Source organism: Pseudooceanicola profundus, assembly GCF_054919315.1.
Genome location: NZ_CM142898.1, coordinates 4092899 through 4205409 on the forward strand (window position 1 = coordinate 4092899; position 112511 = coordinate 4205409).

The window sequence follows — 112511 nt, forward strand, 5'->3', positions numbered from 1 at the left end:
ACCAATCATCCCTTGTTGGGGGATCATGGGGCCGAAATAGGATCGACGGACGTCTAAAGGGGTTTTGCTTTGTCTCGGCTGTCTGCCACCGTTACCGGCGAAAACAGTACAATTGCCAACAACAATCGTGCTCCGGTTGCTCTGGCTGCGTAAGCAGTCCGAAAAACCGATCTTTAAGCCCTTGGGCCTAGCAGCTTAAGGCGGGGTTCGCAGGTACCTGGCAACAGAAACCTGCACTTTCTCCCCCTCCAGTCTTTCCAACTGCTATTGCCGCAGCCGCATGGCTGAGCAGTCGCGACCGTATGGTCAGCGGCGTGTCTCGCGTGGAACGCCGCCAAGACTGCATTCAGACACACTCCGGCCCAGAGACCAGTCGCATGCGTATGGTCGCTGGGCCCTTGCCGCGCAGCCCCGCCACCCTGCCCGTTTTCTTCGAAGAAAACGGACCGGAATTTTCGAAAATTCCGGCCAGCCCCTCGACCGAGTGCAGGACCGCTTACTCGGCGTCTTCCTCTTCCAGATGCGCCACCCGGCCCCCGGCCTTGTTCGTCGTCACCACGTTCAGCGACTTCAGCTTGCGGTGCAGCGCCGACCGCTCCATTCCGACGAATTGCGCCGTGCGGCTGATATTGCCACCGAAGCGGTTGATCTGCGTCAGCAGGTACTCCCGCTCGAAGGCCTCGCGCGCCTCGCGCAGCGGCAGCGTCGCCAGAGAGCCCGCCAGCACCACGCGGCCCTCGCCGCCCCCGGCCTTCTCTTCCTCGCCCGGAACCTCACGGGCCTCGATCTCGTCCGCACCGTCGCCGAGGATCAGGATCCGCTCCACCACGTTGCGCAGCTGGCGCACGTTGCCGGGCCAGGTCATGGTCTGCATCAGCGCCGCCGCCTCGTCCGAGAGCGCGCGCTGCGGCAGGCCCTGCGACCGGTGCAGATGGCCGATGAAATGCTCCGCCAGCAGCGGGATGTCCTCGCGGCGTTCCTCCAGCGCGGGCACCGCGATCGGCACCACATTCAGCCGGTGATAGAGCTCCTGCCGGAAGCGTCCGGCCTCGATCTCCTGCTCCAGCACCCGGTTGGTGGAGGAGATCACCCGCAGGTCCACCCGGACCTTGTCCGAGCCGCCCACGCGCAGGAATTGCTGGTCCACCAGCACCCGCAGCATCTTGGACTGGGTCCCCAGCGGCATGTCGGCCACCTCGTCGAGGTAGATCACCCCGCCATGGGCCTCTTCCAGCAGGCCCGGCTCGATCCCGCGCTCCGGCGTCTCGCGGCCAAAGAGCACCTCTTCCATCCGCTCCGGCTCGATCGTGGCGCAGGGCACCGTGACGAAGGGTCCCTCGGCCCGGCCCGACCGGCTGTGAATATAGCGCGCCGCCACTTCCTTGCCCGCGCCCGCGGGCCCGGTCAGCATGATGCGCCCGTTCGACTTGGTCACCTTGTCGAGCTGGCCGATCAGCGTCCGGAAGGACGCGGACTTGCCCACCATCTCGGCCGACTGGTTGTCCTTGCGGCGCAGCTGGTTGTTCTCGCGGCGCAGGCGCGAGGTCTCCATGGCGCGGCGGATCACCACCATCAGCTGGTCGATGTTGAACGGCTTCTCGATGAAGTCGTAGGCGCCCTGCTTGATCGCGGCCACGGCGATCTCGATGTTGCCATGGCCCGAGATGATCACCACCGGCACATCCGGGTTGTCGCGCTTCACGTGCTTGAGAATGTCGATCCCGTCCATCCGGCTGTCCTTCAGCCAGATGTCGAGGATCATCAGCCCCGGCGGTTCGGCATTCAGTTCGGCCATGCAGTCGTCGGAGTTCCCCGCGAGCCGGGTGGTGAACCCCTCGTCCTCCAGGATGTCCGAGATCAATTCCCGGATGTCCCGCTCGTCGTCCACGATCAGAATATCGGTCATCAGCTGTCTTCCTCAATCAAAGCGTGGGCACCTCGTCCGGCCGGTCCGGCCTGCAACGGCAGGCGGATCACGGCCATGGCGCCGGTATGGCTGCACCCGTCAAATCGGGGCGCATCTTCAAGGGCGAGGCTGCCGCCATGCTCCTCGATGATCTTCTTCACGATGGGCAGCCCAAGGCCGGTGCCCTTGTCGCGGGTCGTCACATAGGGCTCGAAGAGCCGCGAGCGGTCCTCGGGCAGGCCGATCCCGTTGTCGGCGATGGTGATCCGGGCGACCGGCGCGCCGAGGTCATCCTCGCTCACACCTGCCGTCACGCGGATCGCCGGGGCATAGCCCTCGGGCGCGCCTTTTTCCCTAAGGGTTTCCGTGGCTTCGCCTGCATTCTTCATCAGGTTGGTGAGCGCCTGTCCGATCATGGTCGCATCCGCTTCGGCCGCCATGGGGGTGTCGGGCAGATCGGCCCGGATCTCCACCCCCGGCTGGCCGGATTGCTGCAACAGCACCGTACCGCGCAGGATCTCGCCGAGGTCGACCTGCTTGCGCTCGGGTTCCGGCATCCGGGCGAACTTGGAGAATTCATCGACGATCCGGCGCAGGTCATTGGTCTGGCGCACGATCACCTCGGTCAGGCTCTCGAGGTCGCTGCCCAGCTGGTCGTCCAGATGGCGGCGGAACTTGCGCTTGATCCGTTCGGCCGAAAGCTGGATCGGCGTCAGCGGGTTCTTAATCTCATGGGCGATGCGCCGGGCCACGTCACCCCAGGCGGCACTGCGTTGCGCGGCGACCAGATCGGTCACGTCGTCGAAGGCCACCACGTAGCCCTCGCGCCGGTCATCGGCATTTCGACGGGTCGCCATACGCACCAGAAGGTTCTCGGCCCGGCCCTGTCGCGTCACCTTGATCTCTTCCTGCGCGATCTGCTGCGGCCCCTCGCGGAGTTTTTCGAAGAGCGCACCGAATTCCGGCACCGCGACGGAGAGCGGCATGTCGTGCTTTGCCTCGGTCCAGTCCAGAAGCCGCTCGGCCGAGCGGTTGACGAACATCACCCGCCCTTCCGCGTCCAGCCCGACCACCCCGGAGGTGACGGAGGAGAGCACGGAATCGAAGAGCCGCCGCCGCCCCTCGATCTGTCGGGTGTTCTGGAGCAGCGTTTCCCGCTGGCCCTTCAGCTGCTTGGTCATCTGGTTGAAGTAGCGGCTGAGCATGGCGATCTCGTCGTCGCCCTCCTCCTCGATCACCTGCACGTCGAGATCGCCGGAGCCGACCTGTTGCGCCGCCGCCGTCAGACGCCCCACCGGGCGCGACAGGCGTTCGGCGAACCACAGGCCCAGCCAGATCGCGGCAAGGATCAGGATCGCGGCAAAGCCGAGGTAGAGCAGTCCGAACTCGAAAAGCACCCGGCCGCGTTCGCTCTCCAGCTGCTGGTAGAGCCGCACCGTCTCCTGCGTGTCGTCCAGCAGCGAGAGGATCTGCCCGTCCACCTGCCGCGAGACATAGACCAGCCGGTCTGCGTAATCGGCCAGCGGCAGCAGGGCGCGGAACTCGTTGTTGTCCCAGTCCTCGATCACCACGATGCCCTTGTCGCGGGCCTCCTGGATCTGTGCGGCGGTGGGACGTTCGAAATCGAACAGGTAGGAGCGTTCGCCCCGGGCCCGGATCTCCCCGGTGCCGTCGATGATATAGGCCTCGCGCAACCCGCGCTGGATCTGGCTCTGCCCCTGCGAGAGGTATTCCCGCAGCATCGCGTCAGAGACATAGAGCGAGGTCGAGCGCGCCGCGTCGAGCAGCTGCGCAAGCGCCTGCCCGTCCTGCATCAGGTCCTGCCGGTGCTCGTCCTCGTAGGCCTGCGCCGCCGCAAGCGAGGTGGAGACCACGCTGCGCACCCGCTCCGAGAACCAGCCTTCGAGTCCGACGTTCACCGTGAGCACGGCAAAGACCGCGACCGAGACCGTGGGCAGCAGCGCCATCAGCGCAAAGACGCCGGTCAGCCGCAGGTGCAGCCGAGACCCGGCCGATCGCGCACGGCGCGCGGCCACCATCTGCGCCACCCGCTGCAACACGAGCGCCGCCACGAAGAGCACGTAGACGAAATCGGCCAGCAGCACGAGCCGCAGGCCAAGTGACGAGGCCCCCTGATCGAAGGGCCCCAGCACGAGGAATGTCAGAAGCGTCAGCGTGGGGCCGAGGACAACCAGCCCCAGCGTTGCCGCGTTCTGTATGCGCCGCTGTCGGCGGAGCCGGCTGAGCCGGTTCCACGTAGAGCGCTGTGCTCGGGTTGCCACAGGCTTCCCCCGCCTTGATGTGTCGCTTTACGCGACGACCGCCATATCCTGTGGCTCATTGCGGGGATGATCCCCGATGGCCACGGTTCTGTTGCGGTTTTACATCAACTTCCGGCGGCGTGTCACGCGAATATCCAGATCAGTGATCTTCTTGCGCAAAGTATTGCGGTTGATTCCCAGAAGATCGGCACATTTCGCCTGATTTCCGCCCGTCGCGTCCAGGGCGATCTCAATCAGGGGCATCTCGACCTCCTTCAGGATACGGCCATAGAGCCCCGGCGGCGGCAGCATGTTGCCGTGCAGGTCGAAGTAGCGCCGCAGGTGACGCGCGACCGAGGCCGAGAGCTTCTCGGCGTCGCCGCCGCCCATGGCGGGCTCCATCTCGGGCTGGTTGCCCAGCACCATCTCCACCTCGGCGCGGGTGATCTCATCCGTGCGCGCGGTCAGCACGAGACGGCGGATCGCGTTCTCCAGCTGGCGCACGTTGCCGGGCCAGGAGTAGGTGCGCATCATCTCCAGCGCATCCTCGGCCAGCCAGCGTTTCGGCGCGCCTTCACGCTCGGCCCGTTGCAGGAAGTGATCCACCAGCAGCGGGATGTCGTCGACGCGCTCGCGCAGCGCTGGCACCTGGATCGTGGCGCCGGAGAGGCGGTAATAGAGGTCCTGGCGCACCTCGCCCCGCTCCATCGCCTGGTTCGGATCGGTCTGGCAGGTCGCCATGAAGCGCGGCAGGTTGTCGGTGGGGCCGTCCATCATGCGCACGATGCGGGCCTGCACCTCGAGGTCGATGTCGCTGATCTCGTCGAAGAGCACGGTGCCGCCCTTGGCACGGGCCAGCACCTTGGCCGGGCCTTCGAGGTCCTGAAGGTCGGCCGCGGTGGCGACCACGAAGGGCAGGTTCCGACGGTCCGAGAAGTCATGGATCGCCTTGGCGATCAGCGACTTGCCGGTGCCGCTTTCGCCCGCGATCAACACGGCGAGGTCGGTGTTCATCACCCGCGCCACGAGACGGTAGAGCGCCTGCATCGCGGCGGTGCGGCCGATCAGCGGCAGCTCGTCGGGGCGCTCGACCTCCTCCACCTTGGCGCTGGAGGGCGCACGGCGCCGGGCTTCGAGGGCCCGCGCGGTGCGTTTCATCAGGTCCGGCAGGTCGAAGGGCTTGGGCAGGTAATCATAGGCCTCGGCCTCGGCGGCCTGGATCGCGGTCATGATCGTGTTCTGCGCCGAGATCACGATCACCGGCAGGCCGGGACGGTCCTGGCTGATCTTGGGCAGCATCTCGAGCCCGTTCCCGTCAGGCATCATGACATCCGAGATCACCACGTCGCCCTTGCCCTCGCCGATCCAGCGCATCAGCGTGGTCAGCGACGAGGTGGCGTGGACCTTGCAGCCGGCGCGGGTCAGCGCCTGGGTCAGCACGGTGCGGATGGTGCGGTCGTCATCGGCGACAAGTACAGTGCCGTCCATCAGATCTTCTCCTTATTCTTCTTCCGAGGCACCATCGGCAGCGAGATGCGGAATACCGTCTTGCCGGGCACCGAATTGACGGAAATCCACCCGTCATGGTCCGAAATGATCTTACTCACCAATGCCAGCCCCAGCCCCGTGCCGTTTTCGCGGCCCGAGACGAAGGGATCGAAAATATCCTCGGCGATATCCTGCGGCAGGCCGGGGCCATCGTCGATGACCTCGATCTGCAGCGGGAGGGACTTGCCCCCGCCGTCGGAGCGGCGCAGGCGGAAAGAATGTTCGAAGAAGCTGCGCAGGCGGATCGTGCCACCCTCGGGGCCCGCGGCCTGTGCGGCGTTCTTCAGGAGGTTGAGGATGACCTGAAGCAGCTGGTCGGGATCGCCAAGCGCCAGCGGCAGCGAAGGGTCGTATTCCTCGATGATCTTCATGTTCGCGCCGAAGCCCAGCAGGGCCGAGCGCCGCGCGCGGTCCAGCACGTCGTGCAGGTTGACCGGTCGCATGTCGGGCATCGTCAGGTTGCCGAACTGCTCGACCTGCTCCAGCAGCTTCACGATGCGCCGGCTCTCGCCCACGATCAGGTCTGTCAGTTCGCGGTCCTCGGCCGAAAGCCCCATGGAGAGAAGCTGCGCCGCCCCGGTGATCCCCGCCAGCGGGTTCTTGATCTCGTGGGCCAGCATCTCGGCCATGCCGATGGCGGATTTGGCGGCGGATTTCACCGTGTGGTCCTGTGTCAGCCGCCCGGCCAGTTCCCGCGGCGAGATCAGGAACAGCATGTAGCCCGGCATCTCGGCGTAGGGGGCGATCTGCAGGTTGCAGTGCAGCGGCGAGCGCTCGCCGGTGCCCACGTCGATATCGTTCACGAAGAGCGGCGAGGCGTTCTGCTTGGCCTTCAGGAACGCCTTTTCTAGCGTTCCGTCGATCATCACCCGCTCCCAGACCTTGTGGCCCCTGATCGACTTGGACGAGGCATTGAGGAAGCCTTCGGCCGCCGGGTTGATCGCCTCGATGCGATCCTCCGGATCAAGCAGCAGCGCCGGAACCGGCAGGGACGCCCAGAGGGCGGAATCGTCGTCGGAGATCATGCGGCCTTGCGCCCTTCCATTGGCCCCGGCCCCGCCTCCAGCGCGGGCCGCAGCAGGCGGATCACCTCGGCGCTGTCGAAGCTGCGCAGGATACGTCCCCGCAACACGTCAGCTGTGCCCGCCTCATCCATGTACCACCCCAGGTGCTTGCGCGCGACGCGCAGCCCGAGGGCCTTACCGTAAAAGCTCAGGATCGCTTCGTAATGCCCTGAAACCATGTCGTAATACGCGTCCCCCTGCGGTATCACCGGCGCCGCGGCGCCGTATATCTCATGCCCGATCGCGGCCGGCAGCCAGGGCTTGCCCTGCGCCCCGCGCCCCACCATGACCCCGTCCGCACCGGAGAGCCGCAGCGCCTCGCGGGCGGTGTCGGCATTGGTGATGTCGCCGTTCACGATGACCGGGACCGAGACGGCCTCCTTCACCCGGCGCACCGCGGCCCAGTCGGCCCGGCCCTTGTAGAACTGGCACCGGGTCCGGCCGTGGATGGTGAACATCGCCACCCCCGCCGCCTCGGCCCGCCGTGCCAGCTCCGGCGCGTTCAGGTTGCTGTCGTCCCAGCCCAGCCGGGTCTTCAGCGTCACCGGCACCTCGACCGCCTCTGCGACCGCCTCGACCAGCCGCAGCGCGAGGTCGAGATCGCGCAGAAGCGCCGAACCGGAGAGGCCGCCCACCACCTTCTTGGCGGGACAGCCCATGTTGATGTCGATGATCCGGGCGCCCTCGCCCGCGATCTGGCGTGCCGCCTCGGCCATCCACTCAGGATCGCGCCCCGCGAGCTGAACGGACGTCCGGTCCCGGCCCACGCCGAGTTCGGCCTTTTCCCGTGTCCCGGGACGGGCACAGAGCATTTCCGCACTCGCCACCATCTCGCTCACCACGAGACCTGCGCCGAATCCGAGAACGAGGCCCCGTGTCGGAAGGTCCGTGATCCCGGCCATGGGGGCCAGCATCACCGGCGGGGTCAGCTGTATATCCGAGATGTCCAGCGGCATCTGCTTAATCCTTGTGCACGTGATCGGTCCTAACGCATCGCGGGGAGCCAAACAACAAATCGCGCCGCATTCCGCACCGTTCAACAGGCGACTTGCCTGTTTTTTGTGCGCAGCACTGCGGCATTTCTTGGCGACACCCGGACAAACGGGCCCCGTGGCCGCCTGTCTCCGGGCAGTGTGGGCGGCATTGCCCCCGGCGGCGCAAGCGCCTAAGAGGGGCCGATCGCCCTGCTCTGCGCGCCTCTGACGCGCTTCTGCGGATCAGGGTTTGCCACAGGAAGAGGGCCCGGGAAAGACCCGTGAGCACAGCCGCGATCATCGTTGCCGCAGGCCGCGGCCTGCGTGCCGGGGGCGGACAGCCCAAGCAGTGGCGCCCGCTGGCCGGACGCCGCGTCGCGGACTGGACGCTGGCGGCCTTCGCCGCGGCGGGAATCGCGCCCGTGGTCCTCGTGCTGCATCCCGACGACATGGAGGTGCCCCTGCCCGGCGACCCGATCCGGGTGACCGGCGGCGCGACCCGCGATGCCTCGGTCCGGGCCGGTCTGGAGGCGCTGGAAGGCACCGGCACCACCCGCGTGCTGATCCATGACATCGCCCGGCCCTGCATATCTTCCGCGCTCATCGCCTCTGTCGCCGCTGCGCTGGAAACGCACGAGGCCGCCGCCCCCGGCGTGCCGGTGACGGATGCGCTCTGGATCGGGCAGGACGGCGCCGTGGCGGGCACACAGCCGCGCGACGGGCTGTTCCGGGCGCAGACCCCGCAGGGCTTCCACCTCGCCCCGCTGCTGGCCGCGCACCGGGCCCACCCGGGCGGTGGGGCCGATGACGTCGAGGTCGCCCGCTGGGCCGGGATGCGCGTGGCGATCCTGCCGGGCGACGAGGACAACCTGAAAATCACCCACCCCGGCGATTTCGCCCGGGCCGAACGCATACTGGAGGGCTGAGGATGGATATCCGGCTGGGCAATGGCTACGACGTGCACCGCTTCTGCGAGGGCGATCACGTGATGCTCTGCGGCGTGGCCGTGCCCCATGACAAGGGACTCGACGGGCATTCGGATGCGGATGTGGGGATGCATGCCATCACCGACGCGATCTACGGCGCGCTTGCCGAGGGCGACATCGGTCGCCATTTCCCGCCCTCCGATCCCCAGTGGAAGGGCGCCGCAAGCCGCGTCTTTCTGGCGCATGCGGTGCAACTGGCCACCCGGATGGGCTACGCTATTTCCAACATCGACTGTACGCTCGTCTGCGAGCGCCCCAAGGTCGGCCCCCACGCCAACGCCATGGCGCAGGCGCTGTCAGAGATCATGGAGCTGGATGTGACACGCATTTCCGTCAAGGCCACCACGAGCGAGAGGCTGGGCTTCACCGGTCGCGAGGAAGGCATTGCCGCCATCGCCACCGCCGCCCTGGTGCGGCCATGAGCGGCACGCGCCTGATCGCAACCGTCCTGGGCGTGGGCAACCTGCGCCCGGCGCCGGGCACATGGGGCAGCCTCGCCGCCCTGCCGCTGGCCTGGGCCCTGCACCAGCTGGGCGGCTTCTGGCTGCTGGCGGCCGCGACCCTGCTAGCGCTCTTCGGCGGCTGGTGGGCCATCGCGCAGGAAACCGCGGACACCCCCGGCGCCGACCCCTCCGAGATTGTCATAGACGAGCTGGTCGGCCAGTGGATCGCCCTCTGGCCGGTCTCCTATGGCGCGATGATGATGGGCGTCGACATCACCCGGCTCTGGCCCGGCTGGGTCGTGGCCTTCGTCTGCTTCCGCCTCTTCGACATCTGGAAACCCGGCCCCGTGGGCTGGGCCGACCGGCGGCATGATCCCTTGGGGGTGATGCTGGACGATGTCTTTGCGGGGGTGATGTCCGGGATCGTGGTGATCGTGCTGGCCGCGCTCGCCCATGGGGTCCTGATGCGATGAGCACGAGTGAGACCCTTGCCGCCAAGGTGCTGGAGGCCGCCCGCGCGGCCGGCCTGACCATCGCCACGGCGGAAAGCTGCACCGGCGGCATGGTCGGCGCGGCGCTGACCGATATCGTCGGCTCGTCCGACGTCATGATGGGCGGGGTGATCTCCTACGCCAACGGCGCCAAGCAGGCCCTGCTGGGGGTCAACGGCGAGACGCTCGCCGCACAGGGCGCCGTGTCGGAGCCCGTGGCCCGCGAGATGGCAGAGGGCGCTCTGCGCGCGCTCGACGCCTCGCTGGCGGTCTCGATCACAGGGATCGCAGGCCCCGGCGGATCCGGGCACAAGCCCGAGGGGCGCGTCTGCTTCGGCATCGCCACCACCGGCCATCAGCAGACCCGGACCGAGACCCGCGACTTCGGGGCGCTTGGTCGGGCCAATGTCCGCCAGGCGGCGTGTGACCACGCCCTCGCCCTGCTGCTCGACATGGCACTGGAGCTGTCCGGCGACTGACCGCGCCTTGGCACGCGAACGTACGAACCCTGAGCGGCCCCAGGGGCCGCCGCGTCTTCCGCCCCGCAACGCAAAACGCAAAAGGCCCGCCGGATCATCGGCGGGCCTTTTGCATTGGTATCTCGGTCCCGGATCAGAAGGACATGTCCATGCCCTGACCGCCTGAGGAGGAGCTGGCGCCCGAGGCGGCCGCCGCAGCATAGGAGCTGCTGCCGGTCTTGGCGTCGGTCTTCAGGTTCAGCGTGTAGCTGCCCGGGTCCTTGGCCATCGATTCCGCCATCATGTCTTCCAGCATGCGCTTCTGGGTCGCGATCGCCTGATCCCGGGCCCGGTCCACACTGGAAGCGGCCTCTTCCGGCTCTTCTGCGGCGCTCTGGGGTCCGGCGGTCTCATCCGCCTCGGCCGCGACGGGCTTTGCGAAACCGGCGCTCTCTTCGGCGGTCTCGACCAGTTCCACGACGGCATGGCCGGTGCCGGTTGCGGTTTCCGTGGCGGTCTCGACAGTGCCGCCACCGATGGACTTGTTGTCTTCGCTCGTCTCGGCGCCCTGACCGGAATTGGTCGAGGTTGCACCCGAGCCGAACGACGGAACCAGAACGGCCCCGATGCTCGAAATCGGATTAATCATATCTACCCATTGTCTATTTTTGCTTCACTGTTCGCCACATCGCCTTGAAACAAGGTCGAAATATGGCGCCGCAAAGGTCTTAACGGGTCATTGAGGATCGAGAGGGAACAACGCGCGATCGGCAACCGGGATTAACCGGTTAACCAAAAACAATATGCGCACATTCAACCATAGAGTGTATCGGCGCGTGTTTCGAAAGCGCGAACAATCCGCTGCATGGCCTCGTTGAAGACCAGCCCGATGATTCCCTGAAGGACGGCGTTCTTGAATTCAAAGTCGGTAAAGAAGCTCACCTCGCACCCGCCCTCGATATCCTTGAAGTCCCAGCGGGACTTCATGTAGCGGAACGGCCCGTCGAGATATTCGGTATCGATACGCGCATGGTTCGGGTGCAGCACCACGCGGGAGCCGAATTTCTCCCGGAAGACCTTGAAGGAGATCACGAGGTCGGCCTCCATCACCTCAAGCGCGCCGTCCGGCTTGCGCGAGCGGACGCGCGCGGCGGCGCACCACGGCAGGAACTTCGGATAGGACCCCACGTCGGCCACCAGATCGTACATCTGTTGCGCGCTGTAAGGCAGGGTCCGTGTTTCCGAATGGGTCGGCATGACGCCTCGTTCCGTGTTTCTCTTGCGGCCCCCATGTCCTAAACTGTGCCCGGAAGTTCAAGAGGCAACCATGACACAACGTCCCTATGTCATCGACAGGCTGATCTCGGCCAAGTCCATCGCGGCGCGGATCGAGGCACTTTGCGGAGAAATCAGGCGCGAATTCCCTGCCGGCGAGCGGCTGGTGGTGGTGGGGCTGCTGCGCGGCTCCTTCATCTTCATCGCCGATCTCGTGCGCGAGCTCGACCGCGACCTGGAGGTCGATTTCATCGAGGCCTCGTCCTATGGCAACAGCACCGAAAGCTCGCGCGAGGTGCGCATCCTCAAGGACCTGCGGGGTGAAATCGAGGGCCGCAACGTGCTGGTGGTCGAGGATATCGTCGACACCGGCTACACGCTGTCGCACGTGATCCACATCCTGAAGGCCCGCAATCCGGCCAAGCTGCGCACCATCGCCCTGCTCGACAAGCCCGCGCGGCGCGAGGTGGACTTCAAGGCCGACTGGATCGGCTTCGAGATTCCCGATGAATTCGTCGTGGGATACGGCATCGACTACGCGCAATCGAACCGGAACCTGCCCTATATCGGCAAGGTCCGCTTCACCGAGGACTGACGGCCCCGGATGGAACGCTGGCTGCTGCGCATGGCGAAATGGGCCCGGCACCCGCCCTCCGCGGGGCGGGTGAAGCTCGTCTTCATCGTGGTGGCGATCTGCCTCGCCATCGTCCTGCTGGAGCAGATCTTCGGCTTCCCTGAAGAGCTGGTCCCGAACAAGACCCGCTGGCGCTGACACCTCCCCGGACAGCGGTCCCGATACGGGGCTGCATACGGGACAGGATACAGGCCCCATTCCGCCCCTGACATCGCCACGCCCCCGATCCCGGCCCGGGGGCGGCTTCTCATCAAGTCCGATCGCGTGGGTCGGCCCCCCGAGTTGGAGCCTGCCACGCCCTGCCCCCAAGGCCTGGCTCCACAGGCGTCTGCGGCCCATCCTACCGCGCCCGGCTCCCCACGCGCGCTCGCCGCCTGCGTCCCCCATAGGCCCGCGCATCCCCGCCTTCGCCCAAATGTCACGATTTCGTCAGATGGCAGCGCGAAACTTCCTGCTACCCTTCCCCCAGGACATCCAGCCAGGAGACTGCCAGATGAAGACAGCCGCCCTCACCCTCGCCCTGCTCGCCGGTCTCGGGACCGCGGGCACCGCCTTCGGCCAGGACGCCGCCAAGGGCGCCATGGAGGCCCGCAAGAGCGTGATGCATATCTACGCCTACAACCTCGGCATCCTCAGCGGGATCGCCAAGGGCGAGGCCGAATACGACAGCGAGATCGCCATGGCCGCGGCGTCGAACCTCGCCACCGCCTCCTCGATCGACCTGACCTACATGTTCCCCGAAGGCAGCGAAGTGGGTGCCCTGGAGGGCTCCGAGGCCGCGCCCGCCGCGCTCACCGACGCCTCCGGGGTGATGGAGAAGCAGATGGCCCTGCACGAGGCCGCGGCCGAGCTGGAAGCCGCCGCCGGTGAAGGGGCCGAGGCGATCGGCGCGGCACTGCGCACCGTGGGCGGGGCCTGCGGCGCCTGCCACAAGGCCTACCGCCAGAAGCCGTAAATCGGGCCGGGGCGCGGTATCACAGCGCCCCCACCGGACCGGCCCCACCCGCCGGTCCCTGACATCCAGTGCCGGGGCAGCCCCTGTCCCGGCATTGCCGTGCCGCCACCCTCTCCACCGACGCCCTCCCGCCCCTCCAGGAGCCCGCCGATGTACACTCTTCTCCGCCTCGTCTTCATCGCCCTGCTCCTCGCCCTGCTGGGCGGCGGCGTCTTCTGGGTCCTGACCCGCCCCGGCCACGTGGACAGCGCCGCCTACGACGGGCTGACCGGGGATGCCGAGCGCGGCAAATGGGTCTTCGACGCCGGTGGCTGCGCCTCCTGCCATTCCGCCCCCGGCGCCAGCGGCGAGGAGAAGCTGACCCTGGCCGGCGGCAAGAGCTTCGCTTCGGACTTCGGCACCTTCCTTGCGCCCAATATCTCGCCCGACCCGCAGGCCGGCATCGGGGCGTGGTCCCTCCTCGACCTCGCCAACGCGATGCAGCGCGGCGTCTCCCCCGAAGGTCGGCACTACTACCCCGCCTTCCCCTACACGGCCTATATTCACGCCGCCCCGCAGGACATCGCCGACCTCTGGGCCTACCTGCAGACGCTGCCGCCCTCCGACAGCCCCAGCCAGCCGCACCAGGTCGGCTTCCCCTTCAGCATCAGCCGCGGCGTGGGGCTGTGGAAGATGCTCTACCTGACCGACGACTTCACCCTCGCTTCTGACAACGAGGAGGTCCTGCGCGGCCGCATCCTTGTAGAGGCGCTCGGCCATTGCGCCGAATGCCACACGCCCCGCAACGCCCTCGGCGGCCTCGAAAAGGACCTCTGGCTCACCGGCGCCCAGCTGGCCGGCGGCGCGGGCCGCGCCCCCGGGCTGACGCCGGATCACCTCGACTGGTCCGAGGAGGAAATCGCGGAATACCTCTCCTCCGGCTTCACCCCGGATTTCGACAGCGCCGGAGGCGAGATGACCGACGTGGTCGAGAACACCGCCAAGCTCAGCCCGGCCGACCGCCTCGCCATCGCCGCCTACCTCAAGGCCCTGCCCACGCCCTGACCCACCCCCAGAGCCCATCCACCGTTTCGAAATATCCTCGGGAAAAATTGGTCCTCCCCGGCGGACCAAGGCGGGCCGACGGCCCCCATCCCCCGATCCCAGACCACCCCTGTCATTTCCGTTTCGCAAATATCCTCGGGGGGAATTGGCCCGCGAGGGCCAAGGGGGGCAGACAGCCCCCCGACCCCGCCCGCCGCAGGCGCCCTTCCCGCGCGCCGCCTGCAAATCCCGCCTCCGCGCCTTTCACGCCCCATTGGCGGCCCGGAATTTTCCCTGTATAGCGCCACGACACCGCAGCGCAGGAGAGCAGTATGGGCACCGAAGACAAGCCGCAGATCTACCTCATCTCCCCGCCGGAGTTCGATCTTTCGACCTATCCCGACCAGCTGGCCTCGGCGCTGGACGCCCATGAGGTCGCCTGCGTGCGCCTTGCGCTCGCCACCCGCGACGAGGACCGCATCCTGCGCGCCGCCGATGCGCTGCGCGAGGTGACCCACGCCCGTGACGTGGCGCTGGTGCTGAATTCGCATTTCCTGCTGGCCGAGCGGATCGGCCTCGACGGCGTGCACCTGACCGACGGCGCCCGCTCCGTCCGGCAGGCCCGCAAGGCGCTCGGACAGGATGCGATCGTGGGCGCCTATGCCCATACCTCGCGCCACGAGGGCATGAGCGCGGGCGAGAACGGCGCCGATTACATCTCCTTCGGCCCCCTGCGCGACCTCGGCCTCGAGGACGGCGCGGTGGCGGAGGCCGAGCTCTTCGCCTGGTGGACCGAGATGATCGAACTGCCCGTGGTGGCCGAAGGCGGCCTCACGGAAGAGATCGTCCGCCAGCTGACCCCGATCACCGATTTCTTCGGCATCGGGGACGAAATCTGGACCGAGGAAGACCCCACCGCCGCGCTCGGCCGCTTCATCGCCGCCATGGGCTGACGCCCCGCTCTGGCGGGGTCACGCCCCCGCCAACTGACCCGCCAGCTGACGCCTCACATCCCGCGCCGATCCTCGGGCATCCCCGACCGCACCGCCTCTTCCGCGGCCCGGGCAAGCGCCTTGCGGTCCGGCAGGTCCGCGACCTTCAGCGGCGGATGGAACACCACCTCGACCGATCCGTTGCGCCATGTGGCCAGCACCTTCAGAAGGTGGCCGCCGAAGTCCATGTCGCCCCACCAGCCATGGAACCGCGCCGGCGCGCCCTCGGGCGCGCGGTAGATCACCGACATGGGCTGGACCCAGAGGTGATCGCGCAGGCTGTCGCCGGTAAAGGCCGCGAAGAGCGTGGTCTTGAACGGCAGCACCCGCAGCCCGTCGGTCGAGGTGCCCTCGGGGAAGAAGAGCAGCAGGTGCCGGGCCTCCAGCCGCTGGTGGAAGACATCCTGCTGCGCCTTCGCCTCGCGCCGGTCACGGTTGATGAAAACGGTGCCCGTGGCCCGGGCCAGCCAGCCGATCCCGGGCCATTTTGCCACCTCGGCCTTCGACACGAAGTAGAGCGGCGCGGTGGCGTTCAGCGTGTAGATGTCGAGCCACGAGGAATGGTTCGCCACAAGCGCCCCGCGATGGCGCATCGGCGTGCCGGTGATCTTGAGCCGCAGCCGCATGACCTTCAGAGAGGTGCGGCAGACGAAGACCGTGATCCAGGGCGTCACCGGGCGGTTCACCCCGCAGAGCGGACGCTCCACAAGCCGGCAGAGCAGCAGCAGCGCGAGGCAGCCGAAATTCACCACCACCAGCACCGGCGCGCGCAGCGCGATCAGCAGCCAGCCAAACGGCCCCGGGCTCTGCGGCGCATCGGGCGGCACGCCCTCTCCCCATGTGCTGCTCACGGCCGGTCTCTCCTGACGGGGCACCGGCCGCTCATGCGCCGGGCCGGTCCCTTGTGTAGATCGCCCGCTGGGTCGCGCTCATCCGCGCGGTGTCCAGCACGAGGCAGACATCGGTGGTGTTGAAGGCGTGATCGACGAAGGCGCCCTCGCCCACGAAACCGCCGAGGCGCAGGTAGGCCTTGATCAGCGCGGGCACCTCGCGCATGGCGGCGGGCCGATCGATCTGCTCCGGCGGGATCAGGTCCATCGGCTGGAAATGCGCCTCCTGCGCCCGGACGCGCAACTCGGGCGGCGCGAGGTGGCGGTCATGGAGCAGCGAGAGCGAGGGCGCAAGCGTCTCGATATCCGTGCCGTGGAAGGAGGCGGTGCCGAAGAGCACCTCGATCCCGTGATCGGCCACGTAGCCCGCGAGCGCCTGCCACATGTGATACATGGCCGTGCCGCCGCGATACTCCGCGTCGAGACAGGACCGCCCCAGTTCCAGCAGCCTGCGGCCGGACTGTTTCAGCAGCGTCAGATCGTATTCGTCCTCGGAGTAATACTGGCCGATCCGGGCCGCCTGATCGTCGCGCAGCAGGCGGTAGACCCCCACAACCTCGCCGGGCCGTGTCTCGTCCAGCAGCAGCAGGTGATCGAAGAACGGGTCGAAGCGGTCCTTCTCGAGCCCGGCGGCATGGTCCACCATCGCGCCACCACCGCCCAGTTCCTCGACGAAGACCCGGTAGCGCAGCCGCTGCGCCGCTTCCAGATCGGCGGCATCGCGCGCGAGGCGCACGGTGAACACCGGCGCGGCGGGCTTGGGCTGCGAAACAGGCATTGGCGCGGCATCTCCCTGACGACCTGCGGGGGGTTTTAGGCAAGCCCACCGGCAGAGGCAATCCCGCCCTTACGGCGATGGGCCGAGCGTGCCGGCCGTGTTACCCTGCCTCACAGCCAGACCCGGCAGAGGGAGGCGCCAAGAGCGATGCCGGGACGCATTAAGGGTTCAGAAACCAGTTTCATGGTTCAAACACGGGGAGGAGTGCAATGCGGGAGCTATCGATGACCACCTTACCGGCCTCCGGGAAATTCACCGTCACCTTGCCGCCGATATTGGACTGCACCTGCCCGGTGCCCCAGTCCGGCTGTGCCGGATGGCGCACCTGCATGCCCGGTTCGAGGATGGCGTTCAGATCGTCCATGGTCGGTTCCCCTACGGCGCGCTCCCACAGCGGAGGGCCCTTTGATGTGGCAGTCTAACCATAACCTCGCCTCGCTGATAGGGTCCCGCATCTGCCACGACCTGATCTCGCCCATCGGGGCGATCCAGAACGGCGTCGAACTGCTGACGCTCGACAGCAGCGCCACGGTGACCGGGCCGGAGATGTCGCTGATCTCCGACAGCGTGAACCACGCCACGTCCCGCATCCGCTTCCTGCGGGTGGCCTTCGGGCTGGCCGGAACGGACCAGCAGATGAGCGCGACGGAGATCACCTCGATTCTCGACGCGATATCAGGGACATCCCGGGTGACCTTCGATTGGACCCTCACCGGCACCAGCCCCCGTAGCGAGGTGCAGCTCGTGTTCCTCGCGCTGCAATGTTTCGAAAGCGCCATGCCCCACGGCGGCACCGTCACGGTGACCCGGCAGGCGGACGACCGTGGTTGGGAGGTCTCGGGCCCCGCCGATCCTGACCGCCCCGATCCCCGGCTCTGGCGCGCGCTCGACGATCCCACGGCACAGGCCGCGATCCAGCCGGCGCAGGTGCAGTTCGCCCTGCTGCCCGCGCTGCTGACGGATCACGGCCGCCGCATCCTGTTGCAGACCGGGCCCGACAGCGTCACCATGCGGTTCTGACCGGCGCCCCGGCCAGCAGCGGACCAGCTGGCTGGCCCGCGCGCCGCTGGCGCAGGCTCACAGATGCGCCAGCACGTCCTCGATCCGGATCGGGAACCGCGTCGGCGTGAAACCGGTGGCGTGGCGGATGGCATTGGCGATCGCCCCGGCAGAGCCGGTGATGCCCACCTCGCCCACGCCCTTCACGCCAAGCGCGTTCACGTAGGGGTCCTCCTCCGCCACGGTCAGCGTGGTGATCTGCGGGATATCCGCATGGGCCGGCACGTGGTACCCCGCGAGATCGGCGTTCAGGATGCGCCCGGTGGCCGGGTCATACTGCGCCTCTTCGTGCAGGGCGAAGGACAGGCCCCAGATCAGCCCGCCTTCCAGCTGGCTCTGCACCATGCGGGGGTTGAGGATGCGCCCGCAGGCGAAGGCCCCGACCATCCGCGTCACCCGCATCTGCGCCAGCTCCGGGTCGATCGCCACCTCGGCAAAGACCGCGCCATGGCTGAACATGGCATAGCCCTCCCGGTGCGCCTGCACCCGTTCGCCGACGCCCTGGCCCTCGACCTCGGCCAGTCCGGCGCGGGCGAGGACCTCGGCGTAGCTTTCGCCGCGCGACGGGTCGTCGGCGCGGCTCAGCCGCCCGTCCCGCGCCACCACGCCGGAGTTGCCCGCACCGAAAAGCGGCGAGGCGGGATCGGCGGTGGCAAGCGCGATCAGCTGCTCGACCGCATTGCGCCCCGCTTCCGAGGCCGCCATGCCCGCGGTGGCCGTATGGCCCGATCCGCCCGCGACCGCCCCGTCCGGCAGGACCGAGCTGCCGGAGGTCAGGCGCAGGCGCTCCGGGTCCATGGCCAACCCCTCGGCCGCGCATTGGGCGAGGATGGTCCAGGCACCCTGCCCCATGTCCACGCCCGCGATCGCCGCACTCGCGGTGCCATCGGCATGGACCTTCACCCGCGCCTCGCCCCGGTACATGGTGCACATGTACTGCGACGTGCCCATGCCCCAGCCGATCAGCCGCCCCTCGGCATCGCGGCCCATGCGCGCTGCCGGGCGCCCTGCCCAGCCGAAGGCCTCGGCCCCGGCGGCATAGCACTCCCGCAGCGCCTTGGAGGAGAACGGTCGCCCGGTGGCGGGGTCGGTCTCGGCGTAGTTCGCAAGGCGGAAGGCCAGCGGGTCCATGCCGGCAGCCTCGGCAGCGACATCCATCGCGACCTCCAGCGCGGCAGACCCCGAGGCCTCCCCCGGTGCGCGCATGGCAACCGGCGTGCCGCGATCGACCCGCCGCGCAGAGTGGCGCATGGCGAGGTTGGGCATCGCGTAGAGATGCTGCGAGGCATGACCCGACGGCTCCACGAAATCCTCGAAGCTGGAGGCGAGCGCCGTCACCTCGTGATCCAGCGCGGTGAGCCTTCCACCGCTCCCGATCCCCAGCCGCAGCCGCTGGCGCGTTCCGGCCCGGTGGCCGACGGGCCCGTACATCTGCGCCCGGCTCAGCACCGTCTTGACCGGGCGCCCCAGGTCCCGCGCCGCCAGGGCGGTGAGGATCATCGCGCCGTAGACCATGAGCTTGGAGCCGAAACCGCCGCCGATGAAGGGGGTGCGGATCTCCACTGCGCCCTCCGGCAGGCCGAGGTAGCCCGCCACCAGCCCGGCGATCATCACCGGCCCCTGGTTCGGCGTGTCGAGGAGCAGCTTTTCGGGCCCCTCCCAGCGGGCGAGAATGGCGTGCGGCTCCATGGCATTGTGGAACTGGTCGGCGGTCTCGACCTCGACCTCGACAACCTGTTCGGCCTCGGCGAGGCCGCGGGCCACGTCCCCCACCTCGGCCTGCGCGGGGGCGAAGAAGCCGACCATCTCGGGCTGCCAGGGCGTGCCGGCGTCATGGTCCACGCGGGGCGGCTCTGCCGCGATCTCGGGGGCCAGCAGGCGCGCGCCCTCGGCGGCGGCCTCGGGGGTCTCGGCCAGCACCATGGCGATCGGCTGCCCGGCGTAGCGGATGCTGTCGTCCTGCAGCGCCTCGTGGCGGAAGTTGAAGGGATGCCGTTTCTCGTCCGGATGCTGGGCCAGCGGCGGACGGTTGGCGGGGGTATAGACCTGCACCACGCCCGGATGGGCAAGCGCCGCCTGCGTGTCGAGGGCCACGACCCGGCCACGAGCCACAGGCGCAGTGGCATAGGCCGCGTGCAGCAGCGCCTCCGCCTGCCGGTCGGCGGCGTAGAGCGCGGCCCCCGTCACCTTGGCGAGGCCATCGCGCCGCGCGGGCGCCTTCCCGCCCGAGCCATAGCGCAGGGGTGCTGCGGGCAGCGTGAGCCCGTGTTCGGCGGCATCCATCGCGCGCATCGGGTAGCTGTCATGCGACATCGGGGGTGTCCTCCTTCGGGGCGTCGAAAACCGATCCGGGCCATGCGGCCTGCCCCGCGCGCGGCGTGACCGCCTCGCCCAGGGCGCGGATCGCGACCCGCTCGGCCAGGGCAATCTTGAAGCCATTCTCCCCGGAGGGGCTGGCGCCCTGCAGGAGCAGCGCGGCCGCACGGGCGAAGGTCTCGGGCCCGGGCGCGGCGCCGATCAGCGCGGCCTCGGCCTCGGCCCGGCGCCACGGTGTCGCGGCCACCCCGCCAAGGGCGAGACCGGCGCGGGTGATCCGGCCGTCCGCGATCTCGAGCCCGGCAGCGGCGGAGACGAGCGCGAAGGCAAAGGAAGTCCGCTCGCGGACCTTCACGTACCGGGCCCGCAGGCCGAGGGAGGCGGCCGGGATCAGGACGGCGGTGATCAGCGCGCCCGGCTCCAGCGCGCGCCCGGCGGAGGGCAGCGGATGCAGCGCCGCCAGCGGCCGTTCCCTGCGCCCGGCCAGCGTCGCGATCTCCACCGTGGCGCCAAGGGCGGCGAGCCCCACGCAGAGGTCGGAGGGATGCACCGCGCGGCAGCTGTCGTCCCAGCCGAGGACCGCATGGTCCCGTCCCGCATGGTCGCGGGCGGCGCAGCCGGTGCCGCCGTCGCGGCGGGCACAGGGGGACTCGGGCAGCGCGTAATGGGGACAGCGCGGCGCCTGAAGGAGGTTTCCGGCAGTGGTGGCCATGTTGCGGATCTGGCCCGAGGCCCCGGAGAGGACTGCCTCGGCCAAGAGCGGCGCCTCGGCCCGGATCAGCGGATCGCGGGCGAGGTCACTGTTGCGCAGCGCGGCGCCGAGGCGCAGCCGCCCGTCCGCCGCGCGCGAGACGCCCTGAAGCCCCGGCAGCGCGGTCACGTCCACCAAGGTACCCGGCAGGGCCGCGCCGCATTTCATCATGTCGAGCAGGTTGGTGCCCCCGCCATAGGCCGTGGCGCCGGGGTCCGTCAGCAGCTCCAGCGCCGCCTGCAGCGTCTCGGGGCGGTGATAGTCGAAGGGCTTCATCCCTGCTCTCCTAGCACCGAACAGACCGCGGCGACGATCCCCGGATGGGCCCCGCAGCGGCAGAGGTTGCCCGACAGCGCCTCGCGCACCCGGTCCGGATCGGCGCCGGTTTCGCCCTCGGCCATCAGGGCGACGGCGCTCATGATCTGGCCCGGCGTGCAGAAGCCGCATTGCAGCGCATCGTGGTCGAGGAAAGCCTGCTGCATCGGGTGCAGGTCTGCGCCCGAGGACAGCCCCTCGATGGTCAGAACCTCCGCGCCCTCCAGCGTGGCGGCCAGCGTCAGGCAGCCGGTCACCCTGCGGCCGTTCACCAGCACGGTGCAGGCCCCGCACTGGCCCCGGTCGCAGCCCTTCTTGGCGCCGGTCAGCTGCAGGTGATCGCGCAGCAGGTCCAGCAACGTGAGGCGCGGGTCCGGCAGCGCGATCTCCTGCGCCTGCCCGTTGATCGTCAGCCGCAGGGTCATGAGAACATCGCCACGGTGCGGGTGATCCCGTCGCCCGTGTCGAGGGCGACGAGCGCCTCGTCCACCTCCGGCAGGGCGATGCGGCCCGTGATCATCTCGTCCACCTTCAGCACGCCCTTCTCGTACATGTCCATGTAGCGCGGGATGTCGATGCGGAAGCGGTTCGAGCCCATGGAGGAGCCCTGTATCTTGCGATCGAAGGTCATCATCTGGCTGTCGACCGAGATCAGCGATCCCTCCGGCAGCAGGCCCACGATGGTCGCGGCCCCGCCCGCCTTGGTGACGTCGAAGGCCGCCCGTGCCGTCGCCGGCAGGCCCACCGCCTCGAAGCCGTGATCGACGCCGCCCTTGGTCATCTCGAGGATCGTCGCCACCTCCATCCCGTCGGCGACGACGGCATCGGTCGCGCCGTAGGCGAGCGCGGCCTCGGCCTTCGCCGGGGAACGGTCCACGGCGATGATCCGGCCCGCGCCGGTGATCCGCGCCGCCTGGATGACGCTGAGCCCCACGCCGCCACAGCCGAAGACGGCCACCGTCTCGCCGGGGCGGACCTGCGCGGTGTTGAAGACAGCGCCCATGCCGGTGGTCACGGCACATCCCATGATCGCGGCAACGTCCATGGGGAAGTCCCGGTCGATCTTCACCAGCGCCCGCTCATGCACCTGCATCATCTCGGAAAAGCCAGAGAGATTAACGAATTGCGAGACGGGCTTGCCCCGCCGCATGAGCCTCGGACGGCTGTCGCTGCCCCGTTGCAGCCCCGAGCCGGTGCAGATGTTCGGACGCCCCTTCATGCAGTTCTCGCATTCGCCGCAGAACGGCGTCAGGCAGCCGACCACGTGATCGCCGGGCTTCAGGTAGCTGACCTGCGATCCCACCTTCTCCACCACGCCCGAGCATTCGTGCCCCAGCACCATGGGCAACGGGAAGGTCGTCCACTTGCCCTGCCGGAAATGCAGGTCGGAGTGGCAGAGCCCGCAGGCGCAGGTGCGCACGAGCACCTCGTGCTCCTGCGGCAGATCCACGTCGAGATCGTCGATGATCTCCTGGGGTTTGCCGATTTCGGTGAGAAGGAGGGCTTTCATGGCGGCGGTCCTCATGGGAGAGATCAGTGCGGCCCCCGGCGGATGCCGGAGGCCTACGTCTTGCGTCAGGCGGGATTACTGGAGACCCGGATACGCGATGCGCTCTTCGTAGGGTTTCCAGTCGCCGATGGTGTCCTTGTCCCACTGCGGCACGTCGGTCGGCTCGAAGATCACGGTCTCGGTCGGGGTCTCGACCTCGCCCTGCAGCACGTCGGCGACCCAGACGCCGAGGTCGTAGCCGATCTTGACCGGCTCCATGTCCCAGGAGACGTCGATCAGCCCCTGCTTGATGCCCTCACCGGCAAAGACCTCGCCGTTGATGCCGGAGATGATCACCTCGCGGCCCACGGATTTCGCGGCCAGACCGGCGCCAAGCGCGATGCCGTCGTTCATCGACCAGATCGCCTTCAGGTCCGGGAAACGGGTCAGCAGGTTCTCGGCAATCGGGCGGCCCGTGGCGCTGTCATCGGGGATCGCGCGCTCTTCGGCGACGATTTCCAGATCGGGGCATTTCGCCTGCACGGTCTCGCGGAACTTGTCCCAGCGGGGGCTGAGCGTGGGGATCTCGATGGCCTTGATCATGGCGATCTGGCCGGTGCCGCCGGTGGCCTCGCACATCCATTCGCCCGAGCGGACGCCATGTTCCGGCGCGGCATTGTCGGCCTGCACCAGCATGTGTTCGAACCCCGGCGCCGGGCCGAGGCCGAAGACCATGATGCCCGCCTCATCGGCGCGGTTCAGCGGCGCCAGCACCGCGTTCGGATCGCCCGCGACGTTGATCACGATGGCATCCACGCCGGCGGTGATCGCCTGGTCGATCTGGGCCACCTGCGTGTTGATGTCGAGGATCGCATCGTAGAAGCGATAGTCGATCCCGCGTTCCTTGAGCGCGGCGGCAAGGCCCTCGTACTGGGCGCGGGCGGCGGGAATGGCGTAGTTCGCGCCAAGGATGCCGACGGTGAAATCCTGCGCCTGCGCGGCGGAGAGGCTGCCCGCGAGGGCGGCCGCGGCGAGCCCCGTCGAAGTCAGCAGGCGGTTGAGGAGAGAGGTCATTTCGGAAAACTCCATGTTGGGGATACGGGGGCTTGGGCCCCTCTGGGTCGGGCTCCCGGGGCCAGGCGCCCGCGGGAGATGGGAAATGGCGGGGAGGCTGCGGGCCTATTTCGCCCGGATACGATCCAGTGCGATGGCGGCAATCAGGACGAGACCGGTGGCGATACCCTGCCAGTAGGACGGCACCCCCGCCAGCGTGATGCCGTTGGCCAGCACGCCGAGGAACAGCACGCCGATCGCCGCGCCCCCGATGTTGCCCGAGCCGCCGGCAAAGCTCGCCCCGCCCAGCAGGACGGCGGCGGCGGCGGAAAGCTCCAGCCCCACGGCGGCCGAGACCGGCTGAGAGGAGGTCAGCCGCCCGGTGAGCATCACGGCAGAGACACCGGCGCAGGCGGCAGAGATCGCGTAGACCGTCAGCCGCACCCGGCGCACGTCGATGCCCGCAAGCCGGGCGGCGGTCTCGTTGCCGCCGACCGCGTAGACGGCGCGGCCGAAGCGCGTCCACCGCATCACCGCATAGCCGATCACCCCGATCAGCGCGGCGATCAGCACCGGCACCGGCAGCGCACCGATCCGGCCGTCGCCCACCCATTGCACCGGGGCCCACATGAAGGTGGAGGTCGGCGAGCCGTTGGAGAGCACCAGCGCGGCGCCGCGCAGCAGTTGCAGCATCGCCAGCGTCACCACGAAGAAGTTGAACCCGCCATAGGCGATCAGCCCCCCGTTAACGAGCGCCCCGAGCGCGGTGCAGGCAAGGATCGTCAGCACGATCGCGGGCCAGGCCCCCACGCCGGAGGTCAGCAGCTCTGCCAGGATCACGCCCCCGAGCGCCGTCATCGAGCCGACCGACAGGTCGAGCCCCTGGCTGACGATGACGAAGGTCAGACCGACGGCGGCCACGAACATCACCGCGTTGGTCCGCAGGATGTTCATGATGTTGTTGTACTTCAGGAAGTTCTCCTGCGTCAGCGACAGGAAGACGATGAGCACGACAAGCGCCGCGCCGACGCCCGCATAGCGCCGCAGGAAGGCCCCCGGACCGCCCGTGGTGTCGGGCGGGGAAGCGGTGGTGGAAGTGTCAGTGGCGCTCATCTGCGGCGGTCCCCGATCTCTGGATGGTTCATGGTCAGGCCGCGCCGATCTCATGCGCGCCCGAGGCCCAGTAGGCCAGCGTCTCCTCGTCCGCCTCGGCGGCGGTGAGGTCGGCCACGATCTGGCCCTGGTAGAGCACGAGGATCCGGTCACAGACCCCCAGCAGTTCCTGCAATTCCGACGAGGCGATGATCAGCCCCATGCCGCCCTTCACCAGTTCGGCAATCTGGGCGTAGATGTCCTCCTTGGCGCCCACGTCGACGCCCCGGGTCGGCTCGTCGAGCAGCAGGAGCCGCGGGGTGATCGCCAGTTCGCGGGCGATCAGCACCTTCTGCTGGTTCCCGCCCGAGAGCTCAGACACCGCCTGGCGCGGATCGGATGTCCGCACCTTCAGGCCCTGCGTCCCCGCGTCATAGGCCGCGCGGTCGATCCGCCCGGTCACCGGCGCAAGCGCCTTGAGCGCCGCGACCCGGCTGAGACCGGCGTTGCGGTAGAGCGACCAGTGCATCACCAGCCCCTCGCCCTTGCGGTCCTCGGGCACGTAGCCGATGCCGAGGCGCCGGGCCTGTCGCGGGCTCTCGATCCGGACCGAATGGCCGCCGAAGAACATCTCGCCCGCCTCGGCCTTCTTCACCCCCGCGATGGTCCGCAGCAGCGCACTGCGCCCGCTGCCCACGAGGCCCGCAAGCCCCACGATTTCGCCAGCGTTCACCGTCAGGTCGATGCTTTTCAGCGCCCCGCGGGACACGCGCACCATGCGCAGCAGCCGGTCGCCCGGGCTCACCTCGGCCTTGTGCCAGTAGGATTTCAGGTCGCGGCCCACCATCATCGAGACCAGCTCGCGCTCGTCGGTCTCGCGCAGGGTGCGGGTGCCGATGTACTGTCCGTCGCGCAGCACCGTGGCACGGTCGGCGTGGTCCATCACCTCGGTCATGCGGTGCGAGACGAAGGCAATCGCGCAGCCCGCCGCCTTCATCCGCTCCAGCAGGCCGAAGAGCGTGCGTGTCTCGGCCTCGTCCAGCGAGGAGGTCGCCTCGTCCAGCAGCAGCACCCGGGGCCGGTCCACGAGGGCCTTGGCGATCTCCACCAGCTGCCGCCGTCCCAGCGGCAGCGCCGACACCGGGGTGCGCGGGTCGATGTCGAGGTGCAGTTCCGCCAGCACCTCCGCCGCGCGCAGATGGGTAGCGCGCCAGTCGACCTTGCCGGCGCGCACCGGCAGCCGGCCCAGCATGATGTTCTCTCCCACGGTCAGCGCCGGGGCCATCTGCGGCTCCTGGCTGACGACGGCGATGCCGTAGCTGCGGGCCGTGGCGGGCGTCAGGTCGTCCAGCACGCGCCCGTCGAGGGTGATCGTGCCCTGATCGGGTTGCTGCACCCCCGCGAGGATCGTCAGCAGCGTCGACTTGCCCGAGCCGTTCTCGCCCATCAGGGCGTGGATTTCGCCCGGATGCAGCACGGCCTGCGCCGCGTCGAGCGCGACCGTCGGCCCGAAGGTCTTGCGGATCCCCGTGGCGGAGAGGGTCGGCGCGCTCATGCCTTCTTGATCCCGCCATCGAGGCTGATGATCTCGCCTGTCATGAAGTCCGATCCGGGGCCCGCCATGAAGACCGCAAGCGGGCCGATCTCCTCGGCCCGTCCGACGCGGGCCAGCGGTGTTTCGGCCTCAATGGCGGCCATGATCTCGGGCTGGCCCAGCAGGTGGCTGTTGATGTCGGTGGCAAAGGCCCCCGGCGCAATGGCATTCACCGTCAGCGCCGGCGCCCATTCCCAGGCCAGCGTCTTGACCATGGCGTTCACCGCGCCCTTGCTGGCGGCATAGGCGACCCAGCCCGCCGAGCCCCGGATGCCGATGTCCGAGGAGGTCGCGATCAGCTTGCCCTGCCCTTTCTGACCATGGCCCTGCTGACCTTGGCCCCGTGCGAGCATCCGGCTGCCGAAGGCGCGCAGCGTGGCGTAGGTCCCCAGCACGTTGGCATCGAGGATGCGGGCCATGTCGGCGGGTGTCGTCTCCACCGCCGGGCGCGTCAGGCTGATACCGGCATTGGCGAAGACCACGTCGATCGGCGCATTGGTCCATACCTTTTCGGCAAAGGCTTCTACGGCCTCCGCGTCGGTGATCTCCAGCGCTTGGGCCTCCGAAGTGCCGCCCGCTGCGGCAATCGCCGCGCCCGTCTCCTCCAGTGCCGCGACGTCGCGGCCCGTCAGAACGACATGTGCGCCCTCTGCTGCAAGGGCTTGCGCGATGGCACGACCAAGACCCCGGCTCGCGCCGGTCACGACGGCGCGACGTCCGGAAAGGACGCCGGCCACTTCAGGCAATGACATGATTAGTCTCCCGGATGGGGTGGCCAACCTCTCAGGTTGACCGGAACTCTTGACCTAAGGAAACCCTTAGTTGTCCATACTTGTCAATGTATAGCTGACATTTTGATACGTATTTTTGCGCCCTGCCCGACCGCCGCTTACGCGGTCACCGCATCGGCCCCGACCCGGCGCATGGCGAAGACCACCAGCCCGAGACCAAGCGCCGACACGGCGTATTCCAGCCCCCAGCCGGCCATCTCGTGCAGCGGTGCCATCATGGCAAGCCCGGCAAGGGCCCAGACCCCGCGCATCCCCGGAGAGAGCGGCTGGCGGGCATGGCCGACGATGGCGCCGGTGACCAGCACCATCGCCGCGATGGCGCTGACGAAGACATAGATCACGTCCCAGGCGCTGCCCTGCATCAGGAGCCCCGGCTTGTAGATGAAGAAGAAGGGCAGCAGGTAGGCGATCCAGCCGAAGCGGAAGGCCTCGAGCCCGGTCCTGACCTGCGACGCGCCCGAGATCGAGGCGGCGGCGAAGGCGGCAAGCGCGATCGGAGGCGTGATCATCGACAGCATGCCGTAGTAGAAGACGAACATATGCGCGTTGAGATCGGGAATGCCGAGCTGCACGAGCGCGGGCGCGGCCAGTGAGGCCAGTAGCAGGTAGACCCCCGATGTCGGCAGCCCGAGGCCCAGCACGATGCCAACGAGACCGGTGACCAGCAGCAGCCCAAAGAGGTTCCCCTCGCCGAAATCCAGCAGGTAATAGCTGAGCGCGAAGCCGAGCCCGGTGACCGAGAGCAGCCCGATGATCATCCCCGCCGCGGCGGTGATCAGCAGCACGTCGCAGGTGGTGCGTCCGGTGGCCACGAAGGCCTCCAGCAGCTTGGCAGGCGACGCCCCGCCGAGCCGGGCAAAATGCGCCCCCGCCCCGAGAAGTGCGATGGTGAAGACAGTCCAGACCGCCGCCGCCTCGGCCCGCATCCGCATCTCGAAGATCAGCAGGATCAGCACGGCAAAGGCCAGGACGGGAATCCAGCCCCGGCGCAGGATCGCGAGCATCGGCGCGCGCTCCACCCCGTCAAAGGCGGCGATCCGGTCGCGGCGCGCGATGAAGTCGATCTGGGTGAAGATGGAGATGTAGTAGAGCGCCGCCGGCAGCAGCGCGGCCAGCAGGATCTCGCGGTAGGGAATTTGCAGGATCTCGGCCATCAGGAAGGCGGCGGCGCCCATGATCGGCGGCATCAGCTGCCCACCGGTGGAGGCGACGGCCTCGATGGCGCCCGCCTGTTCGGGCCGGAAGCCCGCGCGTTTCATCAGCGGGATGGTCATCACGCCGGTGGACATGACGTTGGACACGGCAGAGCCCGAGACGGAGCCCATCAGCGCCGAGGCCCCGACAGCCACCTTGGCGGTATTGCCCGGCCCATCGCCCGCAGCCTTCAGGGCCACCTGCGTGAAGAAATCGCCGCCGCCCACGCACATCAGCATGCCCCCGAAGAGCACGAAGACCACCACGATGAAGGCCGCGATCTGGAGCGCCTGCCCCCATGTGGCCGTGCTGTCCGCGCCCAGGAAGCCCAGTACATCCCCCAGCGGCATCGGCCGGCCCGCGATGGCCGCGGGCGCGAGGTCCCCGAAGAGCGCGTAGAGCAGGACAACGGCGAAGATCACCACCAGCGTCCAGCCCACAACCCGGCGCAGCCCCTCCATCACGAGGAGCACGACGACGAGGCCGAGGGCCGCGCTTTCGGTGGGATGCATGAACTGGCCCTCCGAGAGGACCGGGAAGCGGACGAAGACCCAGAAGGCAAGCGCCGTGGAGGCCGCGGCAAGGCACAGGTCCACCGCAAGAGGCACGCCACGCAATACCTTGATATCACGCAGGAACACCACCGACATTGCGGCACCCAGCATGAGGCTGGCCACCTGCTCCGGGTAGATCAGCAGCCCCATGCGCTGCGGCACGGAGAGCACCCAGACGATCGCCAGTAGCGGCGTGATCACGCAGAGGGCGGACCCGTAGAGCGCCGCGCAGCGGGCCAGCGGCGACGGGGCGACTACGGGGTCAGACACGGGCTCACGCACAGGCGCACTCTCAGGCTTAGTCACGGGGTCGGTCACGGGATCAGACAAGGGTAGTCTCCGGAAACTCGGGTCCCCGCGCCGCAAGAAGTCTGGCGCGGGGAGACAGGGCCGCGCGCGGCGGCCCCGGGGTGTGGGTCGCTTACTCGGCGGGCCAGACTCCGACGCTTTCGTAGAAAGCCTTGGCCGCCGGGTGGTAGGGCAGCGTCTGCGCGGAGGCCATCAGGGCGGGATCGAACTCGGCCCAGAGGGGCCCGTGGGATTTCAACGCCGCCTCGCCGTCGTACAGCGCCTTGGCCGCCGCCGTGACGACCTCGTCCGAGGCCTCGGCACTGGCGAAGAGCATGTAGGGATAGCTGAAGGTCACCGTCTCGGCGGAAATGCCGGGCATCTCCTTGGCGCCTTCCCAGGTCTTCAGGACGGTGCCGGGCAGTGCCTCGTCCAGCACCGCCTCGTCGCCCTCCTTGAGGGTCAGATAGGTGACGCCCCCGACGGCGGCCTCGATGTCGTAGGTCGGCTGCGAGCCCACGGTGGCGATGGTCACATCCGTGAGCCCGTCCTTGATCGCCTGGAACATGGCCGGGAAGTTCGCCGTCGGCACCGGGGTCACGTCGTCATAGGTCAGCCCCGCGGTGGAGAGCACGGCCTTGATGACGTAATCGCCGAGCGCCCCGTCCTGGAACTTGGGCACCCGCTTGCCGGCAAGGCCCGCGATGTCCGAGATCTCCAGCGAGGACGGGACCAGCAGACCCACGTTGAAGGGGATCAGCGTGGCGACCATTTCGAGGCCCGGCATGGCGTGGCCTTCGGACATGGCGATGCCCTTCACGGCGAAACTGGCCTGCGGCAGGTTGGCGATGCCGAATTCGACGCGGCCGCTGTCCACCAGCGGCAGGTACTGCGAGGTATTGGCCATCGCCTGCGGGCGCACCATCAGCGCGGACCCGTCCGAGATCACGGCGGCGAGCGCGTTGGAGACCTGCGCCGTGGCGCCGCCCTTGGTGGTGCCCATGGCGACGGTCTGGGCGGCGGCCAGCCCGGCGGTGCCGAGCGTCAGCGCAGCCGTCAGCGTGGCGGTCTTGAGGAAACGGGAATGGAACATCTGAACTCTCCTAGTGGGACATGCTGGCCGCCCGGAGCCTGTCCGGGCGGCAGGCAGGGTCACTCGCACTTATCTGCGGCGGCTTCCGCGAACTTGGTCCACTGACCGTCCTTGATCTCGATGACATAGCCGGGAAGCTCGGCGTCATGACCGGCGAAACAGATGTCATCACCCACGATGCCGTTGAAATGGACACCTTCCATGGCCGATGCCAGTTTCGCACGCTCTTCCTCGACCATCTCGGGGTCGCCGGTGATGCCGGTGGCTTCCATCAGCTGCTTGAGCAGGTAGACCCCGTCATAGGCCTGCGCATCCGTATGGTGCGCGCCCAGCTTGTGGATGCCCTTCTCGTCCAGCAGGGCCAGCAGCTCCTCGTTGAAGGCGGCGGCCTGCGGGGTACGGTCCTTCCAGAAGCCCGCGACGACGATGGTGCCATCACCTTCCGGGCCGAAGAGCTCGGTCACGTTGGGATCGGCGAAGATCTGCGAGCCGATCACCCGGCCCTCGTAGCCCTGACGGCGCAGTTCCTTGATGATCTTGGAGGCGGATTCCGGCAGGCCCGCGACGGCGACGATATCGGGGTTCTTCTGCATGATCGTGGCGACCTGCGCCGACATGTCGAAGGATTTGTACTGCACCGGGATCGGCTCGCCGGTCTCGATGCCTGCCTCCTTCAAGAGCGCAGGATAGAGCTGCGTGCCGGCGGAATTGGCGACGACCTCGTCCGAGACATAGACGATCTCGGCGGTCTTGTGCGGGATATCCGAGGCGGTCAGCGCCGTCAGCAGGCGCGAGAACTGCTTCTGCTCGTCCTCGGTCAGGCGCCAGCTGTAGGTGCGGCCCTCGGTCAGCCCGGGGGCCGAGGCGGCCGTCGGGATCATCAGCGTCTTGAACCGTTCGGCATCGTTCATCGCCACCCGGGATTCGCCCGAGGAGAACGGCCCGAGGATGGCGAGCACGTCGTCGTCCTGGATCAGCTTGCGCGCCCCGACCGAGGCCTGGCGCGGGTCGGAGCCGCTGTCGAAGCGGATCAGCTCGATCGGTTTGCCGTTCACGCCACCGGCGGCGTTGATCTCGTCCACCGCGATGTCGAATGCGGTGATCGCGGTTTCGCCCACGCTCTTCAGGAAGCCCGATGCGGCGACGATATTGCCGATCTTGATGGTGTCCTGGGCGTAGGCCGGCAGCGCGACCACGATCGCGGCAGCTGCAAGCAAGTGCGTGCGAAGTTTCATGTTTTCAGGCTCCTTGTTGGAATTTGTTGTCTTTTGTTATTTCTATCTTGTGCGTTTCGGGCCGTCAGGCCGCGCCCAGGTAGGCCTCGGCCAGGCTGGGATCCGCGGCCAGTTGTGCCGCCGGTCCCGAGAGCGTCGCCCGGCCCAGCTCCAGCACGACGCCCCGCGCCGCCACGGAGAGCGCCATATGGGTGTTCTGCTCGACCAGCAGGATCGAGATCCCGTCGCGGTTCAGTTCCTCGATCAGGTCGAAGAGGCGCTGCACGAAGAGCGGCGAGAGCCCCAGCGAGGGTTCATCCAGCATGATCAGCCGGGGCCGCGAGACGAGCGCGCGGCCCACCGCCAGCATCTGCTGCTCCCCGCCCGAGAGGACGGAGGCCCGCATGTCCTTGCGCTCGGCCAGATTGGGGAAGCGGTCATAGATGCCCTCGCGGTCGCGCTTCACCTCGCCGTCGGTGCGCAGGTAGGCGCCCATCAGCAGGTTCTCCTCGACCGTCATGGAGACGAAGATCTGCCGCCCCTCGGGCACCAGCGCCATGCCGCGCGCCACCCGGGCCGAGGCCGTCATGCCGGTCAGGTCCTCGTCGTCGAAGAGGATCTGCCCGCCCTGCGGCTTGCGTGCCCCCTGAAGCGCGCGCAGGAGCGAGGTCTTGCCCGCCCCGTTTGCGCCCAGAACGGTGACAATCTCGCCGGCATCGACCGAAAGCGACACGCCCCGCACCGCCTTGGTGCGGCCATAGGTGACCTCCAGGTCCTTGACCTCAAGCAACATTCTCAGCCTCCTTCGCGCTCTCTCCGGCGTGGCGCGGGCCCAGATAGGCCTCCAGCACCAGCGGGTCCTTCTGCACGTCGGCCGTGCTGCCATCGTAGATTTTCTGACCGAAGTTCAGCACCACCGCCCGGTCGCAGAGCGACCGCACGAGGGCCATGTCATGCTCCACCACCAGCAGCGTCACACCGCTGTCGGAAATCCGGTCGAGGAAGGCCATCAGCTCCCCGGTCTCGGTCTCGTTCAGGCCCGCGGCGGGTTCGTCCAGCAGCAGCAGACGCGGACGGGCGGCGAGCGCGCGGACCAGTTCGATCTTCTTGCGGATGCCATAGGGCAGCGTCGAGACGTCCTGCCCCGGTGCGACCTCCACGCCCATCTCGGCCAGCAGCGCCTCGGCCTCGGCCCGGGCACGGGAGCGGCCGAAGATCGAAAGCGGCGCCAGCAGACGGCCGGGACGATCCGGGCGCGCGTGCTGCCCCATCATCACGTTCTCCACCACGGACAGGTGCGGCATCAGGCGGATGTTCTGGAACGACCGCGCCATGCCATATCCGATCCGCTTGCGGCTGGGGACGTCGTCGATCACCTCGCCGCCCAGACGGATATGGCCCGTGTCCTGCCGGTAGACGCCCGAGAGCAGGTTGAAGATCGTCGTCTTCCCTGCCCCGTTCGGGCCGATCAGCGCCAGACGCCCGCCCTGTTCGAGGTCGAAGCTGACATCATTGATCACCTTGAGACCCCCGAAGGCGATCGAGAGGTTTTCGACGGAAAGCAGCGGCTCGGCCATCACAGGGCCTCCTTCCGGGTGCTGCGGAACGGGTGGCTGACGCGTTCGACCATGGTCCGGGTGATCAGACCCTCGGAGCGGAAGACCATCATCAGCACCGTCACCACGCCAAGCGCCACGAAGCGCCAGCTTTCATCCGGGGGCGACATGGAGCCCTCGGCCCCGAAGAGCGCGTAGAGTCCGGACTTTATTGCCGGCAGCGTGTTGCGCAGCAGTTCGGGCAGCAGGGTGAAGAAGGCCGCCCCCGCCAGCGGACCCCATGCTGTCTGCGCCCCGCCGAGGAGGACGTAGAGCAGCACGTAGATGGAGAGCGAGGCGTTGAAGGTCTGCACTTCGACATAGGTGTAGGCATGGGCATAGAGCCCGCCCGCGAAGCCCGCGAGCGCCGCACCGAGGGCGAAGAGCGCCACGCGCACCAGCCGCACGTCCACGCCCAGCAGGTCGCAGACCACGTCGTCGTCATGCACCGCGCGCACCGCCAGCCCCAGCCGGGTGGACATCAGGTAGAAGCAGAAAAGCGCCACGCAGACCGCCGCGATGGCGGGCACGTTCCAGTCGATGAACTCGGGCACCGGCAGGCCCATGGCCCCGCCGAGGGCGTCGGAGTTGATGATGACCCCCGCCACGACCTCCGCGAAGGCAAAGGTGCCAAGGACGAGGTAGACGCCCTTCAGCCGCAGGATCGGGAAGGCAAAGGCAAAGCCGATGCCGCCCGCCACCAAGGCGGAGGCCCCGAGGGTGGCCCAGATCGGCCAGCCCTGTTCGGCACAGAGCCAGGCCGCGGCATAGGCACCAAGCGCCTGGAAGCCTGCGCCGCCAAGGTTCAGCTGGCCGGTGGCCACGGCGAGGTAGATGCCATAGGCAAAGACCACGTTGATCGACAGCAGGGTGATGATCCCGCTCCAGTAGCCGCTCATCACAGTTTCCCCTTGCCGATGGCGTTATGTCCGAAAAGTCCCTGCGGGCGGATCAGCAACGTGATCAGCAGCGCGCCCCAGACGGCGGCCTGCACGGTGTCCGCGCCGAAGAAGTGAATGGTGAGCATCTCGATCAGGCCGACGATCACGCCGCCCGCGACCGCGCCCCAGAGCGAGCCGAGCCCGCCGACGACCATGCCGGCGATCGCCTTGGAGCCGATGTCCTCGCCCATCTGGGGGCTGACTTCGCCGTAGTTCACGGCAAAGAGCGCCCCTGCCAGACCGCAGAGCATCCCGGTCAGCATGAAGACGATGGGCACGACACGGTTGGGTTCCACCCCCAGCAGCGCCGCCGCATCGGGATTTTCCGCGATGGCGCGCAGGCCGCGCCCGGTGCGGGTGGCGTTGATCACCCAGACCAGCCCGAGGATCAGCCCGATCACGAGGACGAAGCTGACCAGTTGCGGCACGCGGACGAAGATCCCGCCGATGTTCGCTGTCAGGTCCGCGCCCGGCCCCGGAAAGCGTTGCGCGTCAGAGCCATAGGAGATCCGCACGAGGTTCTCGAGGATCAGCAGGAACCCCAGCGAGGACACCAGCGGGATCGCGTGTTCGGTCGAATCGCCGTGCTTCATCTTCATGTAGCGGAAGGTGAACCGCTCCACGATGAGCGAGCAGGCCACTGCAACGGCTATGCCCGCGGCAAGCGCCAGCGGCCAGGGCAGCGGACCACCAAGGCCGAAGGGCAGCCCGAAGAAGGCCAGCCCCCAACCCACCATGCCCGCGACCATGAAGAGCGTCGGGATCGTGAAATTCAGGAAGTTCAGGATGCTGATGGTCAGGGTGAAGGCCACGGCCACGGTCACGTAGACCGAGCCGAGCATCAGGCCGTTCACGATCTGCTGGATCAGAAGCATCCGCGATGCCCCGCCGAGGGAAGAGAAACGGTATACATTCGGAGGGGCCCTTTCATCTTTGACTGGACAAATCCGAACAACAAAACCCGGCATCGGTCCAGCCAAACTGCGCGCCCGGGTGTTCACCAGGTGAAAAAGAACACCGTCGATGCACAATAATTCACCGCACAAGCGCCAAAACTGGTCCTCATATCGCGAATTCCCCTCATTTTGCGCAAATCGAGCCTGTGTGGCGCCCACAGGCGCCCGCTACGCCGGAGCGCCAAAAAACAGGCACCTCCGTCTCTCCGATGGACAAGCGGGCTATTCCGAATTGATTTGTCCTTACATTATGTGCACAAAGTCCGGCATCACTTCACCCTCACGACCCGTTGCCGCGCAAGGACTCGACTCACGATGACACAGACCGAAAAGACCGTTCCCCAAAGGGTTATCGTGGTGGGCGCCGGCCCCGTGGGCCTCGTCGCGGCCGCGTCGCTGGCCCGCGAAGGCATCCCGGTGACGATTCTCGAAAAGAGCCGCGACCTGCCGAAAGACCTGCGCGCCTCCACTTTCCATTCGCCCACGATGGACATGCTGGAGCCCTTCGGCGTGATGCCCGGGCTGATAGAGAAGGGCCTCGTCTGCCAGCACTGGCAGTTCCGCGACCGCGAGGAAGGCGTCATCGCCACCTATGACCTCGGCCTTCTGGAAGGCGCCACGAACTATCCCTTCCGGCTTCAGTGCGAACAGTGGAAGCTGACGGAAGCCCTGCGGGACATCCTCGAAGCCTCCGACTCGACGGAACTTCTCTACAACCTCCGCGCCACCGGCGTGACACAGGACGACGACGGCGTGACGCTGACGGTGCAGCACGACGACGGCACGGTCGAAGAGATGAAGGCCGCCTATGTCATCGCCTGCGACGGGGCGCATTCGGCGCTGCGCAAGGCGCTCGACGTGCCCTTCGAGGGCATGACCATCCCCGAGATCTTCCTCTCCATGTCGACCACCTTCGACTTCGGCGCGGCGATCCCCGACCTGACCCCGATCGCCTACCTGACCGACCCGCAGGAATGGGCGGTGCTGCTGCGCACGCCCTCGCTCTGGCGGGTGCTGCTGCCGACCGATCCGGGCATGACCGAGGAGCAGATCAAGGACCCGGCCCTGATGGAGAAACGGCTTCAGGCGCTCTGCCCCAAGGAAGGCCCCTACGACGTGGTCCACGCCACGGCCTACCGGGTGCACCAGCGGGTCGCCAAGAGTTACGTCGCGGGCCGTGTCTTCCTTGCCGGCGACAGCGCGCACCTGAACAACCCCCTTGGCGGGATGGGCATGAACGGCGGCGTCCACGATGCGGTGAACCTCATGGAGAAGCTGGGCAAGATCTGGCGCGGCGAGGCCGGGCTGGAGCTGATGCAGCTCTATGACGCGCAGCGCCGCAAGGCCTGTATCGACACGGTGCAGAGCCAGTCGATCCGCAACCGCCGCATGATGGCCGAGACCGACCCCGAGGCCCGCAAGGCCTATCACGCGGAGTTGCGCGAGGTGGTCGCCGACCCCGAGAAACACCGCGCCTTCGTGATGCGCTCCTCCATGATCCAGTCGCTGCGCGACGTGGAGGCGCTGGAGAAGGCCTGAGGCAAGATGGCCTGAGGGCCCAGAGATACGTCCGGCCAACGGGCACCGAGATCGGGCCGCGCGCCCGTGCAAGATCCAACAGAGGAAAGACAATGACCGACAGCCTTGGCTACCGCATGAAATTCGGCGTCATCGCGCCCTCCACCAACACCTCGGTGCAGCCGGAATTCGACGACATGCGCCCCGTGGGGGTGACCAACCACTTCTCGCGCATCATCATCCCCGATGAGCCCGTGCACAGCGACGAGGATTTCAACAACCTCGTCATGGGTATCCGCGCGGCCACCATGGACGCCATCGACGCGGTCAAGACCTGCTCGCCCGGCGCGATGATCATGGGCATGTCGGCCGAGACCTTCTGGGACGGCAAGGAACGCGCCGACAAGCTGCAGGCAGAGATCATGGAACGCGCGGGCATGCCCGTGGCCATGGGCTCGGACGCCTGCATGAACGCACTGAAATGCTTCGGCGACATCAAGAAGATCGCCGTCATCACCCCCTATATGCCCATCGGCGACGCGCAGGTGGAACGCTACTTCACCGACTGCGGCTTCGAGGTGGTGCAGGTGAAGGGGCTGAAGTGCCAGTCGCCCATGCTGATCGCCCATGAAACCGAGAAGACCCTGCGCGACGCGCTGATCGAGGTGAACGATCCGTCGGTCGAGGCGATCATCCAGGCCGGCACCAACCTTGCCATGGCGCGCGTTGGCGGCATCGCGGAGTTCTGGATGGACAAGCCCGTGATCGCGATCAACACCGCGACCTACTGGCACGCGCTGCGCATGAACGGGATCCAGGACAAGGTGCAGGGCTTCGGCTCGCTCCTGTCGCACTACTGACCTGACGGGTTGCGTTCACTGGCCGGGCGCACCCCTTCCCGCCCGGCCCCTTTTCTGCCCAAGCCCTCTTTGCCCTGACCCTCTCTGCCCCGGCCCTCTCTGACACGGACCCGCGATTGCGCGGCCCTCTCCCGGCCCTCAAGGACATCCCCGATGCACTACGATTTCGTCCCGCTCCCCGACCGCAAGCCGCTCAAATGGCCCAATGGCAAGAAGCTGGCGGTCATTCTGACCACCAACCTCGAATACTGGGACCAGGAGCGTGACGACCCGGCACCCTATTACCCGGGCGGCCCCGGCATCGTGGGTGGCACCCTGCCCGGCGATGTCTATGACAACCCGAACTGGACCTGGCGCGAATACGGCCAGCGGGTCGGCGTCTGGCGGATGTTCGATCTCTTCAAGGCCGAAGGGGTGCCGACCTCCTGCACCATGAACGCCAAGATGGGGATCGAGCGCCGCAAGGTCGTGGAGGCCGCCCTTGCCAACGGCTACGAGGTGATCCCGCACAACTACGTGCAATCCGACCTGCTGACAGACTTCGCCAAGGACAAGGAGAAGGAGCGCGCCGTCATCCGCGAGACCCTCAAGGTCTACGAAGAGGTCTGCGGCCAGAAGGCCAAGGGCTGGCTCTCCTCCTCGCTGCGTTCGACGCTGAACACGGCCGACATCCTTGCCGAGGAAGGGCTGCTCTTCTTCACCGATCTTCTGAACGACGATCAGCCCTACATGGTCCAGACCGAGTGCGGCAAACCGCTGGTGTCGATTTCCTATACCTCCGAGGTGAACGACTTCACCGTCTTCATGCGGCAGGGCATGGACGTGGAGGGCGCGGCCCGCGTCTTCATCGAACAGTTCAACTGGCTGCGCGAGGAGGCCGAGGCCACCGGCTCGGGCCGGTTCATGAACATCGGCCTGCACCCCCATGTCATCGGCCAGCCGTTCCGCATCCGGGCGATCCGCGAATTCATCCGCCACGCCAAGCAATTCGACGACATCTGGTTCGCAACGCGCGAAGAGCTTGCATCCTGGTACGCCGACAACCACGCTTCGCACATCGGCTGAAGAGCAACGGAGCCCGCAATGCCCGATCAAGGCCCCCAGATTCCCGGCTTCCCCCATGACGGGGCGCCCGACGACCTGTCCGACATGAAGCCTGCGGACCGCGCCTACCACGTGATCCGCGAGGCGATCCTGTCGGGGGAGCTGGCTCCGGGCTCCCATCTGGCGGAGAGCCAGCTGGCCGCCATGTGCAATTCCTCGCGCACCCCCGTGCGCGAGGCCCTGCAACGGTTGACCGCTGAGGGGCTGGCGCTCTCCGAGGGGCGCAGCCGGTTCGTGGCGAATTTCACCTACCACGAGGTCTCCATCGTCTTCGACCTGCGCGCCCGGATCGAGGCCTACGTGGCCCAGATCGCCGCCCGGCTGATCACCCCACGCGAACTGGACATGATGGAGCAGCTGGTGGAAGAGATGGACCGCCTCGACCGGGGCGAGTTCGAGGCCTTCCACAACCTAAACGGCGAGTTTCACGACGCTATCCTGCGAGCCGCGCGGTCGGAACAGCTCCGCTCGGTCACGCGACAGGTCTTTGCCCTGCCCCTGACCGTGATCAAGCAGTCCTTCTGCAACCAGCCCATCGACATCGTCCGCTCCAACGCGCAGCACAAGGATATCCTCGGCGCGCTGCGGGCGCGGGACGAGGGCTGGGCCTCCTCCGCGATGCTCGTGCACCTGCTCTCCACCAAGCCCGCACCGCCCGACGAGGCCGGCGCCCCCGGCCTCGGCACCCTGCTGCCGCCGGGGCTCAGCACCTTCGTCCCTCCGAGAACTTCATGACCGGAACCCCATGACCCAGACCTCTGCCGCGCCCCTCGCCGGGCGCAGGATCCTCGTCACCGGCGCCTCCCGCGGGCTTGGCCGGGAAATGGCCCTCGCCCTTGCGGAGGCCGGGGCCGACCTCGCCCTCATGGGCGCCCGTCCCGGCGCCGCGCTCGATGCCACGGTGGCCGAGGCGGAAGCGCTTGGCGCGACCGTAATGCCACTGACCTGCGACGTGGCCGATCCCGCCGCCTGCGCCGCCGCGATGCAGGCCGTGATCAACCGGTTCGGCGGCCTCGACGTGCTGGTGAACAACGCGGGCCTCGGGATGCGCGCGATATCCGAGCGCTTCAACACCGTCCCCACCCGGTTCTGGGAGGCCGATCCCGCCGCCTGGGCCGCGATCGTGGCCACGAACGTGAACGGCCCCTTCTACCTCGCCCGGCTGGCGGCGCAGCAGATGGTCGCGCAGGGCGCGGGCAAGATCGTGAACATCTCGACCTCCGATCAGACGATGGTGCGGCGTGGCTATTCTCCTTACGGTCCTTCCAAGGCCGCGCTCGAAGCCGCCTCGCGGGTCTGGGCGCAGGACCTCGCGGACACCGGCGTCACGGTCAACGTCTACCTCCCCGGCGGGGCGGCGGACACCGACCTGCTGCCGCCCTCCGCCAACAAGCGCGGGGCCGATGGCAACCTGCTGCCGGCGGGGATCATGCGCCGGGCGATCCTCTGGCTCTGCGGGCCGGCGTCCGACGGGCAGACCGGCGGGCGCTACATCGCGCGGCTCTGGGACGACAGCCTGCCCGAGGCGGCAGCCGCAGAAGGCGCCCGCTGCCGGTCCGTCGAGAAGCCGGAGATCATGTGATGCTGCACCTCGGCCCCGGCGTGACCCTCGAGCGGGCCCTGGATCTCTCGCCCTTCACCCTGCCCTTCGACCTGCTCTTCCCGGGACGCGACATCGCGGATCTGGACGGCGCGCGGGACTGGCTGGCGCCGCTCCACGTGGATTTCGCCGCGCAGACGATCCTGCTCGACGTGCAGAGCCATGTCCTGCGGATCGGCGACAAGGTGATCCTGATCGACACCTGCGTCGGCGAACACAAGCACCGCCCGCGCCGGGCCGACTGGCACAACCGGGCCGCCACGGGCTACCTCGACCGGCTGGCGGCCCTCGGACTGCGGGCCGAGGATGTGGACGTGGTCTTCTGCACCCATCTGCACACCGATCACGTCGGCTGGAACACGCGGCTGGAGAATGGCCGCTGGGTACCGACCTTTCCCCGGGCGCGCTACCTCGTGGGCGAGGCGGAGCTGGCGCATTGGCTGGCGGAAGAGGCCCGCGCCCCCGGCGAGGCCAATCACGGCTGCTTTGCCGACAGCGTGCAGCCGGTGCTGGACGCCGGCCTGATGGAGACCGTGGCCGATGGCGCGGATCTCTGCTGCGGGATGGCGCTGGAGGCGACCACGCTGACCGTGACCCCCACGCCCGGACACACGCCCGGACACCGGGCGCTGACCCTGCGCCGCCGCGACGTGACCGCGCTGCTGTGCGGCGACGCGATCCATACGCCGGCGCAGCTTTACCGGCCCGACTGGTATTCCCGCTTCTGCTCCGACGGGCCGCTGGCCGTGGCGACCCGGCGCGCGCTTCTGCAAGAGGCCACTGAATACGGCCATATCCTCGTCCCCGGTCACCTGCGCGGCGCCATGGGGATGCGGGTGCATCCGCTGGAGGCCCCACACGGAGACGTATGGAAACCGGAGTGGCTGTGACCCGCAGCGCGTGCGGATCGGCGGGCACGTCCCTCAGGCCGCCGCGGCGCTCAGCCCTGGCCCCGGTTGCGCTTGATGTGCATCTTGTAGCTCAGCTGCTCCGCCGGGTGCCAGTTGCACGAGGCAATCACCACGCCTTCCGACGAATGGTAGCGGCGCAGCAACTGCAGCGCGATCGCCCCCGGCGCCAGCCCGAGGTAGCGCTGCGCCTTCTCCGGCATCGGGGCGGCGCTGATCTCCTGCTCGCATTCGTCGATCGGCACGGCCGAGTGGCTTTCCAGAAGCGAGAAGAACGCGCCCTGGTGACCCTGGAACTCCGGCACGTATTTCGCGAAACGGGCGGGCACATAGCTCTCGATGAAGGCCAGCGGACGGCCGCCCGGTTCGGTCCAGCGAACACCTTCGACGCGGGTCCAGGTCTCGCCCGCCTTGCCGCCCACGACCTCGGCCAGGGATTTGTCCAGAACAACCTCCTCCGTGTGCATGACCACGTAATAGGTCTCCACCGCCACCTGGAACAGCTCCTGAAGGCTGTCGAAGGTCTGGCTGTAGCGCATCTGCGGCTCGGTCGAGATCACCCGCGTGCCAAGCCCCTGCCGCCGCTCGACGAAGCCGGTCTCGGTCAGGTGGCGCAGCGCCTCGCGCACGGTGAAGCGCGAGGTGTCGAATTCCGCGGCCAGCTCGATCTCCGTCGGCATGAGAGATCCGACCGGATAGGTCCCGTCCCGCAGGCGGCTCTCGAGGATCTTCTGGATCCGGGCATAGCGCGGGCCCGTGCCTTCGTCCGGCGTCTGCGTCGTGGTGTCGTCCTGTGCGCTCATCTGCGGCCTCTCTCCTCCTCCGGATCAGCCCCCGTCCTGCGCGGGGTTCCGGAAGCATCTGTTCTTTTCTCGCCACTTGTCCAGCCAAATGCGTGAAAACCGGACATTGCGCCCGGCTATCGCGGTAAATGTATGGACATTAGCAGCAGATCATGTGACGTAATAGCGAACAAACACGGGTTCCGGCAAACGGAATCGGAGCAAGACATGACCCAGACTTCCAACCCGCCCCCCAACCAGACCCGCCGCCCGACCCTTAGGCCGGACCGCCGCCAGCTCAGCTATGGCCAGCGGGGACGCCTCGGCCTGATCTGCCCGCCCACCAACACGGTGAACGAGGCGGAGTGGGCGCAGCTCGTGCCGGAGGGGGTCACCTTCCACAGCCACCGGATGAAGCTCCACCCCGACACCACGAGCGAAGCGGGCCTCGCAGGGCTGCACGCGGACCTCGACGCCGCCATCGCCATGCTGAAGGTCGCGGATGTGGACGTGGTGGCCTATGCCTGCACCGCGGGCTCGATGATCTCGCCCGCGCGTGCCCTGCCCGAGGCGCTGACCGCCCGCAACGGGATCGCCACGGTCACCACCGCCGCCGCCATCGTCGGCGCGCTTCAGGCTCTTGGGGTGACGAAGATCAGCGTGGCCACGCCCTACCACGATGCGCTCAACGATCACGAGGTGCATTTCCTCGCCGATCACGGGATCGAGGTCCTCTCCATCGCGGGCCTCGGCCTCGGGGCCAAGGGCCCGGCGGAGTTCCCGCTCATCGCCCAGACCCCGCTCGACATGGTCGCGGCCCATGCCCGCACCACCTTCGCGGAGGGGTCGCAGGCGCTGCTCCTCTCCTGCACCGATTTTCCGACCCTGCCCCTGATCCCGACCCTCGAGGCCGAACTGGGGGTGCCGGTCATCTCGTCCAACACCGCCACGCTGCACGGGGCGCTTGCCGCCGCGGGGCTGGAGGACCTCGCCATTGCCGGCGCGGGGCGGTTGCTGGGCGGCACCAACGTCTGAGGAGGAGACACCATGGCAGACCCCACCCTGCGCGAGAAGCTGGAGGCAGGAGAGTTCATCCTCGCCCCCGGCATCTATGACCTGATCTCGGCGCTTTTTGCCGACCGGGGCAATTTTCCCGCGCTCTATGTCACCGGCTACGGCACCGTGGCCTCGCACCTCGGCCTGCCCGATGCGGGGCTGGCGACCTACAGCGAGATGCTGGGCCGCATCGCGCAGATGGTGAAGCGGACAACGAAACCGGTCATCGCCGACGCGGACACCGGCTATGGCGGGCTGCTGAACGTGCGCCACACGGTGCAGGGCTACGAAGACGCGGGCGTGACCGCGATCCAGATCGAGGACCAGGAATTCCCCAAGAAATGCGGCCATACCCTTGGCCGCCGGGTGATCGCCGCCGAGGACATGGCCCGCAAGATCGCCGTCGCCGTGGACAGCCGCCGGTCCGAGGATTTCCTGATCATCGCCCGCACCGATGCCCGCACCACGCTCGGCCTCGACGAGGCGATCCGGCGCGGCAGGCTCTATGCCGAGGCGGGCGCGGATGTCGTCTTTGTCGAAAGCCCCGAGAGCGTGGAGGAGATGACCCGCATCGCCGGCGAGATCGACCGCCCGCTGGTCGCGAACATGGTACAGGGCGGGCGCACGCCGATGCTGAGCGCCGAGGAGCTTGGCACCATCGGCTACCGTATGGCGATCCATCCGGCGGCGGGTTTCCTCGCCACCGGTGCGGCGCTGCAGGCGGCCTATGGCGACCTCGCCGCCCATGGCTCCATGACGGATGCGGTGCCGCTGCACCCGTTTTCCGATTTCAACTCCCTCGTCGGCTTCGAGGACATCTGGGCGTTCGAGAAACGCTTCCCCGAGGTCGGCCCGAACACGCAGGACAGGACACAGGAATGAGCGAAGATCTCGGCGAAAACTATGCCCGCGCCTATGGCAAGAAGGCCGGTTACGGGAAGCGCCCGGCGCTGGTGATGGTGGACTTCGCGCAGGCCTACTACGACCCCGACTGCCCGCTCTACGGGGCCGAGGGCTGCATCGACGCGCTCGCCTCGGCGCTGCGTATCCGCGAGGCCGCGCACAAGGCCGGCATCCCGGTGATCCTGACCGAGGTGAGCTACGCCGACGAGCGCGGGCTGACCGGCGGGCGCTTCTGGGAAAAGGCCAAGCCGCTCGCGGCCTTCGTGAAGGGCCGCAGCACCGCCGCCTTCGCAGACGGTCTCGTGCCGCGCGAGGACGAGGTCATCGTGACCAAGCAATACCCCTCTGCCTTCTTCGGCACCTCGCTGGCGCCGATGCTGACCGCCATGGGCGTCGACAACGTGATCCTCACCGGGCTGACGACCTCCGGCTGCGTGCGCGCCTCCTGCGTCGACAGCATGAGCCACGGCTTCATCACCACCGTCGTGGGCGAGGCCTGCGGCGACCGCCATCCCGGCCCGCATGAGGCCAACCTCTTCGACATGAACGCGAAATACGCCGACGTGGTGAGCGAGGCGGAGATCCTCGACCACCTCGCCACCTTCGCCTGATCCCCTCCCCGAAAGGACCTCTCCCATGACGACCCTCTCGCCCGCGGCCCCCGGTGGCCGTACCATCGCCGTGCTCGGCGGCGCCGGTGGCATCGGCCGCGCCCTCGTCGCCTCGCTCGAAGCCCTCGGCGACACGGTCATCGTCCTCGACCTGCCGCGCGCGCTGGAGCATCACGCACTGGACGGGATCGGGCTGGACGCGGGCGACGAGGCCGCGGTGGAGGCAGCAGCCTCCGCGCTCAAGGAAAAGGCGCCCGGAGGCCTCGACGGCTTCGTGAACCTCGCGGGCTGGAACAGCGAGATCCGTCCGGTGAGCGAGACGCCCGCCACCTATTTCGACGATGTGGTGCAGGGCAACCTGCGCTCCACCTTCCTCACGACCAAGGCAATCGCGCCCATGATGAAGGACGGCGGCGGCATCGTCCTGTGCTCCTCCGGGCTGGGTCAATTCATCCGGCCGGGTTTCGGTGCCTATGCGGCCTCCAAGGCCGGTGTCATCGCGCTGACCAAGACCTTTGCGCTGGAACTCGCCCCGCGTCTGCGTGTAAACGCCGTGGGGCCGGCCGTTGTCGACACCGCCTTCCTGCGCGGTGGCACCGGGCGCTCGGACGAGAGCGCCGAGAACATCCTCGACCTCGATCGGTACAAGGCAATGACGCCGCTGGGACGCGTGGCACAGCCCGACGACGTGGCCGGGCCGATCCGCTTCCTGCTGGGCCCGGACGCCGGCTTCATGACCGGGCAGATCCTCTGGGTCAACGGTGGCGGCTACATGCCCTGATCCCTCCGGCTCCGCGCGGCCGATCCGCGCGGGACCGCCCTCTTTCCAAGGCCGGGCCCCGGGGCCCGGTTTCGTCTCTTTCCGCGAGGCCTTCGTGACCATCACTTCCGAGACCGCATCCCCCACCGTCCCCGCGCAATGGCTGCGCGGCCCGTTGCGACTGGGGGTGATGTGGCTGCTGCTGCTCGCACTCTCGGCGCTGCTGGCCTGGGGGCTGGAACTGGTGCACCTGCCTGCCGCCCTGCTGCTGGGGCCGATGGCCGCGGCCATCACGCTGGCCGCCAGCGGGCTGACCTCGGCCAACCACGTGCTGCCACGCTCCATGGGGCTGCCGCGGGGGGTCTTCACCTTCGCGCAATCCGTGGTCGGCACGATGATCGCCACGACCATCCCGGTCGAGACCCTCGGCAGCGTGATGCTGGACCTGCCGGTCTTTCTCTTCGGGGTGATCTCGGTCATCGCGGCCTCGGCCTGGCTGGGCTACGTGCTCACCAAGCGACAGGTCCTGCCGGGCGCCACGGCGGTCTGGGGCTCCACCCCCGGGGCGGCACAGGCGATGGTCTTCCTTGCCGAGGCCAATGGTGCGGACATGCGCCTCGTCGCGGTCATGCAGTACCTGCGCGTCGGCATGGTGGCCGCGGGCGCCTCGCTGATCGCGCGGTTCTGGGTCGGCGCGCCGGACGTGCCCCCGCCGCCGATCGACTGGTTCCCCGCCCCGGACCTGGCGTTGCTGCAAGCCTGCGGGCTGATGGCCGGCGGCATGGTGATCGGGCGCGTCTTCAGGATTCCCGCGGGCGAATTCCTCAGCCCGCTCCTGATCGGCACGGCGCTGCAGGCGCTCGGGCTGATCTCGCCCGAGGTGCCGCACTGGCTGCTGGCGCTCGCCTTCGCGGTGATCGGCTGGACCATCGGGCTGCGCTTCACCAAGGCGATCCTGCTGCACGCCTGGAAGGCGCTGCCGCGGCTCGTCTTCTCGATCCTGCTGTTGATGACGCTCTGCGCGGGCTTCGCGGTGGTGATCTCGGTCACGATGGACGTCGACCTGCTGACCGCCTACCTCGCCACCAGCCCGGGCGGCGCGGATTCTGTGGCCGTGATCGCCGCGTCCAGCGACGTGGACATCGCCTTCGTCATGGCGATGCAGACGCTGCGGTTCGTCCTCGTGCTGATCTCGGGGCCGATGATCGCGAAGTTCGTGGCGAAGAAGGTGGGTGCGCTGGCGCAGGGGTGACGGCCCGCCTCTTGGGCGGACCGGGTATCGGGGCGTGCCTCACAGGTGGGGCGGACGTAGCCCCGCCAACCTCCGCCCCAGACGCGAAGCCGTGCATCGCCGGCGCGCGCGGAGGCGATCTGCCCTCTCTGGCAAGCAGTTTATCGCAGCCAAGCTCGTCCCTCCCTCGAAAGCGACCGCCCAGCCTCACCAAATCGCCGCCGCGTGGGCGCGCGCCGGCGATGCGCGGCGGCCTGCGGCCTTGCCCCGCGCGGCAGACAGTCGGAACCGGTGGAAGGGCCCTGCATCTGCCATCTCGTGAGCCCCGTCAGTTCAGCTGCCGTCTTGTAAGCCCGTCCGTTCAACGCCCCAGCGAAACCCCTTACGGAACCGCACCTCCAACGCGCAAAAACAGAAAGGGCCGCCCCCCGGGACGGCCCTCTCGCTTTCCACCAATTCGGCGCGTTACTTACGCACGGCCCCATCGCCCTCGACGAGGTACTTGAAGCTCGTCAGCTGTTCCGCCCCGATCGGGCCGCGGGCGTGCATCTTTCCGGTGGCGATGCCGATCTCCGCGCCCATCCCGAACTCGCCGCCATCGGCGAACTGGGTCGAGGCGTTGCGGATCAGGATCGCACTGTCGAGCTCGTTGAAGAACCGTGCCGCCGCAGCGTCATCCTCGGTCAGGATCGCGTCGGTATGGGCCGAGTGATGCGTGCGGATGTAGTCGAGCGCCTCGTCGAGGTCCTCCACCACCCGCGCGGCGAGGATACTGTCGAGGTATTCCTTGCCCCAGTCCTCATCCGTGGCGGGCACCACGCCCTCGATCTTCTGCAACGTCTCGTCGCCGCGCACCTCGACACCGAGGTCCAGCAGCGCCCGGACGATGCCCTGCCCGATGGTGTCCACCACGTCGCGGTGGATCAGCAGGCATTCGGCCGCGCCACAGATGCCCGTCCGCCGGGTCTTGGCGTTGATCACCACGTCCAGCGCCTTCTGCGGGTCGGCGGCCTTGTCGAGGTAGATGTGCACGATCCCCTCGAGGTGGGCAAAGACCGGCACCCGCGCCTCGCGCTGTACCAGCCCGACGAGACCCTTGCCGCCGCGCGGCACGATCACGTCGATATGCTCGACCGCCTGCAGCATCGCCTGAACGGCGGCGCGGTCTCGGGTCGGCACCAGCTGGATCGCCGCCTCGGGCAGGCCCGCCACGCGCAGCCCCTCGACGAGGCAGGCATGAATGGCCGAAGAGGAATGGAAGCTCTCCGAGCCGCCGCGCAGGATCACCGCATTGCCCGCCTTGAGGCAGAGCGCGCCCGCATCGGCGGTCACGTTGGGACGGCTTTCATAGATCACGCCGATCACGCCAAGCGGCGTGCGCACGCGGCGGATGTGCAGGCCCGAGGGCTGATCCCATTCGGCCAGCACCGCGCCCACCGGATCGGCCTGCGCCGCGACCGAGCGCAGCCCGTCGCAGATGCCCTTGATCCGCGCCTCGTCCAGCATCAGCCGGTCCATCATCGCGGGGCTCAGGCCCTTGTCACGACCGTAGTCGAGGTCCTTTGCATTGGCCTCGATGATCTCCTTGCGGCGCGACCAGACCGCGTCGGCGGCGGCCTCCAGCGCGCGGCGCTTGGTCTCGGCTGGGGCCGTGGCGAGGATCGCGGCAGCCTTGCGGGCAGCCTGGCCGATCTCGTCCATAAGGGCAGGAATGTTCTCCAAGTCCTTCATATCACGGGCCTTTCTCAAGCGGTTTCATCAAGGTGAAGGTGATGCGCGGTCAGGACCATATCGTCCCGATGCACAAGGGCTGCGCGGCCGGGATAACCCAGAAGCGCCTCGATCTCGTCCGAGCGGTGACCGGCAAGCGCCCGGGCCTCCTCGATCGTGTAGCGCGTCAGGCCGAGGCCCAGCATCGCACCGTCAGGGGCCAGCAGCGCCACCGGATCGCCCCGGCCGAACTGGCCAGTGACCAGCGTCACGCCCGCGGGCAGCAGCGACTTGCCCCGGCCCATGGCGCGCACGGCGCCTGCATCGAGATGCACGGCGCCCTTGGGGCTCATCGCCGCGATCCAGCGCTTGCGGGCGGCCTGCGGATCTTCCTGCGCGGTGAACCAGGTGGCATTGGCGCCCTGCTCCAGCGCCTGCAACGGACGCCGGACAGAGCCTTCGGTGATCGCCATGGCACAGCCCGCGTTGGTGGCCGTCTTGGCCGCCATCAGCTTGGTCTTCATGCCGCCCTTGGAGAGGCCCGAGCCCGCGTCGCCCGCCATCGCCTCGATCTCGGGGGTGATCTCCTCGATCACCTCGTAGCGATGTGCGGTGGGGTCCTGCTGCGGGTTGGCGGAATAGAACCCGTCCACGTCGGACAGCAGGATCAACTGGTCAGCCCCCACGGTCACGGCCACCTGCGCCGCCAGACGATCGTTGTCGCCATAGCGGATTTCATCCGTGGCGATGGTGTCGTTCTCGTTCACGATGGGCACGACGCCGAAGCCCAACAGCGTCTCCAGCGTGGCGCGGGAGTTGAGGTAGCGGCGCCGGTTCTCGCTGTCCTCCAGCGTGACCAGAACCTGAGCGATCTTGATCCCGTGCGGCGTCAGCACCCGCTCATAGGCCGCGGCAAGGCCCACCTGCCCCACGGCAGCGGCGGCCTGGCTCTGCTCGAGCGCGAGCGCGCCGAGCCCGAGGTTCAGAACGCCCCGGCCAAGCGCGATGGAGCCCGAGGAGACGAGGATCACATCCGCGCCCCGGGCCTTGAGCATCGCCACGTCCTCGGCCAGACCAGTCAGCCAATCGGCCCGCAGCTTGCCGGTAGTGCGATCCACCAGCAGCGCCGAGCCGATCTTGATGACGACGCGCCGTGCCGCGCTCAGGGTTGCCAAGGCGCGTCCTCCTCGTCCTCCGTCTGCTTCATGCGCAGCCGGTCGGCCGAGATTTCCTTGCGCAGGGCGCGCAGCACGTCATCCACCCCCTCGCGCGAGACGCCGGACATCAGCATGACGGGCCCGCCGACGGCCGCCTCGACTTCCTCCTTGAGGAACTCCCGCTCTTCCTCGTCCAGCGCGTCGATCTTGTTCAGCACGGTGAGGCGGGGCTTCTCGGCCAGGATACCGCCGTAGGTCTCGACCTCGTTCACGATGGTCTTGTAGTCCTCCACCAGCGTGCCCGAGGTGCCGTCGACGAGGTGCAGCAGCACCGCGCAGCGTTCCACGTGGCCGAGGAAGAGATCGCCCAGACCCCGGCCCTCGCTGGCGCCCTCGATCAGGCCCGGAATGTCGGCCACGACGAATTCGGCCCCGTCAATGCCCACGACCCCGAGGTTCGGGTGCAGCGTGGTAAAGGGGTAATCCGCGATCTTGGGCCGCGCGTTGGAGGTGGCGGCGAGGAAGGTGGATTTGCCCGCGTTCGGCAGGCCCAGCAGGCCCACGTCCGCGATCAGCTTGAGCCGCAGCCAGATCGTGCGCTCCACCCCCGGCTGGCCGGGGTTGGCGCGGCGCGGCGCCTGGTTGGTGGCCGACTTGAAGTAGGCGTTGCCGAACCCACCATTGCCGCCCTTGGCCAGCAGCACCCGCTGGCCCAGTTCGACCATGTCGGCGATGACGGTCTCGCCGTCCTCTTCCAGCACCTCGGTGCCCACGGGCACGCGCAGCACGATGTCATCGCCGGTATAACCGGTCTTGAGACGGCCCATGCCACCCTGACCGTTGTCGGCGAAGAAGTGCTGTTGATAGCGGAAGTCGATCAGCGTGTTGAGACCGTCCACGGCCTCGACCCAGACGTTACCGCCGTTGCCGCCGTCCCCGCCATCGGGGCCGCCGTATTCGATGAACTTTTCCCGCCGGAAGCTGATACAGCCAGACCCGCCCGAACCCGAGCGAATATAGACCTTGGCGAGATCGAGGAACTTCATGTTTCTCTCCTGCCGCCGAGGCCAGTTTCAGGCCGTGTGGCGGTTCAATCCAGTTTGCGGCTGTAGGTCCAGGTCGCCACCTTGGCGGCGCGGGCTACAGAATACGACTCGGCATCACCGATATAGGCGAAACCGCAGTTGGTCAGAACCCGTGCCGAGGCCGGGTTGTCCTGAAAGACCGAGGCGAAATACGTCCGGTGCCCGCCCGGGTTCGCCGCGATCAGCGCGTTCAGCGCGGCGGTGGCGATGCCGCTGTTCCAGTACGCCGGCCCGACCCAGAAGTGGACCTCGGCCTGTTCGCTGGCCCCGGTGTCGGGGATGCCCGCCTCGCCATCCGCATCCGCACGGCGCAGGGTGATCAGCCCCATGACCTCGGCCCCGCCATGGTCGGCGGCGTCGATGGTCCAGACACTGCCCTCCTGATCGGTCGTCAGCGCCCGGCGAATGAAGGCTTCGGTCGCGGTCGGTGGCAGCGGGTGCGGCACCTTGCGGGTGTTGCGCGCCACGCGCTCGTCCTTGGTGTAATGCTCGATCAGACCCATGTCCGACAGCCGCAGGGGGCGCAGGACAAAGGTCTCTGCCTCGATCACGGGCAGGTCCCGCGGCTTCAGGTTGCTTTGCCGAACGATCTTGTCGTGCATCATCATGGGCTGTCTCCTCCAGCCTGCGTCATGCGTCAGGCCACGGCCCCCGGAAAGGGAAAAGGGGACCGGGCGTTTCCGCCGATCCCCTGTTCTGTCTCAAACCTTAAGATCGGCTTACTCAGCGGCCTCCGCCACTGGCAGGACCGAAATGAAGGTGCGGCCCTTGAGGCCGGTGCGGAACTTCACCGCGCCTTCGGCAGTCGCGAAGATCGTGTGATCCTTGCCCATGCCGACGCCCTCGCCCGGCCACCACTTGGTGCCGCGCTGACGTGCGATGATGTTGCCGGGGATGACGGCTTCGCCGCCGAACTTCTTGATGCCAAGGCGGCGGCCGGCAGAGTCGCGACCGTTGCGGGAGGAACCGCCAGCTTTTTTGTGTGCCATCTCGGTGGTCTCCTTCTATACCTTACTTGGCCAGTTCTTTGGCCTGGTCAACCCAGCCCTCACGCTCGATACGCCCCTTGAACGACAGTTCTTCGTCGAACTTGGCAATATCGGCTTCGATCCAGGACGCGATCTGCGCGAAGCTGGTGATGCCGGCTTCGATCAGTTTCTTCTCAAGCGCCGGGCCAACGCCCGAGAGCTTCTTCAGATCGTCTGCGCCAGCGGCTTTTTCAACCTTGGCGGCAGCTTTTTTCGGCGCCGGTGCGGCGGCCTCGACGGCTGCGCCCGAAACCGAGCCTGCGCCGATGGCTGCTTTCACGCCCGATGCGTCGCCGCCTTCGGCGAGAATCTCGGTCACGCGGAGCAGGGTCAGCTGCTGACGGTGGCCACGGGTCCGCTTGGACGAGTGCTTACGACGGCGCTTGACGAACTTGATCGTCTTTTCGCCTTTGATCTGATCGATCACCTCCGCCTGAACGGCTGCGCCGGCCACGAGGGGCGCGCCGAGAACGGTGTTGTCGCCGCCCAGCATGAGGATGTCGTTGAATTGGACTTTTTCACCGGCCGCAGCGGCCAGCTTCTCGACACGCAGAAGGTCGCCCGATTGGACCTTGTACTGCTTGCCGCCGGTTTTCAGAACCGCGAACATAAGCGTCTTCCTTTTTTCACCGCGTCTCGTGGCCCCTTCGGGATCATGACCCTTCAGGCGTTCGGACCGTTTCGGTCGCCGGTGGACTGCGCGTCCTTACGGACGTCGTTGAACATCATTAATAGGTGCCCGGAACAGACTGGGCCTGCCGGGTTGCGGGCTTATCCATCGGTTGCACCGTGAAGTCAAGGGAAGTTTCGGGGGCGTGTCAGAGGTCGCTCCGCGCCGTGGAAGCCCTAATGGTTTCGGGCGACCGCAGCAAGACATAGCGGGGCCTGGGCCACCCTGCCCCGCGGCGAGCCGCGCATGGGGTCTCCGCATAGACCCCGACACCGACCGCGCCAAGCCCACACCTGCGCGCGCGAGCCCTCCGGCTCCGGGCCTGGTCAGAGTTCCTCGGAGGCCGCTTCGCTCGCCACCGCGAGGCCGAGCGCGTGGTAGACCTGATCGTAGACCGCGTTGAACCCGGCAAAGAAGGCCCGGTTCAGGCGCTGCCCCGGTTCGCTCTCGGACAGTTCGACCAGCGTGCGCAGGTCCTCTTCCGCCAGCGGCGCATAGGCGGTGGACAGGAAGGCCCGCAGCCAGGTCGTGCTTTCCTGCGTGGTGTCTTCCTCGCGCTCCCAGACATCGGCCAGCATCTCGTCGTCGGAGAGCTCCAACACACCGCCGTCGCCGAGGCCCCGGTAGAACTGGTAGTTCGAGTTCATCGCCCCCATCACGTTATAGGCCACCAGGTCATTCACCTCGATGTAGCGGTCGATCAGGGTCATCTGCCCCTCGGGCAGCGCGGTGCCGCCGGCAACGGCCTGATTGGCGGCATCCTCCACCGCGGCGTCAAGGAAGGAGCGCCGGGCCTCGATCTCGAGTTTGACGACCTGCCGGCCCACCGCGCTGTCATAGAAGTTGAGGATCGGGGCCAGGTCGGCGCCCGCGATGTCGGCCTCGAAGGCCCGGCGCAGCGTGGCCTCCAGCGCCTTGGGCGCCGTGATCTCCTCGACCGCGGCGGTCCAGCCCGGCCCCGGACGCCCGTCCAGGTGGGTCTCGGCCAGATCGTCGGTCAGGGCCAGAAGCTCCTGCCGCATCACGTCGAGCGTCTCTGACATGCCCGTCAGTTCGAACAATCTCTCCTGCGGGCCCGGCAGCGGGGCCGCCGCCTGCGCCGTTTCGGGCAGTTGTTGTGCAGTGGCCGCGCCACCCGCCATCAGCGGGGCGAGCGCGAGACCGAGAGAAAGGACGAACTTGCTGGGTGTCATCAGAGATCCTGCGCGGGGGCGAGGCCCCGCATTTCCTTGGCCAGCGCCTCGAAGCGGTTGGCCATGATTTCGAACTGGACGGCATTCATCAGTTCATAAACCCGCTGCATCAACGGATGTTCCAAGGCCTCTGCATAGGTGTCGAGTTCGCCGTCGGTGAAATCCTTGTAGGTCGCGGCGGAGGAGGCCAGCGAGGAGATCTCGATCGACTTGGCAATCTCGGGCGCGCTCTGGCGCTGGACCTCGCGCAGTTGCTCCTCGTCGATACGCAGCGTGATGACACCTGCGGCCTGCGCCGCGAGGATGAACCGCAGTTCGACCGTCTGCAGCGCGCGCACCGAAGTATCGACCGAACCGATCGCCTCCATCATGCGTTGCAGCAGCTTGATCCGCTCGGGATCGCTCTCGCCATAGCTTTCCACGAGGGCCTGCCCCTCGGAATACTTGTCGTCCGAGCCACGCAGGTGCGAGTCGTTCTCCGCCTCCACCAGCCGCTGCCCCAGATCGGAGCCATAGAAGGCCTCCGCATAGGCCAGGGCATCATCGTCGAGCGCGGCCACGAGGATCTCGGTCCCCATCTGCTGCATCAGCGGCACGTCAAAGACCTCGTCCACCAGCACCTGCCAGCTGGCACCGAAGTCGTCCGCCTCGACGCCGAGCATGCGCGGGGCCTGTTCGGCGGATTGCTTGATGCTCTCGAGGGAGACATCGAATCCGGTGACCTTGAGGAAATCCTGCACCCGCGCGGTATCGGCCGCCTTGGCCGGCAGCGCGGCCAGCAGCGGCAGGGCCAGCAGGCAGATCTGCAACAGCGCGAAGGCCTTGTAGGAAAGGCGCGGAAGGGGATTCGGACGCATGAGGGGGCTCCTGTCTTGGTCGCGGATTGGCGCGCGGCGGAACGGCGCCCTCGGGGGTGCCGGACCGCGTCATGGGGCAACGTTAGGCGAAATCTACGTCACGGCAATGCAAATCACCTCTTGCGCCCGTGATGGGACCTGTGTAGATCGCCCCCACGACCCCCGCGGAGAGGTGCCGGAGTGGTCGAACGGGACGGTTTCGAAAACCGTTGTACTCGCAAGGGTACCCAGGGTTCGAATCCCTGTCTCTCCGCCACTTTCCCTTCTCGCAAGGGAAAGCGCGTTTCTTTCGAAGACGTTAAGCAGAGCGGTCGCCCTTCGGGCGGCCCCTGCTGCGTTTCCGGCCTCGCCATCGCAGCGTTCTGTCTTGCAGCACCCTCTCGCCTCGCGAAGCAACCGCTTTCGGCCGGAAAACCGCCTTCGCGCCTCAGCCGGAACCCGCCGGTTTGCGCCCCGGCCTCCGGCCCCTGTCACCCCACGGCCGCCCTTGGCCTGCCGCGGCCAGTCTCGGCCTGCCGTGTCAGCGTGAACTGACCGATCAGCGCGTTGAGCCGCAGCACGTTGTCCCGCAACGTCGCCGCCTCTGCCGAGGTTTCCTCTCCCATGGCGGCGTTCTGCTGGGTCAGGTTGCCGGTGTCCGACACGCCCTTGTTCACCCGCCGAACGCCCTGTGCCTGCTGATCGGCCATGCGCGCGATCTCTCCAAGGAGGTGGTCGATCTCCAGCACCTTGTCGCGCGTGACAGACAGGTCCTCGCTCGTCCGGTTGACCAGCGCCTCGCCCCGGTCCACCTGCGCAGCACTTGCATCCATCAGGGTGCGGATGTTCTTCGCCGCCTCGGCAGAGCGCTGCGCGAGGCTGCGCACCTCGGTCGCCACCACAGCAAAGCCGCGCCCGGCCTCGCCGGCGCGGGCGGCCTCGACCCCCGCATTCAGGGCCAGCAGGTTGGTCTGCATCGCGATCGTGTCGATGACCGAGACGATCTGGCGAATCTCGCGCGACGAGGTGGCGATCTCGGCCATGGTCGCCCGCGTTTCGCCCATCTGCTCCGCCGAGCCGGTGACCATCGCGCGCGCCTCGCTGGCCGCCGCCGCGGCGGTGCGCCCGCTCTCGCTGGTCTGGGTCAGCATCGTGCTCACCCCCTCCAGTTCCGATCCCGAATGGCCGAGCGCCGCGGCCTGCTGCTCAGTCCGTCGCGACATGGCATCGACCGCTGCCGCGATATGCTCCGCCGCGCCCTGAACCTCCGCCGAGGCGCTCACGATCTCCGAAAGCGTGGTGTGGAGCGTGTCGGTCGCGGAATTGAAATCCTCCCGCGCCCGCGCGATCTTCTTCGGCGCCTCCTCCCCTATGCGATGGGTCAGGTCGCCGCGCGCAAGGGCCTGGAGCGCCCCGCCGAGGACCTCGGTCCCGCGCCGGTCCTCCTCTGCCTCGACCTCGAAGAAATGGTGCATCGCCACGGCGACATCGCAGAAGATCGAGGTCATCAGCGACTGGATCAGGCTGTCCGACAGCGCGCCGCGCCCCTCCGCGCGCGAGAGCGCGCACATCAGGTTGCCCGCGTAATGGGCGTAGCCCATCAGGTAGGTGGGGAAATCGACCTGTCCCGCGATATTGCGCGCAAGCCCGCGCTGCAGTTCGAAATAGGCCGGTGAGAAATCGCCGGTGGAGATGTGATCGAACTTGGCCTGTTCGTTGCGCCAGAGCGTGTCCGGCAGGGTCTGAAGCCCCGGATCGACGACCCGGTAGGCCTTCAGCAGCACCTCCCGCAGCTGGCCGCCGATGGCCCGGCGCACCTGTTCGCCGGTCGCCCGTTCCGCCGCCCCCCAGGGGCGGATCTTCTCTTCGATCTTCACCGGTCTCTCCTTCCTGTCAGGGCCCGGGGGCATCCTGACAGCAGGGACTTTCAGACCGGTAAACGCGCGAAGGGCCGCGAAATCGCCCAATTTCGGAGCCGTGAACGCTGTTTTTCCGCCATGGAAACCCGCTAGCCCTCTAGGATGACCGTGAAGGGATACGCCATGACCCCGCCCCGCCTGCCATTCAGCGGCCAGCCAGGCCCTACCCCCGAGGCGCTGCGCCATCAGCGCCTGTTCGAGTACCTGCGCCACACGGACCTGGCCACCGCCGCGCTGCGGGCCACGGCCGATCCAGGACAGGATATGGGGCAGGATTCGGCACCGGATCCAGGACGAGATCCGGGTCAGGCCGCTGTACAGGCACGCCTGCAGAGCGCGGGCCAACCGATCCCCGGCGCGTCGCTGTCAGAACTGGCCCGCGCCTCGGCGGCGAGCCTACGGCCCCTGCCCCCGGTGCCGCCGCTCTACCGGCGGATGGCGGCCAGGCTGCCGCTCGGCCCGCTCCGCCGCCGCTAGGCGACCGGCCCACTCACTCCGCGTCCGGCCCCCCGGCGCGGAACCCCGTGGCGACCACGAATTTCTCCGAGCTGTCGGAACGCGACGCCGGCGGCTTCACGTTCGCCACCTTGGTGAACTTGCGCTTCAGCAGCTTCTGCAGCTCGCCCTCGGCGCCCCCGGCAAGGACCTTGGCCACGAAGGTGCCGCCCTCTTCCAGCACGTCGAAGGCGAAATAGGCCGCCGTCTCGCACAAAGCGATGATCCGCAGGTGGTCGGTCTGCTTGTGGCCCGACGAGGAGGCCGCCATGTCGGACATGACCACATCGGCCTTGCCGCCAAGCCACTCCTTCACCTTCAGATCCGCGTCGTCCTCCATGAAGTCGAGCTGGTAGATCTCGGCGCCGGGGATCGGCTCCACCTCCTGCAGGTCGACGCCGATGATCGTGCCGACGGCCTTGCCCTTCTTCTCGCCAAGCGCGTTGATCCGGGGCACGGCCACCTGGATCCAGCCGCCCGGCGCACAGCCCAGATCGACGACCCGGGCCCCGGGCACGAGGAAGCGGAACTTGTCATCCAACTCCATGATCTTGAAGGCGGCACGCCCGCGATAGCCCTCGGCCTGCGCGCGGCGCACGTAGGGATCGTTCAGCTGCCGCTGCAGCCAGCGGGTCGAGGAGAGCGAGCGGCCCCGGGCGGTCTTCACCTGCACCGTCAGGTCGCGCTGCCCGCGCCCCGAGGTGTTCTTGCCCGTGGGCTTCTTGCCGCCGGGCTTACCGGCCCCGCCTGCACCTGACTTGCTTCCACCGGGTTTCTTGGCCACTGGACCGCCCCTTCATCTTTCCACAAATACCTCCGGGGGAGCGTGCCTTGGCACGCGGGGGCAGCGCCCCCACCCGGACCCCGCCTAGAACACCACATTTGCGGGAGAGTCAAAACCTCGCAATGCATTCGAGCCCTGCGTTCGGCGGGTTGGACGACGCCCCGTCACGGCCCTTCCCGCGGGTCGGCCCCCGCCACAGGGCCTCTCGACGCCCGGTGCCGCAGCAGCAAGCCGGTCCCGACAGGTCCCCAGCCTCGTGCCCACGGCCCTACGATCACTCAGAACGGCCCATCCTCCAGCACGCCATCGGCGCTCATCTGGGCATAGAGCAGTCCCTCGCGCAGGCCCCGGTCCGCGACCGAGAGCCGGTCGGTGGGCCAGCACCGCAGCAGCGCCTGCAGGATCGCCGCGCCCGACATGATCAGCGCCTGCCGGTCCTGCCCGATCCGGGGATCGCGGCGGCGGCCTTCGGGGCCCATGTCGAGGTAGGAGCGGATCACCTTGTCGATCTGGTCCGAGGTCATGCGCAGCCCGTCGACCTTTGTCCGGTCATAGCGCTTCAGCCCCAGATGGCTGGCCGCCACGGTGGTGACCGTGCCGGAGGTGCCGACGATCTGGAAACCTTCCCGGGTCTGCTCGTCCTTGTAGGGGGCGAACTCGGCGAGGCTCTCCTCGAAGTACCACGACATCAGCGCGAAGCGCGCGGCGTCGTCCTGTACGTCGCGGAACTGGTCGCGCAGTGTCGCCACGCCAAGGGGGACCGAGATCCAGTCCACCACCTTGGCCGCCGGGAACGGGCTCTGCGGCGGATGGAAGCCCGCGTGCAGCCGCATGATCGCCCGGGGGCGTTCGCGGTTCGGCACGGAGGTGAGGTCGATCCAGACAAGCTCGGTCGAGCCGCCACCGATGTCCACCACCAGCAGCTGCTCGGTCTTGGTGGAGACCAGCGGCGCGCAGGAGATCACCGCGAGGCGGGCCTCCTCCTCGGGCTCGATGATCTCGAGCTTGAGGCCGGTTTCCCGTTCGACGTTCTTGATGAACTTGCGCGCGTTGCAGGCGCGCCGGCAGGCCTCGGTGGCCACCAGCCGCATGCGCTCCACCTTGTGGCGCTTGAGTTTCTGCTGACAGACCCGGAGCGCCTGCACCGTGCGCCCCATGGACGCCCGGGACAATTGTCCAGAACTCTCAAGACCGGTGCCGAGTTGCACCGATTTCGAGAAGCTGTCGACCACATGAAACTGAGAGCCCTTCGGCTGGGCAATCAGCATGCGGCAAGAGTTGGTCCCCAGGTCCAGCGCAGCATACAGCTCCGCCGGATCGGGCGGGTTTGGCGCGGGGCTCTCTACCGGTTTCGGGAACGCGCCCGCGCTTTTGGGACGCCTGGGCGCCATGGTTGCGCCCTCCATATCGTGTTGGTCCCAAGGTAGACCGTCCCGGGTCCGCACGCAAGCGGTGACACATCCCGAACCCGTGATGCCGCCGCCGCTGCCCGTCCCGAAGGCCCCCGCCCGGCCCGCCGGGACGACCAAGCGCCCACCCCGAACGCCTGCCAGAGCGCCCCGGCAGCCCCGAAAACCCGGGCGTGATGCGCTGTGCGCAAGTGCTTCAGAGCACACGTGAAATTTACCTGAAGCCTGCACATATTTGACAAATACCCGCAAATCGCGGAGAACCGCGGCATCCGCTCCCCGGCGCAGACAGGTCCCCGCGTGACGCGAGAACAGATTTCCATCGCCCTCATCGTCTCTGCCGCGATGTTCATCAACGCGCTGTCCCAGACCACACTGGGCACCGCCCTGCCCTCGATCGCGCGCGATTTCGGGATCGAGCCGCTGCGCCTCTCCATCGCCGTGACCGCGGAGTACCTGACCCTCGCCGTCTTCATGCCCATGAGCGGCTGGATGGCCGACCGCTTCGGCGCGCGCCGGGTCTTCTTCGCCGCGCTCACCGTCTACATGCTGGCCACGATCGGCTGCGCCCTCTCGGTCAACCTCGAGATGCTGGTGAGCTTCCGCGCCCTGCAGGGCGTGGGCGGTGCGATGCTGGTGCCCGTGGCGCGGTTGGTGCTGCTCAAGGTCACCTCCCGCGATCAGCTGGTGCAGGCGATGACATGGGTGACGATCCCCGCCCTGACCGGCACGGTCATGGGCCCGCCGGTGGCCGGTGTCCTCGTGACCTATGCCAGCTGGCCCGCGATCTTCTGGGTCTACATCCCGGTCTGCCTGATGCTCTTCGCCCTCGCCGCGTGGAAGCTGCCGGATTTCCGCGAGGAGACCGCGCCGCCCTTCGACTGGACCGGCTTCGCGCTCTCCGGGCTCGGCGTGGCCGCGCTGCTGCTGGGGCTCGACCGGCTCGCCCATGCGGCGCGGGAGGTCTGGCCGCCGCTGGTCTACCTGGGGGCCGCCGCGGTGCTGCTGACGCTCTACACCCGCCACGCGCGCCGCGCCCCGGCCCCGATCATCGACCTGCGGCTGCTGGAAATCCCGGCCTACAGGATCGCGCTCGTGGGCGGGCTGATCTTCCGCTCGGCGCAGGCGACCATGCCCTTCCTGCTGCCGATCCTCTTCCAGTCCGTCTTCGGCTGGTCGGCGCTGACCTCGGGCGGGCTGACCTTCGCCTCTGCCATCGGCGCGCTCAGCGTCAAGTTCGCCGCCCCCGCGGTGCTGCGCCACGCGGGCTTCCGGGGCGTGCTGCTGGTGAACGGGGTACTGGCGGCGGCCAGCATCGTCGCCTGCGCCTTCTTCGACCCCCAGACGCCCCACGTGGTCATCATGGCGGTGCTCTTCATCGGCGGCTGGTTCCGCTCTCTGCAATATACGGCGCTCAACGTGCTGACCTTTGCCGACCTCGGTCAGCGGGACATCAGCCGCGCCACCGGGGTCAGCGCGATGCTGCAACGCCTTGGACAGGCGATCGGCGTCGGGTTGGCGGCACTGGTGACGCTGATCCTGTCGGGCGGCGGCGGGCAGACGCCGGACGCGGGGCATTTCGTCTGGGCCTTCGTCTTCTTCGGGCTCTGGACCCTGCTGGCGCAGATCGTCTTCGTCCGGCTGAGCCCGATGGATGGCGCCAGTGCCCGTCCCAGTGCCCGTCCCAGTGCCCGGCCGCGCCGGGCGGCGCGGGGCTGACGCGCGGCCCCGCGCCTCTCCCGCCGGTCAGGCGTCCCAGTCGACCCAGTCGTTCCCGAACCGCCGCCCGTCGGGGCGCGCCATGGCCGAGAGCCGGGCCATCTGGGCGTCGCTCAGCTCGAAATCCATGATCGCGATGTTCTGGGCAATCCGCTCGGGGTTGCGGGAGCGCGGGATCGCCACGACCCCCTGTTGCAGATGCCAGCGGAGGACGACCTGCGCCGGTGTCCGGCCGGTCTCGGCGGCGAGGTCCGCCAACTCCGGGTCATCCAGCAGACCGCCGCTGCCGATCGGCGCATAGGCGGTGAAGGCGATGCCCTCGCGGCGGCATAGCTCCAGCAGTTCGGTCTGATCGAGGCGCGGGTGATATTCGCACTGGTTCGCCGAGAGCGGCGCATCGGCGAGCGAGATCGCCTCGCGCAGCAGGCGCGGCGGGAAGTTGGAGACGCCGATATGCCTGGCGAACCCTTCCTTCTGCGCGGTGCAGAGCGCGCCGATCACCTCGTCCATGGGTCGGTCAGGACTGGGCCAGTGCACCAGCAGCAGGTCCGCGGGCCCCATGCCGATGCGCTCGACCGAGGCCTCGGCACTGCGCAGGAAGGTCTCCTCCGCCAGATCGTCACGCCAGACCTTGGTGGTGATGAACATCTCGTCCCGGGGCACGTCCGAGGCGCGCAGCGCCGCACCGAGGTCGGCCTCGTTCTCGTAGCGCTTGGCGGTGTCGAAATGGCGGTATCCGGCGGCAAGGGCGGCCTCGACCGATCCGGCCAGCACATCGCCCTGCAATTCCCAGGTGCCGAGACCGATCTGCGGAATGGAGGCGCCATTGGCCTCGATGACGGGAATGGCGGGCTTGGACATGTCTGTCTCCTGTTCAGCGTGCGTGGTGCGGCGGTCCCTGCGGTGCGACCGATGTGCGAGGCCGGTGCTGCCTCATGGGCTCCCGGCCCGCGAGCCGTTTCACGATATAGGGCGCACGGGCCGTATCGGAACCGGCAGCGGGCGGACAAAACCCTGTGACACCGGTATGATATCTGTCCGTGACGCCTGTCCGGTGTCATTTGGCATCGGTCCGTGGCGCCTGCCCGGGAACGGCTGCGGGTTCGCGGGATGTCTGCTTCCGGGGGCTGGCGCATGGCCTCGCCCCCCGAAACGAAACCGGGGGCCGCGTGGCCCCCGATCCTTCACCTCAGCCCTTCAGCGCCGCGACCACCGCGGCGGTGATCTCGTCGGTGGAGTGGCTGCCCGGGCGGGTGCCGACGCCGGTCGCCGTGGCCGCCTCGATGGCGGTCAGGATGGCGCTCGCGGCCTCGGCCTCACCCAGATGCTCCAGCATCATCGCGCCGGACCAGATCGCGGCGATCGGGTTCGCCAGCCCCTTGCCCGCGATGTCGGGGGCAGAGCCGTGCACCGGCTCGAACATCGAGGGCGCGGTGCGGTCGGGGTTGATGTTGGCGGAAGCGGCAAAGCCCAGCCCGCCCTGGATGGCCGCGCCGAGGTCGGTCAGGATGTCGCCGAAAAGGTTCGAGGCCACGACAACGTCCAGCTGCTCGGGCGCCATGACCATCTTGGCCGCCATGGCGTCGATATGCATGTGGCTGACGGTCACCTCGGGGTATTCGGCGGCCAGTTCCTTCGTCACCTCGTCCCAGAACACCATCGAGTATTTCTGCGCGTTCGACTTGGTGACCGAGGTCAGGTGCTTGCGGCGCTGCATCGCCTGTTCGAAGCCGAAGCGCAGGATGCGCTCGACACCCGCGCGGGTGAAGATCGAGGTCTCGACTGCCACCTCGTTCGCGGTGCCCTCGTGGACCCGGCCACCGGCGCCGGAATATTCGCCCTCGGTGTTCTCGCGGATGCACAGGATGTCGAAGCCTTCGGCCTTCAGCGGCCCCTCGACACCTTTCAGCAGGCGGTGCGGGCGGATGTTGGCGTATTGGGTGAAGGCCTTGCGGATCGGCAGCAGCAGCCCGTGAAGCGACACGCTGTCGGGCACGGTCTTGGGCCAGCCCACCGCCCCGAGGTAGACGGCATCGAAGCCGCGCAGGGTCTCGATCCCATCGGCGGGCATCATGGCGCCGGTCGCGACGTAGTATTCGCAGGACCAGGGGAAGGTCTCGGTCTTGAGCGCGAAGCCATGGGCCTCGCCCGCGGCCGTCAGCACCTCCATCGTCGCGTCTGTCACATCGACACCGATGCCGTCACCGGGGATGAGCGCAATGGAATGGGTCTTCATGGGGGTCTCCTGATGGGCGCGGGAGGGACCGCGCGGATTGTCGTCAATGTCTCTTTCAGGCAGGGCGGCCAAGGTCAACGCCCCGCCGCCCTGCGCGGGCCCCTGAGGGGCGCCCTGCCCGCCGTCGCGCCGCGGATTGCCCTGCGCAGGTCAGGCGCGCCCGCGCCCGGCGGAAGGATGAACGTCACAGGGCCAGCCGGTGCCCCAGGTCGAGCGCGAGGTGGTAGGCCGCGTCCAACTCTCCGACGGTGATGTATTCCTCGGGCTTGTGGGCGCGGCTGATGTCGCCGGGGCCGCAGACGATGGAGGGCACGCCCGCCGCCTGGAAGAGCCCCGCCTCGGTGCCGTAGCTGACCGCCGCCAGGGGCGCCTTGCCGGTGAGTCCCTCCAGCAGCGCGGCCAGCGGATGGCTCTCCTCGGTGGCGAGCGCCGGGTAGGAGGAGATTGCCTCGAACCCCAGGTCGGGCGCGGCCGCCTGCAGCGGCGCGAAGAGATCGATCGGATCGACACCGGGAATGGCGCGGGCCTCGATCAGCGCCTCGGCCCGGTCCGGGATGATGTTCACCGCCTGACCGCCGCCCACGGTGCCCACCTGCATGGTGGAATAGGGCGGCGCGAAATGGGCGTCCTGCGCGTCGGACTTGAGGTCCTCCGCCGTCTGCGCCGCCGCGGCAAGCGCCGGCACCAGCATGTGGATGGCATTCTGCCCCAGATCGGTGCGCGAGGAATGGCCCGGCACGCCGCGCGCGGTGACCTTCATGGTGACCTTGCCCTTGTGGCGCAGGACCGGCGTCATGTTCGACGGCTCCCCCACGATGCATCCCAGCGGCGTGGCGCAGAGTTCGGGCAGCCTGGCGATCATGTGCGGCACGCCGCGACAGCCCGCCTCCTCGTCGTAGGAGATCGCGAAATGCACCGGACGCTTCAGGTCAAGCTTCGCCAGCTCCGGCACGGCGGCAAGGACGGCGGCCACGAAGCCCTTCATGTCGCAGGCCCCGCGCCCGATCAGCCGCTCGCCCTCGCGGCGCAGGGTGAAGGGATCGCCCAGCCACTCCGGCTCGCCTGCCGGGACCACGTCCACGTGGCCCGAGAAGATGTAGCCCGGCACGTCCTTCGGCCCCAGCGTGGCAAAGAGGTTCGACCGGTCGCCCTCGGGGCCCGGGATCACCGTGCAGGCGGCGCCGTGCTCTTCCAGGTAGGCCTTAAGCGCCGCGATCAGATCGCCGTTGGGCTGGCCCACCACGGTCGGGAAGGACAGGATATGGGCGAGCATTTTTTCGGGGGACATGGGACCTCCTTGTCGTCGAGGGAAGAATGGGGTCGGAACGGCCCGCCCCGACCATACGCCGTAGACGCGCGAGTTAAAGGGCCGATTGTCCGGACCACCCGAAAGGGCGAGCCTCCCTGCGGCCCCCGCCCTGCAACCGTCCCCCGCGCATCGCTTTACGCAAAATGTCACCCGTGCCCCAAGGACTTGGCGAAACGGCGCTGTCCGGATCACGCGCGCGGCCATTACCCATTGCCTTTCCAAACAACCTGGCGCACTAATATATCAGATTTCACGGAGGAGTGACATGACCCAGAAAATCGCGCTCGTGACGGGCGGAGGCAGCGGCGTCGGCTTCGCGGCGGCGACCGCTCTGGCGGAGATCGGCTTTACCCTCGTCCTCACCGGACGCCGGGCCGAGGTCGTCGAGGCCGCCGCCGCCAAGCTGCCCGGCGAGGGCCACCTCGGCCTTGCCGCCGACGTGGGCGATGCCGCCGCGGTGGAGGCACTCTTTGCAGAGGTCGAGCAGCGCTTTGGCCGGCTCGACCTTCTCTTCAACAACGCGGGTCGCAATGGCCCCGCGGTGGATATCGACGAGTTGCCGGTCGAGACCTGGAACGACATCGTCGCCACCAACCTCACCGGCTCCTTCCTCTGTGCCCGCGCGGCCTTCGGCCTGATGAAGCGCCAGAACCCGATGGGCGGGCGGATCATCAACAACGGCTCGATCAGCGCCCATGTGCCCCGTCCGCTGTCCCTGCCCTACACGGCGACGAAACATGCGATCACCGGGATGACCCGCTCGCTGTCGCTGGACGGGCGGGCCTACGACATCGCCTGCGGCCAGATCGACATCGGCAATGCCGCCAGCGAGATGACCGAACGCATGACACAAGGCGTGCTGCAACCGGACGGCACCCGCCGGGCCGAGCCGCGGATGGACGCGGGCGACGTGGGCAAGACGGTGGCCTACATGGCCGGCCTGCCGCTCTCGACCAATGTGCAGTTCGTGACGGTGATGGCGACCAAGATGCCCTTCATCGGGCGCGGCTGAGGGTCGCGCACCGCGTCTGCGACAGGCCCCGGCGGCGTCCTGCGCGCCGCTGGACCCCGCCCGAGCCTGCGGTTTTCGCAAGCCGCGTCGGTCGAGGCCGAGATCCGGGACGCCCCGTGAGGCGCCCCGGCTTTCGCGATCAGGCCGCGTCGGAGGCCACGCCGACGGTGCCGAGGATCGTGGCGAGACCGGCGTTGAGGCCGCGCAGGCTCTCCTCGATCTCCACGTCGATCCATTCGTCGAGCGAATGCGCCCGCCCGCCGTCCCCACCCGAGCCGAGGCGGATCGCCGGGATGCCGAGGCTCATGGCGATGTTCGCATCCGTGGAGCTGGAGCCGGTGGACTTCTCGAAGCCGAAGAGCGGCAGCGCGGCAAAGGCAGCCTGCACGATCCGGCTGTCATGGGGCGTGGCGCCCGCCGGACGGTTGCCGATCCGCTCGATCCGCGCGACGATCTCGCCGTGTTCAGTGCTGGCGCGGGCATTCTCCGCCGCCGTGGCCTCGGCGATCAGCCCGTGGAACAGCCCGTCGAGCCGGTCCAGCTCCGACTGGCTCTCGGAACGCAGGTCGACCTCGATCCAGATCTGCTCGGGGATCGCGTTGACGGAGGTGCCGCCGCCCACGACCGAGGCGCAGTAGCTGGTGCGCGGGCTCTCCGGCACTTCCCATCCGGCCATGCCGGTCAGCAGCGTGCCAAGGGCATAGGCCGGGTTCACCGTGCCGAAGGCCGCCAGCGAATGCCCGCCGGGCCCGTCGAAGGCGACGCGGTAGCGGTAGGAGCCGATGGCGGTGGTGGTGACCTCCTCCAGCCGCAGACCGTCCACGGTGAAGAAGCCCGCGATCTGGTCGCGATACTTGCCCTTGGTGAAGAGGTGCCGCATCCCGCGCAGGTCACCCTTGCCCTCCTCGCCCACGTTGCCGACGAAGAGCAGGTCCTGCTCGGTCTCGATCCCGGCCGCATCGAGGGCGCGGATGAAGGCCAGCACGGCGGCCAGCCCCCGGGTGTCATCGCCGACACCCGGCGCGAAGAGCTTGGTCCCCTCGCAGCGCACGGTGCAATCGGTGCCCTCCGGGAAGACGGTGTCGAGGTGGGCCGCCACGCAGATCATCTGCCCGTTGCCCCGCCCGCGGCGAATGCCGAGCACGTTGCCGATCTCGTCGCGGTGCACCTCCTCGAGCCCGAGGGCGAGGAACTTCTGCTCGTAGGCCAGCGAACGGCGCTCTTCCATGAAGGGCGGCGCGGGGATCTCGGTCAGCTCGATGATCTCGGAAACGAAGAGATCGTGCTGGTCGCGCAGGGTGGTCTGGGCGGTCTTGAAGGCATCGGAGGCGGTGATGGCGGCGACATCGTAGGTCATGGGCTCTTCCCTTTGGGGCAAGGCCGCCGCCCGGGGGCGGGCGGCGGCATCTGTCAGGGGATATCCGCGCGGGATATCCGGCGCGTACAAGGGTCCGGCGCGGGGATCAGGCGCGCGCGCCGGACCGCCGGATCAGGCGTTGACGGTGTTCGACCCGGCGCCGAGCACCTCGGCGGAGGGCAGACCGCCCTCGAACCACATGCCGGCGGCGGCCTGCGACATGGCACAGCCGTCATGGGCCACGCCGGGCACCTCGGTGTACTGCCAGTTGAACGCGCAGCCGAGCGCCTCGGCCGCGGCACGGCCCTTGGCCATGTAGTTCTGCGCCCGGGCAAAGCGGCCCGGCCCCTGGGCGATCGCCTCGGGATTGGTGGGCAGGTTGTCGGCGGTGGCCGCCGCGTCCTCGACCCCGGCCATGATCCACAGGTCGGAGGCGAGAAGCGCCTTCAGCCCGTCCTCGTCGATGCCGATCCCGCCAAGGCCTGCGGGGAAGTCGGCCTCCAGCGTCGGCAGCGAGTACCAGCCCGCGTTGGCCGCGATGACCGAGGTGAAGGGCCCCTTGCCCACCAGCGACACCATCCGGTGCAGGAACTGGCCACCGGCGGAATGGCCGTAGATGTGCAGCGCACCCGCGGTGGCGAGACCGAGCGAGACCAGCTCCTCGGCGACGCAGCCCGGCACGCTGTAGATCCAGCTGTCCTTCGGCGTCACCTGACCTTCGGCGTCCAGCACGACGCCGTTGTTGTAGCCTTCCGACTCGGGGAAATCGGCGTTCGGGAAGGTCGGCGCGACGATCAGCAGGCCGTGCTGGTCCGCAGCGCGGATCCAGAAGTCGCGGTAATCGTCGCCGTTGCGCATCATGCCATGCTGAACGAAAACGACGGGCTTGCCGGGGGCATAGCCCTCGGAGACGTAGCAGTTGAGGACGATCGACTTGCCCGGCTGTCCGGTGAAGTCATAGGCGATGGCGCTCCGCCCCTTTTGGGCGAGCAGGGTGTTCAGGGTCATTCGAGCCTCAATTTGCGTCGTGAAGGTGACAGGAAACGGTCCGCCCGGGCGCGATCTCGCGCGTGACGGGGGCCTCGGCGCGGCAGCGCGCGGTGGCCATCGGGCAACGGGGATGGAAGGCACAGCCCGAGGGCGGCTTGTGCGGCGAGGGGATTTCGCCCTTCACCGCCTCGAAGTGCCGCTTGCGGTTCTTCACCGAGGGGATCTGCTCCAGCAGCGTCCGGGTGTAGGGATGCGCGGGGTTGGCGAAGATCTCCTGCGCCGGGGCCATCTCGACGATCTTGCCGAGATACATGATCGCGACCCGGTCGGCGATGTGGCGCACGACCGAAAGGTCGTGGGAGATGAAGAGGTAGGTCAGGTTCCGCTTCGCCCGCAGGGCGAGGAAGAGGTTGATCACCTGCGCCTGGATCGACACGTCGAGCGCGGCGATCGGCTCGTCACAGACGAGGAACGACGGCTCGACGATCAGCGCGCGGGCGATGCCGATCCGCTGGCGCTGCCCGCCCGAGAACTGGTGCGGGTAGCGGTCGCGGTAGGAGGTGTCGAGGCCGACCTCGGTCAGGGCGGCATCCACGCGGCGGCGGATGTCGGCCTTGTCGGTGGCGAGCCCGTGCACGCGCAGCGGCTCGGCAAGGATCTCGCCCACCCGCTGGCGCGGGTTCAGCGAGGCATAGGGATCCTGGAAAATCATCTGCACGCCGAGGGTGAAGTCCTTCAGCGCCTGCCCCTTCATGGCCGAGATATCGGCGCCCTGGTAGGTGACCGCGCCGCCGGTGGGCGGGATGATCCCGGTGATCATCCGGCCGAGCGTGGACTTGCCGCAGCCGGATTCCCCGACGAGGCCGAGGACCTCGCCTTCCCGGATCGCGAAATCGACCGAGCGGACCGCTTTCAGCGAGGGCGTGTCGGGGGCTTTGCCGACCAGCTTCATCAGCAGTTCGGCCAGCACGGGCTTGCGGGCAAACTCCCGCTCCAGCCCGCGCAGTTCCATGACGGTTTCGGGCACGGCATCGGGCGCTTGGGTCGTGGTATCGAGCATCAGGCAGCCTCCTGCGCGGTGATGGGATGGTGGCAGCGCCAGATCCGCCCGGCGCCGTCGCCCCGGGGCGCGGGGTCGCTGCTGCGGCAGAGGTCCGTCGCCTGGGCGCAGCGCGGGTGGAACGGGCAGCCGAAGGGCCGCGCGTTGAGCGGCGGCGCGCTGCCCTCGATCTGGCGCAGCGGCTCGCCCGGGGGCACGTCGCCGGGCACGGAGTCGAGCAGGCCCCGGGTATAGGGATGGCGCGGCCGGTCGAGCACCTCGTCGGTGGTGCCGATCTCGACGATATCGCCCGCGTACATCACCGCGATCCGGTCGGCGAGTTCGGCCACCACGCCAAGGTCATGGGAGATCCAGATCAGCGCCGCGCCGCTGTCGTGCTGCAGGCGCTGCATCTCGGCGATGATCTGGCTCTGGATCGTCACGTCGAGCGCGGTGGTCGGCTCGTCCGCGATGATCACCTTGGGGCTGTTGAGCAGCGCGATGGCGATCACCACTCGCTGCCGCATCCCGCCCGAAAGCTCGTGCGGGTACTGGCTGAGCCGTTCCTCCGGAGAGGTGATGCCCACCTTGGTCAGCGTGTCGATACAGCGCCGGCGCAGGGTCTCCGCATCGGCCTGCCCGTGTTCGGTGATCGCCTCGCCCATCTGTTCACCGATGGTCAGCACCGGGTTCAGCGTGGTCAGCGGGTCCTGGAAGATCATCGACAGGTCGGCGCCGCGCAGCTTGCGCAGGCTTTCCTCGTCCATCTCGCGCAGGTCCTTGCCCTGGAAGAGGACGCGGCCGGCGGTGATCTCGCCGGGGGTGTCGATCAGGCCGAGGATCGAGAAGCCGGCGACCGACTTGCCCGAGCCGCTCTCGCCCACGAGGCCGAGCACTTCGCCCTCGTAGATCGTCAGGTCCAGCGCGTTGATCGCGGGCCAGGCCCCTTCCAGGTCATGGAAGACGGTCTGCAGGCCCTCGACTTCGAGGACGGGTTTGCGTGTGCGAGGATCGGTCATGAGCGTTTCGGGTCCAGGGCCGTCCGCAGGCGGTCGCCCACGAGGTTGAGAGAGAAGATGAGCACGAGGAGCGCGATGCCGGGATAGAGGCTGATCCAGTAGTCGCCGCTCATCAGGTAATCGAAGCCGCTGGCGACCAGCAGGCCGAGAGAGGGCTGCGTCACCGGCACGCCCACGCCGAGGAAGGAGAGCGTCGCCTCCAGCGTGATCGCCGAGGCGATCTGAACCGTGGCCACCACGAGGACGGCGTTTAGGCTGTTGGGCATGATGTGGCGGAACATGACCCGCGGCTTGCCGTAGCCGAGGTTGAAGGCCGCCTCGACATATTCACGGCGCCGCTCCGACAGCGCGGCAGAGCGCATGATCCGGGCATAGTTGGCCCATTGCACCACGACGATGGCAAGGATCACCTTGTCGACCCCGCGCCCGATCATGGCCAGCATCACCAGCGCCACGAGGATCGTCGGGAAGCCAAGGATGAAGTCCACGAGCCGCATCAGCATCGCCTCGATCCGGCCGCCCATGACGGCGGCGACGAGACCCACGCAGACCCCGATGACAAGGGCCAGCCCGGTGGAGACGAGCCCCACCAGCAGGCTGACGCGCAGCCCGTAGAAGATGGCCGAGAGCATGTCGCGGCCCTGCTGGTCGGTGCCAAGCAGGAACCTGGTGCCCTCGAAGCTCTCGGACCCCGGGGCAAGGCGGTTGTCCATCACGCTGAAGGAGGTCAGATCATAGGGGTTCTGCGGCGCGAAGAAGGGCAGCGTCAGCCCGATCACGACGATCAGGAACAGCGCGATGAGAGAGCCCTTCACGCTGGGGCGGCGTTTCAGCCGCTTCAGCATCGCGCGGCGCTGCGGGGTGTCGCCGATCGGCGCGCGGCGTTGCGGGACGGGCTGGTCCATCACTTGCTGGCCCAGTGCTTGCTGGCCGGTCAGTTGCTGGCTGGTATCGGTCATGACATGCGCTCCGACAGTTTCACGCGCGGATCGAGCGCGGCATAGGCGAAGTCAACGAGCAGGTTCACCGTCACGAAGATGAAGGTGACGAGCATCACGTAGGCGACGACGACGGGCCGGTCGAGTTGGTAGATCGAGGTGATGAGCAGCTTGCCCATGCCGGGCCAGGCGAAGACCGTCTCGGTGATCGTCGAGAAGGCGATGAGCGAGCCGAATTCCACGCCCAGAACGGTGACGATCGGGATCAGGATGTTGCGCAGGATGTGGCGACGCACGATGCGCGTGTCGCGGACCCCCTTGGCGCGGGCGAATTTCACGTAGTCCATGCGGGCGGATTCAGAGGCGCCGGCGGCGGTCAGCCGGATCATCAGCGCGATGTTCGGAATGGCGAGGTTGATCACCGGCATCGCCATGTGACGCAGCCCGTCCACGGTCAGGAAGCTGAACGGCACGCCAAGGACGGTCACCGTGTCACCGCGGCCCGAGGCCGGCAGCCAGTTGAGCCAGACGGCGCAGACGAGGATCAGCACCATGCCCTTCCAGAAGCTGGGGATCGAATAGCCGAGGATCGAGCCGGTCATCACCGCGCGGGCCCCGAGGCTGCCGTCGTTCAGGCCGACCCAGAGGCCGATCGGAATGCCGATGATGCTGGCCAGCAGCAGCGCACTCACCACCAGTTCGAAGGTCGCGGGAATGCGGCTGAGGATCAGCGACAGCGCGGGCTGGCCGTGCACGAAGGAGGTGCCAAGGTCGCCCTGCAGCGCGTTGCCGAGGAAAGTCAGGTACTGGGCCCAGACCGGGCGGTCGAGGCCGAGCCGCGCGATCATCTCGGCCCGTTCGGCCTGTGTGGCCTCGGGGCTGATCAGCAGGTCGACGGGGTTGCCGACGGCGTAGACCGCCAGGAAGACCGCGATCGAGACCGCGAAAAGCACGGCGACGCTTTGCAGCAGGCGCTGTGTCACGAAGGTGAGCATGGGCAGAATCCGGGAAAATGTGGCCCCGGCGCGTCAGGCGCGCCGGGGCGGGTGTCGCGGAACGGGTCCGCTTAGTTCGCAGCGTCGGACGTGATCTCGTCCGCCAGGGTGTACTGGTCCTTCCGGCCCTCGTAGTTGAGGCCCTTGCGGAACGCCCAGATCGAGCTTTCGAAGTGGATCGGGATGAAGCCCATCTCGTCCACGGCCATCTGCTCGGCCTGCTGCAGCAGCTCGGTGCGCTTGGCCTCGTCGATGGTCTGGATCGCCTCGATGATGACCTTGTCGAACGCCGGGTCGGACCAGCCGCCGTAGTTCGAGCCGCCGATGCCGAGGTCCGGGTTGCCGGTGGTCACGTACTGACGCAGGAACGAGGCCGCGCCGCCTTCGCTGGAGCCCCAGCCGCCCATGGAGAAGCTGAACTCCCGGCCGCTGCGGCGGCTGAAGAAGATCGAGCGGGTCATCGCGTCCAGATCGGTCTGGATGCCGACGCGGGTCAGGAACTGCGCGATGGCCTGCGCAGCCTGGCTGTCGTTGATGTAGCGGTCATTGGTGGCGTGGAAGGTCAGCTTGAAGCCGTCGGGATAGCCCGCCTCGGCCAGCAGTTCCTTGGCCTTCTCGGGGTTGTACTCCAGCTCTGCCGGGTTCTCGATCGCGCCGAACATCCCGTCGGGGATGAACTGGTACGCGGGTTCGGCGAAGCCGTCCATGATCCGGTCAACGATGGCCTGACGGTCGATCGCCATGGAGATCGCCTTGCGCACCCGCACGTCCTGCAGCGGGTTGGAGCCGTCTTCGGTCTCGACGAAGGGGGTCTCGTCGCGGCCCACGTCCATCTGCAGGAAGATCACCCGGTTCGACGAGGCGGAGGTGTATTCCAGCCCGTCGTTCTTCTCGATCTGCACGATGTCACGGGCAGCGGGGTTCTCGATCATGTCGTAGTCGCCCGAGAGCAGACCCGCGAGGCGCGGACCGGCGGAGGGCACGGGCACGAAGGTGACTTCGTCCCATTCCGGCTTGGTGCCGAAGTAGTTTTCATTGCGCGCGAGCGAGATCTTGGAGCCCTTGGTGAAGTCCTTCAGCACGAAGGGGCCGGTGCCGATGGCCGCGGAGCCGTTGTTGAAATCCTCGACCGAGGGCCATGCGCCGGTGACGCCGCACTGGTTCTCGAGATCGAAGGAGATATCGCCATGCTCGGTGATCCCCTCGCTCAGCACCATGATCTGGGCCAGCAGTTCGGGCAGCAGCGGCTCGACTTCCTTGGTGGTGATCTTCAGCGTGTAGGGGTCCACGGCCTCGACCGCGGCCATGTTCGCGACTTCCTTGCCGGTCGCGCCCACGGCGCTCTCGTTGTTGACCTGGCGGCAGAAGGTGAAGATCACGTCATCGGCGTCGAATTTCGAGCCGTCGGAGAAGGTGACGTCGTCCCGGAGGTTGAACACCCAGGTCTTGTCGTCTTCGTTGGTCCACGACTTGGCGAGCGCGGGTACGACGTTCTGGTTCGCGTCGAGGGCGCCAAGGGCAGAGAAGATGTGACGCGTGAGCGCGTTGTTGGGGGCGACGTCATGATAGTGCGGATCGACCGCGGTGGGCTCCGACGCGAGACCGATGGTGAGACTTTCCGCCGTCGCCACGCCGGCCGAGAGGCTGGCAACAAGGGCCGTGCCGGCCATGAGATGAAGTCGTTTCAAGGGCATCCTCCTGCGTGTTGCGCCGGGGGGCCGCGGGCCTCCGTTGTCAGCGCATGAAATATTTGTTACGGAGTGATGAAATTCATGAAACGGCTCGCTGGGTCAAGAGACTGATTAGGTAAATGGACAAGAAATTCTATTCTGACGTTGCGAAACGGGTCTCCAAGGCCTACCCGTCCATGAGCCCGGGACACCGGCAAATCGCCGATTTCATTATGAAAAATCCAAGCGAAGCTGCAACGATGAGCAATGTGGAGCTGGCCCGCCGCTGCGAGGTTTCGACCGCGACGGCGACCCGCTTCGCCCGGACCATCGGCTTTGCCAGTTTCGCCGAATTCCGCGAGTCGCAGGTCTCGGCGCTGCGGGATGACCTGTCACACGCGACGAAACTCAGCGCCGAGATCGACGCCGACGCCTCGCATTTCGACGTGGTCCGCAACGGGCTGGAACAGGACCTCTCCAACCTCTCCGCCACCAGCGGCGGGCTGGACGAGGAGACCTGCAGCCGGGCCATCGAGCTGATCCTGAACGCCGACCGGGTCTTTGCCTACGGCGGCGGCCTCAGCCAGTTCGCGATCGGGGTGCTGATGCACGGGCTGGAGCCCTACTGCCGCGGCAACGCCACCAACATCGGACCGATGGGCAACGGCAACGCGGCGATCCGCCGGGTGCTGCACAGCACGCCGCGCGACGTGGTGATCACCTGCTCCCTGCCCCATTACGCGCCCGAGACGATCGAGGTCACGCAGCTGGCCCGGGAACGCGGCGCCGGGGTGATCTGCATCACCGATCATCCGACCAGCCCGCTGGTGCGCTACGCCGATGCCGCGCTCTATGCCCATGCCGGGCGCAAGCTGCTGCCGAACTCGATCACCTCCGCCGTGGCCGTGGCCGAGGGGCTGGTGGCCGCCATCGCCAACCGCCGGGTCGAGGGGCTGGACCTGCACCGCCGTCTGGACGCCCGTCACAAGGCCTGACTCACAAGGCCTTACCCGCGAGACCTGCGCCGGAAAGCCCAAAACACTGGACCTGAAACACAGGGCCCGGAACACGGTTCCTGAAGGACAAGGCCCTAAAATCAAGGACCCAAGGGCGTGCCCCCCGGCACAGGCTCCCAACCGAACGCCCCAAACGAAAAGGGGCGCCCGCCTGCGGACGCCCCTTGCTCGACTGGCCGTGCGCCGGCTCCTCGCCGGCGCTCAGCCCGCCTTCAGCCCAAGGCCGGGAGGCCGCGCCCCCTGCCCCGAGGCCACCTCAGCGGGCCCATTCGCCCTTGCGGAAGACCGGCACGCGGGTGCCATCGGCCCGGACGCCGTCGATGTCCGTGTCGGGCCCGCCGATCATCCAGTCCACGTGGATGACGGAACTGTTGCCGCCCTGCGCCGCGATCTGCTCGGACGAGAGCGACGCCCCGTCGAGGAAGCACTTGGAGTAGCACTGCCCCATGGCGATGTGGCAGGCGGCGTTCTCGTCGAAGAGCGTGTTGTAGAACAGAAGCCCGGTCTGGGAGATCGGCGAGGAGAAGGGCACCAGTGCCACCTCCCCCAGACGGCGCGCGCCCTCGTCGCTGTCGATCATCCGGTGCAGCACCGTCTCGCCCTTGCTGGAGCGCGCCTCGACCGCGCGGCCGCCCTCGAAGCGCATCTCGATCTCCTCGATCAGCGCGCCGTTGTAGGACAGCGGCTTGGTGGCCCGCACCGTGCCGTCGACCCGGTGGGCGTGGGGCGTGGTGAAGACCTCCTCGGTCGGGATGTTGGGGTTGCAGGTCACGCCGTTCTGCGCGGTAGAGGCGCCGCCGTGCCATTCGTGCCCCTCGGCGAGGCCGACCATCAGGTCGGTGCCCGGCCCGGTGAAATGCAGCGCGTCGAACCGTTCCGCGTTGAGCCAGCTGGAGCGTTCGCGCAGCGCCGCGTTATGCGCGGCCCAGGCCCCCACGGGATCGTCGCCCGTCACCCGCGAGGCGGCAAAGATCGCCTCGGCCAGGGTCCGCACCGCCTCTTCCTCGGGCAGATCGGGGAAGACCTGACGCGCCCAGCCGACGGTCGGATAGGCCGCGATGGTCCAGTTGATCTCGAAGGTGGAGATCTTCTCGAGCGCGGGCTTGTAGGCCAGCGAATTGGCCTTGTTGGCGCGGGCGACCTTCTCGGGGTCCTCCTCTGCCAGGGCCATCGGGTCCGCGCCCGCGATCGCCATCCGGCCCGCGCCCGCGTCGAAGGCCTGCGCCATGCCCTTGTAGAGCCAGTCCGGCGCGCGGTCGAAGCTGGCGTCGGAGGCGTGGCGGAACCGGGCGCGCGCAATCTCGTCATCCGAAAGGATCGGGGTCACGACCCCGGCCCCGGCGCGATAGGCGCTCTGCGCGATGGCCCGGACGAGGGGCAGCGCCTCGGCCGGGGCGGTCAGGATCAGGTCCTGCCCCGGCTGCAGGTTGAGGCCGACGTTGACGGCGACATCGGCAAGGCGGGCAAGCTGCGCGGGATCGATGGGGCTGGCGGTCATAGGAACTCCTTGAAACTCCGGGCCCGGGCACGCCGGACCGATTGCGCACAGCCTGCGGATCCGGACGGCGAGTGCAAGGGCCTCTGCGCGGCAGCCCCGGTCACGTCCTCGCGCGTGAGGTAACGGGGCGCAGACCGCTCCCGACGCAGCGGCACGGGATTCGAGGGTGACCCGGGGACCCCTCTGGCCTACGCTGCCCCTGCGGCACCCCATAGTTCCATTTCTCCCATGCCGTGTGTTTCAGGTAGTCATCGGAGGTTTTCACGATGCGTTTTTTGACAGGCTCTGCGGCCCTTCTTCTGGGCACCCTCCTGACGGCGGGCGGCAGCCACGCACAGGACATCGCGGACCGGATTTATTCCGGCGGCCCGATCCTCACCATCAACGATGCAGAACCGAGGGCCGAGGCCGTCGCCGTGAAGGACGGGGTGATCCTCGCCACCGGCACGCTGGATGCGCTTGCCGCCCACAAGGGCCCCGAGACAGAGATGTTCGACCTCGCCGGGCGCACCATGGTGCCGGGATTCATCGACAGCCACGGCCACGTGGTGCTGGGCGGGTTACAGGCGCTCTCGGCCAACATGCTGGCTCCGCCCGACGGCGACGTGCGCGATATTCCCAGTCTTCAGAAAGGCTTGCGCGACTGGGTTGACGCAAACCGCGAAACCGTCGAGGCCGCGGGCGTGATCATCGGTTTCGGCTATGACAATGCGCAGCTGGCCGAATTGCGCCACCCGACGCGCGACGACCTCGACGCCGTGTCGACCGAGATGCCGATCGTGATCGTGCACCAGTCCGGCCACCTCGGCGTGGCGAATTCCAAGACGCTGGAGCTGGCCGGCATCACGTCCGCAACCGAGAACCCACCCGGCGGCGTGATCCAGCGTGACGCGGACGGCCGCCCGAACGGCGTGCTGGAGGAATACGCCTTCTTCGGCGCGCTCTTCCCGCTGCTCGGCCAGTTGGGTCCGGATGCCTTCGAGGCCTTTGCCAAGGCCGGTGCGGATATGTGGGCGCGGTTCGGCTATACAACCGGTCAGGAGGGACGCTCCAGCGCGGGCAATGTCGCGGCACTCAAGGCGGTGGACGCGAAGGGCGAGTTGCCGATCGACGTGGTGGCCTTCCCGGACGTGCTGGAGGCGCGCGACTTCATCGAGGACACGGTATCGCGCGACTACGACGGCCACGTCCGCGTCGGCGGCTGCAAGCTGACCATCGACGGCTCGCCGCAGGGCTTCACCGCGCTGCGCGACCGGCCCTACTACGACCCGGTCGGGGCCTATCCCCCGGGCTACAAGGGCTATTCCGCGATCACCGAGGACCAGACCATGGAAGCGGTCGACTGGTGCTTCAGCAAGGGCATCCAGATCATCACCCATGCCAATGGCGAAGGCGCCTCGGACATGCTGATCGCCGCGATCGAGGCCGCGGAGGAAACCTATGGCCCGCCGGTGAACCGCCCGGTCCTCGTGCATGGCCAGTTCCTGCGCGAGGATCAGGTCGACAGCCTGCAACGGCTGGGGATTTTCCCCTCGCTCTTCCCCATGCACACCTTCTACTGGGGCGACTGGCACCGCGACCACACCGTGGGCCCGGTGAATGCCGACAACATCTCGCCCACCGGCTGGGTCCGGACCCGGGGCATGATGTTCGGCTCGCACCATGACGCGCCGGTGGCCTTCCCGGACAGCATGCGCATCCTCTCGGCCACGGTCACCCGGCGCACGCGCTCCGGCGACATCCTCGGCCCGGAGCACCGGGTGAGCGTGATGGACGGGCTCAAGGCGCTGACGATCTGGCCCGCCTGGCAGCACTTCGAGGAAGACCGCAAGGGCAGCATCGAGGCCGGCAAGCTGGCCGATTTCGTCCTGCTCTCCGATGACCCCACCGCGGTCGATCCCGAGACTCTGGCAGAGATCGATGTGCTGGTGACGGTGAAGGAGGACAAGGTGATCTACGAGGCGCAGGAGGGCGTGAAGAAGACCGAACTGCGCGATCACCCCTTCTTCGGCAATCCCGACTTCGCCCACTATGCCCTGCACGGCATGAACCGGGCGATCGGGGTCGAACGCCCCATCGGCTGCCTGCTGGCGGCCGAGGAGTGCCGCCGCCTCTTCGGAACCTACGTGAGCCCGATGTAGGCCCCCGGGCGCAAGGCGCGCCTTTCAGGACCGGAAAAAGGGCGCGGTGAGTCCGCGCCCTTTCGTGTGTCGTCGGTCCCGAGGTGCCTTCCGGGGAAGGCCTCTCAGCACGCAGCCCTCGGTGCGGGGCCCATAGTTTCAGGCTCTCAGTGAGGACGTGCCGCCTCGGCCAGATGCCCCTCGGCGACCGGATCGATATCCAGCTTGTCGCTGATCACCCCGGCCTCGGGGTTCTCGTAGACCGCCATGTCGAGTTGGCCCTCGCTCTTCGCCACGATGGTCGTCACCACCGCGTCGCCGGTGATGTTCACCGCGGTACGGATCATGTCCATCAGGCGGTCGACGCCGAGGATCAGGGCGATGCCCTCGATCGGCAGGCCCACCTGCCCCAGCACCATGGTCAGCATGACGAGGCCCACGCCCGGTACGCCCGCCGTACCGATGGAGGCCAGCACGGCCATGGCGATAACCGTCAGATAGCCCCCCAGGCCGAGGTCGATGCCATAGACATTGGCGAGGAAGACCGTCGCCACGCCTTGCATGATCGCCGTGCCGTCCATGTTGATCGTCGCACCAAAGGGCACCGAGAAGGAGGCGACCGAGTTGGTGGCCCCCATCCGCTCGGTCACGCAGCGCAGGGTGACGGGGATCGTTGCGTTGGAGGACGCGGTCGAGAAGGCAAAGACCTGCGCCGGGCGGATCTTCTTCATGAAGATGAAGGGATTGAGCCCCGAGAAGACCTTGAGATAGATCATCAGCGTGCCGAAGAGGTGCAGCAGCAGCGCGAAGACCAGCACGAGGACATAGGCCAGCACGGGCAGGAAGAGCCCGATGCCCTGCTCGGTGAAGGTCTTGGTGATCAGGCAGAAGACCCCGATCGGCGCGAAGGCCATGACGATCTGCACGACCTTCATCATCAGCTCGTTCATGTATTCGCAGGCTTCCACGAAGGTCTTGGACCGGTCCCCCATCATCAGCACCGCGATGCCGAGGATGATGGTATAGAAGATGATCTGCAGCATCTCGCCGCCCGCGAAGGCGGCCACCGGGTTGCGCGGCACGATGGAGGCGAAGGTATCCCAGACCGAGGGCGCCTCGCGGCCGGTGACGCCTGAGGTATCGACGCCCTCCATCTGGAAGCCCTGCCCCGGCCCGACCACGAGGGCGATCAGGATCGCGACGGCAATGGCCGTTGCGGTGGTCAGCAGGTAGAGGCCGAAGGCCTTGCCGCCGACGCGCCCGAGAATGCGGATGTCACCGATCCCCGCCACGCCGCAGATCAGCGAGAAGAAGACCAGCGGCACGACCAGCATCGAGAGCGCGTTGACGAACATCCGTCCGACCATCCCGAAGAGGCCGCCCACGATATGGGTGTTGATGAACTCGATCTGGATCATGTTCAGGATCACGCCGAGCACGAGGCCCGCGCTCATCCCGATCATCACCTGTGTGGTGAGCGAATAGCGTTTCTTGCCGGGGGGGACATCACTCATGGGGACCTCCGAAATAGCGTTCTGGAAAGTGCCACCCTTGCGGGCCGCGGATGAAATGATGGGGCAAGTATGTGGCGCGACTAGACTTTTGTCTGCCCATTTATCTGCAGACACGCGTTTTCCGCGCGTGCGCACCGGGCATTTCGCCTGCAGGAGGTGCATTGACGGAGGCCGCGCCCCCTTTGCAGACAAGAAAAGGCCGGGCACAGGGCCCGGCCAGTTTGGAGAATGCCAGCGACATTTCCGGGAGAAAAGGATGTCGTCTCGGTGCCCCTGAGTCAGAGCACCTTGCCGGGATTCATCAGCCCTTCGGGGTCGAGGGCCTGCTTGATGGTGTCCATCAGTTTCAGCGCCACCGGGTCCTTGTAGCGGCGCAATTCCTTGCGTTTCACCATGCCGATGCCGTGTTCGGCCGAGATCGAGCCGTTCATGCCGGCGACGATGTCATGCACGATCCGGTTGAAGGCGGGATATTCCTCGAGGAACTCCGCATCGGTCATGTCGAGCGGACGCGACAGGTTGAAATGCAGGTTGCCGTCGCCGAAGTGGCCGAAGGGCACGACCCGCACCGAGGGCATATGCGCGCGGCAGGCGTCGGGCGCGACATGCAGGAACTCCGCCACCTTGGAGACCGGCACCGCCACGTCGTGCTTGATCGACGCGCCCTCGGGCTTCTGGCTTTCCGAGAGATGCTCGCGAAGGTTCCACAGCGCATTGCGCTGCGCCTCGGAGGCCCCGATGACGGCGTCGAAGACCTCCTCGGCCTCGAAGGCCTCCCCCAGCACCGCTTCCATGCGGGCGTCGAGATCGGCGTTCGCATCGGGCGAGGTCAGTTCGACCAGACAATAGGCCGGGTGAACCTCGGCCATGGGATCGGTGCAGCCCGGCGCGTGATCCAGCACCATCTGAAGCGCCATCCGCTCGATATACTCGAAGGTCGAGAGGCTGTCGGCGGCCTGTGCCCGCATCCGGTCATAGAGCGCGAGCGCCGCGTCGGGCCCCTCGCAGGCGACCATGGCGGTGGACCGGGTCGCGGGCTTGGGGAAGAGCTTCAGCACCGCGGCGGTGATGATCCCCAGCGTGCCCTCGGCCCCGATGAAGAGGTTCTTAAGGTCGTAGCCGGTGTTGTTCTTGCGCAGCCCGTTCAGGTCGCTGAGGAGCTCGCCGTCGGGCAGGACGACCTCCAGCCCCAGCACCAGTTCGCGCGTGTTGCCATAGCGCAGGACGGCGGTGCCGCCCGCGTTGGTCGACAGGTTGCCGCCGATCTGGCAGGAGCCCTCCGAGGCCAGTGACAGCGGGAAGAGACGCCCCGCCTCCTCCGCCGCCTGTTGCAGGGTCAGCAGGATGCAGCCCGCCTCCACCGTCATGGTGGAGTTCAGGGGATCGACCTCGCGGATGCGGTTCATCCGGTCGGTGGCGAAGATCACCGCGCCCTGCGGCACGCCCCCGCCCACGAGGCCGGTGTTGCCCCCCTGCGGCACGATGGGCACGGCGGCCGCGCGGCAGGCCTTGACGATATCCGCGACCTCCTGCGTGGTGCCGGGCCGCACGAGGGCGAGCGCCAGCCCCTTGTAGAGGCCACGATCCTCGACCACGCGCAGGGCCATGTCACCGGCATCCGAGGTGACATAGCTGGCGCCGACGATCGTTTCGAGGGTCTGGTAGAGGCCCTCCGGCAGGGCCTCCAGCATGGGTTTGCTCATTTGGGTCTGCACGTTCATTCCCCCTGCCTCACGCGGTCTGCTTGGCGAGGGCTGCCTTGCGCAGCGCCGTGATCGTGGTGCGCGAGGAGATCTGCTCGGGGTCGGTGACCAGCTCCAGCACCGCCGGGCGGCCGCTTTCGCGGGCGCGGGTGAAGGCGGCGGCGAAATCCTCGGTCTTCTCGACCCGCTCGGCGTAGCAGCCCAGACCCTCGGCCATGCGCACGAAGTCCTGGTTCTTCAGGGTGGTGCCCGACACACGCTCGGGGTGGTCGCGCTCCTGGTGCATCCGGATGGTGCCGTAGACGCCGTTGTTGAAGACCAGCACCAGCGGACGGCCACCGTACTGGGCGGCGGTGGCCAGTTCGTTGCCGCTCATCATGAAGCCGCCATCGCCCACGAAGGAAAGCACCAGCCGCTCGGGGTCCATCAGCGAGGCCGCGACGGCGGCGGGCACGGAGTAGCCCATGGCGCCGCAGGTGGAACCGACGATGCGGCCCGGGCGGCCGAAGCGCAGGAAGCGCTGCGCCCAGCCGGTGTGGTTGCCCGCGTCCAGCGTGACGACCACGTCGTCGGGCAGGCTGTCGCGGACCTGCGCAAGAGCCACGCCCATGTCGAGCGTCCAGTCGCCACCGTTGGGCGCCTCGGTATCGGCGAGGAAATCGCCGTGGATCGCGGCGCACCATTCGGCCCAGTCATCGGCCTTGCCGAGGTCCGCGCCGTCCAGCGCCTCCGCCAGCACCGAAGGTGCGCAGGCGAGGCCGAGGTCCGGGGAATAGACCCGGCCGACCTCGTCCGCCTCGGGGTAGACATGGACCAGCCGGATGCCGGGGTTCGGCGAGGCCAGCGATTCATAGGTGCGGGTTGTCATCTCGCCGAGGCGCGCGCCGATGACCACCAGCAGGTCGGCCTCTTCGAGGCGCTTGTAGAGCGAGGGCGCGGTCGAGGTGCCGAAGTCGCCGCCGTAGACCGGCGAGAGGTTGTCGACGATGTCCTGACGGCGGAAGGAACAGGTGACGGGGATGTTGTTCGCCTCGGCAAAGCGGGTGATCGCGGCGGCGGCCGCATCATCCCAGCCCGAGCCGCCGAGCAGCAGCATCGGCTTGGAGGCGGCGGTCAGTTCGGCCTTCAGGGCCTCCACGTCGGCGGGCACGATACCGGCCTTGGTGGGCGCGTAGGGGCGCGCATCGGCCACGGCCACGGCATCGGTCAGCATGTCCTCGGGCAGCGCGATCACCACCGGGCCCGGACGGCCCGAGGTGGCGACGCGGAAGGCGCGGGCCATGTATTCGGGAATGCGGCGCGCATCGTCGATCTGGGTCGCCCACTTGGCGATCGGGCCGAACATGGCGCGGTAGTCGACCTCCTGGAAGGCCTCGCGGTCGGTGGTGTCACGGGCGATCTGGCCCACGAGCAGGATCATCGGCGTGCTGTCCTGCTGCGCGATATGCACGCCGATGGCCGCGTGGCAGGCACCGGGGCCGCGGGTGACCATGCAGATGCCGGGCTTGCCGGTCATCTTGCCATAGGCCTCGGCCATGTCGGCGGCGCCGGCCTCGTGGCGGGCATTGATCAGGGTGAAACGGTCGGTCACGTCATGCAGGGCATCCAGAACCTCGAGGTAGCTTTCGCCGGGCACGCAATAGGCGGTATCGGCGCCGTGGATCAGCAGTTGATCGACGAGGATCTGGCCGCCGGTGCGGACCGGGTGCGAGGTGGATTGCAGCATGGGGGTCTCCGTTTCACGGGGTGTCTCTGGGCATGCCAACTCCGGGCGGTGGCCGATGCGGCCTCCGCGGGGCATGCGGGGGAAGAAAAAACCCCGGCCGGTGTGCGCCGGCCGGGGTCAGGATCACTCGCCGGCCTGAGCCACTGGCTGGCTCTGGGTCCGGGTCAGCTGCCGTGCCAGCACGAGGCCGGTGCAGACCAGACCCGCGACGGTCACGCGCCAATCGGGATAGATCATGCAGATCGCGCCGACGAAGAGCAGACCGGCCTGCCAGTACTCGAGCTTGCCGTAGAAGAACCGTTGCAGTGCGGCCGCCAGCAGGATCACACCCAGCGTCGCGAAGCCGACCACGGTGATGATGCCGAAGATATCCCCCTGCAGCAGGATCGAGGGCTCGTAGACGAACATGAAGGGAACGATGAAGCCCGTCATGCCCAGCTTGACCGCGGCGATGGACGCCTCGACGATCTTGGCCTGGCTCAGCGTGTTCGCGGCATAGACCGCCATGGCGACCGGCGGCGTGATGGCCGAGAGGATCGCGAAGTAGAACACGAAGAGGTGCGCCGCTTCGACTTCCACGCCCAGTTTCACCAGCGCAGGAACCAGCAGGGCGACCTGCACGATGTAGGCGGGGGTGGTGGGCATGCCCATGCCGAGGATGATGCCCGCGACCATCGAGAGCAGCAGCGCGATGACGAGGGTGTCCTGCGCGGCGGAGATCACGAAGTTCGAGAAGGTCAGGCCAAGGCCGGTGATGTCGATGACACCGACGACGATACCCGCACAGGCACAGGCCGCGGCGATGGAGAGCACGTTGCGCGCACCGCCTTCGAGGGCTGCGAGGATGTTGTCGATGGTGACATAGTGACGGGTGGTCTTGCGCATGGCCGCAACCGGCACCACCGAGATCACGCCGCAGAGCGCCGCGTAGGGAGCGGAGTAACCCATCATCAGCACGCCGATGATGACGGCCAGCGGCAGGAAGAGGTGGCCACGTTCACTCAGCACCTGCTTCATCGGCACCTGGTCCTCCTTCGGGACCGAACCGATGCCACGGCGCTTTGCCTCGAAGTGGACGGCGGCGAAGAGCGCGACGTAGAACAGGACCGCGGGGACGATGGCGTACTTGGCAACCGTCAGGTAGCCGACGCCGAGGTATTCCGCCATCACGAAGGCAGCGGCACCCATCACCGGCGGCATGATCTGACCGCCCGTGGAGGCCACGGCCTCGACCGCACCGGCGAAGGCGGGCTTGAAGCCCATGCGCTTCATCAGCGGGATCGAGAAGGTGCCGGTGGTCATCACGTTGGCCACGGCAGAGCCCGAAACCGAGCCGAACATGCCCGAGGTCACGCAGGCCACCTTGGCGGGGCCGCCGGCCTGACGACCGGTAAGTGCGACGGCGAAGTCCATGAAGAGCTGGCCCACGCCCATCCGCTCGACCAAGGCGCCGAAGAGGATGAAGAGCACCATGTAGGTTGCCGACACCGAGATCGGGATACCGAAGATGCCTTCGGGGGTCATGAACAGCTGTTCGAGGATCACGCTCGGCAGGGTCGAGGTGAAGAAGAGGCCATAGGCCATGAAGCAGATCGCGGTGATCGGCAGGACCGGCCCCAGCATACGCCGGGTCGCTTCCAGCAGCAGCACCACGAGGGTGATGCCCACGGCGATGTCCATCGGCTCCAGCGGGTCCACGTAGAGGAACCGCATGTAGATGTAATCGAGGTTCAGCGAGGGATAGAGCGCCGCCAGGCAGGCGATGCCGCCGAGCAGGATGTCGTACCAGCGCGGCACCTCCTGCTGACGTCCCTTGTAGTCATGGGTCAGGTAGATGAGCAGCAGGGCCAGGGCCACGTGCACGCCACGCATCACGTAGGGGTTGGGCGGACCTGCAAAGGCCACGTAAAGATGCCACAACGCCATGCCGATCAGGATCAGACGTACGATCCTCGAAAGCAGCGGTATGTGTCTTGAGAACAGACTCAGGCTCATGGCGATCCTCCTCTTGGCGCCCGTGGGAACCGCACCGCCCCTTCAGACGCCGTTTCGGTTCCATTCGCTCTGTATGTACCGCCCTGCCCCTCCTGTGGCGCGGACGGAGAAAGGCGGGGCCACGATGCAGCCCCGCCCGGTCATCCCGCTTGGGATGATCAGTTCATGCTGACGCCGCGGGACTCGTAGAATTCCTTGGCGGCGGGGTGGAACGGCACACCGATGTCGGTGGCCATCATGTCCACGGTCAGGCCGGCCATCGACTTGGTGATCGCACCGAAGCTGTCGATGTTGTCGGCGATCGCGCCGAGGACAGCCTTGATGATCTCACCGTCGAAGTCGCAGGCCGCGACCATGTGGGTGTCGTAGGAAATCGCGTGCTTCAGCTCGTCGATGCCCGGGTAGGAGCCCGGCTTGACTTCACGCAGCTGGAAGGCGGCGTTCATGTCCTTGAAGTGCTTGAAGGTTTCCTCGTCGATGTCGATCATGTTGATGTCGCGCGACGACGCGAGGTCCATGACAGAGCCGGTGGGCAGCGAGGAGCCGAGGGTGAAGATGTCGGCGTGGCCGTCCTTCATCTGGCTGGCGCTGTCCGAGTAGGACGTATGCGCGACCGACTTCATGTCGTCGAAGGTCAGGCCGGCGGTGCCGAGCAGTTCGCGGGTGAGGTATTCACCGGTGTTGCCGAGCTGCTGGGTGGTCAGGTCGTGGCCCTTCATGTCCGCAACCGAGTTGATGCCGCTGTCCGCGGTCACGACAACCTGGAAGTACTGCGGATAGAGAACGCCGATGTTGCAGACGTTGGTGGTCGCCTTGCGGAAGGGCTCCTTGCCTTCGAGGCTGTCCACGGTCGAAATCGAGTTCGCGAAGGCGATCGGGAAACGACCCGCATCGACGCCGACCACGTTGGCCACGCCCGCGCCGGGGGTGACGGTGATCGACAGGTCGGGGATTTCCTTTTCCACGATAGCCTTGATCGCGCCGCCGACGGGGAACCAGGACCCGCCCTGCTGGCCGGTGGCCATCACGAATTCATCGGCCTGTGCGGCCACGGCCCCGGATGCAACGATGGCAGCCACGGCAACTGCGCCGCGGGCGGCTTTGAGAACTTGAGACATGTAACTCCTCCCGAGTTTTGCTGACTGAGCTCAGGGCCGGCTGCGCGGATCTCCTCCCGCATAGCCAATGGTCCTGCCCGTCGCTCCTCCCTGATACGACACGGGCGTGCCGTCCCCGGCAACTTCCCCCACAACGTGACAACTTGTCAAACGAAAATACAAGTAAGCCCGGTTCTCTTTGTGCTTGCCAAGCAAAATATGGCGAAAACTCCCTTATTTTGCAGGTGCAGAAACGATTCCCCCGGCACATGAACCTGTAAGGTCCTCATATTGACATCTTATAATACAAGTGTACCGTCGATCCCCGGAGGAGACTTTCAATGAGCGAGATATTCGGGAAATCCGTGTCTCTGACGCGCGGGTCGACCCTGAGCGATCAGGTGACCGAGGCGTTGCGCCAGAACGTGACCAGCGGCACCTGGCCCGTGGGCAGCATGTTGCCCTCCGAGGCCATGCTTTGCCAAGAGCTGAATGTCTCCCGCACCGTCATCCGCGAGGCGGTTTCCCGGCTGAAAGCAGAGGGGCTGCTCTCCAGCCAGCAGGGCCGCGGGGCCTTCGTGGCCGCCAGCCGCTCCCGCCTCGGGTTCTCCATTGACGCCGGTGACGTGGACAACCGGTGGAAACTCGGCCAGATCCTCGAACTCCGCATGGGAGCCGAGATCGAGGCCGCCGCCATCGCCGCCCGGCGCCGCACCGAAGAGGACCTCGCCACGATTCGCGAAGCGGTCGAGGCCTTCGCGGCGCAGCAGCAGCACAGCCCCGAGAACGCCCGCGCCGGCGTGGAGGCCGACCTGCGTTTCCACCGGGCGATCTGCGAGGCGACGCGCAACAGCTATTACCTCGCCTTCTACGACTACCTCAGCGCCAGCCTGCGCGAGACCATCGAGGCGGGTCGTCACCGTGCGCTCGAACGGGGCGGCGACAGCCGGGAGGCCGCGGAGGAACACCGCTCCATCGTCGAGGCCATCGCCGAGCAGGACATGTTCGCCGCCCGCAAGCGGATGCGCAAACACCTCGAACTGTCGCGCGACCGCCTGCTGGGGCAGCTCTGGGACCACCAGGGCGAGAAGAGCGACCTGCACCGCAACGACCGCCCCGAGGCGGCGGAGTGACCTGCGCGCCCCGCCCCCAGGGCCCCGCCCTGCCCGCCGCGCTCCACGACGCGTTGCAGGCGCCCGACCGGCTGACCATCGCGCTGAGTGGCGGCATCGATTCGCTGACGCTTTCCGCCGCCGCAGCCCTCGCCCGCGACGGGCAGGTCTCGCTGGTGCATGCGGTCTCCGCCGCCGTGCCCGCTGCCGCCACCGCGCGGGTGAAGGACTTCGCCGCCGCCCGCGCCCTGCCCCTGCGGCTGGTCGATGCGGGCGAATTCGCCGATCCGCGTTATCGCGCGAACCCGGTGAACCGCTGCTACTTCTGCAAGTCGAACCTCTATGGCACCCTGCGCCAGTTGGCGGGCGACGGGGCCATTGCCGCGGGCACCAACCTCGATGACCTCGGCGATTACCGCCCCGGTCTTCTGGCTGCGGACGAACATGCCATCCTGCATCCCTTCGTCGAGGCGGAGATGCCGAAATCCGAGGTCCGCGCCCTTGCCCGGCGCCTCGGCCTCGGCGATCTGGCGGACCTGCCCGCCGCCCCCTGCCTCGCCAGCCGGATCGAGACCGGCCTGCGGGTGGAGCCCGCCGAACTGGCACTGATCGACGCGGTGGAGAGCGCGCTGCGCGACCGGCTGGGCGCCGTCACCCTGCGCTGCCGCCGCCTGCCCGATGCGCTCGCGATCGAGATCGACGCGGCGACCCTTGCCGCCCTGACACCGGAGGCGCAGGTCGCGTTGACCGACCACGCCCGCGCCGTCGCAGCCGCCCACGACGCCGCCCACCTGCCGCTGCGCCTGCGCGCCTACAAGAGAGGGAGCGCCTTCATCCATGCCTGAGGACCGTTTCGACAGCGACCCGAACGTCACATTCGACCGCGACCGCCAGCTGCGCATCGGGCTGGAGGAGGCCGTGCTGGCGGAGTTCAAGACCGTCGCGCAGGTCTCGGCCATCCTCGGCGATGCCATCGCCGAGGGCCGCCGCCTGCTGCTGACCCGCCTGACCCACGATCAGCACGCCGCCCTGCCCGAGGCGCAGCGCGCGGCCATCGACTATTGCCCGCTCTCGAGGACCGCGATCCTCGGGGCGCTGCCGCCGCAGGCCGTGACCCCGCGGGTGGCGCTGGTCAGTGCGGGCACCTCGGATGCGGGTCCGGCGGTGGAGGCGCAGCGCGTGCTGGCCTATTCCGGCCTCTCCGCGACGATGGTGGCCGACGTGGGCGTGGCCGGGCTCTGGCGCCTGCTGCGACAGGAGGAGCTGCTGAAATCCATGCAGGTCGTCATCGTCTTCGCCGGCATGGATGCAGCGCTGCCCTCGGTGGTGGCGGGCCTCGTGCCGGGCATGGTGATCGCGGTGCCCACCTCGGTCGGCTACGGGGTGGCGGCGGGTGGGCAGACGGCGCTGAACGCCACGCTGGCCAGCTGCGCGCCGGGCATCCTCGTGACCAATATCGACAACGGCTATGGCGCCGCCTGCGCCGCGCTGCGGTTCGCCCGTGTGACCGGGACACCCGCCCCCCGTACGCCTGACGCCGCATCCGGCGCCCCATCGGACGCGGCGGCGCGCCCTGCGCCCCCGGACGGTTTTTGACATGTCGGACAGCCTGCGGATAATACCCCCCATCACGGGGGCCCGCGCCGGCTCCGCGGCAACGGGTGGCATCGGAATGGACAACGGCAAGCTGACGATCCGCAAGCGCAAGACGCTCTCGGACCAGCTCTATGGCCAGATCCTCGAACAGATCGTCTCGGGCACCCTGACCCAGGGCGAAAAGCTGCCCTCCGAGAACCAGATCTGCTCCGCCTTCGAGGTCTCCCGCCCCGTGGTCCGCGAAGCCCTGCGCAAGCTGCAGGAGGACGGCCTGATCGAGGCCCGTCGCGGTGTCGGCTCCTTCGTGCGCAAGCGACCGCCACAGGGGCTGATCGAGTTCACCACGGCGGACAGCGTCTCGGGCCTGATGCGGGCCATGGAAGCGCGGATCGTGCTGGAGAAGGAAACCGCCCGCCTCGCCGCCATCCGCGCCGAGCCCCGCGACATTGCCAAGATCGAGGCGGCGCTGGAGAGGCTCGAAGCCTCGATGCAGGTGCGCGCGCCCTCTCTGGATGCGGACTACGACTTTCACCTCGCCGTGGCCGAGGCCAGCGGGAACGAGGTCTTCGTCACCATGCTGACCGCGATCCGCGAGGTGGCCGAGCGCACGATCCAGGTGGCGCAGAACATCACCCGGGGCGGCACACAGGCGCGGATCGACCGGGTCGCGCGCGAACACCGACAGGTGCTGGAGGCGATCAAGTCCCGTGATGGCGAAGCCGCCGGGCTGACCATGGCCTACCACCTGCTTCAGGCGCGCCAGCGGGTCACCGACACCGCCCGGGACGATTGATCCGCGAGGTCACCGACGGCGTCTTGAGGTGAAGGATCCGGAGGATTACGGGCGGTGCTCGGGTCGAGTGATCCGCCGCGTCACGCAAAAATCCGAAAAAAGTCCGAAGACGTGGGCACCAGCGGGTCTTGCAAACGCAAGAGACCTTGATCCCGTCCTGCAGCGGCGGCGGCGGCGATCCCTGATAAGATCGCCATCCAATGCCCCCCCAATGAGCAGTTTGCAAAGTGGCGAGAGGTGGTTTGCAAAGCAACCCGCCCCATCCGCGTGGCCGATCCAACTTTGCAAACAGCGCACTGGAGATTTGCAAACCACCCCCTGAAGGCACCTATGGCAAGCCTGCTGCCCCCACCGGCCTCGGGACCGGCCTCCACTCAACGGCCGCCGCTCAAAAAACGCGCGCCCTAACGCCACCGGCCCCACACGGAATGTGCGGGGCCGATGGGTCTTGCATTGGACATGACGGACCGGCGTGGCCGATCAGGTGGGCCCGGCCACTTCAGCCCCGATCGACCTGGTCTGATCAGCAGGGGTTGCGCAAACTGGACCTGATCAATCGGGCCCGACAACCCGGGACCCATCGAACGCCCCCTGTCACTTTCGCCCGGCGATCAGGTCTTCCATCATGCCACGCTCTTCCTCGGTCAGGTCGGTGAGCGGAGCGCGCACCGGGCCGGTCTCGAAGCCGCGCAGGCTGACGCCCGCCTTGATCGCCGAGACCGCGTAACCGGCGCAGCGGTCGCGGATCTTGGCGAACGGATAGTAGAACTCCCGCAGCAGCCGCTCGCAGGTGGCGTCGTCGCCCTTGCTGAAGGCATCGAAGAAGCTCAGCGCCGTTTCAGGTACGAAGTTGAAGACGGCCGAGGAATAGGTCGGCATCCCCGCCCCGCGATAGGCCTGCGCGAAAAGCTCGTGCGTGGGCATCCCGCCGATGTAGGACAGCCGGTCGCCCATCTGGATCGTCACCCGGCGCACCGTGTCGATGTCGCCGGTGCCATCCTTGAAGCCGATCAGGTTGGGGCATTCCTCCGCCAGCTGCTCCAGCGTTTCGGCCGAGACGCGCGAGGCGCCGCGGTTGTAGACGATGACGCCCATGTTGGTGGATTTGCAAACCGCGCGGATGCGGTTTGCAACACCTTCCTGCGGGCCCTCGGTCAGGTAGTGCGGCAGCAGCAGGATGCCGTCGCCGCCTGCCGCTTCGATCGCCTGCGCCATGTCGCAGGCCATCCGCGTGCCATAGCCGCAGCCCGCGATCACGGGCGCATCGCCTGCCACCTGACGCGCGACCTTTACCACCTCGACCACCTCGTCGGGGGTGAGGGAGAAGAGCTCCCCCGTGCCGCCGGCCACGATCAGGCCGGCCACCGGATAGGAGGAAAGCCAGTCGAGATGCGCGGCGAAAGGCTTGGGCGCAAAGCGATCCTGATCGTCGAAGGGCGTCACCGGGAAGGACAGCAGCCCGGTGCGGATCGTTTCACGCAGGTCGTTCGGTGCAATCATCGTACCGCTCTCACTTCATGTCCGCAGGCAGGATCGAGGCCGGCACGTTCTGGTAGCTCACCGGGCGCAGGAAGCGGCGGATCGACATCGTGCCGACGCTCGTCGCGCCGAAGTTGGTGGAGGCCGGGTACGGACCCCCATGGACCATGGCATCGCAGACCTCGACGCCGGTGGGGAAGCCGTTGACCAGCACGCGACCGGCCTTGCGCTCCAGCACCGGCAGCAGGCGGCGGGCGTCGTCGGCGTCTCCATCATCCATGTGGATCGTCGCAGTCAGCTGGCCCTCGAACCCCTTGGCGAGGCCGACCATCTCGTCGATCGAGTTCACCCGCACCACGAGGCCGAGCGGGCCGAAGACCTCCTCGCCGAGCGCGTGATCCTGCAGATAGGTCTCGGCGTCGGTCTCGTAGAGGTTGGGCAGTGCACCGCGGGTGCCGGCATCCTTGGCCAGCAGCGGGCGCACGGCGTTGCGACCGTCGAAACGGGCCTTGCCGTCGCGATAGGCCTTGGCGATGCCGTCGGTCAGCATGACCTGTTCACCCACCTGATCCAGCGCGACGCGGGCGGCGTTCACGAAGGCATCGCCGGCGGCGCCCTTCTCGACCACGGCGATGCCGGGATTGGTGCAGAACTGGCCCGCGCCCATGGTGAGCGACCCGGCCCAGCCGGCACCCATTTCGGCCGAGCGGGCCTTGACCGCTTCGGGCATCATGAACATCGGGTTGACCGAGCCCAGTTCCCCGAAGAACGGGATCGGCTCGGGCCGCTGCGCGCAGAGGTCGAAGAGCGCCCGGCCCCCGGCCAGCGAACCGGTGAAGCCCACCGCCTTGATCAGCGGGTGCTGGACGAGCGCGCTGCCGACCTGGCGGTTGCCGCCCTGGATGAGCGAGAAGACACCGGGGTGCAGCTTGCAGCGTTCGATGGCGGCGTGAATGGCCTCGGCCACGATCTCGCCGGTGCCGGGATGGGCGGAGTGGCCCTTGACCACAACGGGGCAGCCCGCGGCGAGGGCGGCGGCGGTGTCGCCCCCGGCGGTGGAGAAGGCCAGCGGGAAGTTCGAGGCGCCGAAGACGGCAACGGGGCCGATCGGACGCTGCATCAGCTTGATGTCGGGACGCGGCAGCGGCTCACGGTCGGGCAGCGCCTTGTCGTGGCGGATGTCGAGGTAGGCGCCGTCGCGGATGTGCTGCGCGAAGAGACGCAGCTGGCCGGTGGTACGGCCACGCTCACCCTGCATCCGCGCCACGGGAAGACCGGATTCGCGGTGCCCGATCTCGGTGATCTGCTCGGCGCGGGCTTCCATCTCGTCGGCGATGGTCTCGAGGAAGATCGCGCGTTCCTCGCGGGTGGAATAGCCGTAGGTCCAGAAGGCCTCTTCCGCGGCTTCGCAGGCGGCATCCACATGGTCCACGGTGCCGACGGAGAAATCGTGCTGCGGACCCTCGAAGGGCTCGTTCTTGAAGTGCGACGGGCCCTCGACCCAGTCGCCTGCGATCAGATGCTTGCCGTGCGGTGTGAAGTGAAGTGCGTTTCCGTCCATGGTCCCCTCCCGAGAGATGGTATCTTGCGTTTCATGTGCACTAATATTTTAATTCACCCAATCCGTCAACCGGCGGGGTCACGTTGCGCCGCCCTGCGGCACGGGTTAGCGTATCGGGCGAGCATGAGGGGACAAGGCAATGACAAATCTGGGTTTTCTGGCGCCTGAACGACCTGCGGGCGGCTCTGCCGCGACCCGTGTCTTCGAGGATTTGCGCCGCCGGATCATCGCGCTGGAGCTGCCGCCGGGCACGCCCTTCCTGCGCGCGGAGCTGGCGCAGCGCTATGACGTGAGCCAGACGCCGATCCGCGAGGCGATGCAGCGGCTGGAGCAGGAAGGCCTCGTGAAGGTCTATCCGCAGTCCAAGACCGTGGTGACCAAGATCGACGTGCCGCAGATCTACGAGGCGCATTTCCTGCGCACGGCGGTGGAGATCGAACTGGTGCGCCGGCTCGCCGAAGAGCCGCCGAAGGAGACCTTGGCCCGCGCCCGCTCGCTCCTGCGGATGCAGGACGCGGTGAAGGACGACCCGGCGCAGATGGCGGTCTTTCAGGAGCTGGACGAGGTCTTTCACCAGACGCTCTTCGACGGGATCGGACAGGGCGGCATCCACGCCCTGATCCGCGCGCGCTCCGGCCACCTGAACCGCTTGCGGCGGCTCGATCCGCCCTCGGGCGAGAAGATCGCCTATATCCTGCGGGGCCATGGCGAGATCCTCGACGGGATCGAGGCCCGCGACCCGGCGGCGGCGATGGTCGCCATGCGCGATCACCTCAGCCGCACGGTGGCACGGGTCGAAGAGCAGCGGGCCGCGCATCCGGATTTCTTCAGCTGAGGCTGCTGCGCCCGGCAGGGCGCAGCGGTCCACCGGGATAACAGGAAAGATGAAACGGCAGGGCGCACCCGCCCTGCCCTTTGTCTGCCAATCGGTCTGTGCGGGATCCGATTTACGGCTTGAGCCGCGACACCAGACCGTCCATCTCGCGCGCCAGAAGCCAGGCGTCACCCGCGATGGCCACGAACTCGATCCCATCATCGAAGAACTTGCGCGCCACCGCCTCGCCGTAGCCGAGGATGCCGGCGGCCTTTCCGCCTGCGTGGATCGCCGCGACCGCCTCATTGATCAGCGCCTGCACCGGCTCGGCCCCCACCTGCCCGGCATAGCCCATGGCCGCCGACAGGTCGCCCGGCCCGATGAAGATCGCATCCACGCCGGGCACGGCGGCGATCTCGGGGATATTGGCGACGGCCTCGGGGGTTTCGACCTGCACGATCACGCAGATCTCGTCGGCGTAGCGTGTCAGGTAGTCGCCCTGCCGCGCGTAGTCGTTGGCGCGGATCGTGGCCGAGATACCACGCACGCCATGGGGCGGGTAGCGCGTCCAGCTGACCGCGCGGGCGGCGTCCTCGGCGGTCTGGATCATCGGGAACATGATATTGCGCGCCCCGATGTCGAGCAGCCGCTTGGTCATGGTCTGATCCGAGGACGGCGGGCGCACGATGACCTCGGCGGTGGAGGTGCCGGCAGCCCCCCGGGCGGCGCGCAGCTGATCGGTGATCTGGCTCAGGTCGTTGGGCGCGTGCTCCATGTCCACCAGCAGCCAGTCCACGCCCGATCCCGACGCGATCTCGGTCACAGTGGACGAACAGAGCGACAGCCAGATCCCGGGCAGGCGCGCCCCCGGTTTCAGTACTCCCTTGAGCGGTTGCGACGGCATCTGCGGTTCTCCTCCAATTCAGGTCGGGGCAGATCGCCCCTCGACAATCCACCTGATACGGTAATATATCAGTTCGGGCAAGCACCGAGTCGCCGGTCCCGGACCGGCCCCCGCCAGCAGGCGAAAGAGGGAGGAATTCATGGGCGATACCCGCAAAACCCCGGCTGATCTGCGCTCCGCGCGCTGGTTCGCGCCGGATGACCTGCGCAGCTTCGGACACCGCAGCCGCATGATGCAGATGGGCCTCGCGCCCGAGGACTGGGAAGGCAAGCCGATCATCGGCATCCTGAACACTTGGTCCGAGATGAACCCCTGCCACCTGCACTTCCGCCAGCGGGCGGAAGAGGTGAAGAAGGGCGTGGCGCAGGCCGGTGGCCTCGCGGTCGAGATCCCGACGATCTCCATCGACGAGAGCTTCACCAAGCCGACCTCGATGCTCTACCGCAACATGATCGCCATGGAGACGGAAGAGACGATCCGCTCTCACCCGCTTGACGGCGTGGTGCTGATGGGCGGCTGCGACAAGTCCACCCCCGGCCTGACCATGGGCGCGATCACCGCGGGCGTGCCCTTCATCTACCTGCCCGCCGGCCCCATGCTGCGCGGCAACTACGCCGGCAAGATCCTCGGCTCCGGCTCCGACGCGTGGAAGTTCTGGGATGAACGCCGCGCGGGCAATATCTCGGACCAGGAATGGCTGGGCGTCGAGGGCGGCATCGCCCGCTCCTACGGCCACTGCATGACCATGGGCACGGCCTCCACCATGACCGCCATCGCGGAATCCATGGGCCTCTGCCTGCCCGGTGCCTCCTCGATCCCGGCGGCGGATGCGGGGCACAAGCGGATGTCGGCGGCCTGTGGACGGCGTGCGGTCGAAATGGTCTGGGAAGACCTGACGCCCGAGAAGATCATCACCCCCGAGGCGGTGAAGAACGCCGCCGTCGTCGCCATGGCGACCGGCTGTTCCACCAACGCCGTCGTCCACCTGCTGGCCATGGCGCGCCGCGCCGGCGTGGCGCTGACGCTCGACGACCTCGACGCGCTCGGCCGCTCAACGCCGCTGATCGCCAACATCCGCCCGCTCGGCGATACCTACCTGATGGAAGACTTCTTCTATGCAGGGGGCCTGCGCGCGCTGATGAACCAGCTGGGCGACAAGCTCGACCGCACCGCGATCACCGTCACCGGCAAATCGCTGGACGAGGGCATCAAGGACGCGGTGGTCTACAATGACGACGTGATCCGCCCGCTCGACAACCCGGTCTACCACGAGGGCTCGCTCGCCGTGCTGCGTGGCAACCTCTGCCCGGACGGCGCGGTGATCAAGCCCGCCGCCTGCAACCCCAAGTACTACCAGCACGAGGGCCCGGCACTGGTCTTCGACAGCTACCCCGAGATGAAGAAGGCGATCGACGACGAGGACCTCGAGGTCACGCCGGATCACGTGCTGGTCCTGCGCAACGCAGGTCCCCAGGGCGGCCCCGGCTTCCCGGAATGGGGCATGCTGCCGATCCCCAAGGCGCTGATCAAGCAGGGCCACCGCGACATGCTGCGGATCTCGGACGCGCGGATGTCCGGCACCTCCTACGGGGCCTGCGTCCTGCACGTGGCGCCCGAAAGCTTCATCGGCGGCCCGCTGGCGCTGCTCAAGACCGGCGACATCGTGCGCCTCGACCTCGAGAACCGCTCCCTCGACATGCTGATCAGCGACGAGGAACTGGCCGCGCGCAAGGCGGCATGGGTCGCCCCTGCCCCGCGCTATGACCGTGGCTATGGCTACATGTTCCAGCGCCACGTCGGTCAGGCCAACGAGGGCTGCGACTTCGACTACCTGACCCACGACTTCGGCGCCAAGGCGCCCGAGCCCGACATCTTCTGAGGAGCAGATCATGACCCACGACCTGCAAACCGCCCTGCGCGGCATCTCCGGCATCCTCGTGACGCCCTATGACGACAAGGGCGAGATCGCGCCCGGCAAGCTGGCCCCGATCCTCGACCGCGTGGTCGCGGCCGGTGTCCACCTGCCCGTGGTGAACGGCAACACCGGCGAGTTCTATGCGCTCACCACCGACGAGGCCTGCACCATGGTGCGCGAGGTGGCCGCCCTTCTCGACAACCGTACGCCGCTGCTGGCCGGCGTCGGTCGCGGCATCCGCGATGCCTGCCGACTGGCGAAAGAAAGCGCCGAGGCCGGGGCCGCCGCGCTGATGATCCACCAGCCGCCCGATCCCTTCGTCTCGCCCCGCGGGACCGAGGAGTACATCAAGGCCGTGCGCGAGGCCTCCGGCGGGCTGCCGGTGATGCTCTACCTGCGCAACGACGCCATGGGCGCCGCCGGCATCGCCCGACTCTGCGAGATCGAGGGCGTGCAGGGCGTCAAATGGGCCACGCCCAACCCGATGATGCTGGCGCGCTGCATCGACATCTGCCCCGACCACATCGTCTGGGTCGGCGGCCTGGCGGAGGTCTGGGCCCCGCCCCTCTACGCGGTCGGCGCACGCGGCTTCACCTCCGGCCTGATCAATGTCTGGCCGGAACGTTCCATGGCGATCCACGCCGCGCTGGAGGCCAGCGACTATGCGCTCGCCAACCGGCTCATCTCCGAGATGCGGGTCTTCGAGGACATCCGCGCGGAAGAGCTGAACGGCACCAACGTGACGGGCGTGAAGGCCGCTCTGATCGCGCAGGGCCACGACTGCGGCCCGACCCGGCCGCCTTCGGCCTGGCCGCTGACGGAAAAGCAGCAGACGGCGCTCGACGCCTTCATGAAAGCCAACTGCCTTGCAAAAGGAGCCGCCGCATGAACCCGGAAACCAAGGAAAAACTGATGCAGGTCTCGGTGGCGACGCTGGCCACCGCGCTCTACAAGCGCGGGTTGCGCAGCCAGGTGATCCAGGGCGTCCACCCGGTGGGCCCCAAGGGCCGCAACATGGTCGGCCCCGCCTTTACCCTGCGCTACATGCCCGCCCGGGAGGACCGCAACCAGCTGGTCGAGTTCCGCAACCCCGAGCATCCGCAACGCGTCGCCATCGAGACCTGCCCCGAGGGCCATGTCTTCGTGATGGACAGCCGCAAGGACCCCCGGGCGGCCTCGGCGGGCGACATCCTGCTGACCCGGCTGATGATGCGCGGCGGCGCCGGTGTCGTCACCGACGGCGGGCTGCGCGATGCGGCCACGATCGCCCAGCTGGACATGCCCTGCTACCACCAGCGCCCCTCCAGTCCCACGAACCTCACGCTGCACGAGGCGATCGAGATCAACGTGCCCATCGGCTGCGGCGACGCCCCGGTCTTCCCCGGCGACATCATCGTGGGCGACGACGACTGCGTCATCGTGATCCCCGCGCATCTTGCCGAGGAAGTGGCCGACGAGGCGACCGAGATGACCGCCTACGAGGATTTCGTGGTGGAACAGGTCAAGGAGGGCGCCGCGATCATCGGCCTCTATCCCGGCACCAAGCAGGAGAACCTCGACAAGTTCGCCGCCTGGCGCAAGGCCAACAACCGCTGAGCATCTTTCGCTCCGAAATATCCTTGGGGGGTGTCGCGCAGCGACAGGGGGGCAGACAGCCCCCCTTCTTCGTTCTCGTACCAGCGCCTCAGCTCTCCGCTTGAACGCCAAGAATTTTAAGAAAAATTCTTGGGAAAAGTCTTGTTTCAAGACTTTTCGGCGCCGCTCTCAGCCACACCGCAGTCCACTTCCGCCCCGCCCCCGGAAAATTCGAATTTTCCGGACCGGATTTTTCGAAAAATCCGAAGCGCGCCTCCTGCGGGGGCGCGTCGGGGGCTCTGCCCCCGGGCGCCGCCGTTCGGCGCCTCCCCCGGAGGTATTTGGGGAAAGATGAAGGATCAGCCGAAATAATCCGGGTAGGCCGCGCGCTTCTCCGAAATCCGGTCCACCGTGCGTTGCAGGTGGGCCCGCAGCGCCGTGGTGGCCGCGCTCACGTCCCCGGCCGCGATCCCGTCGAGAATGTCGGCGTGGCCGCCGAGCACCGCGTCCATGCGCACCGGTCCCGTATCCGTGGGCGTGCCGTCATCGGGCAGGAAGATGCGCCGCAGCCGGTCGAGGTGACCGGCGCGGGAGCGCATGACCCGCTGGCTCTGCTCGTGCCCCGCCGCGGCGAAAAGCGCCTGGTGGAAAAGCTCGTCGAGTTCCTGGAAGGTCGGCACGGCAGCGGCATCCCCGGCCAGGCTCTCCTGCAGCGCGTGGATCGAGCGCAGCCGCGCCAGGTCCGCGTCGGTGATCCCCTCGGAGGCCAGCTGGCGCACCACTTCCGTCTCCAGCGCCAGCCGCAGGAACTGTGCCTCGCGCACCTGCGGCACGTCGATCGGCGCGACCAGCGTCTTGGACTGCGGGAAGATCCGCACCAGGCCCTCCTCGGCCAGCTGCTGCAGCGCGTCGCGCAGCGGCGTCAGGCTGACCCCGAAGGTCTTGGCAAGCTCCGCCCGGGGTAGCGAGGTGCCCGGCGGCAGGTCCAGCCGCACGATCCGGGTCCGCAGCACCTCGTAGACGGTGCGTCCCGCGGGCCCGCCCTCGAAGAGCCCCGCCCCCGTGTCCGAGAGCCCGAAGCTTTCCGCAAGCCCGCTGGTGCTGCGGCTCATCGCCGATCCGATCAATTCCTGCATTGCCGCCTTTCCGACTGACTGATAGATCTAATATATCAGATGGGCAGCCCCTGTCGATTCCCTTGTCGACAGCCACGCCACCCAGAGGGAGGACACCATGACCGAGACGCTGGCCGAGACCGAGCCCAGATCCCCCGTATTGCGCCTGAGCCCCGGCGACAACATCGTTGTCGCGATCCGCGAGATCCCGGCCGGCACGGCGCTGCCCACGGAGGGCGTCACCGCCAACCACGACGTGCCCCAGGGCCACAAGGTCGCCACGCGCCCGATCCAGGCCGGCGCGCCGATCCTGAAGTTCGAGACCGTCATCGGCTATGCCGCCCATGACATCGCGGCGGGCGACTGGCTGCACAGCCACAACATCAAGTTCGACGCGGTCGAGAAAGACTATGCCTTCGCCCGCGACTACGTCCCGACCGAGATCCTGCCCCCCGAGCAGCGCGCCAAGTTCCAAGGCATCAAGCGCGCGAACGGCAAGGTCGGCACGCGCAACTACATCGGCCTCTTCGTCACCGTGAACTGCTCCGCCACCGTGGCACGCAAGATCGCGAACTACTTCGACGAAGAGCGCATGGAAGACTGGCCCAACGTCGACGGCGTCATCCCCTTCATCCATGAAAGCGGCTGCGGGATGGAACTGACCGGCGAGCCGATGGACCTGCTGCGCCGCACGCTGGCAGGCTATATCCGCCACCCCAACATGGTGGGCGCCGTGGTCTGTTCGCTGGGCTGCGAGCGCAACAACCTCGTGCAGTTCTTCGAGGAGCAGAGCCTCGCCGAGGGCAAGATGCTGCACACGGTGACCATGCAGCACGTGGGCGGCACCGCCCAGGCGATCAAGGACGGCAAGGCCGCCGTCCGCACGATGCTGGACGAGGCCAACAAGATCGAGCGTGAGCCCTGCTCGGCCGAACATATCACCATCGGGATGCAATGCGGCGGCTCCGACGGGCTGTCGGGGCTGACGGCGAACCCGGCGCTGGGGCGTGCGGCGGATATCCTGATCCGCAACGGCGGCACCGCGATCCTGTCGGAAACGCCCGAGATCTTCGGCGTCGAACACCTGCTGACCCGGCGCGCGCGCAGCGAGGCCGTGGGCCGCAAGCTGGTCGAGCGGATGGACTGGTGGCTGGAGTACACCAAGGGCAAGGACACCCAGATCAACGGCGTCGTCAGCCCCGGCAACAACGCGGGCGGCCTCGCCAACGTGCTGGAGAAGTCGCTGGGCGGCTCCAAGAAGGGTGGCACCACCGGGCTGATGGAGGTCTATCGCTACGCCGAGCCGGTGGTCGAGAAGGGTTTCGTCTTCATGGACACCCCCGGCTTCGATCCGGTCTCGGCCACGGGGCAGATCGCCGGCGGCGCGAACCTGATCTGCTTCACCACCGGGCGCGGCTCCTGCTTCGGCTCCTACCCCTCGCCGACCATCAAGCTGGCCTCGAACACGCCGATGTTCACCAAGATGGTCGAGGACATGGACATCAACTGCGGCGAGATCGTCGACGGCACCAAGACGCTGGACGAGATGGGCGAGGATATCTTCCAGCACATCCTGCGGATCGCCTCGGGCGAAAAGAGCAAGTCCGAAGCGCTCGGCGTGGGGGAAGAGGAATTCGCCCCCTGGCCGATCGGCGTGACGGGCTGAGGCTGGCAGGGTGAAGGCCTTGGGACTGAAGACTTCGGCCTAAAAATCTGGGGCTGAAAATTTTGGGGCTGCGACACCCGGCCCGAGATGAACGGCCCGGCAGATACGACCTGAGAGAAGCGGGCCGAAACACGGGGCCGAAACACCGGGTCGACAGGCAGGGCCCAGACACCGGGGCCCAGACACCGGGGCCCAGACACACGGGTCCGCTGCGGCGGGCCCTTCGATCCGCGTTCGGGAGGAGCGGGGCCCGCAAAGGTCCGGCACGGACGGCGGATCAAGCGGACGGGCGGGCAGCCGGGGAGTGGTCTCGGCCCCGCCCGGCTCTGCGACACGAGGATATGGGTCTAGGGAGGATCGGACCATGCTGGACGGCGCGAAACCGAATTACGTGAAACTGGTCGAGGACACGGTGCTGCCGCGCATCGTGCTCTGCAAGCAGACCTTCCCCGCCACCCGGATCGACGACCCGGCGGCCGCGGTGCGCGACGCCATGGCCGGGGTCGACTGCGTGGGCAAGATCAAGCCCGGCATGTCCATCGCCGTCACCGCCGGCAGCCGTGGCATCGCCGTCTTCCCCGAGCTGCTGCGCGCCCTGATCGACGAAATCAAGGCCCGCGGCGCCCATCCCTTCATCGTGCCCGCCATGGGCAGCCACGGCGGCGCCACCGCCGAGGGCCAGGTCAAGGTGCTGGAAAAGCTGGGCGTGACCGAGGCCTCCATGGACTGCGAAATCCGCTCCTCCATGGAGACGGTCGAGGTGGGCACGCTGGACAACGGCATGGTCGTGCGGATCGACAAGCACGCCTACGAGGCCGACGGCATCGTGCTCTTCAACCGGATCAAGCCGCATACCTCCTTCCGCGCCCCGAACGAGAGCGGGCTGGCCAAGATGCTCTCCATCGGGCTCGGCAAGCAGTCGGGCGCGGAAAGCTGCCATTCCCGCGGCATCGACAACGTGCCGATCTACGTGGACATGCAGGCCCGGGTGAAGCTGGCGACCTGCAAGGTTCTCTTCGGGCTCGGCTCGATCGAGAACGCCTATGACCAGCTGGCCAAGGTCGTCGTGCTGGACAGCGAGGGGCTGATCGAGGCGGAACAGCCCTTCCTTCAGGAAGCCATGGCCAACATGCCCCGTCTGCCCCTCGGCGATCCCGAGGCACCAGTGGCTGAGGGCGAGCTGGACGTGCTCGTCGTGGACATGATCGGCAAGGAGTTCTCCGGCACCGGCATGGACCCGAACATCACGCATCGCTTCTCCTCTCAGAAGATGCAGCGACAGGCGACGATCAACATCAAGCGGCTTGCCGCGCTGGAACTCTCGCCGCAATCCGCCGGCAACGGCAATGGCGCGGCGCGGGCCGACGTGGTGACCGAACGGCTGGAGGCGGCCTTCGACCGCGAGGCGGTCTATGCCAACTCGCTCACCTCCACGGTGCTGATGCAGGCCAAGATGCCCATGGTCATGCCCGACGACCGCTCCGCCATCCAGGCGGTGGTGAAGACCTGCGAGGCGGCGGACCTGCGCATGTGCAAGCTGATCCGCATCCCGAATACGCTGCACCTGGGCTATCTCTACGTCTCCGAGGCGATGCTGCCTGAACTGGAAGGCCGCCCCGGCTTCGAGGTGGTGGGCGAGCTGGAGGAGATGCGCTTCGAGAACGGGCGGATCGCGAACCCCTGGCCCGAGACCCATTGATGCGGGACCTCGGCATGGGCGCGCGTCTGCACCTCCATCTCGATCCGCTCGGTGGCACGGCGGGCGACATGTTCGTGGCCGCGCTGCTGGATGCCTTCCCACATCTCACCGCCCGCGTGATGGCCGATTGTGCCGCCGTGCTGCCCGCCGAGGCAGGCCATGCCCGGCTGGACACCGGCATGAGCGGCGGCATGGCGGTGAAGCGCTTCGGGCTGGACACGGGCGCGTCGGATGCAGGGGCACAGGACCATCCCCACGGTCATGGCCCTGCGCAGGCGGTGGCGCACGGGCATGATCACGTGCATGATCACGGGCACGGGCATAGGCATGATCACGGGCATGAACATGGCCACGGGCACGCCGGGGCCCACCACCCGCATCACGCGCATGAACATGACCACGGTCATGCCCATGCCCACGCACATGCGCATGGCCATTCCCACAGCCACTCTCACCACCACTCCCACGACACCACATACCGTGCCCTGCGGGCCCGGATCGAGGAGGCACCGCTCGCCCCCGGCACCGCGGCCGAGGCCTGTGCCATCCTGCACCGCATCGCCCTCGCAGAAGCCGCGGCCCATGACCTGCCGGTCGAGGAGGTGCATTTCCACGAACTGGCCGACTGGGACAGCCTGATGGATGTCACCGCCGCGGGCTCGATCGCGGCGGCGCTGGAGGGCGCGACATGGTCCGTGGCGCCCCTGCCCCTTGGCGCGGGCCTCGTAAAGACGGCGCACGGGATGCTGCCGGTCCCGGCCCCGGCGACGGCGAAGATCCTCGAAGGTTACGACTGGATCGACGATGGTGTGGCGGGCGAGCGGGTCACGCCCACCGGTGCCGCGATCATCGCCCATCTGACGGCGGGCGCCCACGGTACCCGTCCGCCGGGCCGGCTGACCACCAGCGGCATGGGCGCGGGCACGCGCACCCTGCCCGACCGGCCCAACGTCCTGCGTGTCACCGCCTTCGAGACAACCGCTCCAGCAATCACGGTGCCCGGGAGCAGGGGCGGACCGGACAGCGACCGCGTGGTGCAGCTGGCCTGCGATCTGGACGACATGACCGGCGAGGAAATCGGCTGGGCGGTGGAGGGGTTGCGCGCCCTGCCCGGTGTCGTGGACCTGACGCTGCTGCAGGCGCAGGGCAAGAAATCCCGCCCGGTCACCCGGATGGAAGTGCTGCTCAGCCCGCGGGCAGAAGCCGACGTGAGCCGGGAAATCTTTGACAGGACAAGCACTTTGGGCTTGCGCCGGACCGAGGTGACGCGCCTGATCCTGCCGCGGGATGCGGGCGTGGCCCCCGATGGCGCGCGCCGCAAGACCGCCACCCGCCCCTCGGGCGCAACCACCAAGGCCGAAAGTGACGATCTCGCCACGGCGTCCACGCTGGCCGAGCGCCGCAGGCGCGCCCGCGACGCCGAGACCTGACACCTCAGGGCGGCCCGCACCGGGCCGCCGCAGCACCGGGGCCGCGAGGCCGCTGTCCGATCCGGTCCGCAGAGCCCGGACCACGAACCAGGGGCCGCCCTGATCATGCGCTCCATCACGGGCTTTGTCAGGGGCGCTTTCAGGGGCCCCGACCGAGAGGCCCGACCATCGGCCGGCACGCCGGCCAGAAACTGCCGGACCAGAATATCGGCCCCAAAAGACCGGCCACCACCCCCATGCGCTGCCCCGGCGCGCCCAGGCACCAGCCAAGGAGACCCTCATGAAACCCCAGGTGCTCATCATCGCCCCGCTGCTCCCCAACCAGATGGCCCAGCTGGAGGCTACCTATGACCTCCACCGCCTCGACAAGGCCGCGGACAAGGCCGCTTTCCTCGCCGAGGTCGGCCCCCGGATCGAGGCCGCGGTGACCGTCGGCTCCGTCGGCTTCACCCGCGCGCAGGCCGAGGCGCTGCCGAAGTGCAAGATCGTCTCCACCTCCTCGGTGGGTTACGACAAGATCGACCTCGCCGCCTGCGCCGAGCATGGCATCGCCGTGACCAACACCCCAGACGTGCTGACCGATGACGTGGCCGATACCGCGCTGATGCTGCTGCTCGCCGCCGCGCGCCAACTGCCGCAGGGCGAGGCGCACGTCCGCTCCGGGGCATGGGCCAAGGGGCCGATGCCGCTGACCATGGCGCTGAAGGGCAAGACGCTGGGCGTCGTCGGGCTGGGGCGCATCGGTCAGGCCATCGCCGACCGGGCCGAGGCCTTCGGCATGGCGATCGCCTATTCCGGTCGCAGCCCCAAGGACGTGCCCTACGCCTATTACCCCACGCCCGAGGCGCTTGCCGCCAAGGCCGACGTGATCGTTGCCGCCGCTGCCGGCGGGCCGGAGACCAAGGGCCTCGTCAGCCGCGCCGCGCTGGAGGCGCTCGGGCCCAAGGGCATCTTCGTGAACATCGCCCGTGGCTCCGTCGTGGACGAGGCGGCGCTGATCGAGTTGCTGCAATCCGGCAAGCTGGGGGCCGCGGGCCTCGACGTCTTCGAGAACGAGCCCACCCCCGATCCCGCCTTCGCGACGCTGGACACGGCCGTGCTCTACCCGCACCACGCCTCCGGCACGGTGGAAACGCGCGAGGCCATGTCGCAGCTGGTGGTGGACAATCTCGCCGCGCATTTCGCGGGCCAGCCGCTGCCGACGCCCGTGCCGCTGCCGAAGGCCGCTGCCTGATCCCTCCCGACCGTCGCCCCCCGCGGGCGGCGGTCAGCCCGCCAGTCCCGCGCCCAGATGGTCGAGGAAGAGCCGGACCCGCCGGGCCTCGTAGGCGCGCGGCGGAGAGACGGCATAGAGGTTCGTGGCCTCGCGGGTGAAGCCCTCCAGCACCGGCTCCAGCCGCCCGGCGGCGATGTCGGCGGCCACGTCGAAGCTGGACTTCAGCGCCACCCCCGCCCCCGCCACGGCCCAGTCCCTGAGCGCCATGCCGTCGTTCACATGGCGGTCGCCCGAGACCCGGACCCGGAACCGCTCGTCCCCCGCCCGAAACGCCCAGAAGGCCTGCTGCCCGGTCAGCGTCGACAGGACGAGGCAATTGTGCCGCTCCAGATCGCGGGGATGCTCCGGCCGACCGTGGGCGTTCCAATACGACGGCGCAGCCACCACGACCTTGGTCCCGCGCAACAACAGCCGCGCCTTCAGGTCGCTGTCCTGCAACGGGCCGGTGCGGATACCGACGTCGAAACCACCCTCCACGAGATCCACCAGCGAGTCCCCGAGGAAGAGCTGCACGGTCACCCCCGGATGCGCCCGCATGAACCTGTCGGTCAGCGGCGCGATCTGCGCCCGGCCAAGATCATTCGTCGCCGTCACCCGGATCGGACCGGACAGCGGCCCCGCGTCCGACAACCCGCGCATCGCCTCGTCCATGTCGGCAAGGATGCGCCGCGCCCGGTCGCGGAAGGCCTCGCCCTCCGCCGTCAGCGAGAGCTGCCGGGTCGTGCGCACGACCAGTTGCGCCCCCAGCTGCTCCTCCAGCCGTTTGAGCCCGTGGGTGACGGTGGAAGGCGAGACGCCCCAGTCCCGCGCCACGGCAGAGAGATTGCCCGTATCGGCGATGGCGACCAGCAGCCGCATCATCCGCAGAGTGTCCATTCTTCGAGTTCCTCGAAAGGTGTTTACCTCACCTAAGCCATTTTATCCGGCTGTCGAAAGTTATCTTCCTGTGAGCAAGCGAGACACCGCGCTGTAAAGTTGCCACCCCGCGATCCGCGTGGAGGGGCGGCACAGCAAGGCGAAGAGCAGAGAACAGAGTAGAGCACAGAATGACGACACCCCATGCACTGGTCGCAGGCGGCCTTGGCGTGATCGGGCGCAGCCTTGCCACCTACCTTGCCGATGATCTCGGCTGGCGGGTCACGGCGCTGTCCCGGCGCAGCCCGGACTTCGAGACCTCCGCCACCTACCTGCCCGTCGACCTCGAAGATGCGCAGGCGACCGAGGCCGCGCTGAAACAGGCGGGCCCCTTCAGCCAGGCCTTCTATGCCGCCTATCAGGAACACGCCGACCCGAAGGCGCAGGTCGAGGTGAACCTCGCCATGCTGCGCCACTTCACCCTCGGGGCCGAGGCGGCCTCGCCCGATCTGAAGCGCGTGGTCCTCTACGAGGGCGCGAAATACTACGGGGCCCACCTCGGCGCCTTTCCGACCCCGGCACGGGAGGACGATCCCCGGGTCATGCCGCCGATGTTCTACTATGACCAGCAGGACTGGCTCGCCGCCCATGCGGAGGGCAAGAGCTGGGATCACGTGGTGTTGCGTCCCGACGTCGTCTGCGGCTTTGCGGTCGGCAACCCGATGAACCTCGCCATGGTGATCGCCGTCTATGCGGCGATCTGCAAGGAACTGGGCCTGCCGCTGCGCTTCCCGGGCTCGGCCACCTGCTATGGCAAGCTGGCGCAGGTCACCGACAGCGCGCAGCTGGCGCGCGGGTCGGCCTGGGCGGCACGGGAGGCCACCGGCGGCGCAGCCTACAACCTCACCAATGGCGATATCTTCCGCTGGTCGCACCTGTGGAAGCGCATCGCCGCCCACCTCGACATGGACCCGGGCGAGCCGATGCCGATCTCCCTGACGGAGATGATGGCGGACAAGGGCCCGCTCTGGGACCGGATCAAGCTGAAGTACGGGCTGCAGGACATTCCCTTCGAGAAGGTCGCGGCCTGGGGCTTTGGCGATTTCATCCTGAACTGCGACTGGGACGTCATCTCCTCCACCACGAAGATCCGGCAGGCCGGGTTCAATGACACGGTGGACAGCGAAGAGATGATGATCCGGCTCATCGACGACTTCAAGGAAAGGAAGGTCATCCCATGACATCTCCCGCCCACGCCCGCATCCGCGGGATCGAACATATCGGCATCACCGTGCCCGACCACGACGCCGCCGTCAGTTTCTTCCGCAAGGCCTTCGGGGCCGAGTTGCTGCTGTCGCAGACCCAGACCAACGGCGGCCCGATAAGCGCCGAGGAGGTCGGCGCCAAGAACGGGCTGCGCGCCGGCACGCGGATGATGAAGGTCTCCATCCTGCGCCTCAAGAACGGCCCCAACGTGGAGATCTTCGAGATCGACCTGCCGCAGGGCACGCCCGTGGACAATGTCGCCAACTACGGCATCAGCCACTTCAGCGTGACGGTCGAGGACATCGACGCCATGTCCGAGGCCTTCGCCCGTGCGGGGGGCACGCTGCTGGAGGGGCCCTATGACCTTGGCGCGCCCGAGGACGGACCGGGCAACCGGGGCCGCTTCGGCCGCACCCCCTGGGGCCTGCTGATCGAGTTCGAACAGTTCCCCGCGCCCATCAGCTATGCCGCGGAGGCCACCAGCACCCGCTGGCTGCCGGAGACGGTGCGCGAGACGGAGGACTCGGAATGAGACGACTGAACGGCAGCAGCATCCTCGTCATCGGCGGCTCCTCAGGCATCGGCTTCGGCGTGGCCAAGGCCGCCCGCTCGGTCGGCGCCGATGTCACCATCGCCTCGCGCGACGCCCAGAAGGTCGCCGATGCCACCACCCGCATGGGCGGCGGCGAAGGCGTGACCCTCGACACTTCCGATGCCGAGGCGCTGGAGGCCTTCTTTGCAACGCGCAGCTTCGACCATGTCTTCTGCTCCGCCGCCAGCACCAAGGTGGCCGCGGTGAAGGAGCTCCCGCTGGAGGCGGCCTATGCCTCGTTCAACTCGAAGTTCTGGGGCGCCTACCGGGTGGCCCGGGCCGCGCAGGTGAACGCGGGCGGCTCGATCACGCTGGTCTCGGGCTTCCTCTCGGTCCGGCCCAAGCCGGGCGCCGCGATCCAGGGCGCGATCAACGCGGGGATCGAGGGGCTGACCCGGGGGCTGGCGCTGGAACTGGCGCCGGTGCGGGTCAACTGTATCTCCCCCGGGCTGATCAAGACCGAGATGTACGACGGCCTCGATGGCGACGGGCGCAAGTCGATGTTCGACGGCGCCGCCGAGAAGCTCCCCGTGCAACAGGTCGGCACCCCCGAAATGATCGCCATCCAGGCCATGGCGCTGATGGAAAACCCCTACATGACCGGTTCCACCGTCTTCGTTGACGGCGGCGGGGCCATCGCCTGAAGAGAAAGGACAGACAGATGAAAAAGGCCACCCTCGGCACCACCGGCTTCGAGATCGCACCGATCGTCTTTGGCGGCAACGTCCTCGGCTGGACGACCGACGAGGCGGAAAGCTTCCGCGTGCTCGACGCCTTCGTGGATCACGGCTTTGACGCCATCGACACGGCGGATGTCTATTCCGCATGGGTCGACGGGCACAGCGGCGGCGAGTCCGAAACCGTGCTCGGCAAGTGGTTCTCCGCCCGGCCCGGGATGCGGGACAAGGTGAAGCTCTTCACCAAGGTCGGCTCCGACATGGGCGGTGACGGCGAAAAGGGCCTCGGCGCCGCATGGATTGGCAAGGCGGTGGAGAACTCGCTGAAGCGGATGCAGGTGGAGAGCATCGACCTCTACTTCTCCCACTGGCCCGATCCCACGGTGCGCCACGAGGAAACGCTCGGCGCCTATGCGGAGCTGATCAAGGCGGGCAAGATCAAGGCCATCGGCGCCTCGAACTACGACGCCGCCCTGCTGCAAGCGGCACTGGAGGCCTCCGAGAAAAACGGCCTGCCCGCCTACCAGGTGATCCAGCCGGAATACAATCTCTATGACCGCACCGCCTTCGAGGGCGACCTGCGCGATCTCTGCCTCCGGAAGAACATCGGCGTGGTGACCTACTTCAGCCTCGCCGCCGGGTTCCTCTCCGGCAAGTACCGCAGCGAGGCGGACCTCAAGGGCCGTCAGCGCGGTGGCATGGTCGAGAAATACCTGACCGAACGCGGGATGAACCTGCTCGACGTGCTGGAAGACGTGGCCTCGGCCCATTCGGCGAAACCGGCGGAGGTTGCCCTCGCCTGGCTGATCATGCGCGACGGCGTCACCGCCCCGATCGCCAGCGCCACCTCCGTCGAACAGGTCGAGAGCTTTGCCAAGGCAGCCGCGCTGACGCTCAGCGAAGAGGACATGGCCCGGCTCACCGCGGCCTGAGGCCAAAGGCAGGGACCGGACGGCATCCCCCGGCAACGGCCCCAGCATCCCGGCGCCCGCGCCCCTTCGCTCCGGCCCGTCCGGTTCTGCCCGTCCGGTTCTGCCCGTCCGTTTCCGCGCCTCCGCTTTGGCCCGTACGGGTCTGGATGTGTTCCCCGGAAACGGCAAACCCCGCAGATCGCTCTGCGGGGTTTTTCTCTGCGTTCCGATTCAACGGGCGTCATCTGCCCCGTCTTTGTCTATTTCCCGGCGACGGGCCGCTGCGTGATGGGCTCCGCCCCCCTCAACGGGACGTCGCCCGCGCCGGGACTGGCTCTTCCACGAGGCTCTCCCCCGCATCGGAAATGCGCGACATGTACCGGTCCCAGCCGCGCCGCGCCCGCGGCGAGTTCTGGTCGTAGATCAGGTAGAGCCCGGCGGCGATCACCACGGCCACGCCGAAGTAGATATAGGTGCCCGGCACCTCGCCGAAGAAGATCGCGCCGATCAGCACCATCCAGACGAACTGCATGTTCATCAGCGGCGTCACCGCGTAGGCCGGCAGCTTGCGCAGCGAGACGACGAGGATCCAGCGCGCCCCGAAGAGGCAGAAGGCATAGGCCACCGCCCAGAGGACATCGGTGATCGGCATCGGCTTGAACACGAAGGGCAGCGCCGCGCCCATGCAGATCATGATCGCGAGGTTCGGATAGAAGACCTGCGCCAGAGAGTTGCTTTCGAACTTGCCGATGTAGCGGGCCATCACCATCGAGAGGGTGCCGGAGAGCGAGGCGACGAGCGCGACCGCGTGGCCGAGCGTCACCGAATGCAGGCCCTCGGGGAAGATCATCAGGACCCCGATGAACCCCGCGGCGAGCGCGAGCCAGACCTGAAGCCGGACATGTTCCCGCAGGATCAGCCCCGAGAAGACGCCGGCAAAGATCGGCACCATGCCGATGAAGATGAAGACCTCCGCGAAGGGCAGAAGCCGGAAAGAGTAGAAATAGCAGATGGTGGAGAGCACGGTCATCGCCGCACGCAGGGCCATGGCCCCGGGCTTGGTTGTGCGCATGCCCTCGCTCTGCGGTTTCACCCGGTCCGCCAGCAGGGTGAACAGAACGACGAGCCCCCCTGAAATAGCGTAAAGCTGGGGGGCCGCATAACCGCCCGCCAGCAACTTGGTGATCCCATCGGCCGTCGAGATGATGGCCGTATATATGAGGACAAGGAGCGTGCCGCTGAGCGCGGCAGACTTCAGTATCTTTGCCTTCATCCCGCACTCCCCGTCGGTCGCAGGGGCAGGCCAGCGTTCAGCCCGGTGCGGGCGAAGCCGGCAAAGAAGGCATCGAAATCATCGCAGGCGGCCTCGGCCTCCAGCAGGATGTCGCGGCTGGTCTCGCTCAGCGTCTCCAGCAGGTAGGGACGCATCAGGCCCCAGTCGCTGCTGCGGCGATCGTCCAGCCGGAACATGCATTCCGACATTTCGCGCAGCGGCGCGGCGCGGTCGTCCATCCGGTGGAAACTGACGCTGTCGGCAACCACGGGATGAACGAACGCTTCGCCCCCCGCAGCGGTCGCGACCGCCCAGTTACACACGAGATACTCGTGGTAGTCGTCTTGTTTCACTGCCTTGTCTCCCTGTGCGACCTTGAAGCCGCTTGTCACGCCGCTCAGCCAGTCCACCCACTTCGCCGGAGGGTTGTAGCCTGCATAGGTCATTGCCACGCAAACTTCGGACAGGAGATCGGCGTTACGCTCAAGGTAGCTTAGAGTTCCGGCAAAGATAAGGCTTTCTTTTGTCCCGTTGGACAAAAGCGGGTCCTTGCGGCCATACTCGCTTAGGTAGAACACGATATGGGTGAGTTCATAGGCAGCTTTCTTGTTCGGCATAGCGAAAGTCTGGGACCTGGCGACGAAGGCGCGCAGCCGATCGTCGAGCCCGGCATCGTCGGTTCGCGGCGACACACCGCGGCGCTGCATCAGGCGACGGCCCTCGCCCCGCTGCAGGTCGGAAAGTTCTGCATCCACGAGCCCCTGATCCGCCACCCAGCGGGCCAGGAATTCGCCCTTGCCCTCGGCGCCCTGAGCCAGGCCCAGATCCTCGAGGTCGAGGCAGATCGACAGAAGGAAACGATAGTACTGCGGGAAGAAGCCCATCCGCTTCTCGACATTCGCGTAGAAGCCGGCGTGGGACTCCAGCGCCTCGGGCTCCAGCGCGGTGCCGGTGCATTCGAGGATGTTCAGAAGTTCCGCGTTTTCCTTCAGCCAGAACACGTCGTCGCCGTAACGACGGTTCCTGGCGAAGTTTTCCAGCAGGGCGGCATGACGCACCGCCCTGCGCTGACGACGGGAGGGGAGGTTCAGCTGGATGACATTGGACATGGGTTCTTTCCTTTCGTCACCGGGGCTGACCGCCCCGTCCCGGTCGATGTTGGAGCGCGCCGCGGCTTACGAGCCGGACGAGAACATGTGGGTGCCCTCACCCGCGTCGGTCTTGGCCGAAGCGACCGGTGCCGAGCCCGAGGAGAACATCTCGACGGCTTCGCCGGTGGTGGCTTCCGAAGTCACCGGTGCGGAGCCCGAGGAGAACATCTCGACCGCGTCGCCGGTGGTGGCTTCCGAGGTCACGGGAGCCGAGCCCGAGGAGAACATCTCGACCGCGTCGCCGGTGGTGGCTTCCGAGGTCACGGGTGCGGAGCCCGAGGAGAACATCTCGACCGCGTCGCCGGTGCGGGCGTCGGAGGTCACGGGTGCGGAGCCCGAGGAGAACATCTCGACCGCGTCGCCGGTGGTGGCGCCCGAAGCCATCGGAGCCGAGCCCGACGAGAACATGTGGACTGCGTCGCCGGTGCGGGCGTCGGAGGTCATCGGGGCGGAGCCCGAGGAGAACATCTCGACCGCGTCCCCGGTGGTGGCAGCCGAGGCGACGGGGGCCGAGCCCGAGGAGAAGAGGTTCAGGCCTTCACCAGCCGTGGCAGCGGCTGCGGTGAGGGGCGCGGAACCCGACGAGAACATCTCGGTGGCGTCGCCGCCGAAGAGATCGGATGCCATCGGGGCCGAGCCCGAAGAGAACATCTCGGCGCCCAGGCCGTCGTGCATCGAGAAGCTCTCGGAGACGCGTTCGACCGGGGCGAATTGTTTACGAAGTGCGGACATTTGGTGTGCTCCCAACAAGTGAACCAAGGTGTATAAACGCTTGCACGCAATCCGGGTTTTGCAAAACAATTTTTCAAGCTAACCGTGTCCAATTTGGGGCAAAGCGCGTGAGCCATTGCGCGCAACCAATTGATATTGCTTGATTAGATAAAATTTAAGCGCGCCCCATTTTGAACACATTTGGGTCCCACTTTGACCCGGATTCCAGTCGGTTAGCCCCTCCCCCACCCTCCGAATCGGGCGGCTCACAGCCGCTCTCGGTGCCGTGAGTCGTCCCTCCATCGTCGCCAACCAGCGTCCGTCCGACTCGCATCCGCCCCGGCAGCGGACCGGCTCCGACGCCGCTCCGCGTCCCGATACGGCGCCGTTCCGCTCCACCCTCCGGTGCATTGCTGGACAGTGTCCCGGGGATCGGCGATGAAGGGGCAACAGGGGGCCGGACCATGAAAATCGCGACGTTCAACATCAATGGGATCAAGGCACGGGCGCAGGCGCTGCTCGACTGGCTGGACGAGGCGCAGCCCGACGTGGCCGTGCTACAGGAGATCAAGTCCGTCGATGAGGGTTTCCCGCG

At 67.8% G+C, this 112511-nt stretch carries 104 protein-coding genes, 1 tRNA gene and 1 other RNA gene (2 of these 106 running past the window's edge); 45 read left to right on the forward strand and 61 right to left on the reverse strand.

Features of this window, described 5'->3' with window-relative positions; all coding sequences use genetic code 11:
- Positions 1–238, forward strand: a transfer-messenger RNA (tmRNA) gene (ssrA, locus tag ACX9MO_RS18680); it begins 114 nt to the left of the window's first position.
- A 258-nt stretch (positions 239–496) separates the two neighbouring features.
- Here the strand turns inward: ssrA and ntrX are convergent.
- From ntrX to dusB, 5 genes are all read right to left on the reverse strand, one after another.
- A complete protein-coding gene (gene ntrX / locus ACX9MO_RS18685) occupies positions 497–1906 on the reverse strand; it encodes a nitrogen assimilation response regulator NtrX (RefSeq protein WP_315900425.1) in 1410 nt (469 codons plus the stop codon).
- Entirely contained in the window at positions 1906–4188 is a 2283-nt protein-coding gene (locus tag ACX9MO_RS18690; protein ID WP_462212937.1) for a sensor histidine kinase NtrY-like, read from the reverse strand. The genes ntrX and ACX9MO_RS18690 overlap by 1 nt, the downstream gene beginning before the upstream one ends.
- 99 nt (positions 4189–4287) lie before the next feature.
- On the reverse strand, positions 4288–5655 hold the full coding sequence (locus ACX9MO_RS18695; RefSeq protein ID WP_222490070.1) for a response regulator: 1368 nt from the start codon (positions 5653–5655) through the stop codon (positions 4288–4290).
- A complete protein-coding gene (locus ACX9MO_RS18700; protein WP_222490071.1) occupies positions 5655–6740 on the reverse strand; it encodes a two-component system sensor histidine kinase NtrB in 1086 nt (361 codons plus the stop codon). The genes ACX9MO_RS18695 and ACX9MO_RS18700 overlap by 1 nt, the downstream gene beginning before the upstream one ends.
- Entirely contained in the window at positions 6737–7735 is a 999-nt protein-coding gene (gene dusB / locus ACX9MO_RS18705) for a tRNA dihydrouridine synthase DusB (protein WP_462212938.1), read from the reverse strand. The genes ACX9MO_RS18700 and dusB overlap by 4 nt, the downstream gene beginning before the upstream one ends.
- A 299-nt stretch (positions 7736–8034) precedes the next feature.
- On the opposite strand from dusB, the gene ispD reads away from it, so the two are divergent.
- Genes ispD through ACX9MO_RS18725 form a run of 4 tightly spaced genes read left to right on the forward strand, consistent with a single transcriptional unit; the run spans position 8035 to position 10152 of the window.
- The gene (gene ispD, locus ACX9MO_RS18710) at positions 8035–8679 is read left to right on the forward strand and encodes a 2-C-methyl-D-erythritol 4-phosphate cytidylyltransferase (protein ID WP_462212939.1); all 645 of its coding nucleotides are present in this window, start codon (positions 8035–8037) and stop codon (positions 8677–8679) included.
- 2 nt (positions 8680–8681) lie between these two features.
- Positions 8682–9161 (forward strand): 2-C-methyl-D-erythritol 2,4-cyclodiphosphate synthase, encoded by a 480-nt coding sequence (gene ispF, locus ACX9MO_RS18715; RefSeq protein ID WP_222490074.1) that lies wholly within the window; start codon positions 8682–8684, stop codon positions 9159–9161.
- Positions 9158–9655, forward strand: coding sequence for a phosphatidylglycerophosphatase A family protein (locus ACX9MO_RS18720; RefSeq protein ID WP_462212940.1), 498 nt, complete (start codon positions 9158–9160; stop codon positions 9653–9655). The genes ispF and ACX9MO_RS18720 overlap by 4 nt, the downstream gene beginning before the upstream one ends.
- Entirely contained in the window at positions 9652–10152 is a 501-nt protein-coding gene (locus ACX9MO_RS18725) for a CinA family protein (RefSeq protein ID WP_462212941.1), read from the forward strand. Before ACX9MO_RS18720 ends, ACX9MO_RS18725 begins: the two co-directional genes overlap by 4 nt.
- Positions 10153–10285: 133 nt before the next feature.
- Here ACX9MO_RS18725 and ACX9MO_RS18730 read toward each other — a convergent pair whose 3' ends face one another.
- Positions 10286–10780 (reverse strand): hypothetical protein, encoded by a 495-nt coding sequence (locus ACX9MO_RS18730; protein WP_462212942.1) that lies wholly within the window; start codon positions 10778–10780, stop codon positions 10286–10288.
- 164 nt (positions 10781–10944) lie between these two features.
- Positions 10945–11388 carry a type II toxin-antitoxin system RatA family toxin gene (locus ACX9MO_RS18735; protein WP_222490078.1) on the reverse strand — a complete coding sequence of 148 codons (444 nt, stop codon included), beginning with the start codon at positions 11386–11388 and terminating at the stop codon, positions 10945–10947.
- 70 nt (positions 11389–11458) lie between these two features.
- Between ACX9MO_RS18735 and hpt the strand changes: the two genes are divergently transcribed.
- The 5 genes from hpt (at position 11459) to ACX9MO_RS18760 (ending at position 14971) form a co-directional block, all read left to right on the forward strand.
- Positions 11459–12001, forward strand: a complete 543-nt coding sequence (gene hpt / locus ACX9MO_RS18740; protein WP_222490079.1) for a hypoxanthine phosphoribosyltransferase — start codon at positions 11459–11461, stop codon at positions 11999–12001.
- Between the two features lie 9 nt (positions 12002–12010).
- Positions 12011–12178, forward strand: a complete 168-nt coding sequence (locus tag ACX9MO_RS18745) for a hypothetical protein (RefSeq protein WP_462212943.1) — start codon at positions 12011–12013, stop codon at positions 12176–12178.
- Positions 12179–12533: 355 nt separating this feature from the next.
- Positions 12534–12995, forward strand: coding sequence for a cytochrome c (locus ACX9MO_RS18750; RefSeq protein WP_462212944.1), 462 nt, complete (start codon positions 12534–12536; stop codon positions 12993–12995).
- A gap of 150 nt (positions 12996–13145) precedes the next feature.
- Positions 13146–14039: a c-type cytochrome gene (locus ACX9MO_RS18755; protein ID WP_462212945.1), complete on the forward strand. Its 894-nt coding sequence runs from the start codon at positions 13146–13148 to the stop codon at positions 14037–14039.
- 311 nt (positions 14040–14350) lie between these two features.
- Entirely contained in the window at positions 14351–14971 is a 621-nt protein-coding gene (locus ACX9MO_RS18760) for a thiamine phosphate synthase (RefSeq protein ID WP_462212946.1), read from the forward strand.
- 53 nt (positions 14972–15024) lie between these two features.
- Here ACX9MO_RS18760 and olsA read toward each other — a convergent pair whose 3' ends face one another.
- The 3 genes from olsA to ACX9MO_RS18775 all read right to left on the reverse strand — a co-directional run bounded on the left by olsA (position 15025) and on the right by ACX9MO_RS18775 (position 17042).
- Positions 15025–15861 (reverse strand): lyso-ornithine lipid O-acyltransferase, encoded by an 837-nt coding sequence (gene olsA, locus ACX9MO_RS18765; protein WP_462212947.1) that lies wholly within the window; start codon positions 15859–15861, stop codon positions 15025–15027.
- A gap of 31 nt (positions 15862–15892) precedes the next feature.
- A complete protein-coding gene (olsB, locus tag ACX9MO_RS18770; RefSeq protein ID WP_222490085.1) occupies positions 15893–16678 on the reverse strand; it encodes an L-ornithine N(alpha)-acyltransferase in 786 nt (261 codons plus the stop codon).
- A gap of 181 nt (positions 16679–16859) precedes the next feature.
- The gene (locus ACX9MO_RS18775) at positions 16860–17042 is read right to left on the reverse strand and encodes a DUF3553 domain-containing protein (RefSeq protein WP_462212948.1); all 183 of its coding nucleotides are present in this window, start codon (positions 17040–17042) and stop codon (positions 16860–16862) included.
- Positions 17043–17086: 44 nt separating this feature from the next.
- Between ACX9MO_RS18775 and ACX9MO_RS18780 the strand changes: the two genes are divergently transcribed.
- Positions 17087–17698, forward strand: a complete 612-nt coding sequence (locus ACX9MO_RS18780; protein ID WP_462212949.1) for a histidine phosphotransferase family protein — start codon at positions 17087–17089, stop codon at positions 17696–17698.
- Between the two features lie 57 nt (positions 17699–17755).
- Here the strand turns inward: ACX9MO_RS18780 and ACX9MO_RS18785 are convergent, their stop codons facing one another.
- The 15 genes from ACX9MO_RS18785 to ACX9MO_RS18855 all read right to left on the reverse strand — a co-directional run bounded on the left by ACX9MO_RS18785 (position 17756) and on the right by ACX9MO_RS18855 (position 34892).
- The gene (locus tag ACX9MO_RS18785; RefSeq protein WP_462212950.1) at positions 17756–20050 is read right to left on the reverse strand and encodes a xanthine dehydrogenase family protein molybdopterin-binding subunit; all 2295 of its coding nucleotides are present in this window, start codon (positions 20048–20050) and stop codon (positions 17756–17758) included.
- The gene (locus ACX9MO_RS18790) at positions 20040–21080 is read right to left on the reverse strand and encodes an FAD binding domain-containing protein (RefSeq protein ID WP_462212951.1); all 1041 of its coding nucleotides are present in this window, start codon (positions 21078–21080) and stop codon (positions 20040–20042) included. Before ACX9MO_RS18790 ends, ACX9MO_RS18785 begins: the two co-directional genes overlap by 11 nt.
- Positions 21077–21544, reverse strand: coding sequence for a (2Fe-2S)-binding protein (locus ACX9MO_RS18795; RefSeq protein WP_462212952.1), 468 nt, complete (start codon positions 21542–21544; stop codon positions 21077–21079). Before ACX9MO_RS18795 ends, ACX9MO_RS18790 begins: the two co-directional genes overlap by 4 nt.
- Positions 21541–22629, reverse strand: coding sequence for a Zn-dependent alcohol dehydrogenase (locus ACX9MO_RS18800; protein WP_462212953.1), 1089 nt, complete (start codon positions 22627–22629; stop codon positions 21541–21543). The genes ACX9MO_RS18795 and ACX9MO_RS18800 overlap by 4 nt, the downstream gene beginning before the upstream one ends.
- Positions 22630–22704: 75 nt before the next feature.
- Positions 22705–23697 carry a sugar ABC transporter substrate-binding protein gene (locus ACX9MO_RS18805; protein WP_462212954.1) on the reverse strand — a complete coding sequence of 331 codons (993 nt, stop codon included), beginning with the start codon at positions 23695–23697 and terminating at the stop codon, positions 22705–22707.
- 90 nt (positions 23698–23787) lie between these two features.
- Positions 23788–24774: an ABC transporter permease gene (locus ACX9MO_RS18810; protein ID WP_222490092.1), complete on the reverse strand. Its 987-nt coding sequence runs from the start codon at positions 24772–24774 to the stop codon at positions 23788–23790.
- Between the two features lie 34 nt (positions 24775–24808).
- Positions 24809–26308, reverse strand: coding sequence for a sugar ABC transporter ATP-binding protein (locus ACX9MO_RS18815; RefSeq protein WP_462212955.1), 1500 nt, complete (start codon positions 26306–26308; stop codon positions 24809–24811).
- Complete coding sequence (locus ACX9MO_RS18820) at positions 26305–27099, reverse strand: SDR family NAD(P)-dependent oxidoreductase (protein ID WP_462212956.1); 795 nt, start codon at positions 27097–27099, stop codon at positions 26305–26307. Before ACX9MO_RS18820 ends, ACX9MO_RS18815 begins: the two co-directional genes overlap by 4 nt.
- Positions 27100–27236: 137 nt before the next feature.
- A complete protein-coding gene (locus tag ACX9MO_RS18825; RefSeq protein WP_462212957.1) occupies positions 27237–29156 on the reverse strand; it encodes a TRAP transporter permease in 1920 nt (639 codons plus the stop codon).
- Between the two features lie 151 nt (positions 29157–29307).
- Positions 29308–30267: a TAXI family TRAP transporter solute-binding subunit gene (locus ACX9MO_RS18830; RefSeq protein ID WP_462212958.1), complete on the reverse strand. Its 960-nt coding sequence runs from the start codon at positions 30265–30267 to the stop codon at positions 29308–29310.
- Between the two features lie 59 nt (positions 30268–30326).
- A complete protein-coding gene (locus tag ACX9MO_RS18835) occupies positions 30327–31502 on the reverse strand; it encodes an ABC transporter substrate-binding protein (RefSeq protein WP_222490097.1) in 1176 nt (391 codons plus the stop codon).
- A gap of 64 nt (positions 31503–31566) precedes the next feature.
- Positions 31567–32271, reverse strand: coding sequence for an ABC transporter ATP-binding protein (locus ACX9MO_RS18840; RefSeq protein WP_462214480.1), 705 nt, complete (start codon positions 32269–32271; stop codon positions 31567–31569).
- Positions 32264–33058, reverse strand: coding sequence for an ABC transporter ATP-binding protein (locus ACX9MO_RS18845; protein WP_222490098.1), 795 nt, complete (start codon positions 33056–33058; stop codon positions 32264–32266). Before ACX9MO_RS18845 ends, ACX9MO_RS18840 begins: the two co-directional genes overlap by 8 nt.
- Complete coding sequence (locus ACX9MO_RS18850) at positions 33058–33975, reverse strand: branched-chain amino acid ABC transporter permease (protein ID WP_462212959.1); 918 nt, start codon at positions 33973–33975, stop codon at positions 33058–33060. The genes ACX9MO_RS18845 and ACX9MO_RS18850 overlap by 1 nt, the downstream gene beginning before the upstream one ends.
- Complete coding sequence (locus tag ACX9MO_RS18855; protein ID WP_222490100.1) at positions 33975–34892, reverse strand: branched-chain amino acid ABC transporter permease; 918 nt, start codon at positions 34890–34892, stop codon at positions 33975–33977. The genes ACX9MO_RS18850 and ACX9MO_RS18855 overlap by 1 nt, the downstream gene beginning before the upstream one ends.
- Positions 34893–35288: 396 nt before the next feature.
- On the opposite strand from ACX9MO_RS18855, the gene ACX9MO_RS18860 reads away from it, so the two are divergent.
- The 6 genes from ACX9MO_RS18860 to ACX9MO_RS18885 all read left to right on the forward strand — a co-directional run bounded on the left by ACX9MO_RS18860 (position 35289) and on the right by ACX9MO_RS18885 (position 40945).
- On the forward strand, positions 35289–36512 hold the full coding sequence (locus tag ACX9MO_RS18860; protein ID WP_462212960.1) for an FAD-dependent oxidoreductase: 1224 nt from the start codon (positions 35289–35291) through the stop codon (positions 36510–36512).
- A gap of 92 nt (positions 36513–36604) precedes the next feature.
- A complete protein-coding gene (locus tag ACX9MO_RS18865; protein ID WP_224821855.1) occupies positions 36605–37351 on the forward strand; it encodes a maleate cis-trans isomerase family protein in 747 nt (248 codons plus the stop codon).
- Positions 37352–37504: 153 nt separating this feature from the next.
- On the forward strand, positions 37505–38416 hold the full coding sequence (locus ACX9MO_RS18870; protein WP_462212961.1) for a polysaccharide deacetylase family protein: 912 nt from the start codon (positions 37505–37507) through the stop codon (positions 38414–38416).
- 18 nt (positions 38417–38434) lie between these two features.
- On the forward strand, positions 38435–39190 hold the full coding sequence (locus ACX9MO_RS18875; RefSeq protein WP_462212962.1) for a GntR family transcriptional regulator: 756 nt from the start codon (positions 38435–38437) through the stop codon (positions 39188–39190).
- Between the two features lie 10 nt (positions 39191–39200).
- A complete protein-coding gene (locus ACX9MO_RS18880) occupies positions 39201–40037 on the forward strand; it encodes an SDR family NAD(P)-dependent oxidoreductase (protein WP_462212963.1) in 837 nt (278 codons plus the stop codon).
- Positions 40037–40945, forward strand: coding sequence for an MBL fold metallo-hydrolase (locus ACX9MO_RS18885; protein WP_462212964.1), 909 nt, complete (start codon positions 40037–40039; stop codon positions 40943–40945). Before ACX9MO_RS18880 ends, ACX9MO_RS18885 begins: the two co-directional genes overlap by 1 nt.
- 50 nt (positions 40946–40995) lie before the next feature.
- Here the strand turns inward: ACX9MO_RS18885 and ACX9MO_RS18890 are convergent, their stop codons facing one another.
- Positions 40996–41766: a GntR family transcriptional regulator gene (locus ACX9MO_RS18890; protein WP_462212965.1), complete on the reverse strand. Its 771-nt coding sequence runs from the start codon at positions 41764–41766 to the stop codon at positions 40996–40998.
- Positions 41767–41973: 207 nt separating this feature from the next.
- Between ACX9MO_RS18890 and ACX9MO_RS18895 the strand changes: the two genes are divergently transcribed.
- The 5 genes from ACX9MO_RS18895 (at position 41974) to ACX9MO_RS18915 (ending at position 46327) form a co-directional block, all read left to right on the forward strand.
- On the forward strand, positions 41974–42780 hold the full coding sequence (locus ACX9MO_RS18895; protein WP_462212966.1) for a maleate cis-trans isomerase family protein: 807 nt from the start codon (positions 41974–41976) through the stop codon (positions 42778–42780).
- A gap of 12 nt (positions 42781–42792) precedes the next feature.
- A complete protein-coding gene (locus ACX9MO_RS18900) occupies positions 42793–43683 on the forward strand; it encodes an isocitrate lyase/PEP mutase family protein (protein WP_462212967.1) in 891 nt (296 codons plus the stop codon).
- The gene (locus ACX9MO_RS18905) at positions 43680–44315 is read left to right on the forward strand and encodes an isochorismatase family protein (protein ID WP_462212968.1); all 636 of its coding nucleotides are present in this window, start codon (positions 43680–43682) and stop codon (positions 44313–44315) included. The genes ACX9MO_RS18900 and ACX9MO_RS18905 overlap by 4 nt, the downstream gene beginning before the upstream one ends.
- Before the next feature lie 25 nt (positions 44316–44340).
- Positions 44341–45096, forward strand: a complete 756-nt coding sequence (locus ACX9MO_RS18910; RefSeq protein ID WP_462212969.1) for an SDR family NAD(P)-dependent oxidoreductase — start codon at positions 44341–44343, stop codon at positions 45094–45096.
- A gap of 94 nt (positions 45097–45190) precedes the next feature.
- The gene (locus ACX9MO_RS18915) at positions 45191–46327 is read left to right on the forward strand and encodes an AbrB family transcriptional regulator (protein WP_462212970.1); all 1137 of its coding nucleotides are present in this window, start codon (positions 45191–45193) and stop codon (positions 46325–46327) included.
- 444 nt (positions 46328–46771) lie between these two features.
- Here the strand turns inward: ACX9MO_RS18915 and ACX9MO_RS18920 are convergent, their stop codons facing one another.
- From ACX9MO_RS18920 to ACX9MO_RS18955, 8 genes are all read right to left on the reverse strand, one after another.
- Positions 46772–48037 (reverse strand): glutamate-5-semialdehyde dehydrogenase, encoded by a 1266-nt coding sequence (locus ACX9MO_RS18920; protein ID WP_462212971.1) that lies wholly within the window; start codon positions 48035–48037, stop codon positions 46772–46774.
- Between the two features lie 14 nt (positions 48038–48051).
- Positions 48052–49191, reverse strand: coding sequence for a glutamate 5-kinase (gene proB, locus ACX9MO_RS18925; protein WP_222490113.1), 1140 nt, complete (start codon positions 49189–49191; stop codon positions 48052–48054).
- Positions 49179–50219: a GTPase ObgE gene (gene obgE, locus ACX9MO_RS18930; protein WP_222490114.1), complete on the reverse strand. Its 1041-nt coding sequence runs from the start codon at positions 50217–50219 to the stop codon at positions 49179–49181. The genes proB and obgE overlap by 13 nt, the downstream gene beginning before the upstream one ends.
- Positions 50220–50263: 44 nt before the next feature.
- Positions 50264–50863, reverse strand: a complete 600-nt coding sequence (locus ACX9MO_RS18935) for a GNAT family N-acetyltransferase (RefSeq protein WP_409996970.1) — start codon at positions 50861–50863, stop codon at positions 50264–50266.
- Positions 50864–50977: 114 nt separating this feature from the next.
- A complete protein-coding gene (gene rpmA / locus ACX9MO_RS18940; protein ID WP_222490115.1) occupies positions 50978–51247 on the reverse strand; it encodes a 50S ribosomal protein L27 in 270 nt (89 codons plus the stop codon).
- A gap of 22 nt (positions 51248–51269) precedes the next feature.
- Positions 51270–51896 carry a 50S ribosomal protein L21 gene (locus tag ACX9MO_RS18945; protein WP_462212972.1) on the reverse strand — a complete coding sequence of 209 codons (627 nt, stop codon included), beginning with the start codon at positions 51894–51896 and terminating at the stop codon, positions 51270–51272.
- Between the two features lie 386 nt (positions 51897–52282).
- Complete coding sequence (locus ACX9MO_RS18950; RefSeq protein WP_222490117.1) at positions 52283–53149, reverse strand: DUF2059 domain-containing protein; 867 nt, start codon at positions 53147–53149, stop codon at positions 52283–52285.
- Entirely contained in the window at positions 53149–54006 is an 858-nt protein-coding gene (locus ACX9MO_RS18955) for a DUF2059 domain-containing protein (RefSeq protein ID WP_222490118.1), read from the reverse strand. Before ACX9MO_RS18955 ends, ACX9MO_RS18950 begins: the two co-directional genes overlap by 1 nt.
- Before the next feature lie 166 nt (positions 54007–54172).
- Between ACX9MO_RS18955 and ACX9MO_RS18960 the strand changes: the two genes are divergently transcribed.
- Positions 54173–54262, forward strand: a tRNA-Ser gene (locus ACX9MO_RS18960).
- A gap of 214 nt (positions 54263–54476) precedes the next feature.
- On the opposite strand, the gene ACX9MO_RS18965 is transcribed toward ACX9MO_RS18960, so the two are convergent.
- A complete protein-coding gene (locus ACX9MO_RS18965; protein ID WP_462212973.1) occupies positions 54477–55862 on the reverse strand; it encodes a methyl-accepting chemotaxis protein in 1386 nt (461 codons plus the stop codon).
- 144 nt (positions 55863–56006) lie between these two features.
- On the opposite strand from ACX9MO_RS18965, the gene ACX9MO_RS18970 reads away from it, so the two are divergent.
- The gene (locus ACX9MO_RS18970; RefSeq protein WP_462212974.1) at positions 56007–56381 is read left to right on the forward strand and encodes a hypothetical protein; all 375 of its coding nucleotides are present in this window, start codon (positions 56007–56009) and stop codon (positions 56379–56381) included.
- A 13-nt stretch (positions 56382–56394) separates the two neighbouring features.
- Here the strand turns inward: ACX9MO_RS18970 and ACX9MO_RS18975 are convergent, their stop codons facing one another.
- Both ACX9MO_RS18975 and ACX9MO_RS18980 read right to left on the reverse strand, forming a co-directional pair.
- On the reverse strand, positions 56395–57183 hold the full coding sequence (locus tag ACX9MO_RS18975) for an RlmE family RNA methyltransferase (RefSeq protein ID WP_462212975.1): 789 nt from the start codon (positions 57181–57183) through the stop codon (positions 56395–56397).
- Between the two features lie 278 nt (positions 57184–57461).
- The gene (locus tag ACX9MO_RS18980; RefSeq protein ID WP_222490122.1) at positions 57462–58574 is read right to left on the reverse strand and encodes a Ppx/GppA phosphatase family protein; all 1113 of its coding nucleotides are present in this window, start codon (positions 58572–58574) and stop codon (positions 57462–57464) included.
- A 318-nt stretch (positions 58575–58892) separates the two neighbouring features.
- Between ACX9MO_RS18980 and ACX9MO_RS18985 the strand changes: the two genes are divergently transcribed.
- A complete protein-coding gene (locus ACX9MO_RS18985) occupies positions 58893–60311 on the forward strand; it encodes an MFS transporter (protein WP_462212976.1) in 1419 nt (472 codons plus the stop codon).
- Between the two features lie 27 nt (positions 60312–60338).
- Here the strand turns inward: ACX9MO_RS18985 and ACX9MO_RS18990 are convergent, their stop codons facing one another.
- From ACX9MO_RS18990 to argE, 3 genes are all read right to left on the reverse strand, one after another.
- Positions 60339–61172 carry an aldo/keto reductase gene (locus tag ACX9MO_RS18990; protein WP_462212977.1) on the reverse strand — a complete coding sequence of 278 codons (834 nt, stop codon included), beginning with the start codon at positions 61170–61172 and terminating at the stop codon, positions 60339–60341.
- Between the two features lie 328 nt (positions 61173–61500).
- On the reverse strand, positions 61501–62547 hold the full coding sequence (locus tag ACX9MO_RS18995) for a tartrate dehydrogenase (RefSeq protein ID WP_462212978.1): 1047 nt from the start codon (positions 62545–62547) through the stop codon (positions 61501–61503).
- Positions 62548–62731: 184 nt separating this feature from the next.
- The gene (argE, locus tag ACX9MO_RS19000; protein ID WP_462212979.1) at positions 62732–63835 is read right to left on the reverse strand and encodes an acetylornithine deacetylase; all 1104 of its coding nucleotides are present in this window, start codon (positions 63833–63835) and stop codon (positions 62732–62734) included.
- A 286-nt stretch (positions 63836–64121) separates the two neighbouring features.
- Between argE and ACX9MO_RS19005 the strand changes: the two genes are divergently transcribed.
- Positions 64122–64868, forward strand: coding sequence for an SDR family oxidoreductase (locus ACX9MO_RS19005; protein ID WP_462212980.1), 747 nt, complete (start codon positions 64122–64124; stop codon positions 64866–64868).
- Positions 64869–65007: 139 nt separating this feature from the next.
- Here ACX9MO_RS19005 and ACX9MO_RS19010 read toward each other — a convergent pair whose 3' ends face one another.
- From ACX9MO_RS19010 to ACX9MO_RS19040, 7 genes are all read right to left on the reverse strand, one after another.
- Positions 65008–66225: a M20/M25/M40 family metallo-hydrolase gene (locus ACX9MO_RS19010; RefSeq protein ID WP_462212981.1), complete on the reverse strand. Its 1218-nt coding sequence runs from the start codon at positions 66223–66225 to the stop codon at positions 65008–65010.
- Between the two features lie 132 nt (positions 66226–66357).
- On the reverse strand, positions 66358–67233 hold the full coding sequence (locus ACX9MO_RS19015; RefSeq protein ID WP_462212982.1) for a hypothetical protein: 876 nt from the start codon (positions 67231–67233) through the stop codon (positions 66358–66360).
- Positions 67234–67240: 7 nt separating this feature from the next.
- Positions 67241–68275 carry an ABC transporter ATP-binding protein gene (locus tag ACX9MO_RS19020; RefSeq protein ID WP_462212983.1) on the reverse strand — a complete coding sequence of 345 codons (1035 nt, stop codon included), beginning with the start codon at positions 68273–68275 and terminating at the stop codon, positions 67241–67243.
- Entirely contained in the window at positions 68275–69273 is a 999-nt protein-coding gene (locus ACX9MO_RS19025) for an ABC transporter ATP-binding protein (RefSeq protein ID WP_462212984.1), read from the reverse strand. Before ACX9MO_RS19025 ends, ACX9MO_RS19020 begins: the two co-directional genes overlap by 1 nt.
- The gene (locus ACX9MO_RS19030; RefSeq protein WP_462212985.1) at positions 69270–70232 is read right to left on the reverse strand and encodes an ABC transporter permease; all 963 of its coding nucleotides are present in this window, start codon (positions 70230–70232) and stop codon (positions 69270–69272) included. Before ACX9MO_RS19030 ends, ACX9MO_RS19025 begins: the two co-directional genes overlap by 4 nt.
- Positions 70229–71206, reverse strand: coding sequence for an ABC transporter permease (locus ACX9MO_RS19035; RefSeq protein WP_222490130.1), 978 nt, complete (start codon positions 71204–71206; stop codon positions 70229–70231). The genes ACX9MO_RS19030 and ACX9MO_RS19035 overlap by 4 nt, the downstream gene beginning before the upstream one ends.
- Positions 71207–71277: 71 nt before the next feature.
- Positions 71278–72894, reverse strand: coding sequence for an ABC transporter substrate-binding protein (locus tag ACX9MO_RS19040; protein WP_462212986.1), 1617 nt, complete (start codon positions 72892–72894; stop codon positions 71278–71280).
- Between the two features lie 179 nt (positions 72895–73073).
- On the opposite strand from ACX9MO_RS19040, the gene ACX9MO_RS19045 reads away from it, so the two are divergent.
- The gene (locus ACX9MO_RS19045; protein ID WP_462214481.1) at positions 73074–73871 is read left to right on the forward strand and encodes a MurR/RpiR family transcriptional regulator; all 798 of its coding nucleotides are present in this window, start codon (positions 73074–73076) and stop codon (positions 73869–73871) included.
- Positions 73872–74148: 277 nt separating this feature from the next.
- Here the strand turns inward: ACX9MO_RS19045 and ACX9MO_RS19050 are convergent, their stop codons facing one another.
- Positions 74149–75390 (reverse strand): aminopeptidase, encoded by a 1242-nt coding sequence (locus tag ACX9MO_RS19050; protein ID WP_462212987.1) that lies wholly within the window; start codon positions 75388–75390, stop codon positions 74149–74151.
- Between the two features lie 266 nt (positions 75391–75656).
- Here ACX9MO_RS19050 and ACX9MO_RS19055 point away from each other — a divergent pair, with 266 nt between their 5' ends.
- A complete protein-coding gene (locus tag ACX9MO_RS19055; RefSeq protein ID WP_462212988.1) occupies positions 75657–77531 on the forward strand; it encodes an amidohydrolase in 1875 nt (624 codons plus the stop codon).
- A 146-nt stretch (positions 77532–77677) separates the two neighbouring features.
- On the opposite strand, the gene ACX9MO_RS19060 is transcribed toward ACX9MO_RS19055, so the two are convergent.
- The 5 genes from ACX9MO_RS19060 to ACX9MO_RS19080 form a co-directional block, all read right to left on the reverse strand.
- The gene (locus ACX9MO_RS19060; RefSeq protein ID WP_222490135.1) at positions 77678–79024 is read right to left on the reverse strand and encodes a dicarboxylate/amino acid:cation symporter; all 1347 of its coding nucleotides are present in this window, start codon (positions 79022–79024) and stop codon (positions 77678–77680) included.
- Between the two features lie 278 nt (positions 79025–79302).
- Positions 79303–80727, reverse strand: coding sequence for an FAD-binding oxidoreductase (locus ACX9MO_RS19065; RefSeq protein ID WP_462212989.1), 1425 nt, complete (start codon positions 80725–80727; stop codon positions 79303–79305).
- 28 nt (positions 80728–80755) lie between these two features.
- Positions 80756–82453 carry a thiamine pyrophosphate-binding protein gene (locus tag ACX9MO_RS19070; RefSeq protein ID WP_462212990.1) on the reverse strand — a complete coding sequence of 566 codons (1698 nt, stop codon included), beginning with the start codon at positions 82451–82453 and terminating at the stop codon, positions 80756–80758.
- 123 nt (positions 82454–82576) lie between these two features.
- Positions 82577–84448, reverse strand: a complete 1872-nt coding sequence (locus ACX9MO_RS19075; protein ID WP_462212991.1) for a TRAP transporter permease — start codon at positions 84446–84448, stop codon at positions 82577–82579.
- A gap of 158 nt (positions 84449–84606) precedes the next feature.
- The gene (locus ACX9MO_RS19080) at positions 84607–85566 is read right to left on the reverse strand and encodes a TAXI family TRAP transporter solute-binding subunit (protein ID WP_222490139.1); all 960 of its coding nucleotides are present in this window, start codon (positions 85564–85566) and stop codon (positions 84607–84609) included.
- Between the two features lie 320 nt (positions 85567–85886).
- Here ACX9MO_RS19080 and ACX9MO_RS19085 point away from each other — a divergent pair, with 320 nt between their 5' ends.
- The 4 genes from ACX9MO_RS19085 to ACX9MO_RS19100 all read left to right on the forward strand — a co-directional run bounded on the left by ACX9MO_RS19085 (position 85887) and on the right by ACX9MO_RS19100 (position 89046).
- Positions 85887–86678 carry a FadR/GntR family transcriptional regulator gene (locus ACX9MO_RS19085; RefSeq protein WP_222490140.1) on the forward strand — a complete coding sequence of 264 codons (792 nt, stop codon included), beginning with the start codon at positions 85887–85889 and terminating at the stop codon, positions 86676–86678.
- A complete protein-coding gene (gene larE / locus ACX9MO_RS19090) occupies positions 86675–87502 on the forward strand; it encodes an ATP-dependent sacrificial sulfur transferase LarE (protein ID WP_462212992.1) in 828 nt (275 codons plus the stop codon). The genes ACX9MO_RS19085 and larE overlap by 4 nt, the downstream gene beginning before the upstream one ends.
- Positions 87495–88253: a nickel pincer cofactor biosynthesis protein LarB gene (gene larB / locus ACX9MO_RS19095; protein ID WP_462212993.1), complete on the forward strand. Its 759-nt coding sequence runs from the start codon at positions 87495–87497 to the stop codon at positions 88251–88253. The genes larE and larB overlap by 8 nt, the downstream gene beginning before the upstream one ends.
- A gap of 76 nt (positions 88254–88329) precedes the next feature.
- Positions 88330–89046: a FadR/GntR family transcriptional regulator gene (locus tag ACX9MO_RS19100; RefSeq protein WP_222490143.1), complete on the forward strand. Its 717-nt coding sequence runs from the start codon at positions 88330–88332 to the stop codon at positions 89044–89046.
- A gap of 594 nt (positions 89047–89640) precedes the next feature.
- Here ACX9MO_RS19100 and ACX9MO_RS19105 read toward each other — a convergent pair.
- Together ACX9MO_RS19105 and ACX9MO_RS19110 are read right to left on the reverse strand one after the other, a co-directional pair.
- Entirely contained in the window at positions 89641–90546 is a 906-nt protein-coding gene (locus ACX9MO_RS19105; RefSeq protein WP_261397861.1) for a 5-dehydro-4-deoxyglucarate dehydratase, read from the reverse strand.
- A gap of 10 nt (positions 90547–90556) precedes the next feature.
- Positions 90557–92086, reverse strand: coding sequence for an aldehyde dehydrogenase (NADP(+)) (locus ACX9MO_RS19110; protein WP_462212994.1), 1530 nt, complete (start codon positions 92084–92086; stop codon positions 90557–90559).
- 139 nt (positions 92087–92225) lie between these two features.
- Between ACX9MO_RS19110 and ACX9MO_RS19115 the strand changes: the two genes are divergently transcribed.
- Entirely contained in the window at positions 92226–92921 is a 696-nt protein-coding gene (locus tag ACX9MO_RS19115) for a GntR family transcriptional regulator (protein ID WP_462212995.1), read from the forward strand.
- A gap of 112 nt (positions 92922–93033) precedes the next feature.
- On the opposite strand, the gene ACX9MO_RS19120 is transcribed toward ACX9MO_RS19115, so the two are convergent.
- Positions 93034–93804, reverse strand: coding sequence for an HpcH/HpaI aldolase family protein (locus tag ACX9MO_RS19120; RefSeq protein WP_462212996.1), 771 nt, complete (start codon positions 93802–93804; stop codon positions 93034–93036).
- A 139-nt stretch (positions 93805–93943) separates the two neighbouring features.
- On the opposite strand from ACX9MO_RS19120, the gene araD reads away from it, so the two are divergent.
- Genes araD through ACX9MO_RS19135 form a run of 3 tightly spaced genes read left to right on the forward strand, consistent with a single transcriptional unit; the run spans position 93944 to position 97315 of the window.
- Positions 93944–95683: an L-arabinonate dehydratase gene (gene araD / locus ACX9MO_RS19125; protein ID WP_222490147.1), complete on the forward strand. Its 1740-nt coding sequence runs from the start codon at positions 93944–93946 to the stop codon at positions 95681–95683.
- Positions 95684–95693: 10 nt separating this feature from the next.
- Positions 95694–96608 (forward strand): dihydrodipicolinate synthase family protein, encoded by a 915-nt coding sequence (locus ACX9MO_RS19130; RefSeq protein WP_462212997.1) that lies wholly within the window; start codon positions 95694–95696, stop codon positions 96606–96608.
- Positions 96605–97315, forward strand: coding sequence for a ribonuclease activity regulator RraA (locus ACX9MO_RS19135; RefSeq protein ID WP_462212998.1), 711 nt, complete (start codon positions 96605–96607; stop codon positions 97313–97315). Before ACX9MO_RS19130 ends, ACX9MO_RS19135 begins: the two co-directional genes overlap by 4 nt.
- Positions 97316–97653: 338 nt before the next feature.
- Here the strand turns inward: ACX9MO_RS19135 and ACX9MO_RS19140 are convergent, their stop codons facing one another.
- Positions 97654–98406: a GntR family transcriptional regulator gene (locus tag ACX9MO_RS19140; protein WP_462212999.1), complete on the reverse strand. Its 753-nt coding sequence runs from the start codon at positions 98404–98406 to the stop codon at positions 97654–97656.
- 121 nt (positions 98407–98527) lie between these two features.
- Between ACX9MO_RS19140 and ACX9MO_RS19145 the strand changes: the two genes are divergently transcribed.
- The 4 genes from ACX9MO_RS19145 to ACX9MO_RS19160 all read left to right on the forward strand — a co-directional run bounded on the left by ACX9MO_RS19145 (position 98528) and on the right by ACX9MO_RS19160 (position 104438).
- On the forward strand, positions 98528–100075 hold the full coding sequence (locus ACX9MO_RS19145; protein ID WP_462213000.1) for a UxaA family hydrolase: 1548 nt from the start codon (positions 98528–98530) through the stop codon (positions 100073–100075).
- Between the two features lie 364 nt (positions 100076–100439).
- Complete coding sequence (locus ACX9MO_RS19150; protein WP_462213001.1) at positions 100440–101774, forward strand: nickel pincer cofactor-dependent isomerase, group 22; 1335 nt, start codon at positions 100440–100442, stop codon at positions 101772–101774.
- Between the two features lie 14 nt (positions 101775–101788).
- Positions 101789–103204, forward strand: a complete 1416-nt coding sequence (gene larC, locus ACX9MO_RS19155) for a nickel pincer cofactor biosynthesis protein LarC (RefSeq protein WP_462213002.1) — start codon at positions 101789–101791, stop codon at positions 103202–103204.
- A 280-nt stretch (positions 103205–103484) separates the two neighbouring features.
- Positions 103485–104438, forward strand: coding sequence for a 2-hydroxyacid dehydrogenase (locus tag ACX9MO_RS19160; protein WP_462213003.1), 954 nt, complete (start codon positions 103485–103487; stop codon positions 104436–104438).
- A 33-nt stretch (positions 104439–104471) separates the two neighbouring features.
- Here the strand turns inward: ACX9MO_RS19160 and ACX9MO_RS19165 are convergent, their stop codons facing one another.
- Positions 104472–105356, reverse strand: a complete 885-nt coding sequence (locus ACX9MO_RS19165; protein WP_462213004.1) for a LysR family transcriptional regulator — start codon at positions 105354–105356, stop codon at positions 104472–104474.
- A 170-nt stretch (positions 105357–105526) separates the two neighbouring features.
- On the opposite strand from ACX9MO_RS19165, the gene ACX9MO_RS19170 reads away from it, so the two are divergent.
- From ACX9MO_RS19170 to ACX9MO_RS19185, 4 genes are read left to right on the forward strand one after another with little or no spacing between them, the layout of a single operon-like run.
- Entirely contained in the window at positions 105527–106576 is a 1050-nt protein-coding gene (locus ACX9MO_RS19170) for an SDR family oxidoreductase (protein WP_462213005.1), read from the forward strand.
- Positions 106573–107133: a VOC family protein gene (locus ACX9MO_RS19175; protein WP_462213006.1), complete on the forward strand. Its 561-nt coding sequence runs from the start codon at positions 106573–106575 to the stop codon at positions 107131–107133. The genes ACX9MO_RS19170 and ACX9MO_RS19175 overlap by 4 nt, the downstream gene beginning before the upstream one ends.
- Positions 107130–107837: an SDR family oxidoreductase gene (locus ACX9MO_RS19180; protein ID WP_462213007.1), complete on the forward strand. Its 708-nt coding sequence runs from the start codon at positions 107130–107132 to the stop codon at positions 107835–107837. The genes ACX9MO_RS19175 and ACX9MO_RS19180 overlap by 4 nt, the downstream gene beginning before the upstream one ends.
- 17 nt (positions 107838–107854) lie before the next feature.
- Entirely contained in the window at positions 107855–108802 is a 948-nt protein-coding gene (locus tag ACX9MO_RS19185; RefSeq protein ID WP_462213008.1) for an aldo/keto reductase, read from the forward strand.
- Between the two features lie 283 nt (positions 108803–109085).
- Here ACX9MO_RS19185 and ACX9MO_RS19190 read toward each other — a convergent pair whose 3' ends face one another.
- The 3 genes from ACX9MO_RS19190 to ACX9MO_RS19200 all read right to left on the reverse strand — a co-directional run bounded on the left by ACX9MO_RS19190 (position 109086) and on the right by ACX9MO_RS19200 (position 111937).
- Positions 109086–110054: a DMT family transporter gene (locus ACX9MO_RS19190; protein ID WP_462213009.1), complete on the reverse strand. Its 969-nt coding sequence runs from the start codon at positions 110052–110054 to the stop codon at positions 109086–109088.
- Complete coding sequence (locus ACX9MO_RS19195; protein WP_462213010.1) at positions 110051–111163, reverse strand: DUF6902 family protein; 1113 nt, start codon at positions 111161–111163, stop codon at positions 110051–110053. Before ACX9MO_RS19195 ends, ACX9MO_RS19190 begins: the two co-directional genes overlap by 4 nt.
- A gap of 66 nt (positions 111164–111229) precedes the next feature.
- A complete protein-coding gene (locus ACX9MO_RS19200) occupies positions 111230–111937 on the reverse strand; it encodes a hypothetical protein (RefSeq protein ID WP_462213011.1) in 708 nt (235 codons plus the stop codon).
- 443 nt (positions 111938–112380) lie between these two features.
- Between ACX9MO_RS19200 and xth the strand changes: the two genes are divergently transcribed.
- A protein-coding gene (gene xth / locus ACX9MO_RS19205) for an exodeoxyribonuclease III (RefSeq protein ID WP_462213012.1) crosses the window boundary here: on the forward strand, positions 112381–112511 show its 5' end (the start). The gene runs 649 nt beyond the window's last position; 131 of the gene's 780 nt are visible here — the first part of the coding sequence; its start codon is at positions 112381–112383; the stop codon falls past the right edge of the window.

Excerpts from the sequence above, each read along its gene's own strand:
- ntrX (WP_315900425.1), bottom strand. The coding sequence starts at position 1,906 with ATGACCGATATTCTGATCGTGGACGACGAGCGGGACATCCGGGAATTG.
- ACX9MO_RS18695 (WP_222490070.1), bottom strand. The coding sequence starts at position 5,655 with ATGGACGGCACTGTACTTGTCGCCGATGACGACCGCACCATCCGCACC.
- ACX9MO_RS18700 (WP_222490071.1), bottom strand. The coding sequence starts at position 6,740 with ATGATCTCCGACGACGATTCCGCCCTCTGGGCGTCCCTGCCGGTTCCG.
- dusB (WP_462212938.1), bottom strand. The coding sequence starts at position 7,735 with ATGCCGCTGGACATCTCGGATATACAGCTGACCCCGCCGGTGATGCTG.
- ispF (WP_222490074.1), top strand. The coding sequence starts at position 8,682 with ATGGATATCCGGCTGGGCAATGGCTACGACGTGCACCGCTTCTGCGAG.
- ACX9MO_RS18720 (WP_462212940.1), top strand. The coding sequence starts at position 9,158 with ATGAGCGGCACGCGCCTGATCGCAACCGTCCTGGGCGTGGGCAACCTG.
- ACX9MO_RS18725 (WP_462212941.1), top strand. The coding sequence starts at position 9,652 with ATGAGCACGAGTGAGACCCTTGCCGCCAAGGTGCTGGAGGCCGCCCGC.
- ACX9MO_RS18730 (WP_462212942.1), bottom strand. The coding sequence starts at position 10,780 with ATGATTAATCCGATTTCGAGCATCGGGGCCGTTCTGGTTCCGTCGTTC.
- ACX9MO_RS18735 (WP_222490078.1), bottom strand. The coding sequence starts at position 11,388 with ATGCCGACCCATTCGGAAACACGGACCCTGCCTTACAGCGCGCAACAG.
- hpt (WP_222490079.1), top strand. The coding sequence starts at position 11,459 with ATGACACAACGTCCCTATGTCATCGACAGGCTGATCTCGGCCAAGTCC.
- ACX9MO_RS18745 (WP_462212943.1), top strand. The coding sequence starts at position 12,011 with ATGGAACGCTGGCTGCTGCGCATGGCGAAATGGGCCCGGCACCCGCCC.
- ACX9MO_RS18750 (WP_462212944.1), top strand. The coding sequence starts at position 12,534 with ATGAAGACAGCCGCCCTCACCCTCGCCCTGCTCGCCGGTCTCGGGACC.
- ACX9MO_RS18755 (WP_462212945.1), top strand. The coding sequence starts at position 13,146 with ATGTACACTCTTCTCCGCCTCGTCTTCATCGCCCTGCTCCTCGCCCTG.
- ACX9MO_RS18760 (WP_462212946.1), top strand. The coding sequence starts at position 14,351 with ATGGGCACCGAAGACAAGCCGCAGATCTACCTCATCTCCCCGCCGGAG.
- olsB (WP_222490085.1), bottom strand. The coding sequence starts at position 16,678 with ATGCCTGTTTCGCAGCCCAAGCCCGCCGCGCCGGTGTTCACCGTGCGC.
- ACX9MO_RS18775 (WP_462212948.1), bottom strand. The coding sequence starts at position 17,042 with ATGGACGATCTGAACGCCATCCTCGAACCGGGCATGCAGGTGCGCCAT.
- ACX9MO_RS18780 (WP_462212949.1), top strand. The coding sequence starts at position 17,087 with ATGTGGCAGTCTAACCATAACCTCGCCTCGCTGATAGGGTCCCGCATC.
- ACX9MO_RS18785 (WP_462212950.1), bottom strand. The coding sequence starts at position 20,050 with ATGTCGCATGACAGCTACCCGATGCGCGCGATGGATGCCGCCGAACAC.
- ACX9MO_RS18790 (WP_462212951.1), bottom strand. The coding sequence starts at position 21,080 with ATGAAGCCCTTCGACTATCACCGCCCCGAGACGCTGCAGGCGGCGCTG.
- ACX9MO_RS18795 (WP_462212952.1), bottom strand. The coding sequence starts at position 21,544 with ATGACCCTGCGGCTGACGATCAACGGGCAGGCGCAGGAGATCGCGCTG.
- ACX9MO_RS18800 (WP_462212953.1), bottom strand. The coding sequence starts at position 22,629 with ATGAAAGCCCTCCTTCTCACCGAAATCGGCAAACCCCAGGAGATCATC.
- ACX9MO_RS18805 (WP_462212954.1), bottom strand. The coding sequence starts at position 23,697 with ATGGAGTTTTCCGAAATGACCTCTCTCCTCAACCGCCTGCTGACTTCG.
- ACX9MO_RS18810 (WP_222490092.1), bottom strand. The coding sequence starts at position 24,774 with ATGAGCGCCACTGACACTTCCACCACCGCTTCCCCGCCCGACACCACG.
- ACX9MO_RS18815 (WP_462212955.1), bottom strand. The coding sequence starts at position 26,308 with ATGAGCGCGCCGACCCTCTCCGCCACGGGGATCCGCAAGACCTTCGGG.
- ACX9MO_RS18820 (WP_462212956.1), bottom strand. The coding sequence starts at position 27,099 with ATGTCATTGCCTGAAGTGGCCGGCGTCCTTTCCGGACGTCGCGCCGTC.
- ACX9MO_RS18830 (WP_462212958.1), bottom strand. The coding sequence starts at position 30,267 with ATGTTCCATTCCCGTTTCCTCAAGACCGCCACGCTGACGGCTGCGCTG.
- ACX9MO_RS18835 (WP_222490097.1), bottom strand. The coding sequence starts at position 31,502 with ATGAAACTTCGCACGCACTTGCTTGCAGCTGCCGCGATCGTGGTCGCG.
- ACX9MO_RS18845 (WP_222490098.1), bottom strand. The coding sequence starts at position 33,058 with ATGGCCGAGCCGCTGCTTTCCGTCGAAAACCTCTCGATCGCCTTCGGG.
- ACX9MO_RS18850 (WP_462212959.1), bottom strand. The coding sequence starts at position 33,975 with ATGAGCGGCTACTGGAGCGGGATCATCACCCTGCTGTCGATCAACGTG.
- ACX9MO_RS18855 (WP_222490100.1), bottom strand. The coding sequence starts at position 34,892 with ATGCTTCTGATCCAGCAGATCGTGAACGGCCTGATGCTCGGCTCGGTC.
- ACX9MO_RS18860 (WP_462212960.1), top strand. The coding sequence starts at position 35,289 with ATGACACAGACCGAAAAGACCGTTCCCCAAAGGGTTATCGTGGTGGGC.
- ACX9MO_RS18865 (WP_224821855.1), top strand. The coding sequence starts at position 36,605 with ATGACCGACAGCCTTGGCTACCGCATGAAATTCGGCGTCATCGCGCCC.
- ACX9MO_RS18870 (WP_462212961.1), top strand. The coding sequence starts at position 37,505 with ATGCACTACGATTTCGTCCCGCTCCCCGACCGCAAGCCGCTCAAATGG.
- ACX9MO_RS18875 (WP_462212962.1), top strand. The coding sequence starts at position 38,435 with ATGCCCGATCAAGGCCCCCAGATTCCCGGCTTCCCCCATGACGGGGCG.
- ACX9MO_RS18880 (WP_462212963.1), top strand. The coding sequence starts at position 39,201 with ATGACCCAGACCTCTGCCGCGCCCCTCGCCGGGCGCAGGATCCTCGTC.
- ACX9MO_RS18885 (WP_462212964.1), top strand. The coding sequence starts at position 40,037 with ATGCTGCACCTCGGCCCCGGCGTGACCCTCGAGCGGGCCCTGGATCTC.
- ACX9MO_RS18890 (WP_462212965.1), bottom strand. The coding sequence starts at position 41,766 with ATGAGCGCACAGGACGACACCACGACGCAGACGCCGGACGAAGGCACG.
- ACX9MO_RS18895 (WP_462212966.1), top strand. The coding sequence starts at position 41,974 with ATGACCCAGACTTCCAACCCGCCCCCCAACCAGACCCGCCGCCCGACC.
- ACX9MO_RS18900 (WP_462212967.1), top strand. The coding sequence starts at position 42,793 with ATGGCAGACCCCACCCTGCGCGAGAAGCTGGAGGCAGGAGAGTTCATC.
- ACX9MO_RS18905 (WP_462212968.1), top strand. The coding sequence starts at position 43,680 with ATGAGCGAAGATCTCGGCGAAAACTATGCCCGCGCCTATGGCAAGAAG.
- ACX9MO_RS18910 (WP_462212969.1), top strand. The coding sequence starts at position 44,341 with ATGACGACCCTCTCGCCCGCGGCCCCCGGTGGCCGTACCATCGCCGTG.
- ACX9MO_RS18920 (WP_462212971.1), bottom strand. The coding sequence starts at position 48,037 with ATGAAGGACTTGGAGAACATTCCTGCCCTTATGGACGAGATCGGCCAG.
- obgE (WP_222490114.1), bottom strand. The coding sequence starts at position 50,219 with ATGAAGTTCCTCGATCTCGCCAAGGTCTATATTCGCTCGGGTTCGGGC.
- ACX9MO_RS18935 (WP_409996970.1), bottom strand. The coding sequence starts at position 50,863 with ATGATGCACGACAAGATCGTTCGGCAAAGCAACCTGAAGCCGCGGGAC.
- rpmA (WP_222490115.1), bottom strand. The coding sequence starts at position 51,247 with ATGGCACACAAAAAAGCTGGCGGTTCCTCCCGCAACGGTCGCGACTCT.
- ACX9MO_RS18945 (WP_462212972.1), bottom strand. The coding sequence starts at position 51,896 with ATGTTCGCGGTTCTGAAAACCGGCGGCAAGCAGTACAAGGTCCAATCG.
- ACX9MO_RS18950 (WP_222490117.1), bottom strand. The coding sequence starts at position 53,149 with ATGACACCCAGCAAGTTCGTCCTTTCTCTCGGTCTCGCGCTCGCCCCG.
- ACX9MO_RS18955 (WP_222490118.1), bottom strand. The coding sequence starts at position 54,006 with ATGCGTCCGAATCCCCTTCCGCGCCTTTCCTACAAGGCCTTCGCGCTG.
- ACX9MO_RS18970 (WP_462212974.1), top strand. The coding sequence starts at position 56,007 with ATGACCGTGAAGGGATACGCCATGACCCCGCCCCGCCTGCCATTCAGC.
- ACX9MO_RS18980 (WP_222490122.1), bottom strand. The coding sequence starts at position 58,574 with ATGGCGCCCAGGCGTCCCAAAAGCGCGGGCGCGTTCCCGAAACCGGTA.
- ACX9MO_RS18990 (WP_462212977.1), bottom strand. The coding sequence starts at position 61,172 with ATGTCCAAGCCCGCCATTCCCGTCATCGAGGCCAATGGCGCCTCCATT.
- ACX9MO_RS18995 (WP_462212978.1), bottom strand. The coding sequence starts at position 62,547 with ATGAAGACCCATTCCATTGCGCTCATCCCCGGTGACGGCATCGGTGTC.
- argE (WP_462212979.1), bottom strand. The coding sequence starts at position 63,835 with ATGTCCCCCGAAAAAATGCTCGCCCATATCCTGTCCTTCCCGACCGTG.
- ACX9MO_RS19005 (WP_462212980.1), top strand. The coding sequence starts at position 64,122 with ATGACCCAGAAAATCGCGCTCGTGACGGGCGGAGGCAGCGGCGTCGGC.
- ACX9MO_RS19010 (WP_462212981.1), bottom strand. The coding sequence starts at position 66,225 with ATGACCTACGATGTCGCCGCCATCACCGCCTCCGATGCCTTCAAGACC.
- ACX9MO_RS19015 (WP_462212982.1), bottom strand. The coding sequence starts at position 67,233 with ATGACCCTGAACACCCTGCTCGCCCAAAAGGGGCGGAGCGCCATCGCC.
- ACX9MO_RS19020 (WP_462212983.1), bottom strand. The coding sequence starts at position 68,275 with ATGCTCGATACCACGACCCAAGCGCCCGATGCCGTGCCCGAAACCGTC.
- ACX9MO_RS19025 (WP_462212984.1), bottom strand. The coding sequence starts at position 69,273 with ATGACCGATCCTCGCACACGCAAACCCGTCCTCGAAGTCGAGGGCCTG.
- ACX9MO_RS19030 (WP_462212985.1), bottom strand. The coding sequence starts at position 70,232 with ATGACCGATACCAGCCAGCAACTGACCGGCCAGCAAGCACTGGGCCAG.
- ACX9MO_RS19035 (WP_222490130.1), bottom strand. The coding sequence starts at position 71,206 with ATGCTCACCTTCGTGACACAGCGCCTGCTGCAAAGCGTCGCCGTGCTT.
- ACX9MO_RS19045 (WP_462214481.1), top strand. The coding sequence starts at position 73,074 with ATGAGCCCGGGACACCGGCAAATCGCCGATTTCATTATGAAAAATCCA.
- ACX9MO_RS19050 (WP_462212987.1), bottom strand. The coding sequence starts at position 75,390 with ATGACCGCCAGCCCCATCGATCCCGCGCAGCTTGCCCGCCTTGCCGAT.
- ACX9MO_RS19055 (WP_462212988.1), top strand. The coding sequence starts at position 75,657 with ATGCGTTTTTTGACAGGCTCTGCGGCCCTTCTTCTGGGCACCCTCCTG.
- ACX9MO_RS19060 (WP_222490135.1), bottom strand. The coding sequence starts at position 79,024 with ATGAGTGATGTCCCCCCCGGCAAGAAACGCTATTCGCTCACCACACAG.
- ACX9MO_RS19065 (WP_462212989.1), bottom strand. The coding sequence starts at position 80,727 with ATGAGCAAACCCATGCTGGAGGCCCTGCCGGAGGGCCTCTACCAGACC.
- ACX9MO_RS19070 (WP_462212990.1), bottom strand. The coding sequence starts at position 82,453 with ATGCTGCAATCCACCTCGCACCCGGTCCGCACCGGCGGCCAGATCCTC.
- ACX9MO_RS19075 (WP_462212991.1), bottom strand. The coding sequence starts at position 84,448 with ATGAGCCTGAGTCTGTTCTCAAGACACATACCGCTGCTTTCGAGGATC.
- ACX9MO_RS19080 (WP_222490139.1), bottom strand. The coding sequence starts at position 85,566 with ATGTCTCAAGTTCTCAAAGCCGCCCGCGGCGCAGTTGCCGTGGCTGCC.
- ACX9MO_RS19085 (WP_222490140.1), top strand. The coding sequence starts at position 85,887 with ATGAGCGAGATATTCGGGAAATCCGTGTCTCTGACGCGCGGGTCGACC.
- larB (WP_462212993.1), top strand. The coding sequence starts at position 87,495 with ATGCCTGAGGACCGTTTCGACAGCGACCCGAACGTCACATTCGACCGC.
- ACX9MO_RS19100 (WP_222490143.1), top strand. The coding sequence starts at position 88,330 with ATGGACAACGGCAAGCTGACGATCCGCAAGCGCAAGACGCTCTCGGAC.
- ACX9MO_RS19105 (WP_261397861.1), bottom strand. The coding sequence starts at position 90,546 with ATGATTGCACCGAACGACCTGCGTGAAACGATCCGCACCGGGCTGCTG.
- ACX9MO_RS19110 (WP_462212994.1), bottom strand. The coding sequence starts at position 92,086 with ATGGACGGAAACGCACTTCACTTCACACCGCACGGCAAGCATCTGATC.
- ACX9MO_RS19115 (WP_462212995.1), top strand. The coding sequence starts at position 92,226 with ATGACAAATCTGGGTTTTCTGGCGCCTGAACGACCTGCGGGCGGCTCT.
- ACX9MO_RS19120 (WP_462212996.1), bottom strand. The coding sequence starts at position 93,804 with ATGCCGTCGCAACCGCTCAAGGGAGTACTGAAACCGGGGGCGCGCCTG.
- araD (WP_222490147.1), top strand. The coding sequence starts at position 93,944 with ATGGGCGATACCCGCAAAACCCCGGCTGATCTGCGCTCCGCGCGCTGG.
- ACX9MO_RS19130 (WP_462212997.1), top strand. The coding sequence starts at position 95,694 with ATGACCCACGACCTGCAAACCGCCCTGCGCGGCATCTCCGGCATCCTC.
- ACX9MO_RS19135 (WP_462212998.1), top strand. The coding sequence starts at position 96,605 with ATGAACCCGGAAACCAAGGAAAAACTGATGCAGGTCTCGGTGGCGACG.
- ACX9MO_RS19140 (WP_462212999.1), bottom strand. The coding sequence starts at position 98,406 with ATGAGCCGCAGCACCAGCGGGCTTGCGGAAAGCTTCGGGCTCTCGGAC.
- ACX9MO_RS19145 (WP_462213000.1), top strand. The coding sequence starts at position 98,528 with ATGACCGAGACGCTGGCCGAGACCGAGCCCAGATCCCCCGTATTGCGC.
- ACX9MO_RS19150 (WP_462213001.1), top strand. The coding sequence starts at position 100,440 with ATGCTGGACGGCGCGAAACCGAATTACGTGAAACTGGTCGAGGACACG.
- larC (WP_462213002.1), top strand. The coding sequence starts at position 101,789 with ATGGGCGCGCGTCTGCACCTCCATCTCGATCCGCTCGGTGGCACGGCG.
- ACX9MO_RS19160 (WP_462213003.1), top strand. The coding sequence starts at position 103,485 with ATGAAACCCCAGGTGCTCATCATCGCCCCGCTGCTCCCCAACCAGATG.
- ACX9MO_RS19165 (WP_462213004.1), bottom strand. The coding sequence starts at position 105,356 with ATGGACACTCTGCGGATGATGCGGCTGCTGGTCGCCATCGCCGATACG.
- ACX9MO_RS19170 (WP_462213005.1), top strand. The coding sequence starts at position 105,527 with ATGACGACACCCCATGCACTGGTCGCAGGCGGCCTTGGCGTGATCGGG.
- ACX9MO_RS19175 (WP_462213006.1), top strand. The coding sequence starts at position 106,573 with ATGACATCTCCCGCCCACGCCCGCATCCGCGGGATCGAACATATCGGC.
- ACX9MO_RS19180 (WP_462213007.1), top strand. The coding sequence starts at position 107,130 with ATGAGACGACTGAACGGCAGCAGCATCCTCGTCATCGGCGGCTCCTCA.
- ACX9MO_RS19185 (WP_462213008.1), top strand. The coding sequence starts at position 107,855 with ATGAAAAAGGCCACCCTCGGCACCACCGGCTTCGAGATCGCACCGATC.
- ACX9MO_RS19190 (WP_462213009.1), bottom strand. The coding sequence starts at position 110,054 with ATGAAGGCAAAGATACTGAAGTCTGCCGCGCTCAGCGGCACGCTCCTT.
- ACX9MO_RS19195 (WP_462213010.1), bottom strand. The coding sequence starts at position 111,163 with ATGTCCAATGTCATCCAGCTGAACCTCCCCTCCCGTCGTCAGCGCAGG.
- ACX9MO_RS19200 (WP_462213011.1), bottom strand. The coding sequence starts at position 111,937 with ATGTCCGCACTTCGTAAACAATTCGCCCCGGTCGAACGCGTCTCCGAG.